This window comes from Pseudomonas sp. ASL9 (assembly GCF_056680335.1).
Window position 1 is genome coordinate 3,762,002 of sequence record NZ_CM155277.1, and the last position, 113,293, is coordinate 3,875,294.

At 57.6% G+C, this 113,293-nt stretch carries 102 protein-coding genes, 5 tRNA genes and 1 pseudogene (2 of these 108 cut by a window edge); 55 read left to right on the forward strand and 53 right to left on the reverse strand.

What is annotated here, in order from left to right:
• Nucleotides 1–3,531, reverse strand: partial view of a sensor domain-containing protein gene (locus AC1ME2_RS17410; protein ID WP_480435533.1) — the 5' portion only. It extends 345 nt beyond the left edge of the window; only the first 3,531 of its 3,876 coding nucleotides appear in the window; the start codon lies at nt 3,529–3,531; the stop codon falls past the left edge of the window.
• A 374-nt stretch (nt 3,532–3,905) separates the two neighbouring features.
• Between AC1ME2_RS17410 and ettA the strand changes: the two genes are divergently transcribed.
• Nucleotides 3,906–5,570 carry an energy-dependent translational throttle protein EttA gene (gene ettA / locus AC1ME2_RS17415; protein WP_480435534.1) on the forward strand — a complete coding sequence of 555 codons (1,665 nt, stop codon included), beginning with the start codon at nt 3,906–3,908 and terminating at the stop codon, nt 5,568–5,570.
• Nucleotides 5,571–5,679: 109 nt separating this feature from the next.
• On the opposite strand, the gene AC1ME2_RS17420 is transcribed toward ettA, so the two are convergent.
• The 3 genes from AC1ME2_RS17420 to AC1ME2_RS17430 form a co-directional block, all read right to left on the reverse strand.
• Nucleotides 5,680–6,177, reverse strand: coding sequence for a GreA/GreB family elongation factor (locus AC1ME2_RS17420; protein ID WP_480435535.1), 498 nt, complete (start codon nt 6,175–6,177; stop codon nt 5,680–5,682).
• Nucleotides 6,178–6,254: 77 nt separating this feature from the next.
• Complete coding sequence (locus AC1ME2_RS17425) at nt 6,255–8,123, reverse strand: Lnb N-terminal periplasmic domain-containing protein (protein WP_480435536.1); 1,869 nt, start codon at nt 8,121–8,123, stop codon at nt 6,255–6,257.
• A 96-nt stretch (nt 8,124–8,219) separates the two neighbouring features.
• Nucleotides 8,220–8,708 carry a DUF3015 domain-containing protein gene (locus AC1ME2_RS17430; RefSeq protein ID WP_480435537.1) on the reverse strand — a complete coding sequence of 163 codons (489 nt, stop codon included), beginning with the start codon at nt 8,706–8,708 and terminating at the stop codon, nt 8,220–8,222.
• A gap of 282 nt (nt 8,709–8,990) precedes the next feature.
• Here AC1ME2_RS17430 and AC1ME2_RS17435 point away from each other — a divergent pair, with 282 nt between their 5' ends.
• The 4 genes from AC1ME2_RS17435 to bamJ all read left to right on the forward strand — a co-directional run bounded on the left by AC1ME2_RS17435 (nt 8,991) and on the right by bamJ (nt 13,270).
• Complete coding sequence (locus AC1ME2_RS17435; protein WP_480435539.1) at nt 8,991–11,441, forward strand: Lon protease family protein; 2,451 nt, start codon at nt 8,991–8,993, stop codon at nt 11,439–11,441.
• Nucleotides 11,442–11,612: 171 nt separating this feature from the next.
• Nucleotides 11,613–11,942, forward strand: coding sequence for a PA4575 family protein (locus AC1ME2_RS17440; RefSeq protein ID WP_480435540.1), 330 nt, complete (start codon nt 11,613–11,615; stop codon nt 11,940–11,942).
• A 263-nt stretch (nt 11,943–12,205) separates the two neighbouring features.
• Complete coding sequence (locus AC1ME2_RS17445; RefSeq protein ID WP_480435541.1) at nt 12,206–12,511, forward strand: DUF6482 family protein; 306 nt, start codon at nt 12,206–12,208, stop codon at nt 12,509–12,511.
• Between the two features lie 141 nt (nt 12,512–12,652).
• On the forward strand, nt 12,653–13,270 hold the full coding sequence (gene bamJ / locus AC1ME2_RS17450) for a BamJ family beta-barrel-assembly machinery protein (protein WP_480435542.1): 618 nt from the start codon (nt 12,653–12,655) through the stop codon (nt 13,268–13,270).
• A gap of 88 nt (nt 13,271–13,358) precedes the next feature.
• Here the strand turns inward: bamJ and AC1ME2_RS17455 are convergent, their stop codons facing one another.
• Together AC1ME2_RS17455 and AC1ME2_RS17460 are read right to left on the reverse strand one after the other, a co-directional pair.
• A complete protein-coding gene (locus AC1ME2_RS17455) occupies nt 13,359–13,604 on the reverse strand; it encodes a PA4570 family protein (RefSeq protein ID WP_480435543.1) in 246 nt (81 codons plus the stop codon).
• Between the two features lie 146 nt (nt 13,605–13,750).
• Nucleotides 13,751–14,719 carry a polyprenyl synthetase family protein gene (locus AC1ME2_RS17460; RefSeq protein ID WP_480435544.1) on the reverse strand — a complete coding sequence of 323 codons (969 nt, stop codon included), beginning with the start codon at nt 14,717–14,719 and terminating at the stop codon, nt 13,751–13,753.
• A gap of 239 nt (nt 14,720–14,958) precedes the next feature.
• Here AC1ME2_RS17460 and rplU point away from each other — a divergent pair, with 239 nt between their 5' ends.
• From rplU to AC1ME2_RS17485, 5 genes are all read left to right on the forward strand, one after another.
• Nucleotides 14,959–15,270 (forward strand): 50S ribosomal protein L21, encoded by a 312-nt coding sequence (rplU, locus tag AC1ME2_RS17465; protein ID WP_297836649.1) that lies wholly within the window; start codon nt 14,959–14,961, stop codon nt 15,268–15,270.
• 34 nt (nt 15,271–15,304) lie between these two features.
• Nucleotides 15,305–15,589, forward strand: coding sequence for a 50S ribosomal protein L27 (gene rpmA, locus AC1ME2_RS17470; protein WP_297836646.1), 285 nt, complete (start codon nt 15,305–15,307; stop codon nt 15,587–15,589).
• Between the two features lie 208 nt (nt 15,590–15,797).
• A complete protein-coding gene (gene cgtA / locus AC1ME2_RS17475; protein WP_480435546.1) occupies nt 15,798–17,021 on the forward strand; it encodes an Obg family GTPase CgtA in 1,224 nt (407 codons plus the stop codon).
• A 92-nt stretch (nt 17,022–17,113) separates the two neighbouring features.
• Nucleotides 17,114–18,232 (forward strand): glutamate 5-kinase, encoded by a 1,119-nt coding sequence (gene proB / locus AC1ME2_RS17480; RefSeq protein WP_480442185.1) that lies wholly within the window; start codon nt 17,114–17,116, stop codon nt 18,230–18,232.
• 41 nt (nt 18,233–18,273) lie between these two features.
• Nucleotides 18,274–18,741 (forward strand): CreA family protein, encoded by a 468-nt coding sequence (locus tag AC1ME2_RS17485; protein WP_480435547.1) that lies wholly within the window; start codon nt 18,274–18,276, stop codon nt 18,739–18,741.
• A 594-nt stretch (nt 18,742–19,335) separates the two neighbouring features.
• Here the strand turns inward: AC1ME2_RS17485 and rpsT are convergent.
• The gene (rpsT, locus tag AC1ME2_RS17490; protein ID WP_219062599.1) at nt 19,336–19,614 is read right to left on the reverse strand and encodes a 30S ribosomal protein S20; all 279 of its coding nucleotides are present in this window, start codon (nt 19,612–19,614) and stop codon (nt 19,336–19,338) included.
• A 249-nt stretch (nt 19,615–19,863) separates the two neighbouring features.
• Between rpsT and murJ the strand changes: the two genes are divergently transcribed.
• The 6 genes from murJ to ispH all read left to right on the forward strand — a co-directional run bounded on the left by murJ (nt 19,864) and on the right by ispH (nt 27,305).
• On the forward strand, nt 19,864–21,402 hold the full coding sequence (murJ, locus tag AC1ME2_RS17495) for a murein biosynthesis integral membrane protein MurJ (RefSeq protein WP_480435548.1): 1,539 nt from the start codon (nt 19,864–19,866) through the stop codon (nt 21,400–21,402).
• A 132-nt stretch (nt 21,403–21,534) separates the two neighbouring features.
• Nucleotides 21,535–22,461 (forward strand): bifunctional riboflavin kinase/FAD synthetase, encoded by a 927-nt coding sequence (gene ribF, locus AC1ME2_RS17500; RefSeq protein ID WP_480435549.1) that lies wholly within the window; start codon nt 21,535–21,537, stop codon nt 22,459–22,461.
• Between the two features lie 31 nt (nt 22,462–22,492).
• A complete protein-coding gene (gene ileS / locus AC1ME2_RS17505; RefSeq protein ID WP_480435550.1) occupies nt 22,493–25,324 on the forward strand; it encodes an isoleucine--tRNA ligase in 2,832 nt (943 codons plus the stop codon).
• Nucleotides 25,317–25,829 carry a signal peptidase II gene (gene lspA, locus AC1ME2_RS17510; RefSeq protein WP_480435551.1) on the forward strand — a complete coding sequence of 171 codons (513 nt, stop codon included), beginning with the start codon at nt 25,317–25,319 and terminating at the stop codon, nt 25,827–25,829. Before ileS ends, lspA begins: the two co-directional genes overlap by 8 nt.
• Complete coding sequence (locus tag AC1ME2_RS17515) at nt 25,822–26,274, forward strand: FKBP-type peptidyl-prolyl cis-trans isomerase (RefSeq protein WP_480435552.1); 453 nt, start codon at nt 25,822–25,824, stop codon at nt 26,272–26,274. Before lspA ends, AC1ME2_RS17515 begins: the two co-directional genes overlap by 8 nt.
• 83 nt (nt 26,275–26,357) lie before the next feature.
• Nucleotides 26,358–27,305 carry a 4-hydroxy-3-methylbut-2-enyl diphosphate reductase gene (ispH, locus tag AC1ME2_RS17520; RefSeq protein WP_480435553.1) on the forward strand — a complete coding sequence of 316 codons (948 nt, stop codon included), beginning with the start codon at nt 26,358–26,360 and terminating at the stop codon, nt 27,303–27,305.
• Between the two features lie 3 nt (nt 27,306–27,308).
• Here ispH and AC1ME2_RS17525 read toward each other — a convergent pair whose 3' ends face one another.
• On the reverse strand, nt 27,309–27,830 hold the full coding sequence (locus AC1ME2_RS17525) for a GspH/FimT family pseudopilin (protein WP_480435554.1): 522 nt from the start codon (nt 27,828–27,830) through the stop codon (nt 27,309–27,311).
• 20 nt (nt 27,831–27,850) lie between these two features.
• Here AC1ME2_RS17525 and AC1ME2_RS17530 point away from each other — a divergent pair, with 20 nt between their 5' ends.
• Genes AC1ME2_RS17530 through AC1ME2_RS17550 form a run of 5 tightly spaced genes read left to right on the forward strand, consistent with a single transcriptional unit; the run spans nt 27,851 to nt 30,189 of the window.
• Entirely contained in the window at nt 27,851–28,012 is a 162-nt protein-coding gene (locus AC1ME2_RS17530; RefSeq protein ID WP_480435555.1) for a prepilin-type N-terminal cleavage/methylation domain-containing protein, read from the forward strand.
• A gap of 32 nt (nt 28,013–28,044) precedes the next feature.
• Nucleotides 28,045–28,506, forward strand: coding sequence for a type IV pilus modification protein PilV (gene pilV, locus AC1ME2_RS17535; RefSeq protein ID WP_480435556.1), 462 nt, complete (start codon nt 28,045–28,047; stop codon nt 28,504–28,506).
• Entirely contained in the window at nt 28,503–29,207 is a 705-nt protein-coding gene (locus tag AC1ME2_RS17540; RefSeq protein WP_480435557.1) for a PilW family protein, read from the forward strand. The genes pilV (AC1ME2_RS17535) and AC1ME2_RS17540 overlap by 4 nt, the downstream gene beginning before the upstream one ends.
• A gap of 11 nt (nt 29,208–29,218) precedes the next feature.
• Nucleotides 29,219–29,752 (forward strand): pilus assembly PilX family protein, encoded by a 534-nt coding sequence (locus tag AC1ME2_RS17545; protein WP_480435558.1) that lies wholly within the window; start codon nt 29,219–29,221, stop codon nt 29,750–29,752.
• Nucleotides 29,753–29,763: 11 nt separating this feature from the next.
• Nucleotides 29,764–30,189, forward strand: coding sequence for a type IV pilin protein (locus AC1ME2_RS17550; RefSeq protein WP_480435559.1), 426 nt, complete (start codon nt 29,764–29,766; stop codon nt 30,187–30,189).
• A gap of 40 nt (nt 30,190–30,229) precedes the next feature.
• On the opposite strand, the gene AC1ME2_RS17555 is transcribed toward AC1ME2_RS17550, so the two are convergent.
• From AC1ME2_RS17555 to AC1ME2_RS17580, 6 genes are read right to left on the reverse strand one after another with little or no spacing between them, the layout of a single operon-like run.
• The gene (locus AC1ME2_RS17555) at nt 30,230–30,697 is read right to left on the reverse strand and encodes a type IV pilin protein (RefSeq protein WP_480435560.1); all 468 of its coding nucleotides are present in this window, start codon (nt 30,695–30,697) and stop codon (nt 30,230–30,232) included.
• A 9-nt stretch (nt 30,698–30,706) separates the two neighbouring features.
• The gene (locus AC1ME2_RS17560) at nt 30,707–35,029 is read right to left on the reverse strand and encodes a pilus assembly protein (protein ID WP_480435562.1); all 4,323 of its coding nucleotides are present in this window, start codon (nt 35,027–35,029) and stop codon (nt 30,707–30,709) included.
• 24 nt (nt 35,030–35,053) lie between these two features.
• Nucleotides 35,054–35,620, reverse strand: coding sequence for a pilus assembly PilX family protein (locus tag AC1ME2_RS17565; RefSeq protein ID WP_480435563.1), 567 nt, complete (start codon nt 35,618–35,620; stop codon nt 35,054–35,056).
• Nucleotides 35,617–36,504, reverse strand: a complete 888-nt coding sequence (locus AC1ME2_RS17570) for a PilW family protein (RefSeq protein WP_480435564.1) — start codon at nt 36,502–36,504, stop codon at nt 35,617–35,619. Before AC1ME2_RS17570 ends, AC1ME2_RS17565 begins: the two co-directional genes overlap by 4 nt.
• Nucleotides 36,420–36,953: a type IV pilus modification protein PilV gene (gene pilV, locus AC1ME2_RS17575; RefSeq protein WP_480435565.1), complete on the reverse strand. Its 534-nt coding sequence runs from the start codon at nt 36,951–36,953 to the stop codon at nt 36,420–36,422. Before pilV (AC1ME2_RS17575) ends, AC1ME2_RS17570 begins: the two co-directional genes overlap by 85 nt.
• Complete coding sequence (locus AC1ME2_RS17580; protein WP_480435566.1) at nt 36,944–37,480, reverse strand: GspH/FimT family pseudopilin; 537 nt, start codon at nt 37,478–37,480, stop codon at nt 36,944–36,946. Before AC1ME2_RS17580 ends, pilV (AC1ME2_RS17575) begins: the two co-directional genes overlap by 10 nt.
• A 224-nt stretch (nt 37,481–37,704) precedes the next feature.
• Between AC1ME2_RS17580 and thiO the strand changes: the two genes are divergently transcribed.
• Complete coding sequence (gene thiO / locus AC1ME2_RS17585; protein WP_480435567.1) at nt 37,705–38,811, forward strand: glycine oxidase ThiO; 1,107 nt, start codon at nt 37,705–37,707, stop codon at nt 38,809–38,811.
• 85 nt (nt 38,812–38,896) lie between these two features.
• On the opposite strand, the gene AC1ME2_RS17590 is transcribed toward thiO, so the two are convergent.
• From AC1ME2_RS17590 to AC1ME2_RS17615, 6 genes are all read right to left on the reverse strand, one after another.
• Entirely contained in the window at nt 38,897–39,325 is a 429-nt protein-coding gene (locus AC1ME2_RS17590; RefSeq protein ID WP_480435569.1) for a hypothetical protein, read from the reverse strand.
• Nucleotides 39,318–39,917: a nucleotidyltransferase domain-containing protein gene (locus AC1ME2_RS17595; RefSeq protein ID WP_480435570.1), complete on the reverse strand. Its 600-nt coding sequence runs from the start codon at nt 39,915–39,917 to the stop codon at nt 39,318–39,320. Before AC1ME2_RS17595 ends, AC1ME2_RS17590 begins: the two co-directional genes overlap by 8 nt.
• A gap of 75 nt (nt 39,918–39,992) precedes the next feature.
• Nucleotides 39,993–41,336 carry a sigma-54-dependent transcriptional regulator gene (locus tag AC1ME2_RS17600; protein WP_480435571.1) on the reverse strand — a complete coding sequence of 448 codons (1,344 nt, stop codon included), beginning with the start codon at nt 41,334–41,336 and terminating at the stop codon, nt 39,993–39,995.
• Between the two features lie 2 nt (nt 41,337–41,338).
• Nucleotides 41,339–42,931, reverse strand: a complete 1,593-nt coding sequence (locus AC1ME2_RS17605; RefSeq protein ID WP_480435572.1) for a sensor histidine kinase — start codon at nt 42,929–42,931, stop codon at nt 41,339–41,341.
• Nucleotides 42,921–43,160, reverse strand: coding sequence for a PP0621 family protein (locus AC1ME2_RS17610; RefSeq protein WP_480435573.1), 240 nt, complete (start codon nt 43,158–43,160; stop codon nt 42,921–42,923). The genes AC1ME2_RS17605 and AC1ME2_RS17610 overlap by 11 nt, the downstream gene beginning before the upstream one ends.
• Nucleotides 43,161–43,277: 117 nt before the next feature.
• Nucleotides 43,278–44,294 (reverse strand): outer membrane protein assembly factor BamD, encoded by a 1,017-nt coding sequence (locus tag AC1ME2_RS17615; protein ID WP_480435574.1) that lies wholly within the window; start codon nt 44,292–44,294, stop codon nt 43,278–43,280.
• A 150-nt stretch (nt 44,295–44,444) separates the two neighbouring features.
• Here AC1ME2_RS17615 and rluD point away from each other — a divergent pair, with 150 nt between their 5' ends.
• From rluD to AC1ME2_RS17650, 7 genes are all read left to right on the forward strand, one after another.
• Entirely contained in the window at nt 44,445–45,407 is a 963-nt protein-coding gene (gene rluD, locus AC1ME2_RS17620) for a 23S rRNA pseudouridine(1911/1915/1917) synthase RluD (RefSeq protein WP_480435575.1), read from the forward strand.
• Nucleotides 45,408–45,415: 8 nt separating this feature from the next.
• Nucleotides 45,416–46,189, forward strand: a complete 774-nt coding sequence (pgeF, locus tag AC1ME2_RS17625; protein ID WP_480442186.1) for a peptidoglycan editing factor PgeF — start codon at nt 45,416–45,418, stop codon at nt 46,187–46,189.
• A 120-nt stretch (nt 46,190–46,309) separates the two neighbouring features.
• Nucleotides 46,310–48,874, forward strand: coding sequence for an ATP-dependent chaperone ClpB (gene clpB / locus AC1ME2_RS17630; RefSeq protein ID WP_480435576.1), 2,565 nt, complete (start codon nt 46,310–46,312; stop codon nt 48,872–48,874).
• A gap of 284 nt (nt 48,875–49,158) precedes the next feature.
• Nucleotides 49,159–49,234 (forward strand) — tRNA-Asn (locus AC1ME2_RS17635).
• 22 nt (nt 49,235–49,256) lie between these two features.
• A tRNA-Pro gene (locus AC1ME2_RS17640) sits at nt 49,257–49,333 on the forward strand.
• 5 nt (nt 49,334–49,338) lie between these two features.
• Nucleotides 49,339–49,414 (forward strand) — tRNA-Lys (locus tag AC1ME2_RS17645).
• A gap of 100 nt (nt 49,415–49,514) precedes the next feature.
• Nucleotides 49,515–49,591: transfer RNA gene (locus AC1ME2_RS17650), tRNA-Pro, on the forward strand.
• A 211-nt stretch (nt 49,592–49,802) separates the two neighbouring features.
• Here AC1ME2_RS17650 and AC1ME2_RS17655 read toward each other — a convergent pair.
• From AC1ME2_RS17655 to AC1ME2_RS17670, 4 genes are all read right to left on the reverse strand, one after another.
• Entirely contained in the window at nt 49,803–51,101 is a 1,299-nt protein-coding gene (locus tag AC1ME2_RS17655; RefSeq protein WP_480435577.1) for an NAD(P)/FAD-dependent oxidoreductase, read from the reverse strand.
• Between the two features lie 71 nt (nt 51,102–51,172).
• Nucleotides 51,173–51,346: a DUF3094 family protein gene (locus tag AC1ME2_RS17660; RefSeq protein WP_480435579.1), complete on the reverse strand. Its 174-nt coding sequence runs from the start codon at nt 51,344–51,346 to the stop codon at nt 51,173–51,175.
• A gap of 69 nt (nt 51,347–51,415) precedes the next feature.
• On the reverse strand, nt 51,416–51,925 hold the full coding sequence (locus AC1ME2_RS17665) for an MOSC domain-containing protein (RefSeq protein ID WP_480442188.1): 510 nt from the start codon (nt 51,923–51,925) through the stop codon (nt 51,416–51,418).
• An 11-nt stretch (nt 51,926–51,936) separates the two neighbouring features.
• Nucleotides 51,937–52,566, reverse strand: coding sequence for a DUF1780 domain-containing protein (locus AC1ME2_RS17670; protein WP_480435580.1), 630 nt, complete (start codon nt 52,564–52,566; stop codon nt 51,937–51,939).
• 296 nt (nt 52,567–52,862) lie between these two features.
• Here AC1ME2_RS17670 and AC1ME2_RS17675 point away from each other — a divergent pair, with 296 nt between their 5' ends.
• Both AC1ME2_RS17675 and AC1ME2_RS17680 read left to right on the forward strand, forming a co-directional pair.
• Nucleotides 52,863–53,420, forward strand: coding sequence for a helix-turn-helix domain-containing protein (locus AC1ME2_RS17675; protein ID WP_480435582.1), 558 nt, complete (start codon nt 52,863–52,865; stop codon nt 53,418–53,420).
• 32 nt (nt 53,421–53,452) lie between these two features.
• Nucleotides 53,453–54,799, forward strand: coding sequence for a glutamine synthetase family protein (locus tag AC1ME2_RS17680; protein ID WP_480435583.1), 1,347 nt, complete (start codon nt 53,453–53,455; stop codon nt 54,797–54,799).
• 504 nt (nt 54,800–55,303) lie between these two features.
• Here AC1ME2_RS17680 and AC1ME2_RS17685 read toward each other — a convergent pair.
• The 4 genes from AC1ME2_RS17685 to AC1ME2_RS17700 all read right to left on the reverse strand — a co-directional run bounded on the left by AC1ME2_RS17685 (nt 55,304) and on the right by AC1ME2_RS17700 (nt 58,833).
• The gene (locus tag AC1ME2_RS17685) at nt 55,304–56,140 is read right to left on the reverse strand and encodes an IS3 family transposase (protein ID WP_480442189.1); all 837 of its coding nucleotides are present in this window, start codon (nt 56,138–56,140) and stop codon (nt 55,304–55,306) included.
• The gene (locus AC1ME2_RS17690) at nt 56,137–56,439 is read right to left on the reverse strand and encodes a transposase (protein ID WP_480435584.1); all 303 of its coding nucleotides are present in this window, start codon (nt 56,437–56,439) and stop codon (nt 56,137–56,139) included. Before AC1ME2_RS17690 ends, AC1ME2_RS17685 begins: the two co-directional genes overlap by 4 nt.
• 356 nt (nt 56,440–56,795) lie before the next feature.
• The gene (folE, locus tag AC1ME2_RS17695) at nt 56,796–57,356 is read right to left on the reverse strand and encodes a GTP cyclohydrolase I FolE (RefSeq protein ID WP_480435585.1); all 561 of its coding nucleotides are present in this window, start codon (nt 57,354–57,356) and stop codon (nt 56,796–56,798) included.
• A gap of 547 nt (nt 57,357–57,903) precedes the next feature.
• The gene (locus tag AC1ME2_RS17700) at nt 57,904–58,833 is read right to left on the reverse strand and encodes a LysR family transcriptional regulator (protein ID WP_480435587.1); all 930 of its coding nucleotides are present in this window, start codon (nt 58,831–58,833) and stop codon (nt 57,904–57,906) included.
• Nucleotides 58,834–58,944: 111 nt separating this feature from the next.
• On the opposite strand from AC1ME2_RS17700, the gene AC1ME2_RS17705 reads away from it, so the two are divergent.
• The 4 genes from AC1ME2_RS17705 (at nt 58,945) to AC1ME2_RS17720 (ending at nt 62,267) form a co-directional block, all read left to right on the forward strand.
• Complete coding sequence (locus AC1ME2_RS17705; protein WP_480435589.1) at nt 58,945–60,024, forward strand: extracellular solute-binding protein; 1,080 nt, start codon at nt 58,945–58,947, stop codon at nt 60,022–60,024.
• Nucleotides 60,025–60,034: 10 nt separating this feature from the next.
• On the forward strand, nt 60,035–60,994 hold the full coding sequence (gene speB / locus AC1ME2_RS17710; protein ID WP_480435590.1) for an agmatinase: 960 nt from the start codon (nt 60,035–60,037) through the stop codon (nt 60,992–60,994).
• Between the two features lie 116 nt (nt 60,995–61,110).
• Nucleotides 61,111–61,572: a hypothetical protein gene (locus AC1ME2_RS17715; protein WP_480435592.1), complete on the forward strand. Its 462-nt coding sequence runs from the start codon at nt 61,111–61,113 to the stop codon at nt 61,570–61,572.
• On the forward strand, nt 61,569–62,267 hold the full coding sequence (locus AC1ME2_RS17720; RefSeq protein WP_480435593.1) for an energy-coupling factor ABC transporter permease: 699 nt from the start codon (nt 61,569–61,571) through the stop codon (nt 62,265–62,267). Before AC1ME2_RS17715 ends, AC1ME2_RS17720 begins: the two co-directional genes overlap by 4 nt.
• Before the next feature lie 26 nt (nt 62,268–62,293).
• On the opposite strand, the gene yacG is transcribed toward AC1ME2_RS17720, so the two are convergent.
• Genes yacG through pilB form a run of 5 tightly spaced genes read right to left on the reverse strand, consistent with a single transcriptional unit; the run spans nt 62,294 to nt 66,909 of the window.
• Nucleotides 62,294–62,497 carry a DNA gyrase inhibitor YacG gene (gene yacG, locus AC1ME2_RS17725; protein ID WP_480435594.1) on the reverse strand — a complete coding sequence of 68 codons (204 nt, stop codon included), beginning with the start codon at nt 62,495–62,497 and terminating at the stop codon, nt 62,294–62,296.
• The gene (gene coaE, locus AC1ME2_RS17730) at nt 62,494–63,117 is read right to left on the reverse strand and encodes a dephospho-CoA kinase (RefSeq protein WP_480435596.1); all 624 of its coding nucleotides are present in this window, start codon (nt 63,115–63,117) and stop codon (nt 62,494–62,496) included. The genes yacG and coaE overlap by 4 nt, the downstream gene beginning before the upstream one ends.
• On the reverse strand, nt 63,114–63,986 hold the full coding sequence (locus AC1ME2_RS17735) for a prepilin peptidase (protein WP_480435597.1): 873 nt from the start codon (nt 63,984–63,986) through the stop codon (nt 63,114–63,116). Before AC1ME2_RS17735 ends, coaE begins: the two co-directional genes overlap by 4 nt.
• A 2-nt stretch (nt 63,987–63,988) precedes the next feature.
• On the reverse strand, nt 63,989–65,206 hold the full coding sequence (locus AC1ME2_RS17740; RefSeq protein WP_480435598.1) for a type II secretion system F family protein: 1,218 nt from the start codon (nt 65,204–65,206) through the stop codon (nt 63,989–63,991).
• A gap of 2 nt (nt 65,207–65,208) precedes the next feature.
• The gene (gene pilB, locus AC1ME2_RS17745) at nt 65,209–66,909 is read right to left on the reverse strand and encodes a type IV-A pilus assembly ATPase PilB (protein ID WP_480435600.1); all 1,701 of its coding nucleotides are present in this window, start codon (nt 66,907–66,909) and stop codon (nt 65,209–65,211) included.
• A 224-nt stretch (nt 66,910–67,133) separates the two neighbouring features.
• Here pilB and AC1ME2_RS17750 point away from each other — a divergent pair, with 224 nt between their 5' ends.
• On the forward strand, nt 67,134–67,535 hold the full coding sequence (locus tag AC1ME2_RS17750; RefSeq protein WP_480435601.1) for a pilin: 402 nt from the start codon (nt 67,134–67,136) through the stop codon (nt 67,533–67,535).
• Between the two features lie 101 nt (nt 67,536–67,636).
• Nucleotides 67,637–67,713 (forward strand) — tRNA-Thr (locus tag AC1ME2_RS17755).
• 55 nt (nt 67,714–67,768) lie between these two features.
• Here the strand turns inward: AC1ME2_RS17755 and nadC are convergent.
• Nucleotides 67,769–68,617, reverse strand: coding sequence for a carboxylating nicotinate-nucleotide diphosphorylase (gene nadC, locus AC1ME2_RS17760; protein WP_480435603.1), 849 nt, complete (start codon nt 68,615–68,617; stop codon nt 67,769–67,771).
• A gap of 335 nt (nt 68,618–68,952) precedes the next feature.
• Between nadC and AC1ME2_RS17765 the strand changes: the two genes are divergently transcribed.
• The 5 genes and pseudogenes from AC1ME2_RS17765 (at nt 68,953) to AC1ME2_RS17785 (ending at nt 75,620) form a co-directional block, all read left to right on the forward strand.
• Nucleotides 68,953–71,187, forward strand: coding sequence for a DUF1631 domain-containing protein (locus AC1ME2_RS17765; protein WP_480435604.1), 2,235 nt, complete (start codon nt 68,953–68,955; stop codon nt 71,185–71,187).
• A gap of 133 nt (nt 71,188–71,320) precedes the next feature.
• A complete protein-coding gene (gene ampD, locus AC1ME2_RS17770) occupies nt 71,321–71,869 on the forward strand; it encodes a 1,6-anhydro-N-acetylmuramyl-L-alanine amidase AmpD (RefSeq protein ID WP_480435605.1) in 549 nt (182 codons plus the stop codon).
• Nucleotides 71,870–71,883: 14 nt separating this feature from the next.
• Nucleotides 71,884–72,720, forward strand: a complete 837-nt coding sequence (ampE, locus tag AC1ME2_RS17775; protein ID WP_480435607.1) for a regulatory signaling modulator protein AmpE — start codon at nt 71,884–71,886, stop codon at nt 72,718–72,720.
• Between the two features lie 1,838 nt (nt 72,721–74,558).
• Nucleotides 74,559–74,759: pseudogene (locus tag AC1ME2_RS17780) on the forward strand (HAMP domain-containing protein); the annotation flags it as partial.
• 156 nt (nt 74,760–74,915) lie between these two features.
• Nucleotides 74,916–75,620 (forward strand): methyl-accepting chemotaxis protein, encoded by a 705-nt coding sequence (locus AC1ME2_RS17785; RefSeq protein ID WP_480442191.1) that lies wholly within the window; start codon nt 74,916–74,918, stop codon nt 75,618–75,620.
• A gap of 30 nt (nt 75,621–75,650) precedes the next feature.
• On the opposite strand, the gene AC1ME2_RS17790 is transcribed toward AC1ME2_RS17785, so the two are convergent.
• Both AC1ME2_RS17790 and cra read right to left on the reverse strand, forming a co-directional pair.
• A complete protein-coding gene (locus AC1ME2_RS17790) occupies nt 75,651–76,430 on the reverse strand; it encodes a TatD family hydrolase (protein WP_480435608.1) in 780 nt (259 codons plus the stop codon).
• A 2-nt stretch (nt 76,431–76,432) separates the two neighbouring features.
• Nucleotides 76,433–77,428 (reverse strand): catabolite repressor/activator, encoded by a 996-nt coding sequence (gene cra, locus AC1ME2_RS17795; RefSeq protein WP_480435609.1) that lies wholly within the window; start codon nt 77,426–77,428, stop codon nt 76,433–76,435.
• A 305-nt stretch (nt 77,429–77,733) separates the two neighbouring features.
• Between cra and ptsP the strand changes: the two genes are divergently transcribed.
• From ptsP to AC1ME2_RS17810, 3 genes are read left to right on the forward strand one after another with little or no spacing between them, the layout of a single operon-like run.
• Nucleotides 77,734–80,628 (forward strand): phosphoenolpyruvate--protein phosphotransferase, encoded by a 2,895-nt coding sequence (ptsP, locus tag AC1ME2_RS17800; protein ID WP_480435610.1) that lies wholly within the window; start codon nt 77,734–77,736, stop codon nt 80,626–80,628.
• Nucleotides 80,628–81,566 (forward strand): 1-phosphofructokinase, encoded by a 939-nt coding sequence (gene pfkB, locus AC1ME2_RS17805; RefSeq protein ID WP_480435611.1) that lies wholly within the window; start codon nt 80,628–80,630, stop codon nt 81,564–81,566. Before ptsP ends, pfkB begins: the two co-directional genes overlap by 1 nt.
• Nucleotides 81,567–81,580: 14 nt before the next feature.
• A complete protein-coding gene (locus AC1ME2_RS17810; protein WP_480435612.1) occupies nt 81,581–83,320 on the forward strand; it encodes a PTS fructose-like transporter subunit IIB in 1,740 nt (579 codons plus the stop codon).
• A gap of 165 nt (nt 83,321–83,485) precedes the next feature.
• Here AC1ME2_RS17810 and AC1ME2_RS17815 read toward each other — a convergent pair whose 3' ends face one another.
• The 3 genes from AC1ME2_RS17815 to AC1ME2_RS17825 are packed head-to-tail and all read right to left on the reverse strand — an operon-like array spanning nt 83,486 to nt 88,037.
• Complete coding sequence (locus AC1ME2_RS17815; protein WP_480435613.1) at nt 83,486–84,478, reverse strand: tetratricopeptide repeat protein; 993 nt, start codon at nt 84,476–84,478, stop codon at nt 83,486–83,488.
• Entirely contained in the window at nt 84,463–87,783 is a 3,321-nt protein-coding gene (locus AC1ME2_RS17820) for a LysM peptidoglycan-binding domain-containing protein (protein ID WP_480435614.1), read from the reverse strand. Before AC1ME2_RS17820 ends, AC1ME2_RS17815 begins: the two co-directional genes overlap by 16 nt.
• Entirely contained in the window at nt 87,780–88,037 is a 258-nt protein-coding gene (locus AC1ME2_RS17825) for a hypothetical protein (RefSeq protein ID WP_480435615.1), read from the reverse strand. Before AC1ME2_RS17825 ends, AC1ME2_RS17820 begins: the two co-directional genes overlap by 4 nt.
• Before the next feature lie 225 nt (nt 88,038–88,262).
• Between AC1ME2_RS17825 and AC1ME2_RS17830 the strand changes: the two genes are divergently transcribed.
• Nucleotides 88,263–89,204 (forward strand): AEC family transporter, encoded by a 942-nt coding sequence (locus AC1ME2_RS17830; RefSeq protein WP_480435617.1) that lies wholly within the window; start codon nt 88,263–88,265, stop codon nt 89,202–89,204.
• Here AC1ME2_RS17830 and AC1ME2_RS17835 read toward each other — a convergent pair.
• The 6 genes from AC1ME2_RS17835 to gatC form a co-directional block, all read right to left on the reverse strand.
• Complete coding sequence (locus AC1ME2_RS17835) at nt 89,201–89,581, reverse strand: carboxymuconolactone decarboxylase family protein (RefSeq protein ID WP_480435618.1); 381 nt, start codon at nt 89,579–89,581, stop codon at nt 89,201–89,203. The genes AC1ME2_RS17830 and AC1ME2_RS17835 overlap by 4 nt on opposite strands.
• A 10-nt stretch (nt 89,582–89,591) precedes the next feature.
• The gene (locus tag AC1ME2_RS17840; protein WP_480442193.1) at nt 89,592–90,653 is read right to left on the reverse strand and encodes a calcium/sodium antiporter; all 1,062 of its coding nucleotides are present in this window, start codon (nt 90,651–90,653) and stop codon (nt 89,592–89,594) included.
• Between the two features lie 45 nt (nt 90,654–90,698).
• Nucleotides 90,699–91,070, reverse strand: coding sequence for a septal ring lytic transglycosylase RlpA family protein (locus AC1ME2_RS17845; RefSeq protein ID WP_480435619.1), 372 nt, complete (start codon nt 91,068–91,070; stop codon nt 90,699–90,701).
• A 161-nt stretch (nt 91,071–91,231) separates the two neighbouring features.
• Complete coding sequence (gatB, locus tag AC1ME2_RS17850) at nt 91,232–92,677, reverse strand: Asp-tRNA(Asn)/Glu-tRNA(Gln) amidotransferase subunit GatB (protein WP_480435621.1); 1,446 nt, start codon at nt 92,675–92,677, stop codon at nt 91,232–91,234.
• A 148-nt stretch (nt 92,678–92,825) separates the two neighbouring features.
• Nucleotides 92,826–94,277, reverse strand: coding sequence for an Asp-tRNA(Asn)/Glu-tRNA(Gln) amidotransferase subunit GatA (gene gatA / locus AC1ME2_RS17855; protein WP_480435622.1), 1,452 nt, complete (start codon nt 94,275–94,277; stop codon nt 92,826–92,828).
• A gap of 15 nt (nt 94,278–94,292) precedes the next feature.
• Nucleotides 94,293–94,580, reverse strand: coding sequence for an Asp-tRNA(Asn)/Glu-tRNA(Gln) amidotransferase subunit GatC (gene gatC / locus AC1ME2_RS17860; RefSeq protein WP_480435623.1), 288 nt, complete (start codon nt 94,578–94,580; stop codon nt 94,293–94,295).
• A 210-nt stretch (nt 94,581–94,790) separates the two neighbouring features.
• Between gatC and mreB the strand changes: the two genes are divergently transcribed.
• From mreB to tldD, 8 genes are all read left to right on the forward strand, one after another.
• On the forward strand, nt 94,791–95,828 hold the full coding sequence (gene mreB, locus AC1ME2_RS17865; protein ID WP_322166077.1) for a rod shape-determining protein MreB: 1,038 nt from the start codon (nt 94,791–94,793) through the stop codon (nt 95,826–95,828).
• 230 nt (nt 95,829–96,058) lie between these two features.
• Nucleotides 96,059–97,138, forward strand: a complete 1,080-nt coding sequence (gene mreC / locus AC1ME2_RS17870) for a rod shape-determining protein MreC (protein ID WP_480435624.1) — start codon at nt 96,059–96,061, stop codon at nt 97,136–97,138.
• Nucleotides 97,138–97,629: a rod shape-determining protein MreD gene (gene mreD / locus AC1ME2_RS17875; protein WP_480435625.1), complete on the forward strand. Its 492-nt coding sequence runs from the start codon at nt 97,138–97,140 to the stop codon at nt 97,627–97,629. Before mreC ends, mreD begins: the two co-directional genes overlap by 1 nt.
• Before the next feature lie 100 nt (nt 97,630–97,729).
• The gene (locus tag AC1ME2_RS17880) at nt 97,730–98,338 is read left to right on the forward strand and encodes a Maf family protein (protein WP_480435627.1); all 609 of its coding nucleotides are present in this window, start codon (nt 97,730–97,732) and stop codon (nt 98,336–98,338) included.
• Nucleotides 98,339–98,341: 3 nt separating this feature from the next.
• Nucleotides 98,342–99,799, forward strand: a complete 1,458-nt coding sequence (gene rng / locus AC1ME2_RS17885; RefSeq protein WP_480435629.1) for a ribonuclease G — start codon at nt 98,342–98,344, stop codon at nt 99,797–99,799.
• Nucleotides 99,800–99,944: 145 nt separating this feature from the next.
• A complete protein-coding gene (locus AC1ME2_RS17890) occupies nt 99,945–103,760 on the forward strand; it encodes a YhdP family protein (protein WP_480435630.1) in 3,816 nt (1,271 codons plus the stop codon).
• 45 nt (nt 103,761–103,805) lie between these two features.
• Nucleotides 103,806–104,657 carry a carbon-nitrogen hydrolase family protein gene (locus AC1ME2_RS17895; protein ID WP_480435631.1) on the forward strand — a complete coding sequence of 284 codons (852 nt, stop codon included), beginning with the start codon at nt 103,806–103,808 and terminating at the stop codon, nt 104,655–104,657.
• Between the two features lie 2 nt (nt 104,658–104,659).
• Nucleotides 104,660–106,099 carry a metalloprotease TldD gene (gene tldD, locus AC1ME2_RS17900; protein WP_480435633.1) on the forward strand — a complete coding sequence of 480 codons (1,440 nt, stop codon included), beginning with the start codon at nt 104,660–104,662 and terminating at the stop codon, nt 106,097–106,099.
• A gap of 50 nt (nt 106,100–106,149) precedes the next feature.
• Here tldD and yjgA read toward each other — a convergent pair whose 3' ends face one another.
• Nucleotides 106,150–106,671, reverse strand: coding sequence for a ribosome biogenesis factor YjgA (gene yjgA / locus AC1ME2_RS17905; protein ID WP_480435634.1), 522 nt, complete (start codon nt 106,669–106,671; stop codon nt 106,150–106,152).
• 107 nt (nt 106,672–106,778) lie between these two features.
• On the opposite strand from yjgA, the gene pmbA reads away from it, so the two are divergent.
• The gene (pmbA, locus tag AC1ME2_RS17910; protein ID WP_480435635.1) at nt 106,779–108,125 is read left to right on the forward strand and encodes a metalloprotease PmbA; all 1,347 of its coding nucleotides are present in this window, start codon (nt 106,779–106,781) and stop codon (nt 108,123–108,125) included.
• A gap of 301 nt (nt 108,126–108,426) precedes the next feature.
• On the opposite strand, the gene AC1ME2_RS17915 is transcribed toward pmbA, so the two are convergent.
• The 7 genes from AC1ME2_RS17915 to lptA form a co-directional block, all read right to left on the reverse strand.
• Nucleotides 108,427–108,699, reverse strand: coding sequence for an HPr family phosphocarrier protein (locus AC1ME2_RS17915; protein ID WP_480435636.1), 273 nt, complete (start codon nt 108,697–108,699; stop codon nt 108,427–108,429).
• Nucleotides 108,700–108,715: 16 nt separating this feature from the next.
• A complete protein-coding gene (rapZ, locus tag AC1ME2_RS17920) occupies nt 108,716–109,573 on the reverse strand; it encodes an RNase adapter RapZ (RefSeq protein WP_480442195.1) in 858 nt (285 codons plus the stop codon).
• A 2-nt stretch (nt 109,574–109,575) separates the two neighbouring features.
• Nucleotides 109,576–110,037, reverse strand: coding sequence for a PTS IIA-like nitrogen regulatory protein PtsN (gene ptsN / locus AC1ME2_RS17925; RefSeq protein WP_480435638.1), 462 nt, complete (start codon nt 110,035–110,037; stop codon nt 109,576–109,578).
• A gap of 12 nt (nt 110,038–110,049) precedes the next feature.
• Nucleotides 110,050–110,358 carry a ribosome hibernation-promoting factor, HPF/YfiA family gene (gene hpf, locus AC1ME2_RS17930; RefSeq protein WP_480435640.1) on the reverse strand — a complete coding sequence of 103 codons (309 nt, stop codon included), beginning with the start codon at nt 110,356–110,358 and terminating at the stop codon, nt 110,050–110,052.
• A gap of 80 nt (nt 110,359–110,438) precedes the next feature.
• The gene (locus AC1ME2_RS17935) at nt 110,439–111,929 is read right to left on the reverse strand and encodes an RNA polymerase factor sigma-54 (protein ID WP_480435641.1); all 1,491 of its coding nucleotides are present in this window, start codon (nt 111,927–111,929) and stop codon (nt 110,439–110,441) included.
• A 186-nt stretch (nt 111,930–112,115) separates the two neighbouring features.
• The gene (gene lptB, locus AC1ME2_RS17940) at nt 112,116–112,841 is read right to left on the reverse strand and encodes an LPS export ABC transporter ATP-binding protein (protein WP_480435642.1); all 726 of its coding nucleotides are present in this window, start codon (nt 112,839–112,841) and stop codon (nt 112,116–112,118) included.
• Nucleotides 112,841–113,293 carry the 3' portion of a lipopolysaccharide transport periplasmic protein LptA gene (lptA, locus tag AC1ME2_RS17945; protein ID WP_480435644.1) on the reverse strand. Its footprint extends 90 nt past the window's final position, so the window shows 453 of its 543 coding nt (coding positions 91–543); the start codon falls outside the window, past its right edge; it ends in the stop codon at nt 112,841–112,843. Before lptA ends, lptB begins: the two co-directional genes overlap by 1 nt.

Consider the following 113,293-nt stretch of genomic DNA (forward strand, 5'->3'; position numbering starts at 1 on the left):
GCCGTCCAGAATAAGCATGGCTTCGTTGACTTCACGCATCAGGATGCTTTCGGTCAATTCCAGTTCGAGGCATGTCGGCGGCAGGCCGATGTCTTTGAGAATATTGGCAATGCGCGTGCCCAACTGGCCGTCGGAGAACTGCCGTGCGGAAATGTTGACTGATACTTTCGGTATACGGACCTTGGCCTCTTGCCAGCTCTTGAGCTGGCGACAGGCTTCGATCAGTACCCAATCCCCGACCTCGACCACCAGCCCGAGTTCTTCAAGCACAGGGATGAAGTCGTTCGGCGGCACCAGGCCGCGTCGTGGGTGGTTCCAGCGCAGCAGGGCTTCGGCACCTGTCAAGCGCTTACCGTCGCCGCTGAACTGCGGTTGGTAATACAGCGTGAACTCTTTTTGCTCTAGGGCGTGACGCAAATCGCTTTCCAGCTCCAGGCGCTCGAGGGCGCTAGCGTTCATGTCGGCTTGATAGAACTGGAAGTTGTTTTTGCCGCATTCTTTGGCGTGGTACATGGCTGTATCGGCGTTTTTCATCAGTTGGCTCAGCTCGTTGCCGTCCTGCGGGCTGAGGGCGATGCCGATACTGGCGGTGACGAAAAACTCGCGGCCTTCGAGCACGAAGGGTATCACCAGGCTGCCGAGAATCTGTTCAGCAACATGGATCGCACGGTTCAGGGCGATCTGCCGGGTGGCACCCGGTTGCAACAGCAGGGTGAACTCATCACCGCCCATGCGCGCCACGGTGTCGTCGTTGTCGACGCAACCCAACAGGCGTGTGGCCATGTCTTTGAGCATGCGGTCGCCGGCTGCGTGGCCGAGGGAGTCGTTGATCGGCTTGAAGCGGTCCAGGTCGAGGAACATCAGCACCACCCATGCCTGCTGGCGCTCGGCCTGCTGAAGCGCTGTATGCAGACGGTCCTGGAACAGGGTGCGGTTGGGCAGGTGCGTCAAGGCGTCGTAATAGGCCAACCGATGGATGCGTTGCTCACTGGCCTTGCGCTCGCTGATGTCACTGAAAAAGCACACGTAGCTGGCAAGATCACCTTCGTCGTCGAGCACTGCGGTGATGCCGACCCACGCCGGGTAATGCTCGCCACTGCGACGCTTGAGCCAGATCTCGCCTTCCCAGGTGCCGCGTTGGTGCAGTTGCTTGAGGATGTAACCCAAGTGCGCTTCCTGCTGATCATCGACGGTCAGCATGGTGGGCAGTTGATCAAGTACTTGTGACACGTCATAACCGCTGACGCGGCTGAATGCATCGTTGGCCTGCACGATATAGCCGGCCGGGTCAGTGATCAGAATCGCCGACGTAGAGTGCTCGAATACCGTGGCGGCCATGCGCAGGTCTTTCTCGGCGCGACGTTGCTGACTGATGTCTCGCCCGACACCCAGGATGCCTTCGAATGTCCCGTGCTCATCCCACACCAGGACCAGACGCAGTTCGATCGGGATCTTGTGTCCGTCGGCTCGCAGGCAATCGAACAGGAATAGCCGGGTCGGCAGCTCTGCGCGCAGTTTCGCCAACTCGTCGGGTTTGCCCAAGGCCATGGCGACGCGCTCGAGTAACGCATTCATCCCGACCAATTGCTGAGGGTTGGCGATGGTTGATTGCCAACCGTTCTTAAGGATCCATTCGGCGCTGTAGCCCAGCACGGTCTGCGCCGACGGGCTGACGTAGTTGGGTTTCAGTGCGCTGTTGGTGGAAAAAATCACATCGCTGATGCTTTCAGCGAGCATCCGGTAGCGCTGCTCACTGTCGCGCAGGGACTCACTGGCTTCGAGCTGCTCGGTGACGTCCTTCGCCACGCCGATGATGCGCGTCACAAGGTCGTTTTTGTCACGTGCCAACGCTTGCTCGCGGATATCGAAACGCCGCCAGCGATTATTGCAATCGCGAAAGCGTAACAGGCATTGCAGTAACCCTGCATGCCCGGTCTGGCGCTGTGCCTGGCGCATGTCCTGATAGCGTTCGGCATCGTCCGGGTGCAGCAGGAGCTCCCAGAAGTACTCGCCCATCTGATGCAGTTCGGCCTTGCTATAGCCCAGCGTCTCCCCAAGATGGTGGTTGCTGTAAATCATTTGCTGGCTAATGACATCCTGCACGTACAAATGATCCGGTACGGTGTGCACCACATCGGACCAGAAACCTTCGCGTTCGACCAACGACAGTTCGACTCGCTTACGGCGGCTGATGTCGTTGATGCTGAGGATCACGGCCGTGTAGTCGGCGGGTTCCGGCAGGCGCATCACCAGCCACAGGTATTGATCTTCGCCTGGCAGATTGGCCAGGCGGATCTCCAGTTCGAGCTGACTCTGCTTAGTGAGTACGGCGCGTATCAGTTGCAGGCCGATCCCTTGCTGGGTGCGTGGGCAGCCGTCGATCAGTTGCCCCCATGCCTGCGCGCCAGACTCGACGCTCAGCAGGTCAAGCGCGACTTGATTGACTTCGGTAATGCGCAACTGCTGATGCAGTTCTTGACGCAGTTGCGGTTGGTTCTCCAGTACCCGGTCCAGGTCATCGGCGCTGTGTACCTGCAACTTGTCCAGATAGTCTGGCAGCCCTGACAGGTCCAGAACGCAGAGTGCGACGCCAGCGCCGTCGAAAATGTCCTGATAGCGGCGTTTGCTTTCAAACACTTGTCGTTGGCGTCGGCGCAGGCAGGTGAGGGCCAGCAGTGCCAGCAGTGAGCACAACAGCCCGATCAGGCATTTGCCGATCAGTGTCGGCAACAACTCCTGACGCGACTTGCTCGCATCGAACAGACCTCGTAATTGCCAGTCGCTATTGGTCAGCGGTGACAGCAAAACATTCTGGATATCATCATGGCCAGCGACTTTCGGGCTGCCGAGGTCGCCGGGGGTTTCCATGCCAGTAGCATCGCGATGGATTACCGTTTGGGTGACGCTGTTTTCCAGCAGCCACATGGGCTGGAAGTCCCGAGTTATCTGACGAGTGAGCGTGCTCAGCACCTCGGGCGCCAGACGCAGGACCCAATAACCTGTTGGCGTTTCGCCAGGCTGACGGATCAACAAATAAATCTGTGAGCCATCCGGCGCGTTGCCGAAGTAATAAGGCCGTGCTTTGCCGCGCTGCATCAATTGCGCGAGGACGGATGCGTCGCTGGAGGGGCCTGTATCGCTAAGAGCACTGTCTTTAACCACTTCGCCTGAAGCATTTAACCAGACCGCGCTGCGCAGTGACGGCATGGCCTGGTGAAGTGTGTCCAATATCAATGCCTGTTCTTTGGCGGTTTGGGATTGCGCCTTTGCATCATCCAGCACGTTGAGCGCAACCTGCGCACTGAGCGCCATGTTCAGGCTCAGACGGTCGGCCAGTAGAGCGCTGTAATCGACGCTACGCTGGCGCTGGCGTTCTTGGGTTTGCTGGAATTGATCTATCAGTTGCCAGAACAGCAGCGCCAGCATCAGCAGAACCAAGGCCGCCAGCACACCTTTCAGTGAGCCACGCAAATGCAGAGTGGGTGCGCCTATAAAGGTGCGCAGAGAAGACGGGGGCAGTGATGTGGACAAGCTTTAATCCTGAAAACAGAGCTGAAGCAGCGAATGCGAAATGCACTATAAGCCGGACGCCCGAAGGGCGGATAGCATGCCTTGAAGTGTGGCTAAGTGCTATACCTCTTGGGTTGGATGGTTTGCCCTTGAGGGAGCATTCGGGTAGCTTTGCTTGATATGCGGTTTAGCCAGTTTAACGACAGTGATTTCACTGCATGCAAGCAGTGATCCAGTCCAGCCAACGCGATGTCGGCAATCGATATCCGGTTGGCGCTATTTCATTCAATCCCTCTGGCGGCAAGCGCCAGAGATAAATAAAATTGAACCGCTATTTTCGAGGCGTGCTCTAAGCTCGCGCTTCACCACAGTCACAGTCACCAGGTTTTCTTTCCATGGCTCAATACGTCTTCACCATGCATCGGCTGAGCAAAGTTGTGCCGCCGAAGCGGGAAATTCTCAAAAATATCTCCCTGTCGTTTTTCCCTGGCGCCAAAATCGGCGTGCTTGGCTTGAACGGTTCGGGTAAGTCGACACTGTTGAAAATCATGGCGGGTGTTGATCCCGAGTTCGACGGTGAAGCTCGGCCAATGCCGGAACTCAACATCGGTTATCTGCCGCAAGAGCCACAGCTGGACCCGACCAAGACCGTGCGTGAAGTGGTCGAGGAAGCGGTCAGTGTGATCAAGAATGCGCAGGCGCGCCTTGATCAGGTGTATGCAGAATACGCCGAGCCGGATGCTGACTTCGACAAGCTGGCCGCTGAACAGGCCAAGCTTGAGTCGATCCTGCAGGCCAGCGACGGTCACAACCTTGAGCGCCAACTGGAAGTCGCCGCCGATGCGCTGCGTCTGCCTGCCTGGGATGCGAAGATCGAGGTCCTGTCCGGTGGTGAAAAGCGTCGTGTGGCCTTGTGCCGGTTGCTGCTGTCGGCCCCTGACATGCTACTGCTCGACGAACCGACTAACCACCTGGACGCCGATTCCGTCGCCTGGCTGGAGCATTTCCTCCACGACTTCCCAGGCACTGTGGTTGCGATCACGCACGACCGGTACTTCCTGGATAACGTCGCCGGCTGGATTCTCGAACTCGACCGCGGCGCGGGCATTCCGTACGAGGGCAACTATTCGGGCTGGCTTGAAGCCAAGTCCGATCGTCTGGCCCAGGAATCCAAGCAGCAGACGGCCCATGAAAAGGCCATGAAAGACGAGCTGGAATGGGTTCGTAAAGGTGCCAAGGCGCGTCAATCGAAATCCAAGGCTCGTCTGCAACGCTTTGAAGAAATGCAATCGCAGGAATTTCAGAAGCGCAGCGAGACCAACGAAATCTACATCCCGGCCGGCCCGCGTTTGGGCGACAAGGTCATCGAATTCAAGAACGTTTCCAAGGGTTACGGCGATCGCGTACTGATCGACAACTTGTCATTCTCCATGCCTAAAGGCGCGATCGTCGGCGTAATCGGTGGTAACGGTGCCGGTAAGTCGACCTTGTTCCGCATGCTGATGGGCAAGGAACAACCGGACTCCGGCACTATTGAAGTCGGTGAAACCGTACAACTGGCTTGCGTGGATCAGAGCCGCGACGACCTGGACGGCAGCAAATCGGTGTTCCAGGCAGTTTCTGATGGTTCCGATGTGATCCGCATCGGCAACTATGAGATTCCATCGCGCACGTATGTGGGGCGTTTCAACTTCAAAGGGGGCGATCAGCAGAAGTTCGTCAAGGACCTCTCCGGTGGTGAACGGGGTCGCTTGCACCTGGCATTGACGCTCAAAGAGGGCGCCAACGTGCTGCTGCTCGACGAACCGTCAAACGACCTCGACGTGGAAACCCTGCGTTCGCTGGAAGAAGCCTTGCTCGACTTCCCGGGCGCCGCGATTGTGATCTCTCACGATCGGTGGTTCCTGGACCGGGTAGCGACGCACATCCTCGCGTACGAAGATGACTCGCAAGCCGTGTTCTTTGAAGGTAACTACACCGAGTACGAAGCCGACCGCAAAAAACGCCTCGGCGAAGCATCTGCCCAGCCGCACCGGGTTCGTCACAAGAAACTGGCGTGATGAAAAAAACGGAGCCTTCGGCTCCGTTTTTTATTGGAATTATCTTGCTTGCGAAGGAGTCCTCTCCGACAAATCGAGTTGCCTGCGAAGAATTCAGCACGGTGTATCTTTAGACATCCGCCTCAATCCCAATAACCTCAATCAACTGATCCCCCGCCGGGCGCTTCCACAGCACCTCGTCGCCCAGCTGCGCGCCCAATAAAGCCCGGCCCAGTGGTGAACCCCAATTGATCAAGCCGCTGGCCGCATCGGCCTGGTCCTCACCCACCAACTGGACCCGCTGCTCAGCGCCGTTTTCATCAGAGAACGTTACCCAGCTGCCGATGTGCACCTTTTCGGTCGAGAGGGCCGGTGAGACCACTTGCGCACTGTGCAGGCGTTGATTGAAGTAGCGCAGATCGCGCTCGATGTCGGCCTGACGCTGCTTGTCGGCCTGATCGCCCAAGGCCGATTGTTCGCTGTACTGGGCCTGCAACTCGGCCACGTGCGTCTGTAACTGAGCGAGGCCGTGGGCGGTGACATAGTTGGGTTGCTCGCTGACCCGTCGCTCTACGGGTTGGTTGGCTTGTGCGGCGGCTTGATCTTCATTGACGAAAGCGCGGCTCATTGCTTTCTCCCTGTATGGGGTTTTATCGCTAAGACTGTGGGATTTATCCGCGAGTGCGTCCGCCAAGGCGCTAAAAATCAATAGTGATACCACTTCATCTCGAGCATCACTTCGTTGACCGGCGAAGCCAGTTGGCTGTACTCGCGTTGGGCACTCAGACGCAGACCGAGGTTGCGCGACAGTTCCCATTGTTGGTTCAGGCTAATGCTGCGCCGAACTTCGCCATTGGTGAAGTAATCTCCCTTGGCTTCCAGGCTCAGGTTGCCTAACGGATTACGCCACAGCAGGCCGGTGTTGAAACCCGCAGCAGGCGACACGACCGCCGCGAAGTCTTCGTTGTGTTCTATGCGCACGGTGCCCAGCGCGAAACCGAGCATATCGTCGGTCAGTTGCCAAGTGCCGCCTGCGCCGCCGTTGACGTGACTGACCAGGGTTTCATCGCCATGCTTGCCCAGCACCCGTTCCAGCCCACTTGAGACTTGCCAGGACCAGGGCTGGAGCAGGGCGTTGCGTGGGGTCAGCGAGCGAATGGTGGCCAGATCAAACTGTTGCACCTGCCAATGATTACCTTCGTATTGACGCAATTTTAGTTGGAGAATCTCGATCTGTGCGCCCAGCGGAAAGCCGTAGGCGTTGTCGTTCAGGTCGTGATACGCCATGCGCAGACCATATTCGACGAAGGTTTTGCCATCACGGCTGCCTGCGCCCAATTGCCAGGTGCGCGATTCGTGGCCGTCCTCTGGCACGCCGGGGCGTTCGATTTCCAGTGGCGGTGGCGGGTTCTGGCTAATGGCACGCAGCAGTTCGAAACTGCGCTGCGAGCGTTCCGTGTCTCGTTCCAGGCCGTTGGCGCGATAGCGTTCGAGGCGGTAGGCGGCGTCCTGAATCAGCGCGCGGCGGTCTTTGGGCAGGGCCAGGTAATCGCTATTTTGCAGCTGTTTCTGGTCTGCGCTGACCTTCAGCACCCATTGCTGCTCATCACTATCAAGCGGCGCAGCGCGGCTAAGCAACTCACGTTCGCGGGAAGGTCGATAGTCGGTTTTCTCCACCAGGCCTGCGTCTTTTACGGCGCGCACGGTGTCGGTCGGGATCGCGGTCAGCGGGAAAAGCTTGGTCAGGTTCAGCCCGGGCCGTGCGACTTGCAGCAGCTCCAGCAAGCGATACGAGCAGTTTTCGTCGAAGAAGAAATAGCCGAAGCGAATCTGCTTGAGCTCCCAGACATGCTCGACCATCCGCCCGGTTTCTTCGGGGGTCAGATTCAGCCGGTACTCCCACAGATCACGGTTCTCCAGACTGCGGTATTCGGAAAGCTTTTCCTGGTAGGGCACCAGTGCGAACAGGCCAGGATAGCCACCCATCAAGCCTTTCCACGCATACAGAATGCTGTTGTCCATGCCTTCGATGTACGCGCCGAAGTTGATCGCATAGCTGAGCAGGGCCGTGTGATTGGTCTGCACGTCCGCTTGGTCTATGCGCAGCAGCGTGTGCCCGAACATGGATGACGGGCTATTCAAATAGGCGGCGGGAAAGATCAGCACGGCGCTGTCGGGGGCTACGTCCTTGAACCACTGCTTGAATTCCTTGCAGTCCACGGCGGGCAGGTCGGTCAGGTGCAGTTGTTCACGCAGCCAACGGGTCCGTGCCGGGTAAACACATTGGGCATGGCTGTTTTGAGCGCGTGCATCGGTGCCGCTGGTGGGCGCATAAATCGCATCGAGCGTGGCGCTTAGCTCCGCTGCCGGATCATGGGCACCGTTTGCGGCGAGAAAAAACGTGGGGTCGTCAACATAGCTGCGCCAGCCGCCTAGTTTGCCCGTTTCATAGTGGCCGAGGGATATCCAGAATTGCGTATTCGCCAGTTGCTGCAAGCGATTGTTGTCGATATGCGGCGCGGCATACAGCGGGGCGCAGACACAGAGCGCCACATAGGCAAGGCGTTTGAGCATAGAGGGCAACTAGTCAGGAGTCAGCAGTCAGGGCGGTCAACAATCGCGATCGCAAGCAGAGACCTGCCCCCTGGCGCGGGGGCAGGCGATCCGAGCTTAAGCCTGAGTCGCGTACTTCGCCAGAAGAGGGTCGTTTTTCAACACGGCGAGGGTGTTGGTGTGGACATCCTCAGCGGTTGCATCCGCTTTGCTGAAGATTTGCTGGAAGTGCTCGTGGGTGACTGCGGCGAAATGCGCACGGTCTTGCGGTGCAACGCCCAACACGACCGCGTACGTGGTCAGCGCTTCACCCTGGCCCACGGCCATGTCTTTGGACAGCTCGTCCATCATGCCATTCATGGCAATCCAGGATTTGCCGCCGTAGGTCAACGCAGCGTTGGTGGAACAGCCATTTGTACCGGAGGTCATGCCAAAGGTGGCGTTACCCGATGTGCCGTTGGTGGTGGACGCCAGGAAGTGGGCTGGCGTTCCGCGCTGGCCTTCGAACAGCATGTTGCCCCAGCCGCAATCCGGGCCACCTGGCGCTTGGGCCACGGCGTTGAGGGATGCGAGGGTGAAAAGAGTACCAAGAAGAATCCGTTTCATAGCTTTATTCTCTTTTTTTTAAACAACCAAGGATCAGGATTCCTGGCCAATCATTGCGCCAGGGTGAGCCAGATTTGTTATGGCTGGCCGCGCACGTTGGAGTTTAGGCAGGATCCAAGGGTTCCGTGACTTATTGCAAATAGCTATCTAGCGGACGACTTTTCTCGTCTTAAGAAGCATGAGGGGTTACGTGCAAAACATTCGGCTTCAGCACGCCTTGCCAGCCGGGTGCAGCGAGCGCCAGAATGCCGTTATCTGCCCCGCGTGATCTAAGGATGTCCGATGCCCGATCCTGTTGCTGCCAGCCTGCGTCTTGCGCCTGAAGCGCTGACACGTCCTTTTTCCGCTGAACAGTTTAGCTTCACGACGACAAATGATCTGGAACCCTTTCGTGGTGTGCTCGGCCAGGAGCGAGCAGTCGAAGCCTTGCAGTTTGGCGTGGCCATGCCGCGCCCTGGTTACAACGTATTTGTGATGGGTGAGCCCGGTACGGGCCGCTTCTCCTTCGTCAAGCGCTACCTCAAGGCCGAAGGCAAGCGCATGCAAACCCCGTCCGACTGGGTTTACGTCAACAATTTCGATGAGCCCCGCGAGCCACGTGCACTGGAGTTGCCACCTGGCAGTGCGGGCGCGTTCATTACCGATATCAACGGCCTGATCGATAACCTGCTGGCGACCTTCCCGGCGGTGTTCGAACACCCGTCGTACCAACAGAAAAAAAGCGCCATCGACCGCGCTTTCAATCAACGTTATGACCGCGCACTGGACGTTATCGAGCGTTTGGCGCTGGAAAAGGAAGTCGCCCTGTACCGCGACAGTACCAACATTGCCTTTACGCCGATGAGCGAAGGCAAGGCGCTGGACGAGGCCGAGTTTTCCCAGCTGCCTGAAGTTGATCGCGAGCGCTTTCACACCGATATTGCCGGCCTGGAAGAGCGCCTCAACGAGGAACTGGCCAGCTTGCCGCAATGGAAGCGTGAATCCAGCAACCAGATGCGTCAGCTGAATGAAGAGACCATCACGCTGACCTTGCAGCCTTTGTTGGCCCCGTTGTCCGAGAAGTACGACGAGAACGCCGGGGTCTGCGCTTACCTGCAAGGGGTGCAGGTCTACCTGCTGAAAACCGTGGTCGAGCAGTTGGTCGACGACAGCAAAACCGACGCCGAGGCGCGCAAGCTGCTCGAAGAACAATACTGCCCGAGCCTGGTGGTCGACCACCCGGTCAATTCGGGTGCGCCGGTGGTGTTCGAACCCCATCCAACCTACGACAACCTGTTTGGCCGCATCGAATACAGCACCGACCAAGGCGCGCTGTACACCACCTATCGGCAATTGCGCCCTGGTGCGCTGCATCGGGCCAACGGCGGCTTTCTGGTGCTCGAAGCTGAAAAAATGCTCAGCGAGCCGTTTGTTTGGGATGCGCTAAAACGCGCCCTGCAATCTCGCAAGTTGAAGATGGAGTCGCCACTGGGCGAGTTGGGTCGTCTGGCGACAGTGACCTTGACCCCGCAAGTGATCCCGCTGCAGGTCAAAGTCATCATCATCGGCGCGCGCTCGCTGTACTACGCGCTGCAAGACGCCGATCCGGACTTCCAGGAGATGTTCCGGGTACTGGTGGATTTCGACGAAGACATCCCGATGGTCGACGAGACACTGGAGCAGTTCGCCCAGTTGCTCAAAACCCGCACTTCCGAAGAAGGCATGGCGCCGTTGACTGCTGACGCCGTGGCGCGTCTGGCGACCTACAGCGCTCGCTTGGCTGAACACCAGGGCCGGTTATCGGCGCGTATCGGTGACTTGTTCCAATTGGTCAGCGAGGCGGACTTCATTCGCCAACTGGCCAGTGACGACAAGACCGATGTCGGGCATATCGAACGCGCGCTCAAAGCCAAGGCCACCCGCACAGGCCGGGTGTCGGCGCGGATTCTCGATGACATGCTCGCGGGCATCATTCTGATCGACACCGCCGGTGCCGCCGTGGGCAAGTGCAACGGGCTGACAGTGCTTGAAGTCGGCGACTCGGCGTTTGGTGTGCCGGCGCGTATTTCGGCAACGGTTTATCCCGGCGGCAGCGGTATCGTCGATATCGAACGCGAGGTCAATCTGGGGCAGCCGATTCACTCCAAGGGCGTGATGATTCTCACCGGCTATCTGGGCAGCCGTTACGCGCAGGAATTCCCGCTGGCGATTTCCGCGAGTATCGCTCTGGAGCAATCCTACGGTTATGTGGATGGTGACAGTGCGTCACTGGGCGAAGCCTGCACCTTGATTTCGGCACTGTCGAAAACGCCGCTCAAGCAGTGTTTCGCCATTACCGGCTCGATCAATCAGTTTGGTGAAGTGCAGGCGGTGGGCGGGGTCAACGAGAAAATCGAGGGCTTCTTCCGTCTATGTGAGGCGCGCGGTTTGACCGGCGAGCAGGGCGCAATCATTCCGCAGGCCAACGTGGCCACCCTGATGCTCGACGAGCGCGTGTTGCAAGCCGTCCGTGCCGGGCTGTTCCATGTGTATGCGGTGCGTCAGGCCGACGAGGCCCTGAGCCTATTGGTCGGCGAGCCCGCCGGTGCACCAGACGAAGACGGTCAATTCCCCGAAGGCAGTGTCAATGCCCGCGTGGTTGAGCGCTTGCGGGACATCGCCGAGATGCTCAGCGATGACGAGCTCAAGGAGCTGGGCAAAGAACCGTTGCCGTTGCCGCCGGAACTCAAGGCCTTGGCAATAAAAGTGAAATGAAAGGGCAGGGCGCCAGTATGGTGACATGACCATTCGGCGCCCGATCACTCTTGGGGCTTTTCGAATCCGGCTTTTCTTCTATTCTGGTCACATACCACAGTTGTCAAAAGGACTGACGCGCCTCTTCAGCGGTTTTGGGGGGCGAACACTGTAGCTATCGAGGAGCTCGCCATGTCGCGCAGCCTCTGTCTTACCCGCCAATGCCTGGGTCTGGTCACCCGTATTGAATGTGTGATTCGCCCCCTCTCTGGAGATAACGGTATGTGGACGTTACTGTTCGCAGCCGGTATGTCTGACGAACAACCCTCTGCACTTAAGGCTCAAGGGCCTTTCCATGGGCCACTGGCCGCCGAATCAGTGTTGATGGCTATCGCCGAAAGCCTTGCGCTGCATGGCTATCAGGTGGCCGAAGATGTCCCCATTTGGCAGTTACACCTGCAAGGCGAATTGCGCCGTATAAACGGTGACAGCTCGCGTTGTCAGCGAACCCTCCAGTTTTGAGTTCGCAGCGTTAAGGCGGTTTTTACTCGTTCTCATCCGGTGTCGCTGCAGTGGTCTGGTCAGGTTTTCCAGGCTAGCGGCGCTTGGTTGGTCGAGTTTGATCGTTAAGGTATGAAGGTTTTTTGAGGACCGGCGGTTTGTCCGGCCATTACCCTCGTCTGAGAGAAAATGGACGGGCGGCGTCGTTCCCCTATTGTTATTTCGCCATCCTGTACAAGACTTATAATTCCGACTCATCGGTACAGCCATGACAAGGTCTTCTCATGAATCTTCAGGAACTGGCCGCTTACGCCCATGCTGGCCGCGTGGATGAATTGAATCTGATCTCTATGGAAGGTGGCATCTATTTGCTGGAGGCGCGCTTGCAGGGCGTGTCATACCCGCTCAATGATGTGAACGGCAAAACCTTGCACCTGCGCTCTGTGGAGCACGCACGGGATCTGCTACACGCCTTGCCAAAGATGCCGTTCCATCTGGTGCATGCGGTGGTTCACGATGAAATGTGCGGTTTGCGCGATGTCGATGAACAATCCCTGCGTGTACCGATCTCTTTCCACTCCGCGTGGTAACACCTGCGGGTAGGGCGTGATTGTTCATCTGTGCTAGGCTGCTCGGCCTTTTGGTTCGGGCGTCTTTAGACGAGCCGTGGATGTGCTTTGCGGTGCACCCATGCGCGGTCTTTTCCGGGCGTCCCTCAGCGGAGCAGTGTTATGTCCGAAGTTAATCTGTCCACCGACGAAACCCGCGTCAGCTACGGTATTGGCCGTCAGTTGGGTGACCAGCTGCGTGATAACCCGCCGCCGGGCATCAGTCTGGACTCGATCCTGGCTGGCCTGACGGATGCCTTCCACGGTAAAGAAAGCCGTGTAGGTCAGGAAGAATTGTCTGCCAGCTTCAAAGTCATCCGCGAAATCATGCAGGCACAAGCAGCAGCCAAGGCTGAAGAAGCAGCTGGCGCTGGTTTGGCTTACCTGGCTGAGAACGCCAAGCGTGAAGGCGTTACAACGTTGGCTTCGGGCCTGCAGTTCGAAATCCTGAACGCGGGTGAAGGCGCCAAGCCGTCGCGTGAAGATCAGGTTCGTACTCATTACCACGGCACGCTGATCGACGGCACTGTGTTCGACAGCTCTTACGATCGCGGTGAACCTGCTGAATTTCCGGTTGGCGGTGTGATCGCCGGCTGGACTGAAGCCCTGCAACTGATGAACGCCGGCAGCAAATGGCGTCTGCACGTTCCGAGCGAATTGGCTTACGGCGCACAAGGCGTCGGTGGCATTCCTCCGCACAGCGTTCTGGTATTTGACGTCGAGCTGTTGGACGTTCTGTAACCGTCGCTTGATAAGCAGATGATTGCTGAACGAATCGTCCTGATTCGTTCAGCAATGTTGGGGAGGCGCACGGTAGTCAGCCCCATGCTCAGTGCAGCTCCTCTGCCGCAGGGCGCAGCGCCCGGGCATAGCAAAACAGAAACAGATTACGCACCGTTTCCTTCAGCACACCGGGTTCAGTAGAACTCAGGTCTGTGACATCCAGATCCCCTTGATCACGTAACTCGCCCAATGCGTCCTCCCCCAGCACCGCACAGACTTCTCCGGTTTCACGGTGAAGAATTCGCAAGTAGGGGTGTGGGCGGTCCAGCCATGCATCGATCAAATAAGTCATGTCTCATCTCCTTATTGGTTTAGATGAGAATAATTCTTATTCGTATAATAGCAAGGGACTATTGGTAATTTGTTTGGAGTGGGGTGCAGGGGTGTCAGGGAGGCAGTCTTCGCAGCGTCCCGCTGCGAAGCGTTTGACGCGGTCTATCAGTGAGTACGCGCGACTGCGAATTCACTCAGCTCGACCAACGCATCGCGGTATTCGCTCGCTGGCAGCACTTCAAGGCAGGCAATGGCCTTGGCGACGTAATCACGGGCCAGCTGTGCGGTGTAATCCAGGGCACCGGCGTTTTCGACGGCTTCGCGAATGCGTTCCAGGTCTTCCAGGCCGCCTTTCTGGATAGCCTGGCGTACCAGCGCCGCCTGTTCGGGCGTGCCTTCGCGCATGGCATAGATCAGGGGCAGGGTAGGTTTGCCTTCTGCCAGATCGTCACCCACGTTTTTGCCAAGGGTTTCGGCATCACCGCGATAGTCCAGCAGATCGTCGACTAACTGGAAGGCCACACCCAGGTGGTCGCCAAACGTGCGCAGGGCTTCACTTTGCTCATGGGTGGCGCCGCATAAGGCCGCAGCGCTGTGAGTCGAGGCTTCGAACAGCATGGCTGTCTTGCCGCGAATCACTTCCATGTAGGTTTCTTCAGTGGTGCTGGCGTCGCGAATCTTCGACAGTTGCAGCACTTCGCCTTCTGCAATGACGCGAGTGGCCTTGGAGAGGATTTTCATCACCGGCATCGAGCCCAGTTCGACCATCATCTCGAAAGAGCGCGAGTACAGGAAGTCACCGACCAATACGCTGGGCGCGTTGCCCCACAAGGCGTTGGCAGTGGAGCGGCCACGGCGCATCCCGGACATGTCCACCACGTCGTCGTGGAGCAGGGTGGCGGTGTGCAGGAACTCTATGGTTGCCGCCAGCAGACGCACGTCATCGCCTTCGCGACCCAGTGCTTTGCCACACAGCAATACCAATAAAGGACGCAAGCGTTTGCCGCCGGCCGAGGTGATGTAGTCGCCGATTTTCGACACCAACGGCACGCGGGAAGCCAGCTGCTTTTTGATAATGACGTCAACGGCACTAAAGTCGTCCGCCACCGCGCGGTAGAATGCTTGGGGTTGCATCAGCGACAGGCGCTCCAAAAGGGTTGCGCGGCATGCTAGGTCGAGGGCCTTGGCCTGTCAAGGCATGACGTTTCGGTACTTGCATCGCTTTTGCGCCTTGCGTACAATCGCGCACCCTAACTTTCCTGGGCAGCACCTGCCTTACGCAATTGCAACGGGCCGTTCCAGCCCCACGCAGCCATGCCAGCCGATACTCTACTTATAAAGAGCTGGGTGAGCAGGATTAACGGAGAAATACCATGTACGCAGTAATTGTTACCGGTGGCAAGCAGTACAAAGTCGCCCCGGGCGAATACCTCAAGATCGAAAAGCTCGAAATCGCTACCGGCGAATCCGTGACTTTTGATCGTGTTTTGTTGATCGGCGACGGCGAAGAGCTCAGCATCGGCGCTCCTGTCGTTGTAGGCGCAACTGTTGTTGCTGAAGTGATCTCCCAAGGTCGCCACGATAAAATCCGCATCATCAAGTTCCGTCGTCGTAAGCACCACATGAAGCGTATGGGCCACCGCCAGTGGTACACCGAGATCAAAATCACCGGTATTCAGGCTTAATTCAGCCTAATCCACTATTTGGAGTATTGAACTCATGGCACACAAAAAAGCTGGTGGTAGTACCCGTAACGGTCGTGACTCAGAGGCCAAGCGCCTTGGCGTCAAGATGTATGGCGGCCAGGCAATCATTCCGGGCAACATCATCGTGCGTCAGCGCGGCACCCAATTCCACGCTGGCTACGGCGTAGGCATGGGTAAAGATCACACCCTGTTCGCGAAAGTGGAAGGCGTGATCAAGTTCCAGGTTAAAGGCGCCTTCGGTCGTCGTTACGTAAGCATCGTTCCGAAGACTGCAGCTGCAGTAGTCGTCGCGGCATAATTACGTAGTTGCTGGAAAAGCCCTGTCTTGCGACGGGGCTTTTTTGTTTGTAGATGTAGGTGAGTCTCTCGCAAAACTGTTTGTGCGGGCTGTTGTGATGTGGACCCTTGGGGTCGCTGGTTTCTGATCGGTATCGCAACGCTCATTTTTGCAAGAGTCTTATGTCTTTGTGTTATTCAGCTCGTCCCTGTGGCGGGAGGCGTGCGTTATGAAGTTTGTTGATGAAGTTTCGATTCGAGTAAAAGCGGGTGATGGTGGCAACGGTTGCATGAGCTTCCGTCGCGAAAAATTCATCGAAAACGGCGGCCCTAACGGCGGTGATGGTGGTGATGGCGGCTCGATCTACATGATCGCCGACGAAAACCTCAACACCCTGGTCGACTACCGTTACACCCGTCACTTTGACGCTGAGCGCGGTTCCAACGGCGGCAGCGCAGACTGCACCGGTAAGAAAGGCGAAGAGATGGTGCTGCGTGTGCCGGTCGGCACCACAGTGATCGATGCTGCGACCCAGGAAATCATCGGCGACCTGACCAAAGCTGGCCAGCGTTTGCTGGTGGCGAGTGGCGGCTGGCACGGTCTGGGCAATACGCGTTTCAAATCCAGTACCAATCGGGCGCCGCGCCAGACTTCGCCGGGTAAATTCGGTGATCAGCGTGATTTGAAGCTGGAATTGAAGGTGCTGGCGGACGTCGGTTTGCTGGGCCTGCCAAACGCGGGCAAAAGTACCTTTATCCGTTCCGTGTCCGCGGCCAAGCCGAAAGTGGCGGATTATCCGTTCACCACGCTGATTCCGAACCTGGGTGTGGTCAGCGTCGATCGCTGGAAAAGCTTCGTGGTGGCCGATATTCCAGGCTTGATCGAAGGCGCTTCCGATGGCGCGGGTCTGGGGATTCGTTTCCTCAAGCACTTGGCGCGTACGCGTTTGCTGTTGCACCTCGTCGATATGGCGCCGCTGGATGAAACCAGCGCACCGGACGCGGCTGAAGTCATCGTCAACGAGTTGATCAAGTTCAGCCCATCACTGGCTGATCGTGATCGCTGGCTGGTGCTGAACAAGTGTGACCAGATCCTCGAAGAAGAGCATGAGGAGCGGGTCAAGGAAATCGTGGATCGTTTGGAGTGGACCGGTCCGGTCTACGTTATTTCCGCGATCTCCAAGCAAGGCACCGAGCAGCTTAGCCGCGACATCATGCGTTACCTCGAAGAGCGTAACCTGCGTATCGCCGAAGACCCGGCTTTCGCCCGGGAACTGGCCGAGTTGGATCAGAGCATCGAAGACGAGGCGCGTGCGCAGTTGCAAGCGCTGGACGATCAGCGTGCTCTGCGCCGCAGCGGCGTGAAGAGCGTGCATGATGCCGAAGAAGATGTTTGGGGCGATGATGAAGAGGACGATGAAGATGGTCCGGAAATCATTTACGTCCGTGACTGATCGGGTGCAGTAAACTAAACGCCGCTTAATAGCGGCGTTTTAGTTTCTAGGATTTGTATTAACCAAAATTCTCTGGCTAAGGTTGGAAGATGATGCGCAGCAAAGTGACGGGTGCCCAGCGCTGGGTCGTGAAAATCGGCAGTGCCCTGCTGACCGCTGATGGCAAGGGGCTGGATCGGGCGGCAATGGGTGTCTGGGTCGAGCAAATGGTGGCGTTGCACGAGGCGGGCGTCGAACTGGTACTGGTTTCTTCCGGGGCTGTCGCTGCCGGCATGAGCCGTTTGGGCTGGACGGCTCGACCCACGGCCATGCACGAGTTGCAGGCTGCTGCTGCGATTGGCCAGATGGGCCTGGTGCAGGCGTGGGAGTCGAGCTTCGCCGAGCATGGGCGTCATACCGCGCAGATCCTGTTGACCCATGACGACCTGTCTGACCGCAAACGCTATCTGAACGCACGCAGCACCTTGCGCACCTTGGTCGAGCTGGGAGTGGTCCCGGTGATCAACGAAAACGACACGGTTGTTACCGACGAGATCCGTTTCGGTGACAACGATACGTTGGCGGCGCTGGTGGCGAACCTGGTCGAGGCGGATCTGTTGGTGATCCTCACTGATCGCGATGGCATGTTTGATGCTGATCCGCGTAACAACCCTGATGCGAAACTGATCCACGAAGCGCGTGCCGACGATCCGGCGCTGGATGCTGTTGCGGGCAGTACTGGTGGCGCGCTGGGGCGCGGCGGCATGCAAACCAAGCTGCGCGCGGCGCGTCTGGCGGCTCGTTCCGGGGCGCATACCGTGATCGTCGGTGGGCGTATCGAACGCGTACTGGCGCGGCTTAAAGCGGGCGAACAGTTGGGTACGCTGCTGTCGCCCGAGCGAGAAATGCTGGCGGCGCGCAAACAATGGCTTGCCGGGCATCTGCAAACGCGCGGCACCCTGGTGCTCGATGCGGGTGCGGTGATCGCTCTGGCCCAAGGCAACAAGAGCTTGCTGCCGGTTGGTGTCAAGCTGGTGCAAGGCAGCTTCCGTCGCGGTGAGATGGTGGTGTGCGTTGCGCCGGACGGTCGCGAGATCGCCCGTGGCTTGACTAACTACAGTGCGCTGGAAGCACAAAAAATCATTGGTCAATCATCCGAAGCCATCGTCCGTGTATTGGGCTATATGGCTGAGCCGGAGCTGGTGCATCGGGATAATCTGATTCTGGTTTGAGCGACTGTGACCCAGGCACTATTAATGAGCGGGAAGGTTTGATGCGAATTATAAAAGGAGTTTTGGGCGTGCTGTTGGCGCTGCCGTTATGGGTTTCTGCCGAAGAGATCGGTCAGGTGTCGACAGTGTTCAAGTTTGTCGGGCCCAATGATCGGATCGTGGTCGAGGCGTTCGATGATCCGAAAGTCGAAGGTGTGACGTGCTACCTGTCTCGCGCCAAGACGGGAGGGCTGAAGGGTGGTCTGGGCCTGGCTGAAGATCGCGCCGAAGCGTCCATCGCTTGTCGCCAAGTGGGGGCGATCCGCTTTCAGGAGCCGTTGAGAGATGGTGAGGTGGTATTCAAAGAGCGCACCTCGCTCATATTCAAAACCATGCAAGTGGTTCGCTTCCTCGACAAAAAGCGTAATACGCTGGTGTATTTGGTCTACAGCGACCGAATCATCGAAGGCAGCCCGCAGAATGCGGTGACGGCTATTCCGATTTTGCCATGGGTGCATCCCGCGCCTTGATCTGATGTTGCGAGCGATGCGTGCTGGCATAGGGTTGATTCAGTTATGCCGTGCCAAATTCTTCGCAGGCAAGCCTGCTCCCACAGTTGAGGTGCGGTGTTCTTGCGTCCTGTGGGAGATGCCGCCGCGTCTTCGACGCTGCGCTGTCGCGCAGCAAACGGGGTCCTTGTAATTGAATGGACTCGCCCAAGCCGAAGGCTGCGATAGGCCGGGGTCGCGGGCGACCGGCACGACCTTTAGCTATCCAGAGTTTACGACTGCTACGGTCGGACGCGACCCCGGACCGATTCGCAGCCTCCGGCAGCTACAGGGGATCAGTGTTTTTGCTGAAAATGTAATGACATTTATATTTTATTTTTCAATTGGTTATCTGTTGTTTGATAGGGGTCAACTTGTTGGCGAGGCGGCTGACCAAGTACAGCGCACAAGACTCTCGCCAACAAGACTGCGCGTCCCGGTTGCTCCTGCAGGGGTTTTCCTGCTCAGTAGGGGGCGAATTCATTCGCGAAGGCGTCAGGCCCTCATCCCATGCCAGCTCAAATCGCAGGCAATAAAAAACCGACCCTGGGGTCGGTTTTTTAACAAGCTTTTCGCTTATGCAGCTACAGCAAGGTTCAACGCCTTGACGTGGCCGTTCAGGCGACTCTTATGACGAGCAGCCTTGTTCTTGTGGATGATGCCTTTATCGGCCATACGGTCGATGATTGGCACAGCCAGAACATAAGCAGCTTGCGCTTTTTCAGCGTCTTTTGCGTCAATGGCTTTAACTACATTCTTGATGTAGGTACGAACCATGGAACGCATGCTGGCGTTGTGGCTGCGACGCTTCTCAGCCTGTTTTGCACGTTTTTTGGCGGAAGGTGTGTTGGCCACCGTCGAGCTCCTCGAAAGACTTGTGAAATAGCAAACAAATAAGGCCGCGAATCATGCCGACGAGTTGATGTCTTGTCAAGGGCGGATGATGCGCCCCGCTGAATGGTCCAAGTATATCGCCGGAATATTTATTTCCAGCGTACGACCTGTAAACTCGCGGGCTTTGGCTCTGTGCTGCTGCGGCGCGGAGTATCGCATAAACGGGCAGCTTTATGGCCCGTCCTTTAGCTAAGGCGCAAAACTCTTTCAATGAACCTACTTCGATCATTAGCCGCCGTCAGCTCTATTACGATGCTTTCCCGTGTATTGGGCTTTGTGCGGGACACGATTATTGCGCGCGCTTTTGGTGCCGGAATGGCGACAGATGCCTTTTTCATCGCCTTCAAACTGCCTAACCTGCTGCGTCGGATCTTCGCTGAAGGGGCTTTTTCTCAAGCCTTCGTGCCGATCCTGGCCGAATATAAAAGCCAGCGGGGCGAGGAGGCGGCGCGCACGCTCATTGCCTACGTCAGCGGCTTGCTGACCCTGGTGTTGGCGCTGGTCACGCTGCTGGGGATCGTAGCGGCCCCCTGGGTGATCTGGATAACCGCCCCCGGCTTCGCCGACACACCGGAAAAATTCGAGCTCACCACTAATCTGTTGCGGGTGACCTTTCCTTATATATTGCTGATCTCCCTGTCATCGCTCGCGGGGGCGATCCTTAACACCTGGAATCGCTTCTCGGTGCCGGCCTTCGTGCCGACCCTGCTTAACGTTGCCATGATCGGCTTCGCCTTGTTTCTGACACCGTATTTCCATCCCCCGGTCATGGTTTTGGGATGGGCGGTGCTGGCGGGTGGGTTGTTGCAGTTGCTGTATCAACTGCCGCACCTGAAAAAAATCGGCATGTTGGTCCTGCCGCGTCTGAATCTGCGCGACAGCGGGGTCTGGCGGGTGATGAAGCAGATGTTGCCGGCAATTCTCGGTGTTTCCGTTAGTCAGATTTCTCTGATCATCAACACGATTTTTGCCTCGTATCTGGTCGCCGGTTCAGTGTCGTGGATGTACTACGCCGACCGCTTGATGGAATTGCCTTCCGGGGTGCTCGGTGTGGCGCTGGGCACCATCTTGCTGCCGATCCTGTCGAAAACCTATGCCAGCAAGGATCGCCACGAATATTCTCGGATTCTCGATTGGGGCCTGCGTTTGTGCTTTGTGCTGGTGCTTCCGTGCACCCTGGCGCTGGGGATTCTGGCCGAGCCGCTGACGGTTTCGCTGTTCCAGTACGGCAAATTCGATGCATTGGACGCCGCCATGACTCAGCGTGCCTTGATCGCGTACTCGGTGGGGCTGCTGGGGATTATCGTGATCAAGGTGCTGGCGCCAGGGTTTTATGCGCAACAAAATATTCGCACCCCAGTGAAAATCGCGATTTTCACCCTGATCGTTACTCAGCTGCTCAACCTGGCGTTCATTGGCCCGCTGGCGCACGCCGGGCTTGCGCTGGCGATCAGCGTGGGTGCCTGCATCAATGCCGGGTTGCTGTTCTGGCAGTTACGCAAGCAGGAGCTATTTCAACCACAGCCGGGCTGGACGAAGTTTTTGTTCAAGTTGATCGTCGCGGTGTTGTTGATGTCCGGTGTGCTACTTGGGCTGATGCACTTCATGCCAGCATGGGACGAAGGGCACATGCTTGATCGTTTTATTCGTCTGGGCGCGCTGGTGGCGGCGGGTGTCGCGGTCTATTTCGGCACGTTGTTGCTACTTGGCTTTCGCCTGAAAGATTTTGCTCGCAAGGCAATTATGTAGGCGCAGAGAGACGGGGCAATCGTCGGTTTTCCGGGTTGAAGGTAGGCTGCTTGCGTTTTGCCTCGGACTGTTGCCTGTCGTCCACGGCCGTGTGTGGTTATAATCGGCCACTTTATGAGCAAGAAGCGCGTTATGCAGCTGGTTCGAGGCCTCCACAATCTGCGCCCCCAGCATCGGGGCTGTGTCGCCACTATTGGCAACTTTGACGGTGTTCACCGTGGCCACCAGGCTATTCTGGCGCGCTTGCGTGAGCGAGCGGTCGAGTTGGGCGTGCCCAGCTGCGTGGTGATTTTTGAACCACAGCCGCGTGAGTTCTTTGCCCCTGATACCGCGCCAGCGCGCCTGACACGTTTGCGTGACAAGCTCGAACTGTTGGCGGGTGAGGGCGTCGACCTGGTGTTATGCCTGGCCTTCAACCAGCGCCTGAGGAAACTCAGTGCCGCCGAGTTCGTCGACACCATTCTGGTCGATGGCCTGGGTGTACAGCATCTGGAAGTCGGCGACGATTTCCGTTTTGGCTGTGATCGTCTCGGCGATTTCGATTTTCTGCAGCAAGCAGGTGTGACCCAAGGGTTCACCGTAGAAGCTGCGCAGACCGTTGAGATAGATGGGGTGCGGGTCAGCAGTACCAAGGTCCGTAATGCCTTGGCTGCGGCGGATTTCGTCTTGGCCGAACGTTTTCTGGGTCGTCCGTTCCAGATTGCCGGACGGGTCTTGCACGGCCAGAAACTGGCTCGGCAGTTGGGTACGCCCACCGCCAATGTGCAGCTCAAACGTTGTCGCGTGCCATTGACCGGGGTTTATCTGGTCAGCACGGAAATTGATGGCAAAACATGGCCGGGTGTCGCCAATATCGGTGTGCGTCCGACCGTGGCAGGTGATGGCAGTGCCCACCTGGAAATACATATTCTGGATTTTACCGGTGATCTCTATGGCCGGCGTTTGACGGTGGCTTTCCACCACAAGCTGCGTGATGAGCAGCGTTTCGCCTCCCTGGAGGCGCTGAAGACGGCGATCAATGCGGATGTCGCCGCCGCCCGTGCCCATTGGCGCCAGTAAAGTAGCGCTAATCGCTAATTAAGAGCCTTAAATGACCGACTATAAAGCCACGCTAAACCTTCCGGACACCGCCTTCCCAATGAAGGCCGGCCTGCCCCAGCGCGAGCCGCAAACTCTGCAGCGCTGGGACAGCATTGGCCTGTACCAGAAGCTGCGTGAAATTGGCAAGGATCGTCCAAAGTTCGTTCTGCACGACGGTCCTCCGTACGCCAACGGCAATATTCACATCGGTCACGCCGTAAACAAAATTCTCAAGGACATGATCATCCGCTCGAAAACCCTTTCGGGCTTCGATGCGCCTTATGTTCCGGGTTGGGACTGCCACGGCCTGCCCATCGAGCACAAAATCGAAGTGACCCACGGCAAGAACCTGACCGCGGACAAGACCCGTGAGCTGTGCCGTGCCTACGCTGCCGAGCAGATTGAAGGGCAAAAAGCCGAATTCATCCGGCTTGGCGTGCTGGGCGACTGGAGCAACCCTTACCGCACCATGGATTTTGCCAACGAAGCCGGGGAAATCCGCGCGCTGGCTGAAATGGTCAAGGGCGGTTTCGTGTTCAAGGGTTTGAAACCGGTCAACTGGTGTTTCGACTGTGGCTCGGCCCTGGCTGAAGCTGAAGTCGAATACGCCGACAAAAAATCCCCAACCATCGACGTAGCGTTCCCGATCGCTGATGAAGCGAAGCTGGCGGCGGCGTTCGGCCTGGCTGAGCTGAGCAAACCGACCTCCATCGTGATCTGGACCACGACACCGTGGACCATCCCGGCCAACCAGGCGCTGAACGTCCACCCGGAGTTCACCTACGCGCTGGTCGATGTCGGCGACAAACTGCTGCTGCTGGCCGAAGAACTGGTCGAGTCCTGTCTTGCGCGTTACAACCTGCAAGGTTCAGTGATCGCCACCGCTCAAGGCGAGGCGCTGGAGCTGATCAACTTCCGTCACCCGTTCTATGATCGCCTGTCGCCGGTGTACCTGGCTGACTACGTCGAACTGAGTGCCGGTACCGGTGTGGTCCATTGCTCGCCCGCTTATGGCGTCGATGACTTTGTGATCAGCAAAAGCTACGGTTTGACCAATGACGACATCATCAGCCCGGTGCAGAGCAACGGTGTGTATGTCGATTCGCTGGAGTTCTTCGGTGGCCAGTTCATCTTCAAGGCCAACCAGAACATCGTCGACAAGCTGGCGGAAGTCGGCAGCCTGTTGCATACCGAAATCATCAGCCACAGCTATATGCACTGCTGGCGTCACAAAACACCGCTGATCTACCGCGCCACCGCGCAGTGGTTCGTCGGCATGGACAAGCAGCCGGTCACGGGCGCCACCTTGCGTGAACGCGCCGTCAAGGCGATTGAAGAGACCGCGTTCATCCCGGCCTGGGGTCAGGCGCGTCTGCATTCGATGATCGCCAACCGTCCAGACTGGTGCATCTCGCGTCAGCGCAACTGGGGTGTGCCGATCCCGTTCTTCCTGAACAAGGAAAGCGGCGAGCTGCACCCGCGCACGGTCGAGCTGATGGAAGAAGTTGCCCAGCGCGTCGAACAGGAAGGCATCGAAGCCTGGTTCAAAATGGACGCGTCCGAGTTGCTCGGTGACGAAGCGTCGAAGTACGACAAGATCTCCGACACCCTGGATGTCTGGTTCGACTCCGGCACCACGCACTGGCACGTACTGCGCGGTTCTCATCCGATGGGCCATGAAACCGGCCCGCGCGCAGACCTGTACCTGGAAGGTTCGGATCAACACCGTGGCTGGTTCCATTCGTCACTGTTGACCGGCTGTGCCATCGACAACCATGCGCCGTACCGCGAATTGCTGACCCACGGCTTTGTCGTCGACGAGAACGGTCGCAAGATGTCCAAGTCGCTGAACAATGTCATCGCGCCACAAAAGGTCAACGACTCCCTGGGCGCCGATATCATGCGTCTGTGGGTGTCAGCCACCGATTACTCGGGCGAAATGGCAGTTTCCGACCAGATCCTGCAACGCAGCGCGGACGCCTACCGGCGTATCCGTAACACCGCACGCTTCCTGCTTTCCAACCTGACCGGCTTCAACCCGGCCACCGACATCCTGCCTGCCGAAGAAATGCTGGCGCTGGACCGTTGGGCGGTTGACCGTGCTTCGCTGCTGCAACACGAGCTGCAAGAGCACTACGGCGAGTACCGGTTCTGGAACGTCTACTCCAAGGTGCACAACTTCTGCGTGCAGGAGCTGGGCGGTTTCTACCTGGACATCATCAAGGATCGCCAATACACCACGGCGGCCGACAGCACTGCGCGTCGCTCTTGCCAGACGGCGCTGTTCCACATCTCCGAAGCGCTGGTGCGCTGGATCGCTCCGATCCTGGCCTTCACGGCCGACGAGCTGTGGCAATACCTGCCGGGCGAGCGCAATGAATCGGTGATGCTCAACACCTGGTACGAAGGCCTCAGCGAATTGCCGGAAGGCTTCGAGCTGGACCGCGCCTACTGGGAGCGGATCATGGCGGTCAAAGTCGCGGTCAACAAAGAGATGGAAAACCTGCGTGCAGCCAAGGCCATCGGTGGCAACCTGCAAGCAGAAGTCACTCTGTACGCTGAAGAGTCACTGGCGGCCGACCTGTCTAAACTGAGCAACGAACTGCGCTTCGTGCTGATCACCTCCACGGCCACCGTCGCGCCTTTGCTCGATGCTCCAGCCGATGCAGTGGTCACCGACGTCAGCGGTCTGAAGCTCAAAGTGGTCAAGTCCGGGCATCCGAAGTGCGCCCGTTGCTGGCATCACCGCGAGGACGTTGGGGTTGATCCTGAACATCCGGAAATCTGCGGTCGTTGCGTCGACAACATCAGCGGCAAGGGCGAGGTACGCCACTATGCCTAATGCGGCAAGCCGTATCGGCCGTCTGAGCTGGCTCTGTTTGAGCGTGCTGGTACTGGTCATTGACCAGGCCAGCAAGTTTTATTTCGAGCATGGGCTGACCTTGTATCAGCAAATTGTGGTGATCCCGGATTACTTCAGCTGGACCCTGGCCTACAACACCGGCGCTGCATTCAGCTTCCTGGCTGACAGCTCCGGCTGGCAACGCTGGCTGTTCGCGCTGATCGCGGTGGTGGTCAGTTCGGTGCTGGTGGTCTGGCTCAAACGCCTGGGCCGCGGCGAAACCTGGTTGGCCATCGCGCTTGCATTGGTATTGGGGGGCGCCCTTGGCAACCTGTATGACCGCATCGTGCTGGGTCATGTGATCGATTTCATTTTGGTGCACTGGCAGAACCGCTGGTATTTCCCAGCGTTCAACGTTGCTGACAGTGCGATTACCGTCGGCGCAATCATGTTGGCGCTGGATATGTTCAAAAGTAAAAAGTCCGGAGAACCCGTTCATGACTGAGCAGTTATTGGTTGAGCAACGCATCGGCCAGAACACGGAAGTCACCTTGCATTTCGCCCTGCGCCTGGAGAACGGCGACACCGTCGACAGCACGTTCGACAAGGCGCCTGCGACCTTCAAGGTTGGCGATGGCAACTTGTTGCCGGGTTTCGAAATGGCATTGTTCGGCTTCAAGGCGGGCGACAAACGCACCGTCGAAGTATTGCCGGAAAACGCGTTCGGTCAGCCCAACCCGCAAAACGTGCAGATCATCCCGCGTTCGCAGTTCCAGGACATGGAACTGTCTGAAGGTCTGTTGGTGATCTTCAACGATGCGGCCAATACTGAGCTGCCGGGCGTGGTCAAAGCGTTCGACGACGCTCAAGTGACCATCGACTTCAATCATCCGTTGGCAGGCAAGACGCTGAGTTTCGAAGTGGAAATCTTCGAGGTCAAAGCGCTCTGATTCTTTAGAGCCCAACCGTGTGCCCGGCTTAGGTCGGGCCGGTTGAACGTCCTGTTTTCCTGCGCGTAGACACGAGGCACAGCATGCAAATCAAACTCGCCAACCCCCGCGGCTTCTGCGCTGGAGTGGACCGTGCGATCGAAATCGTCAATCGTGCCCTTGAAGTGTTTGGCCCGCCGATTTACGTGCGCCATGAAGTGGTTCACAACAAATTCGTCGTCGAAGACTTGCGCGCCCGTGGTGCGATCTTCGTCGAAGAGCTGGATCAGGTGCCTGACGACGTTATCGTGATTTTCAGCGCTCACGGCGTGTCTCAGGCTGTGCGCACCGAGGCCACGGGCCGTGGCTTGAAAGTGTTCGACGCAACGTGCCCATTGGTGACCAAGGTGCATATCGAAGTTGCGCGCTACAGCCGTGACGGTCGCGAGTGCATCCTGATCGGCCATGCCGGCCACCCGGAAGTTGAAGGCACCATGGGCCAGTACGACGTCAGCAATGGCGGCGCGATTTACCTGGTCGAGGACGAAGAAGACGTCGCCAACCTGCAGGTGCGCAACCCGCAGAGCCTGGCGTTCGTGACCCAGACGACGTTGTCCATGGACGACACAGGTCGCGTCATTGATGCCCTGCGCACACGCTTCCCGAGCATTGGCGGTCCGCGCAAGGACGACATCTGCTACGCCACGCAAAACCGCCAGGATGCAGTCAAGCAGTTGGCTGATGAGTGCGACGTGGTCTTGGTGGTCGGCAGCCCGAACAGCTCCAACTCCAACCGCCTGCGTGAGCTGGCGGAACGCATGTCCACCCCGGCCTACCTGATCGACGGCGCCGAAGACCTGCAGCGCAGCTGGTTCGATGGCGTCGAGCGCATCGGCATTACTGCAGGTGCCTCGGCCCCGGAAGTATTGGTGCGCGGCGTGATTCAGCAGTTACAGGCCTGGGGTGCAACCGGCGCTGACGAACTGGCTGGCCGTGAAGAGAACGTCACGTTCTCGATGCCCAAGGAACTGCGGGTGAAGTCGTTGCTTTGAGGCTTACACCGGGCGGCAAAGCGTGTTCTCGGCTTTATCGTTTCTGAGACTGACCCGCCCGGTTTTCGACAGCACCACCTGATAGTCACTGGCGGATTGTTCTGTATCGCAAATGTGGAGAGTGCCCGCAAAAAAGCCGCCACTGGCATGCAGGGGTGTTCCCAGGCCGTTGAAACGCACGAAACGTTTCACCGTCCTGTTACCGACAATCGTGACTTTGCCACTGCTCGCCCGTTCCACCAGCACCGGATTACGCTCGTCTCCTGCGCCCTCGCCGTTGTGGTCGACAATCATCCTCCAGCCCAAACTCCAGTCATCGTCTATCGCGTGAATCAACACCACCTGATTACGCATGATCGCTTCAGTGCGCGCTGAACGAATGCCACTGGCCAATTGGCGGGCTGCGTCATCACGACGCTGGGCTTCAATCAATTGGGTAAACCCCGGAATCGCGAACTGGGCGACAATGGCGATCAGCGTTATACCGACCAATAGTTGAACGAGACCAAAACCTCGTTGTTTCATTGAGGTCTCCTTCCTGGAAGTTGAGTGCCGAACGGGTTGTTAGAAGACACCCAATACGCCATCGCGCCAAGGGTTTCGCACTGATTGAATTGTTAATCACTGTGTCGGTAGGGGCGGTGGGGAATAGTTACAAATCAGCGCGCTCACGAGCCCCCGTACATCGTCAACATCGGCTTCACTAGTCTGGACGTATTGGTCTGGATGGAGCCTGTTGATGCTTGATGGAAAAAAATATTCCCAAACCGGGATGACGTTGATCGAGGTGCTGATCTCGGTTCTCATTCTTGCAATCGGCCTGCTCGGCGCGGCGGCGATTCAGCTCAATGCACTGAAGTACACCGACAGCGCGGCCCTGAACAGTCACGCCAGCTTCATCGCCTACGACATGATGGACCGCATACGCGCCAATCCGGACGCGGACTACACACTGACCTCCCTGAATAATGCGCCGACGGTTGGCAATCTCACCGTACCGCGCGATCAAGACCTCTTCGACTTCGCCACCCATGTCACCGACTTTGCGGGCACAGGCGCGGCCGCTGCCATTGTAGTAGCCATGCGCGCGGTCACGATAACCATTACCTGGAATGACTCCCGTGCGGCTAATGCCGCGGGCAGTTTGCAGACGTTCACGTTGAAGAGTCGTGTCGCAATAGATCCGCTGGTGGCCTTATGAAAAACCGTTCAAAAGGCTTTGGACTGATAGAGATCATGTTGGCGATGACGCTGGGGCTGGTCATCACGTTGGCCCTCATCCAACTGCTCACCAGCGCCAAGAACACCTATGTCAGCCAGGATGCATCCGCCAGCATGCAAGAGGATGGGCGATTCGTACTCAGTAAAATGATTCAGGAAATCCGCATGGTCGGCATGTTCGGCTGCCTGGCGACGGTGAAGGATTCCAGCGCCACGGGCGACTTTATGGCCGCCCAACGTACGCCGGTCTATTGGGACAGTCATGCGCAGAAATTGACGTTGATGACGGCTGACGTGGGTATTGGTGGCGGCACACCGACGTGGGTTGTGCATTCTGACTGCGCGTCATCCGCCACCGCCTATTCCGGTCGAAATGCCCCAGGCCCCGCAATCGGTGAGCAGGCGTTCCCCATCCGCAAGGTCGAATACACCTACAGCAGTCGCAACAGCGAGATAGTGCTAGGGCCTCTGGTGCTGATCAATAACGTCAGTGCGTTCGATGTGCTTTTCGGTGTTGCCAGCACCGCCTCGGATACCGCCGTTTCACGGTATACCGCCAACCCTGAAGACCCCACGCTTATCCGAAGCATTCGCCTGTCCATGACGTTAACGGACCCGACCAGCAGGGTAAAAAGCCAGACATTCAATGTCGTCGCAGCGCTGCGTAACCGGCTCGGGTAGGGGAGGTCAGCATGAAAGCGATTGGGGACGGTCAGGGGCTCGCAGGTCTACAGCGTGGGATGGTGTTGTTGATCAGTTTGGTTTTTTTATTGTTGCTGACGCTGATCGGCCTGTCATCTATGCAGAATGCGACGCTTCAGGAAAAAATGGCGGGTAGCGTGAAGCTGCGCAATGAATCTTTTCAGTTTGCGGAAGCTGCCTTACGGATAGGTGAGTCCGCCGTGCAAATGCCGGATTACTCATCGTCGACCTGCTCGACAGTCCCCACCTGCGCACCTCCAGGGGAGGCGATCAATGTGACGGCAGCCGGTCCGCACGTGGCGTCAGGCGTGACGTGGGTAGCCGTCAGTGGCGGTTTTTATGCCGTACAACATTTCGCCACAACAACGAGCCCCGTCAATGTGATACCCGTGGTTGGGGCGCAAGAGCCTGAGCGATGGACGTTGTACCGCATCACGGGAGTGGGTGTGCAGGGTGGTTCGCGGACGGTGCTGGAGAGTGTCTATGGTGTTAACCGTCGAATCATGTGGCGGCAAATACAGTGAAGAAGGGAGCCATGCACCGGCAGAGTAAAGGCTTCACCTTGATCGAACTGATCATCGTCGTGGCGATAGTTGGCATTCTGGCGACTATTGCCTCTCCAAATTACACCGAGTATGTGAAGAGAACCCATCGCGCCGAAATCGCCGGGCTGCTCTCGGAAACGGCACACCAGTTAGAACGCTTTTATTCGCGCAATGGGCAGTATTCAGATTCTATCGGTCCGCCTGCTGTGACGCTTGAGGTCTCTGCAGGAAACGCTTTTTACACGCTCGTCGCGGATCGCACGAATGCTCAGGCGTTTACCCTGATCGCCACGCCTGTCGGAACGGCCATGATGGCGGGTGATAAATGCGGCAGCTTTGTGATCGACAATGTCGGCAAGCGTGACAATTTAAACGTGGCCAGTGAGGCTATAACTCTGCTGTGCTGGAGCCGTTAACTTTTTAGTCTGGCTCCGTTAAGGTTTAAATCAGTCGCGATTATTTCCAGCATGCTGCGCTGTCAGTTGACGTTGTTGAGTCTAGTGACGTTGTTCTGGTTCCCGTTTGATCAATAGTTAGCGTGCCACAAGTATCCTTGGCCTGTGCGTCTTGTGGGACCACCTGAAACGTGTACGTCGTAGCACTTGGGGCACCCTTGAAGCTGAGCTTGTATTTGCCAGATTGAGAGGCTACGGGAGTGTCAACGGTTACTTTAGCCGGGGCCACTCCCGTAGCAAAGCCTAACGCTGCAAGATCAGCCGCTGCATACGTACTATTCTGCGCATAATATCGTTCCATCCGCGCGACCCCGTCTGTCAGCATTGCGATGCCTTCGGACCGATAACCGTGTTGTATGTGCTTCGTATAACTCGGGTAAGCAATCGCAGCAAGAATACCCACGATTGCCACGGCGATAACCAGCTCTATCAGGGTGAAACCGTGTTGCGCTTTCATGTTGTTACGCATGCTGAGTTCCTAAGGCGAGGGGATGGCGCGCCAGGTTTGACGGCCATTATAAAATGTCCCGCCGGTAAATGAACTGCCGACACCATTGCTGTTATAAGTCTTTCCGGTGATCGAACCATTGGTTGCGTTGGAGGCGACGGTAAAACCACCTGCGCCAGAGCCGAAACCACTTACAATATTTCCGTTGTAGTTATCTGCACTGCTGATGACTCCATTTTGAGAAAGGTCGAACACTGTGAAACTGGTTTGTCCACCGGTTGTTGGGTCCAGGCCGTATCTCCATCCAATAATGCCTGGTGAACAAATATCAGTGCTGGGTGTGCGCGTAGAGGCCAGCAGCACACTGCCTGAAATAACCAGTGGATCAACTATCCGCTCGCCCAGTAGGGTGCTGTTGGCGGTCAGGTCCAGGTACCAACCGTATTTTTTTGTCCAGTCTACGGTGTTATTACTGATAACCCGGATGGCGGCCGTGGTGCTGCCAAAGGTAGCGTTGTTGTCCTGCGTCGTAATGGTCTGCGCTTGTAAACTGGATCGAGCAAGCAGTGAGCCTGCGGTCCTCGCCGATGTATCCCAAATACCATACAGGGTCTGCAGATCCGTGCTGGCCTTGTCGGCCGTAGTGAAGTCACGGCCGGTACCGAATATCACCAGGGTTCCCGTTCCGCTTGGGTGTGCCACTACAACAGGGGCCGCGGTAATGGATTGAACTGCTGAACCTGCTGCATCGCTCACGGTTGCGGTATAGAGAGGTTTTCCACCAAACCCAACGGTAAAGCCCGTTGCGCTCGTGCTGGTGAGGTCGAACTTCCATAGATTGCCTAACAGATCACCGGCATAGACATAGTCAGCGATACCGTCCGAGTTGGAGTCCAGTACGACCGGAGACGATAAGCCGTTATTGCCGCCGATGGATGTCTTAACTTCGGTAACGGTACCCGTCCCAACGTCGATGATAAATAGCGCTGCAACGCCGTTGTTGCCGCTGTAGCCATTGCCTACGACGACTCCCCAGTTTCCTGAATGCAGCTTGGCAATTACTGGCGTGGAAAAGCTGTAACCCAAATCGGAATTGTTCTGGAAGGTGAATTCCCAAAGCAGGGTTATGTTGTCTGGGTCTGTAACATCCAGTGCGAAAATTTCACGCCCTCCACCTCCCAATGTTCCTATCAGTACGGTGTGCCATGCCCCGCTGAAGTAGACGTCTGAAGTGACAGGCGTGCCATCAACGTAATATCTATGCAGTGACGGGTTTGAGTTATAGGTGCTGGTACTTAGGGCGCTGAGGTTGGGGATGACTGCGGTAGGAATAAAGGCAAACTTTTCGACGCCCTGTTCGACGCCGGTACTGGCGTCGAATGCGTGCAGCATACCGTCGTTGGCGCCCACATACACTTGCGCGCGGCGGGTGGCTTGGGTGGTTTTAAACGTCGTGTAGTCTCCCACTGCTCCGCCCAAGGTTTCCGCGACCGACGGAACGAAGCTGGCGGTGCTGACGATCGCAGGTGCAGAGTTTACGATATCTCCTATCAATGAGGCTCGTTTGCGGTAGGTCGATGTCTCATTGCTGGTGTCGCCACGAATGAAATCTACCTGTGGCGAGGTCAAAGTGCCCGTTGGGAGATTGGCAAAAATGAAGCTCTGCAGGCTTGTGCCGTTCGAGTTGGCCATCATGATCTTTCTCGAGCCCCAGGCGGGCATTTTTTGGCTGGCCACCCAATTGGTCGCTGTACTCGTCGTAAAGCTTGAACCCACGGTTGTAGTGGTAGTGGTTGTTTTAGTCAGGTCTCCACTCCAGTAGGCGACATTCATGCTGTTCACGTAAGTAGAGGTCAAGTTATTGGTACTCAGTGACTGAGACACTACGGGTGCCGCAACCGAGCTGTTTGTTTGCAAAATCTGATTGAAGGCTTTGGATAGTTGTGCTTTTAACGTAGAAGCGTTGGTAACCAAGAAGTAGTTGTTGGGCGTTTTTGCCGTGTTTGAGTCCCACTGTCCGGAGACGGGCAGGCTGCTGGCTGTGTTGGTCGAGTCACCGAAGCCGCCCCACTTGGCCGCGTACCAGAGTGGGTTCTGCAGGTTGGTGACAGCGCTCGTCGGTGACGCGGTAAAGTTGCGTGTATGGCTAGTGGTAGCGGTACCGTTGATTTTGACGGGGACGCTGCTGGTCAGCATGCCGGGTAATTGGCTGCTTGTGCCAGAGCACGGGCATTGGCCGGGAAAGTTCGCTCCGGGCGTGTCCAGAGCATAGTTAGTTGTAGTGGTTGAGCCTCCGCCGCCCCTCACGTCTAGGTAGATGCCGTCATGCGTCGTCCCGGAGATGGTGTAACCCATGTGGGATTCGTAGCCCGCGTTCGAGTAAGTCGTCTGCAATGTAACATCAAGCGTCCCGCCCGAATTGACCGCTACCGTATAGAGCACGATAGCGTCCATATCAAAGTCGCAGCCTTGGGTGCAGTCATCGTACACGACCCTGAAAATAGCCTGTGCCCGGCCCCCATTTTTGGTGGAGTCGGAGGGTTGGCCAGGCATGTTATAGAGCGAGTCAATGAAGAAGCCGCTGAAGCGTTCGGTTGCGTAGTTGGGGGCAGTACTGACAACTTTACCTAAAGGTACTAGCGTAATGGTGCCGCTGCCGACGGGTATCTGAATGCGCGGTAGTGTTGAGGATAGGGCAATAGAAAACGTTTGAACTTTTTGATTGCCGAGCGAGGTGATCGGGTTGGTGTTGGCGTAATAGGCGACCGCTGCAGCATTATAGGTCCCTTGTCTTGTAGGCTCGTCTGGAAGTCCTCGTATGCTACCAAAGCTTGATGCAGTTTTGGCGGTAGGTGCGGAATCGTTGTTGGTCAGCACTTCGCCGATATTGATACTTGCGCTTCCACCTATCTCATTGTTCCATATAGTGCTGCCCAGGGTTGAAACGTTCAGCGTTTGTAAGGCCGCCGGAACTGCGGTGGGGTTGGAAAAGCTGCTTCCTGGGAGATCCGAGTCATAGCTTGGGTTTACGTCGCTGAATAAGGTCTCAAACGGTTTGGAACATTTTGGGTAAGTGGGATTGGTGGCATTCGCATTTGGTGTAAGTGAGTAAGGATTTGTCCAGCTGGTCAGCCCGCTAAGGCCGAGCGCTGTATCGGCTGCACCGGAAATATAGCCAGGGGTGGGCGTTGCAGCGCCACTAAAGTAACGCATCGTTTCATACATCATTTCTGCCAGTGGGTTTCCCGCGTTTGGGCAGGTCGAGTTTAGCGGGATGGTGATAGAGCCGCATGTAAGAGGGCTTAATATCAAGCCGTCGAGCGTCCCGATGATGGCACCTTTAGTATAGACTGAGCCCGTTTTTGTCCCGAAAATACCAGTGGAGGGATCAATTTCGGTGGCAAAGCTGCCCATCGCCTTGCGTAGGGCTCCGCCTTGGAGGTTGTTAGTGTACGTGCCCGTCATCAGGCCAAAGTACATCTGATTGCCTTCACCGTAATCATGAAGGATGCCAGTGGGCTTGTATTGGCCATTCGGATACAACTTGCAGTTTGTTTCCAGAAAGCCCGTTTTACAGGCCTCTACCCTGACGGCAAAGTCAACGGGGGCGACCGTAACGTCGACGAGGCTTGTGTTGGTGGCGGTGGTTCCACCCTCAACAACTTCCCGGGAAACCCAGCCAAATATACGGACGTTGGCAATGTTGGGAAGTACCCTCAACAGTGGAGGGTACGTGGCTTCAGTTGTTCCTTGGCTGTTGTTTGCAAAAAGTGCGTAGTTTCCGGCGGTGGGGTTTGGATACGGTGTGTAGTCGGAGAGGTTATAGCCGTCTACTGCCAGGCTATTGTATTCCTTGCCCCATGTCTGGGCGTTCGTGGATATATAGGCCCTGGACAAGATTGTTTGTGTGGCAGTGTCGACATAGCGATAGCCGCCATACAGTACTTTTCGTAATGCGTCAGCCCTGGAAGTGGTCAGGTAGTTCAGGTAGTCGCCGCTCCAGTTTCCACTGCATTTTTTAGTGGCGGTAATAGACGTCGGAGAGAAGTAGCCGTTTCCATAGGTGTAGCATTTTCCGGAATCGAAATACCCCAGGTAAGTGATCGACGGTTTGTAGCGGATGTCGATGGACCCATCGCCGTCCAGGTCGGAGGCATCATTATAAGCAGGAAAAAAAAGCTTGTTGTCGCGTTCCACCAACAGCATATTTAAGGGGGGGACTGCGGTATTGACGAAGTTTGGCAGTTGCGCGGGGACTTGGCTGATGGTTGCTGCTTCTGTCGTTGAGCAGTGTAGGGACAGCATGCTGGTCAGTGCGATGAAAATACTGTAGATTTTTTTTGAGCAGTTCATGAGTTGTCCAGTATTGACACGTCGTTAAGGGTAATAACGGGCGATTACAGTGCGCAGGATGACGCGTTGGGTCGTGGTATCGCTAGTGCACAACACGGTAGAGGCGCATGAATTGATTTCGTAGTACCAGGCACCACACCCCTTGACTGCACAACTATTCTGGCTCACGCCATTCAACTTTCCGAGCTGTACGACGTACCATTGAATTTGCGTATTGTATGCAGTCGGGGCAGTGGCCATATTTGCTGCATTGGCCGCTGTGAATTGGGTCGGGGTATCAGCGTTGGTATTTGTCGTGAGCTCAGACAGCACCCACGGCAGGCAGGTTATTGTCGTGCAGCCTTTAACTGACGGGGGGGCTGCGAGCGTGCTTATACTGTTTTCTCCCATACGTAAACCGGCTTCCGCTGCGCTCTTCAGGGTCTTTTGCTGTTTGAGATTGGCAGTGATACGAGACTCAAGCGACACACCACGCATGCTGGAGATGGCCAGGACAGTAATGATCAGCAGAAAGATAATAGCAACCAGCAACGTTACCCCTGATTGGTTGCGCGCCACTGGGGAATGGGTCGAACTCAAAGGAGCGGTCATTGCATCTGGTTCCTGAGCATGATGGTGCCCTGCACGATTTGGTAAATCTTGGTGTTATCGGAAATGGTCCCGCTAAAGCGAGTATTCCAGTCGGACAGTATCTTTGGCACATCAGTGGTATCGCGAATCATTGAGGCGCCGTTTTGCATGAGGGCGGCATAGCGGACCGCCCCTATCGTTTGAGCGGTGCTGGGGGTAGGGCCAAAGATGGTCACTGTCTTAGTGTCACCCACGCCGATGCCATCTCCGGCGCCGTAGTCGAAGCGGATGTCGGCAACCCCGGTAACCAGTTGTTGTGTGGTGCCGCCCGTCGTACACGTTATTGAGTTCGTCGTGGTATCAAGGGCGATTTTTTCAACGAACACAGGGTTGGCTTGCGAGTAGGGTTTTGCGATGACGTTTTGATCAGTGATCGACAGCGCCACGCCTTGGCAGGACACGTCGGTTTTATTACTGGCCTGGTACTGAATACACAGCGAGGTGGCCGAGAGGGCGACCACCGAAACACCAGCGGGGAAATTACAGCCTGAAACGGAGCCGTTATTGGCGATTAATGCGGTCGGCTGGCTTCGGTAGCCCGCTTTTGATAGTTCCTGGCCCAGCATAGCAAGCGCGAAGCGGCCATTTTCCTGGTTGCCAAGCTGGCTCTGCTGAAAGAGATAACTTTTCTGGTTGGTTATAAAAATTTGGGTAATGCCAAGGATTAAAATGCAGCCAATGGTCATGGCAACCATCAGCTCAATCAGCGAAAGGCCCTGCTGATAAGGATAAATAGTGTTTGTTTCAGCGCTTAAATTCATCACAGTCGCGTCCTGATTTTGTACGTGCAGGTCGTCGTGCTGTTTGAGGGATCCATACAGTCGCCTGCTGTCTTGACGGTCCATGAAAGTTGTATCTCTATTTCGCTCCCTGTACCGCAACTTTTCGCTGTTATGTCGCCTGGCGTTGTGCTGTTGCAGACGTAAAATCCACTTGTTAATAGGGTGCTGGCACCCGGTAGGGCATTGCCTGCTTGAACCGCCCAGCAGCCGACTTGATCATTGAAACTGGTGGGCGTGGGGATGCAGGCGGGGGCGCCTGGAAACGAAGCTCCGGGTAATTTCTGACAACTACCGATGGCGCTGCAATTCGGGTTGCTTCTGATCAGTTCCAGCAAATCATCCGCGAGCATGATCGCGGTATTCCGTTGCACCGAGTCCTGCGTGTAAGGGATCGCCTTGCTTTGCAGGCCGACCATGCCCAGCACACCAATAACAATGATCAGTAGACTGACCAGCACCTCGATCATGCTGAAACCGGAAGATTTGCTGGCGGTGCCGGTTATCAATTGCATGCCCCCGCTGGCGCGTTGATACGGCCGCTTCCTTGTACACCGACATATTGGGTTTGAATCGCGGCGTCTCCGTTGTAGCTGAATTGAAAGCAGGCTGCCGATGAGGCGTTGCCAGTGGGTGAGAACTCGATACTGCCTATTGTTGCCGTGATGGTGACCCCCGTTTGCAGTCCGCCAGCGCCAATTTGTCTCAGCACGACAGTCGGAGATTTGGTGCTCACTGCAATGTCACCATTCCAGCCAGTCTTATCGGCGCCCGGTGCACTGATGGTGATTTTAGTCCCGCGTGTCACTGCCTCGCCGCGGGAGTACTGCAGCAGGTCGTAAAGCTCATTGGCTGTGGCGGTCACGTTGTTCTTATGGACCAGGTGGCTGAAGCTGGGGATGGCAATAGCGGCAAAGATCGCGACGATGACCACGGTGACGACTAATTCGATCAACGTAAATCCACGACTAGAGTCTGCTGGGCATGGGCTGTGACGGCTACGATGCGCTTTCGAATGTCTGAAGCCAGAGCCGAAATCCATGACGGAAATTCCATTTGGCAGGTTGAAATATCGTGATACTACCTAGATTGAAAGTCCTTATGTAAGAGATATCCGGGCAATTCAGCAGACCAGTGGCATTTTGACGCTCTAGCCGTAAGGGCTATCGTTGTTGCCGCCCACAAGCGCCATAATCGAAATCAGCTTCGAAAGGCGATTGCCGGTTAGCTCGGCGGCGTCCCCCCTTTTTTACTGTTGGATAAATAATGGCCAAGCATCAACAAGTAGTAATCGTCGGCGGTGGGGTTATCGGTCTGTTGACCGCGTTCACTCTGGCGGCCGAGGTAGAAAGCGTTGTTTTACTCGACCGTGCCGAGGTGGGTCAGGAATCGTCCTGGGCCGGTGGCGGCATTGTTTCGCCACTTTACCCTTGGCGCTATAGCCCAGCGGTGACCGCGTTGGCGCATTGGTCGCAGGATTTTTATCCACAGTTGGCCGAACGTTTGTTTGCGGCCACGGGGGTTGATCCTGAGGTGCATACGACGGGCTTGTATTGGCTTGATCTGGACGATGAAAAAGAAGCACTGGAATGGGCAGTTCGGGAGAACCGGCCGCTGAGTGCGGTGGATATTTCGGCGGCTTACGCTGCGGTGCCGGTGCTCGGTGAGGGGTATTCGCGAGCGATCTACATGGCGGACGTCGCCAACGTGCGTAACCCGCGTTTGGTGAAATCGCTGAAAGCGGCCCTGCTGGCGCTGCCCAATGTCACGCTTCATGAGCAGTGCGAAGTCAGTGGCTTTATCCGTGAGGGTGGCAAGGTCCTGGGCGTCAGCACGGCGGCGGGCGACATCCTCGGGGATCGCGTGGTGCTGGCGGCGGGTGCCTGGAGTGGCGAACTGCTGAAGACCCTTGATCTGGAGTTGCCGGTCGAGCCGGTCAAGGGTCAGATGATCCTGTACAAATGCGCCTCGGACTTCCTGCCCAGCATGATCCTCGCCAAGGGCCGTTATGCGATTCCGCGACGTGACGGGCACATCCTTGTCGGCAGTACGCTGGAATATGAGGGCTTCGACAAAACCACCACCGACAGCGCATTGGAGAGCCTGAAGGCTTCAGCCGTTGAGCTAATTCCGGCACTGGCGGACGCAGAGGTTGTGGGGCATTGGGCCGGTTTGCGCCCAGGCTCGCCTGAAGGCATTCCGTACATTGGCCCTGTGCCGGGCTTTGATGGGTTATGGCTGAACTGCGGGCATTTCCGCAACGGCCTGGTGCTGGCGCCCGCGTCGTGTCAGCTGCTGGCGGACCTATTGTCCGAGCGTAAGCCGATTATCGATGCCGCACCGTACGCGCCAGATGGAAGATTGGTAGGCTGAGAATTTGGGGCGGGCTGAATAAACCTGCCCGCCTCAAACGGCTATGAGCCAGCGTCGCGTAATGCAAAGTCCTGCCGCATAGGGCTCAGTTTGAATTATGGAGAGCTAGTTCCACCCTCTCAAGCAAAGCATCAGTTGCATTGAGTAGGTCAGCGAGCAGCGGCTCATCTACATCCATATAGCCCTCATACTCAGCCAGGTTTCGTCGTTCATGGCACAAAGCAAAAAGTCGAACCTGAGTCTTGCTCAACTCCAGGGTATGGATCAGGCACTGAAATACTAAGTATCGACGGTCTGAGCGATATCCGCAGAGCCTCAAGGCTGTCAGGGCCAGTGCGTGTGCGGTGTTGTATGCCAGGTCAAATCGGCTGGCGAAGGACAGTGTGGAGTTGTGGGCATCCGTTAAGCGATCAATAGCTGATCGCAGCAATCCCGCGCATTCCTTCTGATCGGGCGGTTCGGCTTTCAGGCTGCCGCTACGAACCAGGTTTTCCAGATTTTCGTAATTACCCATCCTTAGGCTCCTTTGGGTTGTTTCCAATGATGTTGATCTTTTCCTGTTGCTCAACGCGCTGAACAAAGCTGTTGCCAGCTTCCTGTTTGGCCAGCCAATCAGAAAGCGTGTAAAGCGTTGGGTTTATGGTTCTGCCTAGCTGCTCTTCAAGAGGAATCAAGAGCTCCATGACTTCGCTGTAATGCAGTTCGTCGCCGATCAGCATCAAGTCTATGTCGCTTGCGGCCTGCGCTGTCCCCTTGGCAATGGAACCATAGATGAAGGCCCAAATCAGAGTGGATGCAAGCGGCGCGAGAGCGAGGCGCAGTTGCTCGGCAATACCGAAAGTCTTGCGCACGATGCTGATGAGTTCTGAATAAATGGGGCAATCTGGATTGGCTTGATAATGAATTTGATTTCCCCGACGTCTCACGGTCAGAACTCCGGCACCCTGCAGCCGCGCCAGTTCGCGCATCAAGCTGCCTTTGCCAACGTTGGCCCAGCGAACGATTTCATTGGTAAAAAAGCTTTGATCGGGTTTGCCATAGAGCAAACCTAGCACCTTCTGCTGAGTGGTCGTAAATAGCGCGTTGCCGAGTGATGGAGCAGGCATGGCAATCTCTAAGGTCCCAAAAAGGGAACGATAGGTCCCTTTTTAGGGACTATCAAGTAGGCATTTTCAAACGGCTCAATCCAGCCCCAATTTCTTAAGCCGATAACGCATGGACCGAAACGTCAGGTTCAGGCGTTGGGCGGCGGCGGTGCGGTTCCAGCGGGTTTCTTCCAGGGCTTGCAGGATCAATTTGCGTTCGATGCTTTCCAGGTAGTCTTCCAGGTTGTCGATCTCGGCCAGGTTGGGGCCGTCGGGGTCGTGGGCGCAGGGTGAGTCGGCCAGGCGCAAGTCGCTGGGTTCGATCTGGTCGTTCTCGCACAGGGTGTGGGCGCGTTCGAGGATGTTTTCAAGTTCGCGCACATTGCCAGGGAATCGATAGCCTTTCAGTGTGTCGAGCGCTTGTGCGTTGAGCCTGGAGGCGGGCTGTCCCGAGCCGTCGGCCAGTCGTTTGAGTACATTGTCGGCAAGTTGGACGATGTCTTCCCGGCGCTCGCGCAAGGACGGCACGCGCAGTTCGATGACGTTCAGGCGGTAGTACAAATCCTGGCGGAAGCGGCCAGCGGCGACTTCGGCGCTCAGGTCTTTGTGGGTGGCGCAGAGGATGCGCACGTCCACGACCAGCTCTTGCTGTCCACCGACACAGCGCACGGCCTTTTCCTGGATCGCACGCAGCAGCTTGACCTGCATGGCCAGCGGTAGGTCCGCAACCTCATCAAGGAACAGCGTCCCACCGTCAGCGGCCTGGAACAATCCGGGTTTATCTTCGACCGCGCCGCTGAAGCTGCCTTTGCGATGGCCAAAGAACTCACTCTCCATGAGTTCCGAGGGAATTGCGCCGCAGTTGACCGGAATAAAGGGCTGATTGATGCGCGGACCTTGCTCGTGGATCAGGCGCGCTACCAGTTCTTTGCCGCTGCCGGACTCGCCACTGATGTAGATCGGCGCCTGACTGCGCGCCAGTTTGCTGATTTGATTGCGCAATGCGCGCATGGGCGGGGAGTTGCCCAGCAAGCGGCTGTCGATACTGGTGCTGTCAGCCGTGGCCGGGGGGTGCAAGCGCAAGGCGCTGGTCACCAGCTCGCGGAGGAGGGTGAGGTCCACCGGCTTGGTCAAAAAGTCGAAGGCCCCGGCTTTGAGTGCATTGATTGCCGTGTCGAGGCTGCCATACGCGGTAATCATCGCCACGGGCACCTGCGCGTGACGCTGCTGGATGTAGTGCACCAACTCCAGGCCATTGCCATCGGGCAGGCGCATATCGGTCAGGCACAGGTCGAAAGGCTCGCGCAGCAGCCAGTCGCGCGCTTCCTTGACGTTGCGCGCGCTGCGGGTATCGAGTTTCATCCGTCCGAGCGTGATTTCCAGCAGTTCGCGGATATCCGGTTCATCGTCGACGATCAGGATTTTTTGCCGTGGGCTCATGTTTAACTCAGTTTGAGCGGATGGGCGAAGGTGATGCGAAAACAGCTACCGTCACCTTCCTGTGGTCTGTAGTCCAGGTGTGCCTGATTGCTTTCGCACAGCTCGCGGGAAATATAAAGGCCCAGTCCGGTGCCTTTGTTTTCCGTGGTGAAGAAGGGTTCGAAAATCTTGCTCAGGTGCTCGCTGGTCACGCCTGGGCCATCATCGAGCACTTCAAGGATCAGCAAGTCACTGATCGGATCGTGGCACAGTGTAAGCCAGACCTGGGCCAGGTCATGGGCCTTGGCGCTGTAACGCAATGCGTTCTGCAGCAGGTTGGTGAGCACTTGCGCGAGTTGTTCAGGGTCCATGCGCGTGGTCAGCGTGCCCATGCCGATTTCAACATGCAATTGCTGATAGGCAGTAACGGAGCTACGAAAGTCGCTGATGAACTGCTCTAGCCAGCGTCGAACATCAAGTGCCTGAGGTTCGGCCTGGCGTCGGCGAGACAGCTGCAAAACGTTTTCAATCACAAGATTCATTCGTCGCGATTGATCATGAATGATCTGGCTCAGGCGACTGTCCGAGGTCGTCAGTTCTTCGGACTCCTTGAGCAACTGAGCGGCATGGCTGATGGCGCCCAGTGGATTGCGAATTTCGTGGGCGATCCCGGCGGTCAGGCGGCCCAATGCGGCGAGCTTGAGTTGCTGGGCCTGCTGGGAAATTTGCGACAGGTCTTCAAGGAAAATCAGGGTATGACGTTGTTCGCCGCGGTTGAGGGCGATAAAGCTTGGTTGCAGCACCGGGCCGATCGAGGACGTCACCACGCTGTGCGGGCGTAATATCGGGTTGATCTGCCATTGCCGCAACCGCTCGACCAATTGCGGTGAGTAATCGTCGATGGTTTCGCCGATCAGTTGCTCCTGGCCCAGCAGGGTCAGCGCGCCATGATTGGCCAACAACACCTGACGTTGGGCGTCGAGCACCAGAATGCCGGTGCGCATGCGTTCCAGGATCAGCGCGTTGAGTTCTTCCAGCTTGTCGACATCCGCCGCCCGTTCCTTTGCCAGCGACTCGCTGAGGTGCAGGCGACGAGTCAGCGCTTGTACCAGCAGCGCGGCAGCAAAGCACATTGCGCCAAGCGAGCCGGCCTGGAGATACTGGTTATAGGCAGAGGGGCGGTTAAAGCTGAGGTAGAACGTCGGATAGATGATACCAATGGTCGCGACGGCGGCGATCAATAGCCCAATGCGCCCGCGCAGCAACACATTGTTGATGGCGACTGAGGCGATCAGCAGGTTGCCAATCCCGCTGGGGGCGCCCCCTCCCGCGTAGAAAAGTGCCGAAAGCATCACCGCATCGGTCATCGCCAGGCCGAATATCTGTACAGCGCTGTGCGGCCTGTCCAACAGCACGACGACCAGAATGTTGAAGATCAGGTACAACCAGCAGCCCGTCCGAAACAGGCTCGCATTGGCCACCTCCAGCAGGTCATCGTCCAGATTGCTGGAGATCATCAGGACCAGCGTGATGCCTATTGTCACGCGATAAAGGTGATTTAGCCGCAGGATTCGCTGAGCCTGATTGCCGCTCAGGGAGAGCGCCTCAGCGGGCACTGGAGCCCGGGCCTTGTTCCAGGTGTGTCTGGCTGCAATACCACTCTTGCCCCTGGCTTAGTGCACGATCACGGGGCAGATGAACACCGCACTGCGCGCAACGGACCATGGGCGCGGCAGCGATTTCAGGCGGCTCGGCCTGCCTGGAGGGCGCAGGGCGTTTACCCATGCGTTTGAAGAAATATACCGCCGCTCCAATTAAAACGACCCACAACAGTAAGCGAACCATGTCTACCAGCTTTCTGATTAAAGATTCGGCAGTGTAGCCAAGGAGCTGACGGGCGCACAGCGGATAAATGCGGAATAAAAAAAGAGGCCCGCAGGCCTCTTTTTCAGTACGACTGAATCAGTCGAAAATACCCAACGTCATGTAGCTGAACCAGGAGCGGTCTTTACTGCTGCCTTCTGCCTGGTGATTCTGCTCGTCGAGTTCTTCCTGATTGGCAGGCAGCAATTCGGACGGGATAGAGTCCTTGGCATCCTGATACTGCTTGATCACGTCCTGGTTGGCGCGGGTTTCACCCGGCGGCAATGGCGGACGGCTGCTGATCAGGCCCAGGGTGACCTTGGACAGCCAGGAGCGGTTGTCTGCGTCGGCGACCTGCTGCACGAACTTGCCATCAACCAGGCTTGGATGGTTGGGATAGTTCAGCTTGAGGACTTCCAGGCTAGTGGCAGCCAGATCGTCCAGGTGCATATGCTGATAAGCCTCGACCATCACGGCCAGGCCATCGCCGACGGACGGTGTTTCCTGGAAGTTTTCGACCACGTAGCGACCGCGGTTGGCGGCTGCTACGTAAGCCTGGCGGGTCAGGTAGTAATCCGCTACGTGAATCTCGTAGGAGGCCAGCAGGTTGCGCAGGTAAATCATGCGCTGCTTGGCGTCTGGCGCGTAACGGCTGTTGGGGTAGCGGCTGGTGAGCTGGGCGAACTCGTTGTAAGAGTCGCGGGCAGCCCCCGGGTCACGCTTGGTCATGTCCAGCGGCAGGAAGCGAGCCAGCAGGCCGACGTCCTGGTCGAAAGACGTCAGACCCTTCAGGTAGTAGGCATAGTCGACGTTGGGGTGCTGTGGGTGCAAACGAATAAAACGCTCAGCGGCAGACTTTGCAGCCTCCGGCTCACCGTTTTTATAGTTGGCGTAGATCAGCTCCAGCTGTGCCTGATCGGCATAGCGTCCGAACGGATAGCGCGACTCCAGTGCTTTGAGCTTGTTGGTAGCACTCGTGTAGCTACTGTTGTCCAGGTCGGCCTGCGCCTGCTGGTACAGCTCGACTTCGCTCAGATTTTCGTCGATGACTTCTTTCGATGAACAGGCAGCGGTGAGTGCGAGGATGGCGATCAGCAGCAGGTGTTTCACTTGCATGGCGGCTAGCGTCCCTATGACGGCCCGCTGTCTTGGGCGGGGCCGTCCTGTTATGATGGGTGCCCCGTGAAACCTCCGGGGCAAAAGACGCCGTATTTAACCACAAGCGCGCAGCCGAAACCAAAGGCTACGCCGCAGCCTAGTCTGAGCATGTCCGAGAATATAGAACTTCGCGCAGAGGTACCGTCCGAATTGGGCGGTCAACGCCTCGATCAAGTCGCCGCACAATTATTCGCTGAGCACTCGCGCTCGCGCCTTTCCGCCTGGATAAAAGACGGCTGCCTGACTGTGGACGGAGGCGTTTTGCGCCCGCGTGACATCGTGCATGGCGGCGCTGTTCTGCAACTGACCGCAGAGCAGGAAGCCCAAGGTGAATGGGTGGCGCAGGATATTGAGCTCGATATCGTCTACGAGGACGATCAAATCATGGTGATCAACAAACCGTCTGGTTTGGTGGTTCACCCAGCAGTGGGTCATGCCGATGGCACGCTGCTTAACGCTTTACTGCACCACTTTCCGGACATTATCAATGTTCCGCGCGCCGGGATCGTGCACCGTCTGGACAAGGACACCACTGGTCTGATGGTGGTGGCGAAGACAATCCAGGCGCAGACCCAGCTGGTGACGCAGTTGCAGAATCGCAGCGTCAGCCGCATCTATGAATGCATCGTCATCGGTGTTGTTACCGCGGGTGGCAAAATCGACGCACCGATCGGCCGTCACGGTCAGCAGCGTCAGCGCATGGCGGTCATGGAAGGCGGCAAGCAGGCGGTGAGTCATTACCGGGTGCTTGAGCGTTTCCGTTCCCACACCCATGTACGGGTCAAGCTGGAAACCGGTCGTACCCACCAGATTCGCGTGCACATGGCGCACATCAACTTCCCGTTGGTCGGTGATCCAGCCTACGGTGGACGTTTCCGTATTCCGCCGGCTGCCAGCGTAACGATGGTCGAGTCGTTGAAACATTTCCCGCGTCAGGCGCTGCATGCGCGTTTCCTGGAACTGGATCATCCGACGACCGGTAAGCGAATGAAGTGGGAATCGCCGCTGCCAGACGATTTTGTCTGGCTGTTGACGCTGTTGAAGCAGGATCGCGAGGCGTTTATCGGGTGAGCGAGTTCGTGACGGACTGGCTGATCCCCGACTGGCCTGCGCCGGTAGGGGTCAAGTCGTGCGTCACCACCCGTGCGGGCGGCGTCAGTCTGGCGCCGTTCGACAGCTTCAATCTTGGTGATCATGTCGATGACAGTCCTGAAGCAGTGACTGCCAATCGGTTACGGCTGACCTCTCATCTGAATATTCAGCCCGCCTGGTTGCGTCAGGTTCACGGCGTCGTCGTCGCTGAAGCTGACCCTCGTCAAGTGATTGAAGCCGACGCCAGTTGGACGATAACCCCGGGTGTCGCGTGCACCATCATGACGGCGGACTGCCTGCCGGCGCTGTTCTGTGATCGTGCGGGCAGTCGTGTAGCGGCGGCCCATGCCGGTTGGCGTGGTCTGGCTGCCGGCGTATTGGAGGCGACGGTCGATCGTTTGGCGGTGCCGGCGAGCGACATCATGGTCTGGCTCGGCCCGGCCATTGGTCCGCAAGCGTTCGAAGTCGGACCAGAAGTTCGTGAAGCCTTTATAAGTACTCACCCTGAAACCGCGCAAGCATTTGTGCCAAGCCTCAATGCCGGCCGCTACATGGCCGACATCTATACCCTGGCGCGCCTGCGTCTGGCGGCACGTGGTGTGACGGCGGTGTACGGCGGCGGCTTCTGCACGGTCAATGACTCACGCTTTTATTCCTATCGCCGGAGCGCTCGTACCGGTCGTTTCGCCTCGCTGGTCTGGATCGATCACGAGGCTGCGTTGTTGACGGGTTCGACTACGCTCACTCCTCACAACATCTGATCTGCGTCAATCAAGCAGCGCTTGAATCCTGCAAAATCGACCGCATCTAATGGGCAATCCAGCAGGTTTTCTTTATAGGTGTGTCCATCGCTCCGGCCTGCTTAATAAGGAAGGTAACTAATGCGTATAGACCAGTTAACCAGCAAATTGCAGTTGGCGTTGTCTGATGCCCAGTCCTTGGCTGTGGGGCTCGACCATTCGGGCATTGAGCCGGCGCACTTGATGCAGGCACTGCTTGAACAGCAGGGCGGTACGATCAGGCCCTTGCTGATGCAGGTCGGCTTTGACGTCAACAGCCTGCGCAAGGCGTTGAGCAAAGAACTCGACCAACTGCCGAAAATCCAGAATCCCACCGGCGACGTGAATATGTCGCAGGATTTGGCGCGCCTGCTCAATCAGGCTGATCGCCTGGCACAGCAGAAGGGCGACCAGTTCATCTCCAGCGAGTTGGTGCTGCTGGCGGCGATGGATGAGAACAACAAGCTTGGCAAACTGTTGCTGGGCCAGGGCGTCAGCAAAAAAGCCCTCGAGAACGCCATTGCCAACCTCCGAGGCGGCGAGGCGGTCAATGATGCCAATGTCGAAGAGTCGCGGCAGGCGCTGGATAAATACACCGTCGACCTCACCAAGCGCGCCGAAGAAGGCAAGCTCGACCCGGTGATCGGTCGTGATGACGAAATTCGTCGGACCATTCAGGTGCTGCAGCGCCGGACCAAGAACAACCCGGTGTTGATTGGTGAACCTGGCGTGGGTAAAACCGCGATTGTCGAGGGCCTGGCGCAACGGATCGTCAATGGTGAAGTGCCGGACGGCCTTAAAGGTAAACGTGTTCTGTCGCTGGACATGGGCGCGCTGATTGCTGGCGCTAAATTCCGCGGCGAATTTGAGGAGCGGTTGAAGGCGCTGCTGAACGAGCTGTCGAAGCAGGAAGGCCAGATCATCCTGTTCATTGATGAGCTGCACACCATGGTCGGCGCCGGTAAGGGCGAAGGCGCGATGGATGCGGGCAACATGCTCAAGCCCGCGCTGGCGCGTGGCGAGTTGCACTGCGTCGGCGCGACCACGCTCAACGAGTACCGTCAATATATAGAGAAGGATGCGGCCCTCGAGCGGCGCTTCCAGAAAGTGTTGGTCGACGAGCCGAGCGAAGAAGACACCATCGCGATCCTGCGTGGCTTGAAAGAGCGCTACGAGGTCCACCACAAAGTCGCGATTACCGACGGTGCGATCATTGCGGCGGCCAAATTGAGCCATCGCTACATCACTGATCGTCAATTGCCGGACAAGGCTATCGACTTGATCGACGAAGCGGCCAGCCGTATTCGGATGGAAATCGACTCCAAGCCGGAAGTGCTCGACCGTCTTGAGCGGCGTTTGATTCAGCTCAAGGTCGAATCCCAGGCGCTGAAAAAAGAAGACGACGAAGCCGCTATCAAGCGCTTGGAGAAACTTCAGGAGGAAATTGTCCGGCTTGAACGTGAGTACGCCGATCTCGAAGAGATCTGGACGGCGGAAAAAGCCGAGGTTCAGGGTTCGGCGCAGATTCAGCAGAAAATCGAGCAGTCGCGTCAGGAACTGGAAGCCGCCCGTCGTCGTGGCGATCTGAATCGCATGGCGGAATTGCAGTACGGGATCATCCCTGACCTGGAACGCAGCCTGCAGATGGTCGATCAGCATGGCAAAAGCGAAAACCAGTTGCTGCGCAGCAAAGTGACCGAAGAAGAGATTGCCGAGGTCGTGTCCAAGTGGACCGGCATCCCGGTCTCGAAAATGCTCGAAGGCGAGCGCGACAAGCTGCTGAAGATGGAAAGCCTGTTGCACCAACGCGTGATTGGTCAGGACGAGGCCGTGGTCGCGGTATCCAACGCAGTGCGGCGTTCGCGTGCCGGGTTGTCCGACCCTGATCGTCCGAGCGGCTCGTTCCTGTTCCTCGGCCCTACCGGTGTCGGTAAGACGGAGCTGTGCAAGGCGCTGGCCGAGTTCCTGTTCGATACCGAAGAGGCAATGGTGCGTATCGATATGTCCGAGTTCATGGAGAAACACTCCGTGGCCCGGCTGATCGGTGCGCCTCCGGGCTATGTGGGTTATGAAGAGGGCGGCTACCTCACCGAAGCCGTGCGGCGTAAGCCTTATTCAGTGATCTTGCTGGATGAAGTGGAGAAAGCTCACCCGGACGTGTTCAACGTGCTGTTGCAGGTGCTTGAAGACGGTCGTCTGACCGACAGCCACGGACGCACGGTGGATTTCCGCAATACCGTGATCGTGATGACGTCCAACCTGGGCTCGGCGCAGATCCAGGAGTTGGTCGGTGATCATGAAGCGCAACGTGCGGCGGTGATGGACGCGGTCAGTTCGCACTTCCGTCCAGAGTTCATCAACCGTATCGATGAAGTCGTGGTGTTCGAGCCGTTGGCGCGAGATCAGATTGCTGGCATCGCCAATATTCAGCTGGGCCGTCTGCGCAGTCGTCTGGTTGAACGCGAGCTGAAACTGGAGCTGACCCCTGAGGCGCTGGATAAGCTGATCGCGGTGGGCTACGACCCGGTGTATGGCGCACGGCCTCTGAAGCGTGCAATACAACGTTGGATCGAAAACCCGTTGGCGCAGTTGATTCTTTCAGGTCGCTTCTTGCCTGGCTCCAGCGTGACCGGTTCAGTGGTCAACGACGAGATTGTTTTCGGCTGATTCGTTGATCGCTTCTATATAGAGAGAGGCCCTCCTGGTGAGGGCCTTTTTATTAGCGCGGATTTAGCGATGAAAAACCGAGATGTTGGGTGTAAGCGGGGCTATCCGAAATAAATCGCAAATCATTGTCTTAAATGCAGTTTTAAGGGTTGACAGTCTTTTTTAAAATTGTAGAATAGCGCGCCTCAGAGACGCGAACGTAGCGATGCAAACGGGTCATTGAGGCTGAAATAAGCAGCAAATTCAGCGCAGTAGTTGTAGAAGTTACGTCTGAAATGCATAGTTCCGCGATAGCTCAGTTGGTAGAGCAAATGACTGTTAATCATTGGGTCCCTGGTTCGAGTCCAGGTCGTGGAGCCATTTTCATCAAGATGTAGCATATCGGGGTATAGCGCAGTCCGGTAGCGCGCCTGCTTTGGGAGCAGGATGTCAGGAGTTCGAATCCCCTTACCCCGACCATTTTTGGGTCGTTAGCTCAGTTGGTAGAGCAGTTGGCTTTTAACCAATTGGTCGTAGGTTCGAATCCCACACGACCCACCATTTTTGGCTTCAAGGTAACCCTTGAAGCCGAATCTTATAGATCTGATGCCGAGAGTGTCAGGTCGCAGACAGCTGGTTGAGGTGTCTTTAAAGTTTCAACCGGGGTATAGCGCAGTCCGGTAGCGCGCCTGCTTTGGGAGCAGGATGTCAGGAGTTCGAATCCCCTTACCCCGACCATTTTCTACTCATGTACATGGGTTGAAGATCAAGGCCAGATGCCACTCGCATCGAAGCCAAACAAAAAAGGCGTCCTTCGGGACGCCTTTTTTGTTTCTGACATACCGCCTTCTTCGCGAATAAATTCGCTCCCACAGGGATATGCAATCTTTTGTGGGAGCGAATTCATTCGCGAAGGGCAGAATACGGTGTATCAGACTGTACCTGTCACTCAGTGCAGCTTCATCCTCGGCTCTGTTCCACGCCCAATCCGGCTGCCGAGCATCAGCATCGCGGTGCGGAACATGCCATACAGCGCCATTTGATGCATGCGGTACAGCGAGATATAGAACATCCGCGCCAACCAGCCTTCGAGCATCACGCTGCCCATCAGGTTGCCCATCAAGTTACCCACTGCCGAAAAACTCGACAGGGATATCAGCGAACCGTAATCACGGTAGGTGTATTCCGGCAACGTCTTGCCTTCGATTCTGAGCAGTAGCGACTTCGCAAGCAAAGACGCTTGCTGGTGTGCTGCCTGCGCTCGGGGTGGGACGTTGCGATCGGTGCCTGGCTGCGGGCAGGCCGCGCAGTCGCCGAAGGCAAAGATGTTGTCGTCGCGCGTGGTTTGCAGGGTAGGGCGCACTTGTAGTTGGTTGATGCGATTGCTTTCCAGTCCATCCAGGTCTTTAAGGAACGCTGGCGCCCGGATCCCCGCCGCCCAGACTTTCAACGTAGCCGGAATGACCTGGCCGCTGACAGTGATCAAACTGTCGGCCGTGACTTCGCTGACGGCTGCGTTGGTCAGCACCGTGACGCCGAGCTTCTCCAGGGTTTGATGCACAGGCCCGCCAATGCGCTCCGGCAGCGCTGGAAGCACCCTTGGGCCAGCCTCTATCAAGGTGATGCGCAGGTTCTCCGGTTTAATCCGGCCCAGCCCGTAAGACGCCAGTTCATGCGCTGCGTTATGAAGTTCAGCTGCCAGCTCGACGCCTGTTGCGCCCGCGCCGACGATGGCCACAGTGATTTCTTCGGTCAGGTCGGTTTGCCCGGCATGCGCGCGCAGGTAGCGATTGAGCAACAGTTGATGGAAACGCTCGGCCTGCTGGCGGGTATCCAGGAACAGGCAATGCTCGGCCGCGCCCAGGGTATTGAAATCATTGGTGGTGCTGCCGACGGCGATGACCAGCGAGTCATAGTCTAGGCTGCGTGCCGGCACCAGCTCATTGCCGTTTTCATCCAGCGTCGCCGCCAGATGCAGTTGCCGATTTTCACGGTTAAGGCCGGTCATGCGGCCGAGCTGGAACTGAAAATGATTCCACTTGGCTTGCGCCACGTAGTTCAGTTCGTCTTCGTAAGAGTTCAGCGAACCGGCGGCCACTTCATGCAGTAGTGGCTTCCAGATGTGCGTCAGGTTGGCGTCGACCAGCACAACGCTGGCGGTACCGCGCTTACCCAAGGTTTTACCCAGACGGGTAGCCAGCTCGAGACCGCCAGCGCCTCCGCCGACGATAACAATGCGATGAGTCATAGGGTGTTCTCATAAGGCTTAAGGAATTCGGGGGCGGAATCGAGGTTCTATCCGTGCGAGCGCCAAGCGGCTCATAGCGTCAGATAGCTCAACAAGCGGCTCAACAGACCCAGACCAATCGTAACCGCCAGCACCACCACAAGCAGCAGCCATGGCCGAAAAGGCCGGCGCTCGACTTGATGCTGTGGGGTCTGTAGGTACTCTTCGACACGTTGCTGGTCGTCAGGGTTCAGGCGACTGGTCATTTGAGCCTCATGGGATAGGCGAAAATACGTGGGTGGGAGTGTAGTCGTGAAAGTCAGACTGTCTGAGCGTCAGGCTTGAATGAGCTCAAGGGGTTCGACGCAAAGGGCGTCGTCCAGGCGAATGATTCCGCTTTGTAGCACCCTTGCGGTTATTCCACCATGGCCGCGTACGGCCTGGAAAGTGCCGTGTCCCAGTCGTTGTTCGAGCCGGGCGCAGGGTTGGCACCAGCCCGTGGTTTCCAGAATGGCCTGACCCACTCTGAAGCGCCGACCCTTGAGGCTGAACAGGTTGATGCCGCTGATCACCAGATTGCGTCGCAGGTCTTGGGGCACGATGGGGTTTTTCTCGGTGCGACTCATTAACGAGCTGACTACGGCCAAATGCTCCCACTGGATCAGCGTCACTTGCCGTGCGTTACGCGGGCCTGGCCGCGAGTGATCGCCAGTCAAACCGGCTTCGCGGCGGGCTTCCACCGCCTCAAGCTCGATCATGTCGACGCGGGACTCGGGGCGCACGCCGATCCAGCGCACTTGGCCTTGCTGAGGGACGTCGGCCAGCAATGCTTGCAGCGGGCTCATGTGTAACGGGTTCATAAACTGATTCCAACATCAAAAACGACGCTGCGACCCAGGTTGGTTCGCAGAAAGTCTGGCGCATCCGGGTGGGCGAACAGCACGCGGGCGAAGGTCGGGCCGACCAGCGATAACGAGCGCCAGCCTTGGCGCAGGTATTCCGTGGGCGGCGGGAAATGGCTGTTCAGGTCGAGCACTTCACGTTTGAGACTGGCAAAGGCAATGATGTCCAGTTCGCCCAGATCCAGCCCTCGTTCGCCGTAGTTGTGTGCTTTTTTACGCAAAGTGGGTGCCAGGCGCTGCAACAATTCATGGGCCGCGATGCGCTTGGGTTTCGCCTCGCGCCGCACGAGTTGGCTCAACGAAAACGCACTGCGCCGCCGTTGTAATTCTTCGCGCCACTCATCGTTCAGGCGCCGACCTTCGTCGAGCACAAAGAACACTTCGAAACTGGCGTCGCGAAACAGCACGTCCGGCGGTTCTTGCCCGGCCGGGGCGAAGTCTTCATTACGGTGCGGGATGTTCAGGCCTTGGAGCAAACGCTGGCAAACCCAACGCTCACGCTCCCACTTTCGCGCATTGGAGAGGAACGCGTTGGCTTGTTCGGCCTGAATCGTAAGCAGGCGTAAATAGTCTGAGTCATCCATGGACCAAGCTTAGCGTTCATTTTGATACTGAAAAATAAAGTCTATCGGACTTTTTGCCGAGTAACCCCTGTCTGCGGCGTCAGGCTAACGGCAAAGGTTTGAGGCTCATCCGCCTTCAGGGCTCAGGTTCGAAGAGGCTGTTTGTTTGAGTGGCCGGGATGGAGTGTTGCGTGCGTGAAATTTAAATGATAGTTTTTCATGAAATTATAAAAGAATAATTTCACAGGCGTTTGTATGTTTCAGCAATCAACCCCGCGCGTTGCCCGCTATTACGCTCACCTTTTGGAGCGCCTGGCATGAACAAACAAGAAGAAATCGCCGCCTTGGCGATCCTTATTCACGATCTACGCAAGCACAAAAAATACACCCTAAAGGAACTGGCAGACAAAATCGGCCGTTCCGTCGGCTTTCTCTCGCAAGTCGAGCGTGGCTTGTCACGGCCCACCGTGGCGGACTTGACGGCGATCAGCGAAACCTTTGGGGTGCCGACCACCTATTTTTACAGTTTATCTAAACCCAAGGAGCTGCCTTGGGTTACCCGGCCGGATGAGCGACGCACACTGTATTACGCCAACGGGATTACCGACATTTTGGTCTCGCCGAAGATGAAGGCCGCCTTCTCCATGCTCGAAAGCCAACTGGAGGCCGGTGCCAGCAGTGGCGAGCGGCACTTGAGCGACAGCTCCGAGCAGGGCGGCTATGTCCTGGAAGGCGAGTTGACGCTGTGGCTGAAGGATGACGAGGCGCCAGTCACCTTGTACCCCGGCGACAGTTTTCAACTGGCCAGCCATGCCCATTGTCGCTACGGCAACCTCACGGATCAGCTCACCCGCGTTCTCTGGGTTTACACCTGATAACACCGACAAAAATCAAAGGAAGAACAACAATGGATGCTGCGTGCTCTGATCTGCTGGCTGAGGTTCGTGCTTTTCGCCAACGCTACCCCGAGGTGCGTTACGTCGACCTGATTTCCCTGGACATTCCCGGGCATTTTTACGGCAAGCGCTATCCGCTGGAGATGCTCGAGAAGGTTGCCGCTGGCAGTGCCCTTAAGCTGCCGCAGAACTGCGTGCTGCTGGGTGCGCAGGGCGGACTGTTCAAAATCGGCGACTACTGTTTCAACGACGGCGACCCGGATGCGGTCCGCCGTTTGGTGCCCGGCACGCTCAAACCGGTGAGCTGGGAAGCACAGCCCATGGGGCAGATGCTGATTACCTCGGATGGCACTGAGAAGCCGATCGTCTTCGAGCCACGGGAAGTCCTGGCGCAGGTACTGGCACGGCTGCGCGGCAAGGGCATTCACCCGGTGGTGGCCTTCGAGCTGGAGTTCTATCTGTTCGATAAACAGCTGCGCGATGGTCAGCCACAATTCCCCCGCGATCTGTTGACGGACGATGCTGATGATCAGCCGAATATGCACATCGAACGGCTGTCGCGTTTTGCCCCGGTGCTCGATGAGATGGTCGAGACGGCGCGGGCCCAGGGCATCGATACCACGGTGATCACTGCCGAACTGGGTCCGGGTCAATTCGAGATCAATTTTGGTCACCTCGATGACGGCCTGCGTGCCGCCGACTGGGCGGCGCTGTTTTGCCGCAGCACGCGTGGTGTCGCCCTTAAGCACGGCTATCGCGCCAGCTTCATGGCCAAGCCCTACCTGTCGCACCCGGGCAGCGGCATGCACGTGCATGTCAGCCTCTACGACACGCAGGGCAATAATCTGCTGGCCGCTAACCATCAGCAGGCGCTGCGCCATGCGGTGGCCGGTTGCCTGGAGCTGCTACCGCATTGCATGCCGATCTTCGCGCCGAACCAGAATGGAATGCGCCGTTTGGGTGGCACGGTGAACGTGGCGACGCGAGCCAGCTGGGGTTTTGAGAATCGCGATGCCTGCTTACGGGTTCCCGACTCGGATTCGAAAAATCTGCGGATCGAGCATCGCCTGGCTGGCGCTGACGCTAACCCGTATCTGGTTCTGGCGGCGATTTTGGTTGGGCTGGAACAAGGCCTGGAAGCCGGCCGGGAGCCGATCACATCGCTCAACGAAGACCGCAGCAGTGGTATCGACTTCCCGCTGGAAATGCTCGAAGCGGTGCGCGCCATGCAGCATCAGCCACAGCTGCGCGAGGGCCTGGGTGCAGAGTTTGTCGATGTCTACTGCGAGAACAAACGCCAGGACCATTTGGCCTTCATGCAAGAGATCAATGCACGGGAATACCGCTGGTACCTGTAAACGACGGCTGGCGGTTGTTGTGCCCTGTCGAATAACCTATAAGTGATTGATAAATAAATAATAAATGTTATTAAATTTTCAGCCAAACGCTGATCCCCTGTAGGAGGCATCGCCGCGTCTTCGACGCTGCGCTGTCGCGCAGCAAACTGGGTCCTGTAGCTGCCGAAGGCTGCGATAGGCCGGGGTCGCGGGCGACCGGTACGACCTTCAGCGGTCTCAAGAAAACGACCGGTTCCCGGTCGGACGCGACCCCGGGGCGATCGCAGCCTTCGGCAGCTCCTACAGGGATCAGCGTTTGTCTTAAAATTTTATTTATTTTTCAAATAGTTACAGGTTGTTTGATGGGGGCGCGCTTGCCCGCGATAAGCCGGGGTCGCGCTCGACCCGAAGGGCCTTCCTGCGACATCGGCGCCACCCCACTTGCGACTGCTTCGGTCGGACGCGACCCCGGGCCGATCGCAGGCAAGCTGAACTGGTCAAGTAATTCTGGACACCTGTTAAGGTTTACGCCGCCATTTGCTCCATAGCTATCGGTGATTGATAACCGTTATAGCTGTGGAGTCTGGTGCGGTTGTAGTACATCAAATAGCTCATTACATCAGCTCGCGCTTCTGCTTCCGTGGCATAGCCCTCAGGGGGTACCCACTCTGACTTCAAGCTTCCAAAAAAACGCTCCATAGGTGCGTTATCCCAGCATTCGCCTTTACGACTCATGCTTTGCCCCATTTCCAGCGCTGTCAGTTCGTCGCGAAATTTGTGGCTGGTGTACTGACAACCCTGATCCGAGTGAAACAGAACTTGCTTAGGCCGTCCCCGAAGCTCGCCAGCCATCTTCAACGCCTCACAGGCCAGCGTGGCATCGGAGATCATCGATAGCGCCCAGCCCACGATACGACGGGCATACAGGTCTAATACAGCCGCCAAATACAACCATCGTTTACCGGCTTTTATGTACGTTATATCGCCGAGCCATACCTGGTTCGTGGCCTCAACCTTGAACTTGCGTTTGAGCTCATGGGGAGCTATCAGCGCTTCTGTACCGGAGGACTTGTACTTGTGCGGTCGACGTTGATGACTGACGATATTGGCCTCCCTCATCAAGCTGCGGGCCATGTAACGTCCCACCTGATGACCCTGCGCCTGCAACGCCTTGGACAGCATCCTTGTGCCCGCAGCCCCTCGTGAAGTTGTATGTATTTTAACGGCGGCGACCTTGAGCTGCTCTCGTTGCTTGTTAACTCGGCCACGACGACTGAGCCAGTCATAGAAGCTGCTGCGGTTGACTTCCAATACCCGGCAACAACGTTTAATGCCGTAATGCTCGCCCAGCCCTTCGATCAGTACAAACGATCTTTGGAGTCCGACAGCAGGAGAGCACCAGCCTTTTTTAAGATTTCGATGTCCATGTCTTTTTGCTTGAGAAGGGCTTCGAGATGTTGAATACGCTTTTGCTCAGGTGTGATTGCCTTGGTTCCGACTGGCGCTTTTCCCTGACGCTCCTTGCGCAACTGATCAACCCACCGACGCAGTGCGGTCAGACCGATATTCATGTTGGCGCAGACATCTTGGACAGACTTATTCTCGTCCAACACCAAGGCAGCAGCCTTGAGCTTGAACTCGGTGGAGTAGGAAACCCGCATGGCTTTAGTCAATTTACACCTCTGATTTGGGCGCCATCATAGCGCCCGATGAAGGTGTCCAGAATCATTAGGCCAGTTCAAGCCTGCTCCCACGGGAATTCAGAGAGAACCAAACACCCCGTTTGCTGCGCGACAACGCGGCGTCGAAGACGGGTGATTATTTTCTGACGTAGTAGATCAACTGTGGGAGCAGGCTTGCCTGCGAAGAGGCTGGCTGCGAAGGCGGCTCAACTGACACATCACGATCTCACAGTTTGCTGCGCGACAGCGCGGCGTCGAAGACGGGGGGAGCCCTCCTGTAGGCGAACGCCATCATCAGATTGACGGGCCGGTGCAGATGCTCGACGCCTGCGCGCTTACTTGCGTCGTCCGATCAGCTGCAGGAACTCTTGACGGGTCGTGCTGGATTCACGGAATGCGCCCAGCATGACCGATGTGTTCATCACCGAGTTCTGCTTCTCAACCCCGCGCATCATCATGCACATGTGCTTGGCCTCGATCACCACCGCTACACCGGCGGCACGGGTGACCTCTTGTATTGCTTCGGCAATCTGTCGGGTGAGGTTTTCCTGGATCTGCAAACGCCGCGCGTACATATCAACGATGCGTGCGATTTTCGAGAGCCCCAGCACTTTGCCGGTAGGAATGTAGGCCACGTGAGCCTTGCCGATGAAAGGCAGCAAATGGTGTTCGCACAGCGAGTAGAGCTCAATGTCCTGGACGATCACCATTTCATCGCTTGAAGAGCTGAACAGTGCGCCGTTGACCACGGTTTCAAGGCTTTTTCCATAGCCGTTACACAGGTATTGCATCGCCTTGGCCGCACGCTTCGGCGTATCGAGCAAGCCTTCTCGCTGCGGGTTTTCGCCAATGGCCGAGAGAATCTCACGGTACTGATTAGGCAGTTGGTCATTCATTGAATAGCGTCCTTGCAGGCTCGGCCTTTGATAAGCGTCTTTAAATGCTGAAGATTCATGAAGGGGGCTGGACTCGGAGGTGTTGGGGCAACAGCGGGATGAAGCTGGGCTTGGCGCAGCAGTCAGCGGGATGTTCGCTTAAGGTTGATGACAGGAGGAGGGCAGTGGCGCAGTGCTGGGTACCTGACCAGTACGACATCTTGCCAGCTGCCCTCCGGATAAAAAGTTATACGAAAAATAATTATTTGTACAATTATTTGGCGATAAATCCTCGAAATAAGCGAATATACTTGTACAAAATGAGGATTTATCGCTAATTGCGTACAATATTTTACGGCGTGACAGTCATGGTTTACACATGAGAATTCAGCTTATTGCGGCCACATCTTGCAGGGTTACCTCGCCCTGAAGGCGCCAGGCGCTGCAACGCCACCGGTAAATGCAAAATCCCTGACTGAGCCACGCAGACTGTGTGAAAACTTGGCATTTCTCGCCACAGTTTAAGAAAATGCCTCCATCGGAAGTGTACAGAACCCAGTTTGCTGCGCTACAGCGCGGTGTCGAAGACGGGGGGAGTCTTCCTGTCGGCGAACGCCATCATCAGGTCTTCAACCAAGGCTTGCTGGGCCTCGCTCGGCTGGCGGCCGCAGTGACTTGTCAGATGAAACTGCACATTGAACCCCAGCGTTTCCGGCCCAAGCGGCTGTAGCAGGCCGCGGGCTTCCCAGGGCGCTGCGACATGACGGGGCAGGTAGCCGATGTGTGCGCCAGAAAGAATAAAGGTCAGGCTACCTTCAATCTGTTCGGTGCGTGCGCTGCTGTGGCTGGGCAGGAATGGCTCGGCAGCGCTGATGAAGCGGTAGGGGTGGTGCACGCTGTCACAGGCGTCGAGCTGTGCCTGGCTGGGACAGGGTGCCCCAAACAACGGATGACCCTTGCCGCAATACAGCCGTTGTTGTTCGTTGAACAGCGGTTGGTAACTGAGCGCGCTTTGCTGGCCGGAGAAGTAACCAATGGCCAGGTGCAGCTGGTCCTGCAGCAGGCGGCGCTCCAGCTCGGCGGGCATGGCACTGAACAGTTCGATTTGCACCGCCTGGCTGCGCTGACGAAATCTCCCAATGGCTTGCGCTACGCACTCAAGCATCTGTGAGTCGAGGGCTTCGGACAGGCCGATAGACAGTTCGCCGAGCAGTTTGTCGGCCATGCCCTGGGCTTCACCCTTGAACAGTTCGATGGAGGCGAACAGCTTGCGCGTGGCTTGCAGTACCAACTCTCCCTTGGGCGTCAGGCGAAAGCCAGCCTTGCCGCGCTCGCACAGGCGATAACCAAGGCGGGTTTCGAGCTTGGCCATCTGCGTGCTGATGGTCGACTGGCCAATGCGAAGTTCACCTTGGGCGGCGCTGAAACCACCACATTCCACCACGCAGACAAACAAGCGCAGTAATTGCAGATCAAGGTCGCGTACCTGGTTGAGCATGGCCGTTCCAAACATTGATGAAGATGAATGCCAAGGTAGCACGCTTCATATTTATTCAATTCATGGGCCGACATAGGATGCTTGCACCGTTGCTAACTGAGGAGTCATGTCATGCGGGCTTTGATGGGTTTGTTGTGCTTGGGGCTGGGTGTCGGGGCTCAAGCCGCCGATACGCAGTTGAATATCTACAGCTGGTCCGAGTACGTCCCGGAGTCGGTATTACAGCGTTTCAAGAATGAGACTGGAATTGAGGTCAAATACGACGTCTTCTCCAGCGCCGATGAGCAGGACAGCAAGTTGCTCACTGGAGGCAGTGGTTACGATGTGGTGTTTCCCTCCGCCAACTCACTGGCGGTGGCGATCAAAGCCAAGGCTGTGCAACCGATCGAGCACGCGCAGTTGACGCATTACACCAACCTCGACCAGGACCTGCTGCTCAAGTTGGCTTCCAGTGATCCCGGTAATCAGTATGGGGTGCCTTACGCCTGGGGCACGGTGGGCCTGGGCATCAACAAGCAGGCAGTGGCCAAGCGGATTCCCGATGCGCCGGTGAACAGCCTGGATCTGTTGTTCAAACCCGAATACGCCAGCAAGCTCAAGGATTGCGGCATCGCTGTACTGGATTCTCCGCAGGAAGTGATTAGCATCGCGCTCAACTACCTCGGCCACTCGCCCTACAGCACTGATGCAAACGAGCTGAAACAGGTACAGCAACTGCTCGCCCAACTGCAACCGAACCTGCGTTATGTCAACAGCAGCCGGGAGATCGACGACCTGGCCAAAGGCGAGGTTTGCCTGACCCTAGTCTACAACGGCGACGCCTCTACGGCCGCAGCCCGAGCCAGTGAGTCCAAGCAGCCGTTCGAGGTGATCTACCGGATTCCGCGCGAAGGCACGTTGATCTGGTTCGACTCCATGGCGATTCCAGTGGATGCGCCACACCCGCAAGCCGCGCGGGCCTTTATCGACTTCATGTTGCGCCCGGAGTCCATTGCCGCACTGACCAATAGTCTGTTCTATGCCAACGCCAACAAGGCCGCCACGGCGCTGGTCGATACGGCAGTCACCAGTGACCCGGACATCTATCCGTCGCAGGAGGTCCGTGCACGGTTGTTCAGCGAGAAACTGCTGCCGCTAAGCGTGCAGCGTGAACGCTCACGTCTGTGGACCACGTTCCGCACCAAAATTTGAGGAGTCCGACATGGAAGTATTTCAGGGTAACGACCAGGCCATCACCCGTGACAGTTTGTATGGCACCCATTCCGAACCCACCTACGCCGGCGTTACCAGCTTCATGCGCCGGCGCTACACCAGGGATCTGCGCGGCGTCGATCTGGTGGTCAGCGGCGTGCCGTTCGACACCGCCACCACCAACCGCCCAGGTACCCGTTTCGGGCCGCGGGCGATCCGTGCGGCCTCGATCCAGAGTGCCTGGGAGCGCCATTATCCATGGGAGTTCGACCCCTTCGACCATCTGGCGGTCATCGACTACGGTGATTGCAACTTCGATCATAGCCGGCCGCAGCAAACACCGGCGGCCATCGAAGCGCATGCCGACCACATCCTTGAAGCCGGCTGCGCCATGCTGACCCTGGGCGGCGATCACTTCATCAGCTATCCACTGCTCAAGGCCCATGCCAAAAGGCACGGCCCACTGTCACTGGTGCACTTCGATGCACACAGCGATACCTGGCCGGATGCCGACGACAGTGTGCAGGGCATTAATCACGGAACAATGTTTTATCACGCCGCCCTCCAGGGATTAGTGGATCCATCCCGCTCGGTACAGATCGGCCTGCGCACCACCAATGATGACGTGATGGGCTTCCAGGTGATCGACGCCCGGCAGGTGCATCGCAACTCGCCGGAGGTGATCGCCGAGCTAATCCGTGCGCGGGTAGGTGATAACCCGGTGTACCTGACCTTCGACATCGACTGTCTCGACCCAGCCTTCGCACCCGGCACCGGCACGCCGGTCTGCGGCGGGTTGAGTACGCATCAAGCGCTAGAGATTCTGCGTGGCTTGCGAGGCATCAATCTGGTCGGTATGGATGTGGTGGAGGTTTCGCCGCCTTACGACAACGCCGAAGTGACTGCGTTGGCCGGTGCGACCATCGCCATGGAAATGGTTTGCTTGTACACCGCCCGGCACAAGCTGTAGGTGCGCCACGCCGGGCGTGTTAACTAGGCAGGGTTATCTGTTACGACTGAAAGCCCGAATGAGGCGGTGTAGACTGCAAAACATGCATTCATGCCGTTTCAGGAAGGAGAAAACCTTTGAAATTTTGGTCGGTACTCGTGCTCTGCCTTTTACCATTGGGTGCGCAGGCGCTTGACGTCGGCGAGCAGGTGGCGCCATGGACGTTGCTCGATCAGTTCGATCAGGCCTATACCCTGAATGATCAGGCGCAAACACTGCTCGTCGCCCGGAGCATGGGCGCCGCCAAGGTGGTGAATGCGGCGTTGCAGGGCAAACCGAAGGGTTATCTTGAGGCACGCCATACCGTATTCGTTGCCGATATTCAGAAGATGCCGGCAGTGGTTGCCAAGCTGTTCGCGGTGCCCGCCATGCGCGCTTATTCCTATCGGGTCATGCTCGATCGCGAAGCCCGGGTCGTGCCGCGTTACGCCGGTGATCCCGACAAGGTGCTATGGCTGCAGTTGCACAACGGACAGTTAGTCAAAGAACAGCAATTCAGCACGGCCGATGAGTTGCGTGCAGCACTTGATCAGCCATGATCAGCGCGCACGTCCTGTCCTCGGCAACCATGACCCTTGGCTGGCTGCTGTATATGCCCGTGGTGCTGTGGGCGGTATGGCGTTCGCCGTGGGTCGAGCTGTTTACCGACAGTCGCCGCCAGCATCTGCTGTTCGGGACGGTCTTCGCGCTGTTTCTGCTATGGCTGGTGCGGCGCGATTTTGATACCGGTGTGTCGTACCACTTCATCGGTATGACCGCCGTCACCTTGGTGCTTGATTGGCCGTTGGCGATTGTCGGTGGGCTGGTGGCGCAGCTGGGTTTGGTGGCGCTGGGGCGACAGGATCTTGCTGCGCTGGGCGTGAATGGCATTTTGCTAGTCGTGTTGCCGGTGCTCGTGACCGAAGCCTGCGCGGTCGTGGTGGAGCGGGCGCAACCGAAAAACCCCTTCGTGTATATCTTCTGCTCAGGCTTTTTAGCCGCTGCATTGTCGGCCTTGTTGTGCCTGTTGCTGGGGCTAGGCGTGCTGTGGTGGGACGGCTTGTTCGCCATGCCGGAGTGGCTGGAGGATTTTATCGGCTATCTGTGGCTGATCATTTTTCCCGAGGCGTTCATCAACGGCATGGTGATCAGTGCGCTGGTGGTTTATTGCCCTGAATGGCTTGAGACGTTCAACCGCACCCGCTACCTGCAAGCCCCGTGGAAAGATGAGGGGCCGCGCAAGGGTGATCGCTGATCGTGACAATCAGCGATCACGCTTGATCACTGCTCGCGTGACGGTAAATCGCCGGAGAACAGTTCGTCTTCGGCATCCGGGCTGACGGGGATCGCATTTTCTCCTGCAGCCCAAGCGCCCAGATCGATCAGCTTGCAGCGATCAGAGCAGAAAGGGCGAAACGGGCTGACAGTGCCCCATTCCACGGGCGCGCCGCAGGTTGGGCAGTCGATGGTCATGGGTTTGCTCATGGTTGGCCTCCACGCAAGGTTAAATAAAAGTGATGCAGGCGCTCGACTTCGCTTTTCAGCCACGCGGGATCGCGGTCGTTGATCAGCACATCATCGGCATGACTCAGGCGATGTTTGCGGTTGGCCTGAACCTTGAGAATGGCCTGCACCTGCTCTTCGCTGGTGTTGTCGCGCTGCATTGTGCGCTGGATCTGCAACGGCTCCGGCGCATCGATGACCAGCACGCGCTGAACCAGCTTGTACTGGCCAGACTCCACCAGCAGCGGCGACACCAGGATCGCATAGGGCGACTCGGCGCGGGCCAGGTAACTCATTATCTCCTGGCCTATCAGCGGATGGAGCAACGTTTCCAGCCAGCGGCGTTGCTCGGGGTCTTGAAAAATCAGCCCGCGCAGTGCGCTGCGATCCAGTTGACCATTGGGCTGAAGCACCTTGGCGCCAAAATGCTCGACGATTTTCGCCAAGGCCGGGCGACCGGGTTCAACCACCCAGCGTGCGGCATTGTCGGCGTCCACCAAATGAACGCCAAGGTCGATAAAGTGCTGCGCCGCAGCGCTTTTGCCACTACCGATGCCGCCGGTAAGGCCTAAAGTCCAGTGTTTGAAAGCAGGGTTGGTCATTTGAAACCGGCGAACTGCAGGTAGGAAGCGGTTATTTGACCACCCCAGAGCAAAGCAATCCACCCTGCAATGGCCAGATAAGGACCAAAGGGGATCGGCGTGCTGGTTTTGGCATTGCGCAACCGCAGCAGAATCAGGCCCAGCACCGCACCCACCAGCGACGACAGCAGAATCGTCAACGGCAGAATCTGCCAGCCACCCCAGGCCCCCAGCATGGCCAGCAACTTGAAGTCACCGTACCCCATGCCTTCCTTGCCCGTGACCAGCTTGAACAACCAAAACACCAGCCACAGGCTCATGTACCCGGCCACTGCGCCCCACAAGGCGTCGTGCAGGCTGGTGAACAGGCCGAAGGTGTTCACGATCAAACCCAGCCACAACAGCGGCAGCACCAGCGCATCAGGCAACAGTTGATGCTCGGCGTCGATCAAGCTCATCGCCAACAAGCCCCAGCTCAACACCAACATCGCCGCCGCCGGCCAGCCAAAACCGAAATGCCAGGCGACAAAGGCCGAGAGCAAACCACAGGCGAGTTCAACCAGCGGGTAGCGCTTGCTGATGGGGGCTTTGCAGCTGGAGCATTCACCACCGAGGAACAGGTAGCTGATGACCGGCAGGTTTTCCCAGGCGCGAATGGTGTGCGCGCAGTGGGGGCATTGGGAGTGGGGGAGCATGAGGTTGAACGTTGCGCCGATGGGCTCGGCGGGCAGCCCCAGTATTTCGCGGGCCTGGGTTTTCCAGTCGAGTTCAAGCATTTTTGGAAGACGGTAGATCACTACGTTGAGGAAGCTGCCGATCAGAAGGCCCAGGATCAGGGTGGATAAAACAAAGGCCAGCGGTGAGCTGGCCAGGAAATCGAGGAGGGGCATGTTTAGACCACAGAACCGAGCTTGAAGATGGGAAGGTACATGGCGACAACCAGACCGCCGACAACGATGCCGAGAACCACCATGATAAAGGGCTCCATAAGGCTGGTCATGTTATCGACCATGTTGTCGACTTCGTCCTCGTAATAGGTAGCAACCTTGTCGAGCATTCCGTCAAGCGATCCGGACTCCTCGCCAATGGCCGCCATTTGGATGGCCAAGGTAGGAAACACGCCGGTAGTGCGCATGGAAAAATTCAACTGCATGCCGGTTGAGACGTCTTGCTTGACCCGAAGTACCGCGTTCTTGAATACAATATTGCCTGTCGCGCTGGCCACTGAGTCCAGCGCTTCGACCAAGGGCACGCCGGCAGCAAAGGTCGTAGACAGTGTGCGAGCGTATCGGGCGACCGACGATTTATAAATAAGCGGGCCAATAATCGGTAATTTCAACAGGCCCCTGTCCAGTCCGTCGCGAAACCGTTGCGAATGTTTGTGTGCATATTTGAAGCTGAAAACGGCGGCGACAACGGCTGCAATGGCGATCCACCACCAATCCTGCAACAACTGGGACAGGCCTATCACCATCAGGGTAAACGCTGGTAACTCTGCACCAAAGCCAGCAAAAACAGTTTGAAATTGTGGCACTACTTTGATCAACAGAATGGCCGACACAATAAAGGCTACGACCAATACCGCGATGGGGTAGGTCATGGCTTTTTTGATTTTGGCTTTCAGCGCTTCGGTTTTCTCTTTGTAGGTCGCGACCCTTTCCAATAAGGTCTCTAGCGCACCAGCCTGCTCCCCGGCGTCCACCAGACTGCAATAAAGATCGTCGAAATATTGGGGTTTCTTGCGCAGCGCCGTGGCAAAACTATTGCCTGCGGCCACCTCCTGTTTAATGTCCTCCACCAGCTTTCGCATCGTAGGGTTATCAAAGCCTTCACCTATGATGTCGAAAGATTGCAGCAGCGGAACACCGGCTTTCATCATGGTCGACATCTGCCGGGTAAACAGGGCGATATCCAGCGGTTTGATTTTTTTCCCGGCACTAAAAATCGAAGTGGATTTTTTGCGTACTTTACTGGGCGTGATGCCTTGTTTACGCAACAGCGCCCTGATTAATGCCGGGTTGTGCCCACTTAATTCACCCTTCAGTTTGGTGCCTTTCCGGTCGATGCCTTCCCAGGCGTAAACACTGACTTTGACTGCTATGGTCGCCATGTTCAGTCCTTGGTGACGCGGTTGATTTCTTCAAGGCTCGTAAGGCCCTGCATGGCCTTCATCAGGCCGGACGTACGCAGGTCATTAAAACCGTCTTTACGCATCTGGATACCGATATCGATGGCGTTGCCTTCCTCCATGATGATCCGTGAAAGCGCCGGGGTGTTTTTAACCACTTCGTAAATCCCGATACGGCCTTTGTAACCGCCATTGCAATGCTCGCAACCGACGGGGGCATAAATTTTGAAGCTGCCGATACGATCCGCGGGGAACCCTTCCTTGATCAGGGTTTCACGCGGAATATCGATTTCTTTTTTGCAATAGGTACAGAGCTTACGGGCCAGACGCTGGGCGATGATCAAGTTGATCGCGGTCGCGACGTTGAACGCTGCCACACCCATGTGGTGCAAGCGGGTCAGGGTTTCTGCCGCGCTGTTGGTGTGCAGGGTGGACATGACCATGTGCCCGGTCTGCGAAGCCTTGATCGCAATTTCGGCCGTCTCCAGGTCGCGAATCTCACCGACCATGATCACGTCCGGGTCCTGACGCAGAAACGCACGCAATGCCTGGGCAAAATCCATCCCCTGTTTCGGGTTGACGTTAACCTGGTTGATGCCTTCCAGGTTGATCTCCACCGGGTCTTCCGCAGTGGAGATGTTGATGTCCACGGTATTAAGAATATTCAGGCCGGTGTACAGCGAAACGGTTTTACCCGAGCCCGTGGGGCCGGTCACCAAAATCATGCCCTGTGGCTGCTTCAACGCCGCCAGGTACAGCGCTTTTTGATCGGGTTCATAACCCAAGGCATCGATACCCATCTGGGCACTGGACGAGTCGAGAATCCGCATGACGATTTTTTCGCCCCACAAGGTGGGCAACGTGTTGACTCGAAAATCGATCGATTTGGTTTTTGAGATGCGCAGCTTGATCCGGCCATCCTGCGGCCGGCGCCGCTCGGAAATATCCAGCCCGGCCATCACCTTCAAGCGCGCCGCGATTCGGTTGGCCAGATGGATTGGTGGTTTGGCGACTTCATGCAATATACCGTCGGTGCGCAGCCTTACCCGGTAGGATTTTTCGTAGGGTTCGAAGTGCAAATCCGATGAACCCAGTTTGATCGCGTCCAGCAGCATCTTATTGACGAAACGCACCACCGGCGCATCGTCGGCATCTTGCCCGGCGATGGCGTCCTGTTTCTTGTCGTCGGCAACCCCAACGTCCAACCCTTCTAGATCGACATCGGCCAGGTCGCCCATGTCGGAGGATTGGCCATCGAAAAATTTGTCGATGGCGTCGGTAAGTTTGTCGTCCTCCACCAGAATGGCTTCGGTGGCAAGGCCGGTGTTGAACTGGATATCAGTAATGGCCTGGTGGTTGGTCGGGTCCGAGATCCCGACGAACAGCTTGTTACCCCGCCGCCACAGGGGGATCACATGATGCTGACGAATCAGTTTTTCGCTGACCAGTTCTTTGGGTAAGCTCTCCTTGTCCAGGCTGCCCAAGTCAAGAAACGGCACACCAAATTGCTCGGAAGCAATTTCGGCCAGCACCAGGCTCTTCATCAGCTTGTTCTGCACCAGATAACTGACGAGGGAAACTTTGTCTCGCCGGGCTTGTTGATAAGCCTCCTGCGCAGTTTTTTCGTTGAGCAGTTCGGACAGCACCAATTGCTTGGCCAACCCAGTTAAAATGACATCAGCCATAAAGCCACCAGACACAGACAGTGTGAGGGTTATAGCGCAGTCGGGCAGCGCTGCCAAATACATGGATAGAAAGTGACGAAAATTGTCACTTAATACTCCCCTTGGAGTGTCAGCATTGAGAACGCATTCACGGAAAAGCTGCATTTCCTGTGTGATTCACAATTTGGCATGTACCGTGCTTTCTTCAGGAAGGACAATACTTAATTGACGTTGGAGACGTACTCATGAAGGCTCAAAAGGGCTTCACTCTTATTGAATTGATGATCGTTGTAGCGATCATCGGGATTCTGGCAGCTGTCGCAATTCCGGCATATTCAAAATATCAAGCCAAGGCAAAAATCACCGCCGCCCTGGCTGAAATTACGGCACTTAAGCCTGGGTTCGAAGACGTTGTTAATCAGGGCGTAGCTCCTGATGTGACATCGATCGGTGGTGTCGCCTCAACGGCGAACTGTGGGTTGGTCGTTACCGGTGCAACTAGCGGCGCAGGTACTCTTGTCTGCACCTTGGCCAACGCCCCGCCGGCGGTTTTTGGCAAGACGATCACACTTACTCGCGGAACTGATGGCTCTTGGGCCTGTTCGACAACGGCAACGGGTGATTACATTCCAAAAGGATGCCCATAGTAATCTGCGTCAGTTGATGCTTCAGACCCTTGGTTCGTAGGTGATGATAAAACGCCTCGCTTGAGAGAGTGAGCGTTTTGCTCTAGCTTCACCCTACATCCGCCGAAATAGCTCAGTCCGGTAGAGCAGCGCACTCGTAACGCGAAGGTCGTAGGTTCGATTCCTATTTTCGGCACCAGCGTCAAAAAAAAAGCCCGATCAACTGATCGGGCTTTTTCATGTCTGGCGGAAAGTCAGAGGCTCAGGCGCATCGACAAATCCACGGCCTTTATATCCTTGGTCAGTGCTCCAATGGAGATGTAGTCAACCCCGGTTTCGGCGATCGGCAGCAGGGTGGTGTCGTTGATGCCGCCGCTGGCTTCGAGTTTGGCGCGGCCGGCGGTGAGGCGGACGGCTTCGCGCATGTCGTCCAGGCTCAGTTCGTCGAGCATGATGATGTCAGCGCCTGCGGCGAGGGCCTGGTTGAGTTCGTCGAGGCTTTCGACTTCGATTTCCACGGGTTTGCCGGGGGCGATTTTGCGGGCGGCGGTGATGGCCCGGGCGATGCCGCCGCAGGCCGCGATGTGGTTTTCCTTGATAAGGAAGGCATCGAACAGGCCAATCCGGTGGTTATGGCAGCCGCCGCAGGTAACCGCGTATTTTTGCGCCATGCGCAGGCCCGGCAGGGTTTTACGGGTGTCCAGCAGCTTCACCTGGGTATTGGCCACTTTGTCAGCGTAGTGCTGTGCGCGAGTCGCGACGCCCGAGAGCATCTGCAGGAAGTTCAGCGCACTGCGTTCGCCGGTGAGCAATGAGCGCGCCGGGCCTTCCAGCTGGAACAACGCTTGATTGGGCGTGACCCGTTCGCCATCAGTGACGTGCCAGCGCACGGCAACACGGGGGTCCAACTGACGAAAAACCTCGTCCACCCACGCCGTGCCGCTGATTACTGCGGCGTCGCGAGTGATAACGGTAGCGTTGGCGAGGCGGTCTGCGGGGATCAATTGGGCGGTGATGTCGCCACTGCCAACGTCCTCAAGCAACGCGCAGCGCACGTTTGCTTCGATTTCGGCAGTCAGGTGGGCGAGGCGTAGATTCGGCATAGCGGGCTCCACTTACTAAGTGGCCCGAGTATAAGGCACCCCACCGCAGCAACCCACCCCATGACACGCCCCTTATCTGATGCCTTGGCATGCAGTTGGTCGGTTTTATTGAGGGGGGAGTGATGGATCGCGATTTTTAGGGTCTACCAACGCATATCATTTCACGCGGGGCGAAAAGTCCTGCTGGCATAACAGACAACGTTTGCAAGATAATGCGACTTGCAATTGACGTCACGACTTTGACGTAAGTCGAATTTCAAAGCGAATCGCTTTATAGACAGACGTTACGCGTTTGCCTGGAGGGGGGTTGCGGATGTTTTCTAGAGGAAACCTCAATGCAAAACGACGGAAAAGTGGTGCCGCTGAATAAAGCGGCCCCTGAGCACGTGGTGAGTTCGCCGCTGGTCAGGCTGCCCGTCGTACTCCTGCAAGTCCGTGACAAAGCCGCGCAGCAGCTCAAAGACGCGCTGCAAACCTTGTTCGATAACGCTGACGACACGTTGTTCGAGATGGCGGATCGGGCGCACAACAACGTCGAGCAGAGCATCTTCTTCGAGGCCATGCGCGACCTGCGCCTTAAGCGCAAAAGCATTGAACGTGGTTTTCTCGACACGTTTTTCGAGGCCTTCCTGCGCCTGGGACAATACGAGGTCAACGAACCGGTCCTTGCGGCGCCAATGTCTTATGACAAGCTGGCGCTGGTGCATAACGATGATCTGGAAAGAACCGTCGCTGTGGATGCGATGGTTTCCAAGGTCCTGAGTCGTGATGGCATGGCCCTGAGTCAGTTGACCACGCGACTGAATACCCTTATCCACAAGACCTTGAGCGACGAGACCAACCCCATGGGTCCGGCGTTGTTGTGTGATTTTTTTCTGCAGGCCGGGCGTAACCTTGGCGCGGAAATCAAGGTCAAGCTGATCATCTTCAAGCTGTTTGAAAAGTTCGTACTGGCCGACGCTGATCAGCTGTACGCCGACGCCAACCATTTGTTGATCGACAACGGTATTCTCCCCGAACTCAAAGCCGTGCCTGCCCGTCGTGCCATTGACCGTGCGGCCACTGGCGTGCATTCGTCCCGCGCCGCTGAGGAGATCGTTTCGCCCGGCGTCAGTAAAAAGCTCGAACAGGACGTGCAGGAGGTGTTTGCCGCGTTGCAAGAGTTGCTATTGCTCGTACGTGGCCGCGTCGCGCCCGTGAATGCGGCCAACGCTGAAGCCAAGCCGATTTCCAGTCAGGACCTGTTGCGCCTGTTGTCGTATATGCAGCAGCACGTGCCGACGGAGGACACCCAGGACGATTTCGATCTGCGCAGTCAGTTGGATCAGTTGCTGGCGCGCGCCAGTGCGAAGAGCGGCAAGTTTCGTGTGGTGTGCGTGATTGATGAGGACGTGATCAATCTGATCGCGATGCTCTTCGAGTTCATCCTCGATGACCACAATTTGCCGGACTCGCTCAAAGCGCTGATCGGGCGGCTGCAAATCCCGATGCTGAAAGTGGCGGTACTCGACAAGAGCTTCTTCAGTCGCGGTAGCCATCCGGCACGGCGACTGCTCAATGAAATTGCTTCTGCCTCGTTGGGCTGGGGTGGACGCGATGATTATCAGCGCGACAGTCTGTACCTGCGTGTCGAGCAGATTGTGCAGCGCCTGCTCAATGATTTTGTCGACGATCCCGCTATTTTTTCGGAATTGCTCGCGGATTTTCTGGTCTTCACCGGCGATGAGCGTCGGCGCAGTGAGCTGTTAGAGCAGCGTACCCGTGATGCCGAAGAGGGCCGTGCCAGGGCTGAGTTGGCTCGCCAGCGCGTGCAGGGGGAGTTGAACCAGCGTCTGCTGGGCAAGACTTTGCCCGAAGTGGTGGTGCGGTTGCTTCAGGACGCCTGGAGCAAGGTGCTGTTGTTGATCTGCTTGAAGCACGGCGATCAGTCTGCGGAGTGGCACGCCGGCCTGGGTGCCATGGACGATCTGATCTGGAGCGTCGAGCTGCATGTAGAGACCGAAGCGCGTCAGCGTCTGCTGGATCTGGTGCCCGGCTTGCTTAAGTCTTTGCGCGACGGCTTGACCAGTGCAGCCTTCGACCCGTTCGCGACCAGCGCGTTTTTCAGTCAGTTGGAAGTCCTGCATGTACAGGCCTTTCAGTATTTCTCACGTCAGCAGGATGCTCAGGAAGACAACCTCGCAGCCCCCGCGCCGATGGCCGAAATGGTTGCAGTGGTCGAAGAAATCATCCTGATTGCGCCGGGAGTACAACACCTCGGCGAACCTTCGGTTCACCTGGCAGCCGACGATGTCGCCTTGCTTCAGGTCGACGCGCTGCGAGTGGGTTGCTGGGTGGAAGTGCAAGAGGATGAAGACCACGCATTGCGCTGCAAGCTGGCGACCATCATCCAACCGGCGGGCCGTTATATTTTCGTTAACCGCACCGGCATGAAAATCCTGGAAAGGACTCGCATGGGCCTGGCCGTGGAGTTTCGCCGTGGCGACATCCGCGTGCTCGACGACGCGCTGCTGTTTGATCGGGCGCTGGAATCGGTGATCGGCAATTTGCGTCGGCTTAAACATGATTAACCTGCCGGCCTGACAGCCTGTGTGGGAGCGAATTCATTCGCGAAGGCATATCAGACACGGAATATTGCTGCCCTACTTCCACCTATCGCGGGCATACTTGCGCTTATCGATTGGTTCGTTCAGGGAAGCCTTCATGCAGCTGGATTCCGCAAGCGGTTGGTGCCACGGCGTGCACCATTGCCCGTCGCCCAATTTCAATGCGCGACCCGAGGCTGAAGTTTCGCTGCTGGTGATCCACAACATCAGTTTGCCGCCCGCTCAGTTCAAGACCGGCAAAGTCCAGTCGTTTTTTCAGAATCAACTGGATGTCACAGAACACCCCTATTTTGCAGGTATTGCTGATTTACGCGTGTCGGCGCATTTTTTGATCGAGCGCGACGGGGTCGTCACTCAGTTTGTCTCCTGTCTGGACCGCGCCTGGCATGCCGGTGTGTCCAGCTTCGAAGGGCGCGAAACGTGCAATGATTTTTCCATTGGGATTGAGCTGGAGGGCACTGACGAGGTGCCGTTCACTGACGCCCAATACGCTGCGCTGATCGAGTTGACCCGGCAGTTGCAGTCGTCATTTTCGACCATCACCACGCAGCGAATCTGCGGTCATAGCGATATTGCTCCGGGACGCAAGACTGATCCGGGTCCATGCTTTGATTGGGCGCGCTATCGAGCTGCTTTACAGGATTGAAGTGAGGGACAGGTATGAGTTTTCTGGTGTTACTGCTGGCAGTCTGGATAGAGAAATTTTCGGCCCTGCGCCATCGCGTCCAACGTGACGGGTTGTGGCTGCGGGAGTTGGTCAAGCTGGAGGCCAGCCCGCGTATAGGCACCCGACCCTGGCTGATTTTGGCGTTGATGGTGCTGTTGCCCGTGTTACTGCTGGCGCTGCTGTTGATTGTGCTGCAGCCGGTGGCGTATGGCTGGTTGGCTTTTCCGGTGCACTTGCTGGTGTTGATCTACAGCCTGGGGCGCGGCGATCTGTTGGCCACACTGGGGCCCTTTCGCGATGCCTGGCGCAGAGGTGACGAGCAGGCCGGTAGCCATGTGGCGGAGCGTGACATGGGGGTGCGCGCCGAGGATGGCGAGCAACTGCTCGAAGGCGTTCAGGGTTATTTGCTGTGGCAGGCTTATCAAAGCTTCTTTGCGGTGATCTTTTGGTACTTCCTGCTGGGCCCGGTCGCGGCCTTGAGTTATCGGCTATTGGCGCTGGCCGCTGAGCACGGGAAAAGCCCCGCGTTGATCGAGCGCGCCGGTCAGTTGCGGCATGCGTTCGATTGGGTGCCGGTGCGCTTGCTGGCCGCCAGTTTTGCGCTGGTCGGCAATTTTGTCGCCGTCAGCCGATTGATGCTGCATGAACTGCTCAACTGGAACATCAGCGCCGCGCAATTGGTGGAAAAAACCGGCCGTGTTGCCGGTGAAATCCCCGCGCCGGTGGTTGGTGCCGATGGCGTCGCCAGCCTTGATGCGCTCTGGGAACTGCTGCTGCGCGCAGCGGTGGTCTGGTATGCGGGCTTTGCGTTGTGGACGTTGCTGGTCTGATCGTTTCCTTCTGATAGACCGCGTTGGCTTCTTCGCAGGCAAGCCTGCTCCTGTCAAACTGCTTTTTAATTATTTAAAAACAATGAGTTGGCGCTGTGTCTTGGGTGTATATCCGGCATTGGGGTGTGCTGGAATTACGGTTTCGCTCTTACAGCGAGGAACCTTTTTCAAACACCAAAAAGGTCCCGTACATTGCCCCTCCATACGGGTCTTCGCTGAGGCTCAGACTGCCCTCGCTCCGGCGTTGCTCCGGGGGTCGCCGCAAGGGGCCGTCCCTGGCCCCGTGCGGCTAACTCGGCGTCTTGCCTCGTTACCCCCTGCGCAACGCCTGCGCTCGGCCTCCTGGAAAAGGGGCCTGACCGTAATTCGGCAGTCAATTCACACAAAATCCCAAAGGCAGATCAAAATCCTGTGGGAGGGCCCGCTCCGTATTCGACGCCGCGCTGTCGCGGAGCAAACGCGGTCCCGCTCCTATCAAACAACAGATAACTCATTGAAAAATAAAGAATAAATCTTATTAAATTTTCAGCCAAACGCTGATCCCCTGTAGGAGCTGCCGAAGGCTGCGATCGCCCCGGGGTCGCGTCCGACGGAACCGGTCGTTTTCTTGATACCGCTGAAGGTCGTGCCGACCTTATCGCAGCCTTCGGCAGCTCCTACATCTATGGTTACCCCCTTTGCTGCGCGACAGCGCGGGCCCTCCTACCGTTTTAGTGTCGTGTACACGCGCTGCATCCTCCCCGTTTACCTTTAGTTACAAAGCCCCTGATCGATATCAGGTATATAGGTCTCATCGTTAAATAGTGGCTTTGCGCTATTTAGCGATGACTCGTGGCACCTAATAAAAATAAAGAAAAGGGAGACTTCTTGTGAAGAGCCTTTTGTACCCGGCCATTGCGTTGATGAACCGTCTGAGCTTCGCGATGAAGTTCACGCTCATCAGCATCTTGTTTTTCTTGCCCATGCTGGTCACCAATTTTTATCTGGTGCGCGATGCCTATCACGAGTTCATTGGCACCCGAACCGAGCTGCAAAGCATTGAGCTGCTGGGCGCCAGCCTGTCCTTGCGTCGAGATCTGGAGACGTTGACCAATCTGGTCGAGATCAACGCCGTGCTGGGTCAAACCGGGCGATTTGCGGAGTTGAACACGCGTATCTCCGCTCTGGAAACCACGCTGTTGGGTACTTTGCAGGGCCTGACCCCGCTGTCGGCAGATCCTGCGCAGATCGTCGCCTTCAATAGTAAGCGTGATGAACTGATCGCTGATTTCCAGGCACAGCAGCGCGAGTCTTCGCTGCAAAGCAAAAGCGGGATGATAGAGCGGCTGCTGAACAAGGCTCAAACCTTCAGTAAGATTGTTGCCAGCCAGGCCGGTCTTAGTCAGGACGGCAGCAGTGATGTGCGGCAGCTGACCGAACTGATCACCAGTGTCACCCCGACGATCACCCAGACCATCGGTGATGGCCGCGCCATGGGTTCTTATGCGTTGGGCCAGGGGATGATCAACTCATCGGCCAGTACCCGATTCGATGACCTGCTGCAGAAACTGGAAAAACTTCAGGGGGATTACGCCTTGAAACTGCAAGATGCCCTTGACGGTAGCCCGGCTGCGCGCAAAGCGCTGGAGGCGGTAGCCAGCGCCAGCCTGGCGACACTCAAACAAAGCAGCGAGCTGTTCGAAGCGCAGGTGGTTTCGGCCGATACCCTGGATGCGCCGTGGCAGAAATTCTATGAGCAGACCACCGGGTTGATGGCGCAAACCTACCAACTCAACGACGCGACCCTGGCGTTTCTCAATCAGGAGCTGCAAGGGCGACTGGTGAAAAATCGCCTGCACATGATCGTGCTGGTGGCAGCGCTGGCCGTGGTCTTTTTCCTGATTTTTTACCTTTATGGTGGCTTCTATGCGTCGACCCGGACGACGTTGCGCCGACTGGGTGAGGTGATGGACAAAGTGGCAGCGGGCGACATGACCGTCAGCTTCACGGCCCACAGCCGCGATGAATTGGGCGAGCTGGGCCAGGTATTCAACGGCACCGTGGTGAAAATTCATGCCCTGATCGAACGGGTGGGCCATACCGTCACAGAGGTTGAGCGCCAGGCCAGCCAGGTCGAGTCGGTGTCGGCGGTCAGCAATCAGGCGGTGGCGGGGCAGCGTAGCCAGATCGAGCAGGTTGCCACCGCCATGAATCAGATGTCGGCGACCGCGCTGGAAGTGGCGCGCAACGCGGCAGCAGCGGTGAGCAGTGCGCACAGCGTCAATCAGGAAACCGTGAGTGGTCGAGGGTTGGTCGAATCACAGCAGGGCAGCATCGCCCGGCTCGCCAGTGAGATCGATCAGTCAGTGCGGGTGATCAATCAACTGGCCAGTGACAGTGCATCCATCAGCCGTGTGCTGGACGTGATCAAAAGCATCGCCCAGCAAACCAACCTGCTGGCGCTTAATGCGGCCATCGAAGCCGCCCGTGCGGGTGAGCAAGGCCGAGGGTTTGCCGTGGTTGCCGATGAGGTGCGCACCCTGGCCAAGCGCACGCAACAGTCCACCGAAGAAATTGAACAGATGATCGCTAAGCTGCAAGGCGGCGTTGGCGCAGCCGTCAAGGCCATGGGCATCAGTCATGAGGTGGCCAATGGTACCGTCGGCCAATCGGAAAGGGTCCAGCGTGCGCTGGAAAATATCCTCGGCGCGGTGGGCATGATCGTCGATCAGAACCAGCAGATTGCGGCAGCTGTTGAGCAGCAGACGGCGGTCGCCCACGACATTGATCGTAACATCGTCGAGATCCACCGCGCCGGCGAGCGCACGGCTGAGGGTGCGAATCAGACTGAGCACGCCAGTCGTCAGCTGTCGGCGCAGGTGGTGGAGTTGAAACAGCTGATCAACGCGTTTCGGGTATGAGGGTATTCAGCGAGTAACGCGAGCAGTGCCTTATTGCCAGTGGAACACTTCGCACGCATTACGGGTGCTGGCGTCGGCCAGATCGTCGGCCTGCATGCCCATCAGCTCTGCCAGGGTCCGGCAAATATCAGGCAGATGCTCCGGGCTGTTGCGCTGGTTCGGGTACATCGCGGGGGGCATGTCTGGCGCGTCGGTCTCCAGCACCACACTGTCCAGCGGCAGGTTGGCGAGAACCCGGTGCATACGCAGTGCTTGCGGCCATGTCGCGGCACCGCCCAAGCCCAGTTTGAACCCGAGCTTGATGTACTCCCGCGCTTCTTCCAGGCTGCCGGCAAAGGCGTGGATGATCCCGCTGCGTTCTGGCTTGTAGCGTTTGAGCGTGGCGATCACGTGTGCATGGCTGCGCCGTACATGCAGCAGCGCGGGTAGCTTGAAGTCGACAGCCAGTTGCAGTTGCGCGTCGAAAAGCGCTTGTTGGCGCTCGCGGTCCAGAGATTCGAGGTAATAATCCAGGCCGATTTCGCCGACTGCACAGACTTGCCGATGGCCCTTCAGGCGCGTCAACCAGTCGCCCAGCGCCGTCAGGTGCTCTGGACGGTGCTCATCGAGGTACACCGGATGCAGGCCGAATGCCGCGTACAGGTCGGCATCGCTTTGCACCAGGTCCCACACGCGCTGCCAGTTGCGCTGATACACGCCCAGCACCACCAGCCGTTGCACACCCAGGCCCCGACAATGGGCGAGTACCGTATGGCGATCGGCGTCGAAATCCGGGAAATCCAGGTGGGTGTGGGTGTCGATCAGCGCCATGCTCAGGCCTCGTGAATCCGCTGCTTGAAGGTCCTTGCAATGGCATGAACGCCAGGTTGGTAGTCATCCTTCTCGATGGCGGCCAAGGCCAGTGCCAGTGCTTTCTCGGCGATCAGTTGATGTTGCTGGGCCATGGCGTTGACCGGCAATGGCAGGAAATCCAGTAATTGCGTGTCGCCGAACGTGCCCAAATGCAAGTGTGCGGGGTTGAGCGCGTGGCTGTGGAGCAGGTCGAAAATACCCTGCAACAGCACGTAGGACGTGGTGACCAGCGCATCGGGCAAATACCCCAGGCGTTCGAGCAGGTTGCCGGCCAAACGCCTGCCGCAGTCGCGGCTGAACGCCTCGCCATGTTCGAGCATGACCGCACCGCTGAAGCCTTCGAGCGCCTGTTGAAAGCCTGAGGCACGGGCGCGGCTGACACTTAGCTCGGGCTGCGCACCGATCAGCGCGATATGCCGCGGTAGCGGGCTTAACAGGCTGCGGGTAAGTTGCAGGCTGGCGTCATGGTCATCGCTGACCACTGAGCAAAAGCGTGTGGCGTCCATTTCCCGGTCGATGGCGATGATCGGCATCCCCGCTGTCTGCAGCTCGCTGTAGCTGTCATCACTGTCTGGCAGGCAACTGGCGACGAACAAGGCATCGCAGCGCCGGGCACGAAACAGCTGTAACAATTGTAGCTCGCTGGCAGGCGCATCATCTGAGCTGGCGATCAGCAGTTGATAGCCGTGGGCGCGGGCGCCTTGCTCCAACAGCTTGGCGATGCGTGCGTAGCTGGGGTTTTCCAGGTCCGGCAGGATAAAGCCGAGGGTGCGGGTGTGACGGCTGCGTAAACCAGCGGCCTGCGGGTTGGGGCGGAAGTCATGCTCCTCGACCACCTTGCGCACGCGCTCGACTGTGGCGGTGCTGATGCGCTGCTGTTCGGCCTTACCGTTGATCACATAGCTGGCGGTGGTAACCGAAACCCCGGCCAGGCGAGCAATATCAGTGAGTTTCAACCCGAGAGTTCCTTTTGTTGTTTGTGTGCTCACCGTGAAGCTCCCTGCTCTTTTATGGGGGTCTTGAAAAAACTTCCATCAGTCATCTGACGGTTGGGCTTCAACGGCAGGAGATTATCGAGTAACGTGCCGGACTTGATAGATTAAACGATTCAGCCATTTAAATTTTCTGCCGTAATCTACAACGCAGAGCTGTCAGACAGTTATCCATTCATCGCCTAAGCTGTCGTTCAATTTAAACAGTTCTTGCTCATCGGTTCCTAAAACAAGAAGCAGCGCCCACCCGCGCTAAAAAGGAGAAAGGCATGCTCGAACTCACCGTAGAGCAAATATCCATGGCCCAGACGGCTGTGGATAAGTCCGCCGCATTGTACCTGCTCGCGGGCAAGCTGGTTGACGATGGACTGGTCGCCGAGGGTTACCTTCAGGGTTTGCAGGGCCGTGAAGCTCAAGGCTCGACCTTTCTAGGCCAAGGCATCGCTATTCCCCATGGCACTCCCGAAACCCGTGATCTGGTGTTCGCCACGGGGGTGCGCCTGCTGCAGTTTCCCGACGGCGTGGATTGGGGGGACGGGCAGATCGTTTATCTGGCTATAGGTATAGCCGCCAAATCCGATGAGCATTTGCGTTTACTGCAATTGCTCACACGTGCATTGGGCGAGACCGATCTGGGCGAGGCGCTGCGTCGGGCGAAGAGCCCCGAGGCGCTGCTGAAGTTGCTTCAGGGTGCGCCACAGGAATTGGCGCTCGATGCGCAGATGATCGGTCTCGGCGTGTCGGCAGATGACTTTGAAGAGCTGGTGTGGCGCGGTGCGCGGCTATTGCGCAATGCGGATTGCGTCAGCAATGGCTTCGCGGCGGTGCTGCAGCAGGTTGAAGCGCTGCCGCTGGGCGACGGTTTGTGGTGGCTGCACAGCGAGCAGACGGTCAAGCGTCCAGGGTTGGCATTTGTCACGCCCGATAAACCTATTCGTTTTCTGGGTCAGCCACTCAACGGTCTGTTCTGTCTTGCCAGCCTGGGTGAAGCCCATCAGGCATTGCTCGAACGTTTATGCGCCCTGCTGATTGAGGGGCGTGGTCACGAGTTGGGCCACGCCACCAGCAGCCGTGCGGTGTTGGCGGTATTGGGTGGCGAACTGCCGCAGGATTGGCCGAGCGAGCGTGTTGCACTGGCCAACGCCCATGGCTTGCATGCGCGTCCGGCGAAGAACCTCGCGCAATTGGCGAAAGGTTTTGAAGGTGAGATTCGAGTGCGCATTGTCGACAGCGGCGAAGCGGCCGTGTCGGTCAAAAGCCTGACCAAGCTGCTCAGCCTAGGGGCGCGACACGGTCAAGTACTGGAGTTTGTCGTTGAACCGAGTATCGCCGCCGATGCCTTGCCAGCCATCCTTGCGGCGGTCCGAGCCGGTCTGGGCGAAGAAATCGACGCGTTGCCCCAAGAAGCTTCGGCCAGTGATGGGGTCGCACCTGTCGTGCCAAAGGTGGACGAGCGCCCACGCCTGATCGCGCCCGCTGATGGCAGCCTGATTCAGGCCATCCCCGCAGCCCCCGGCATCGCCATGGGCCCCGCGCATATTCAGGTGCCGCAGACGTTCGATTATCCGCTGCGGGGTGAGTCGATCACTGCCGAGCAAGAGCGCTTGCAGCAGGCGCTACGCGAGGTTCGCGAGAATCTGGAAGGGCTGATCCAGCGCAGCCAGGCGAAAGCCATTCGCGAGATTTTCATTGCCCATCAGGAAATGCTCGATGACCCAGGCCTGACCGATGAAGTCGCCACTCGCGTTAAGCGGGGCGAAAGCGCGGCAGCCGCGTGGATCGGGGTGATCGAAGCGGCTGCGTGTCAACAGGCGCTGTTGCAGGACGCCATGCTGGCCGAGCGCGCTGCGGACCTGCGTGACATTGGGCGTCGTGTTCTGGCTCAGCTGTGTGGCGTCGAGACGCAGGCCGAGCCTGAGCAGCCGTACATTCTGGTGATGGAGGAGGTTGGTCCGTCCGATGTCGCGCTGCTCGATCCAGCACGGGTAGCGGGCATTCTGACGGCCCGAGGTGGCGCGACGGCGCACAGTGCGATTATCGCCCGGGCCTTGGGTATCCCGGCGGTGGTCGGCGCGGGTGATGCGGTGCTGCTGATCAAACCGGGCACGCTGTTGCTGCTCGATGGTCAGCATGGGCGTCTGAGCGTCGCGCCAGATGCGGCGGCTTTGCAGCGCGCCACGCAAGAACGCGACACCCGCGAGCAACGCTTGCAGGCTGCGGCGGCTTTGCGTCTGGAGCCTGCGTTGACCCGAGACGGGCATGCCGTGGAAGTGTTCGCCAATATCGGCGACAGCGCGAGCACGGCCGTGGCGGTCGAGCAGGGGGCTGAAGGTATCGGTCTGTTGCGCACTGAACTGATTTTCATGGCCCACACCCAGGCGCCGGACGAAGCCACTCAAGAAACCGAATACCGCCGTGTGCTGGATGCGCTCGAGGGGCGCCCGCTGGTCGTTCGCACCCTGGATGTGGGCGGCGACAAGCCTCTGCCGTATTGGCCGATCGATAAGGAAGAAAACCCATTTCTCGGTGTACGCGGGATTCGTCTGACCTTACAGCGCCCACACATCATGGAAAGCCAGCTTCGTGCCTTGTTGCGTGCTGCGGACAACCGCCCGCTGCGGATCATGTTTCCCATGGTCGGCACCGTCGAAGAATGGCGCCAGGCGCGGGACATGACGTTGCGTTTGCTTGAGGAAATTCCGGTCGCGGATTTGCAGTTGGGGATCATGATCGAGGTGCCGTCGGCGGCGTTGTTGGCGCCGGTGCTGGCCCGTGAGGTGGACTTCTTCAGTGTGGGCACCAATGACCTGACCCAATACACCTTGGCCATCGACCGTGGTCATCCGACTTTGTCCGGGCAGGCCGATGGCTTGCACCCGGCCGTGCTGCAATTGATCGACATCACCGTGCGTGCCGCCCATGCCCATGGCAAATGGGTGGGCGTGTGTGGCGAGCTGGCGGCGGACCCGTTGGCGGTGCCGATTCTGGTCGGCCTGGGCGTAGATGAATTGAGCGTTGCGGCGCGCAGCATTGGCGAGGTCAAGGCCTGCGTGCGCGAGTGGAGTCTGAGTGCGACGCAGCAGTTGGCGCAGCAGGCGCTGACCTTAGGCACTGCTGGTGAAGTGCGTGAGAGGGTGGAAGCCATGTCCAGGGAGGTCATGTAATGGCAAAAATTCTCACGTTGACCCTGAACCCGGCGCTGGACCTGACCGTGCAGCTGGATCAGTTGCAGGTCGGCCAGGTCAATCGCAGCGACGCCATGCTCAGCCATGCCGCGGGTAAGGGCCTGAATGTCGCGCAGGTGTTGGCTGACCTCGGGCATGACCTGACGGTGGCGGGCTTTCTCGGCGTCGATAACCAGCAGGCGTTTGAATCCCTGTTTGCGCATCGGCAGTTCGTCGACGAGTTCGTCCGCGTACCAGGGGAAACCCGCAGCAACATCAAACTGGCGGAAAGCAGTGGACGCATCACCGATCTGAACGGCCCTGGCCCGCACGTCAGCGAAGATGCGCAGCAGGCGCTGATGGCCCGTCTTGAGCAGATCGCTCCTAGCTTCGACGTTGTGGTGGTGGCCGGCAGTTTGCCACGCGGTGTCAGCCCCGAATGGTTGCACGCGTTGCTGCTGCGTCTGAAAACGCTGGGGTTGAAAGTGGCGCTGGATACCAGTGGCCTGGCGCTACGGGTCGGATTGTCGGCGGGTCCGTGGCTGATCAAGCCCAATACCGAAGAGCTGGCCGACGCCTTGGATGCGCCGATTATTTCCATTGAGGCGCAGGCCGAAGTAGCGAGCCGCTTGCGTGCGCAAGGTGTCGAACATGTGGTGATTTCCCAGGGTTCGGAGGGCGTGCACTGGTTCAGTTCCAGTGTGGCACTGCAAGCCTTGCCGCCCAAGGTGGTGGTTGCCAGCACGGTGGGTGCCGGTGACTCGTTACTGGCCGGGATGATCCACGGGTTGCTGAGTGGCCATCCGCCGAAACAAATTTTACGCACGGCCACCGCCATTGCGGCGATGGCGGTGACACAGATCGGCTTTGGCATCAGCGACGCCGCGCAACTGAAACTGCTGGAAAAAGGCGTCAGCGTGCGCGCCCTGACAGAATAATAAGAGGGATTGTGATGAAGTTAGCCATTGTTACGGCCTGCCCGAACGGCAAGGTCAGCAGCGTGCTCAGCGCCCGGTTGCTGGACGCGGCAGCGCAGCGTCAGGGGTGGAGCACCAACGTTGAAATTCATGATCCGCACAACCCCGGCAATCGTTTGTCACCTGAGGTCGTGGCGGCTGCGGATTGGGTATTGGTCGTCAATACCGGTCCGCTGGACCTGAGCCGGTTTGTCGGCAAACGTCTGTTCCAGACGTCACCGGCCCATGCGTTGCAGGATGTCGAAAGCTTTTTGCGCACGGCAGCCGAGCAGGCGGCGGTCTATGTCGCCCCGCAAGCAGAGCCACTGCAAACGGTCGCAAGCACTGACGCGCAGCCAAAGCTGGTCGCGGTTACTGCTTGCCCGACCGGGGTCGCGCATACCTTTATGGCCGCCGAAGCGATCCAGCAGGCGGCCAAGCGTCTTGGCTACAACCTGCAGGTCGAAACCCAAGGCTCGGTCGGCGCACGTAACCCGCTCAGTGCCCAGGCCATTGCCGAGGCCGATGTGGTGTTGCTGGCGGCGGACATTGAGGTCAATACCGAGCGTTTCGCTGGTAAGCGCATCTATCGGTGCGGTACCGGCATTGCCCTCAAACAGGCTGAAGCCACGCTAAAAAAAGCCTTGGCTGAAGGGCAGGTCGAGTCCTCGGCCAGCGCCGGTCAAACCTCACGCAGGCAAGAGAAAACCGGGGTCTACAAACACTTATTAACCGGTGTGTCGTTCATGCTGCCGATGGTGGTGGCGGGGGGGCTATTGATTGCGCTGTCGTTCGTTTTTGGCATTACCGCGTTCAAAGAGCAGGGCACCTTGGCCGCAGCGTTGATGCAGATCGGTGGTGACACGGCGTTCAAACTGATGGTGCCGTTGCTCGCGGGTTACATCGCCTATTCCATCGCCGACCGTCCAGGCCTGGCGCCGGGGATGATCGGCGGGCTGCTCGCGAGCACCTTGGGCGCCGGTTTTATCGGCGGGATCATCGCCGGTTTTCTGGCCGGTTACAGCGCGTGGGCGATCAATCGTTATGCACGATTGCCAGCCAGTGTCGAGGCGCTCAAACCGATCTTGATCATCCCGCTGCTGGCGAGTCTGTTCACTGGGTTGGTGATGATCTACGTGGTCGGCAAACCGGTGGCTGGGATGCTCGAGGCCTTGACGCATTTCCTCGACAGCATGGGCACGACCAATGCGATTCTGCTGGGTGTGTTGCTTGGCGCGATGATGTGCGTCGACTTGGGTGGACCGATCAACAAGGCGTCTTACGCGTTCTCGGTCGGGTTATTGGCGTCGCAGAGTTACGCACCAATGGCCGCTGTGATGGCCGCCGGCATGGTGCCGCCGATTGGCATGGGCATCGCCAGCTTCATTGCCAGGCATAAATTTGCACAGAGTGAGCGCGAGGCCGGCAAGGCTGCGTTGGTCTTGGGATTGTGCTTTATCTCCGAAGGCGCGATTCCTTTCGCGGCCAAAGACCCGCTGCGGGTGATTCCGGCGAGTGTCGCTGGCGGCGCGCTGACAGGCGCCTTGTCGATGCTCTTCGGCTGCAAACTCATGGCGCCCCACGGTGGTTTGTTCGTGCTGTTGATCCCCAATGCCATCAACCATGCACTGCTGTATTTAGTCGCTATCATCGCAGGCAGTTTGTTGACAGGGATAGCGTATGCACTGTTGAAACGGCCAGAAGTGGTGGAGATGGAAGGGGTGCCGGTGGTCTGACGGGCCGAGCCTCCTCTTACTCGGCTTTCAACTCAGCCCAAGCACTGTTATAGACGATGAACAGCGTGAAGATCGTCTTTGTAAAATAAACAAACATTTTATGCATGCAGTTGCCATCCATAGTAATGGGCGCTTCATTTTTTTAAATGAAGCGCCCAGCGACTATTAAAATCCGTACTTAGGTGGAGATCTTGACAGCGGCGGATGGGTCTTTGCCCATTCTTTGGCGTAGGCTTTGCCAGCTTCGATTTGTTCGGGGGTCATTTTAGCGGCGACCCTTGGCAGTACTTGCCCTCCGTAGCCCGGCGATGAAGGCCCTCTGCCGGGGTCCGCTTCTGCCATGAGCAGTGTCAGCCCGTAGGCTTTTACCAGATCAAGTGGATACCCTACCTTGTCGGGCATATGTGCCGCCCACGCGGCATAGTCGGACATGGCACCAAAGTCTCCGGCTTTGGCCGATTTTTCAATCCAGTAAGCAAACCCTTGACGATCTCCGCGTGCATTCAGAAAGTCGGCGTAACGGTTCATACCGGGTGGATAGCCGCCTTCCGCTGAGGCCTTGTACCATTTCTCGATTTCCTTTTTCCGGTTACCGGGGATCAGAAAAGTACCTGCACCTTCTTTGTATAAAGAACCGAGCCACTCCTGCGCCTCAGGGAAGCCGGACTCCGCTGCTTTGATTAACCAATCAAAATGACTGGTCATCAAAAAAAGTTGCTGCATGGCTTCACCATCGCCCTGAGCGGCTCTTTCTTTGGCAAGTGAGCGAGCGCCTTCCAGCCACGCCTGAGGTGTTTTTATATCCGGCGGGCAATTCTCCATGATGTGGCAAAGGTCATCACCCTTATCGGACAATCGCATCATTGAGTAGATATCGCCTTTTTCGGCGGCGGCTTCGTACAGCGCTTGCGCCTTCGGTGTTATAAATTTTTGGTTCCGCCTAAGAATTTCAGCCAAGTAATACTGTGACTCCGTGTCTCCAGCCTCGGCTGATATTTCAAGGAAAGGGCTTGCCTTTGCACTCTTGATCATATTTAAGAAAAATAGACCTTGGCTGCGCGCCTCTTCTTGCTCTGGTGTTAATTGAGCCCATGCACAATTACTTAACAGAAATAATAGGCCGGTTATTTTCACTGCGACAATCAATATTTTGGCCATGGTGCTAGCTCCGTCCCTGCATCTGGGTCCCAGCATTTTGTCATTGATGCAAAATCACAGGTAGTGTCCATCGCTTCGCCCAATCGACGCCTCGCTTTTCTATAACGTTCTTGCATATTTCTATCTTGTTGTCGCTCACCAGCATTTGCCGCCATGAAATTACTCATTCGGTATACATTTTCACAATAAATAAACCTGGGATTTTCCGGCTTGTTAAAGGATGAAAACCGCAGTACCGCTTTGCCAAACCGCTCTTGTGCCGAGGCCAGATTTTCATAGCCTGTCTTATTGTATGAGCCTGCCATGGCATTCTCATAGATGGAGCTCAAAATAATTTCGATCGCGTGCTGCTGCAATAAATGGCATTGCTGCGTCGTATACCTTATCGTCCTTGTGCCACCCATATCGCCCTGCACTTCTACTTCAAATGGCCTTGGCGTTTGAAGTAGCGTATCCAACAGCGACCCCAACCCCTCGGGCGTCAAGGTGGAATACCATCTTCTTAATTCCTGATCGTCTTGTTTGTCAAAGATCTCATGAGCCATCGGCCCCGCCCGCCCCCCTGCCTTTATCGCGTCATACATCCGACTAACAACGTTATACCCCCTCAAGAACACCCACTGCATGTCCACGCCAAGCGCGCTGAGCAGTTGCAGTTTGCTGAAGTAAGCGAAGGCCTCCGGTTGTACCCAGACCATTTTTTTATAGTTGTTTTCAACCAGTGCTTTATTGAAGATATCCAGGATCTGGATAATCGCTTTGTAGCCCACCACGAAGTTGAAGGCGCCCTGCACGCCGGGGCCGGCAATGATGGCCGCGTTCATGCGCAGGATCACGTAGCCGTTTTGCAGGGACAGGTTAAGCCCGGCCTTGGTGCCGACACCCAAGGCGGCGGAGGCGTCGATGCCCAGGGTGGCGAGTTCCAGCCAACCGTCGTTGTCGATGTGTTTCTTGAATGTCGGGTGGCGCAGGGTCAGCAGGTCGTCGGGCGGCGCCCAGAGCAGCGAGCCATTGATTTTGACCCCACCTTGTACGCCAGCGAACAGGTTGAACTGTCCGCCAAGGACGTCGTCGTGGCGGATATGAGGCCTCAGGCCGGTTTCTGCGCGGCTGAGACGGCGCTCCACATCACGCCCGGTGTCGAGGCCCAGGTCATCGTTTTCCTGCTTGTTCGGCCCCACGCGCAGGTTGGCGCTGAGCATCATTGAGGCGCCGGCGAAGCCCCAGGCCTTGAGGCTGCCAGTCAGGCAAAACTTCCCGAGCGTGACGATACCGTCGGCTACTTTCTGGCCCTGGTCGTCGTTCTCGTTTTTGTAGCTCAGCGTTTTCGGTGTCGCCTCGGCCCGCCCTGGCAGCTCAAACGAGGCCACCTCAATTTCGCCCTGCGCCAGGTTGACGTCCAGCGTCACGTTGGCCGACGCGCCCAGGCCTTTTTTCAGGCTGACACAGGGGGCGAGTACTTGGCTGGCGAGTTGCACGTTGCTCTGGGCCGGGGTCAGGCAACGAATCAAGCGCGCCTGCGGGCTGTTATCGAACAAGCGCAGGGGGCCGAGGGTGCTTTGCTTGAACAGCATCTGGCGCAGGTCTTCACCCCACGCGTCGAAGGTGGCGTCGTCGCGCAGGTTCTCGATGTAGATTTTTTCGGTGTTGATGTAGCGCTTGAACGTTTCAGGCTGGAAGAAGCCGTTGCGGTCGAACCAGCCGTCCTGGATTTCAACGGGCCGAGCGTCGTTCATTTTCAGCCAGGAGGTGAACAGGTCCGGGTCGGCACTCGTTTTGCCCGCCGTCACTTTGAAGGTGGGATCTTTGACTTGGGCCAGTGCTTTGTTCAGGTCTTCCTTGAGCAGGTCCCGAGTGCTTTGGTTGAGGTGTTTGAGCACGTCGGTGAGGCTCAAGTGGCGCAGGCGTGTGCGCTCGGTGGGCACGCTGATTTCTCGCAACGGAAAGTGAGTGCGCACCAGCCGCTGTTGCGGTTTTGGAGCGAAGGTCTCGGGGTTCCAGAGCAGGTGGCGTAGGGGTTTGGAATGTTTGACGAAGTCTTCGGCCTTTTTCTTCAGCGCCTGTTCTTGGGCTTCAAGTGCCTGCCACTGCACGGCTTCCGTGGTGAACAGGCTGCTCGGAGGCTGTTGTTTGGCGACATTGACCCAATTGTCGAAGGATTTTTCGACGTATTGATCCAGGGCTGCTTTTTGCCTGAGCAAGGCGTGGTATTTCTCGTACGCCTCAAACCCTTGCTGAATATCCCCGCTGTCGCCTTGCAGGGCGTATTCGAGCAAGGCCAGGCCGTAGGCGGCGGCTTCAAGAAGGGTTTTGACCAGTTCGGAATAATGGAATTGGCCTCTCGACTGTAGAAGCCACTGTTCAACGTCCCGTCGCGGCTGGGTGCGGTGGGTGTTTGCGTACTGCAGCTCTGCGATTATTTGCGCGTATTCCTGTTGATACTTATCCAGTTCTGCGGGACTAAAGAACGCTCTGCCCAGATCGACGAAGACTTGGCGCTGTTTAAGGTAGCGTTGAATAATCTCGCGAGCTTTCATCGCCTCGGCGCTGTACAGATGACCGTCTTCAAAACTGTAGCCGCGTTCGAGGGCAATTTTATGGCCCTTGGCATCGAGTGCTGCCAGTTCGCGGCGTAACGGCAGGGCGGTCTGTTGCTGTTGGTTGACGTGCCTGAGCTGCTCAACCGTGAGATTCGGTACGTGTTTGACGTCCTGCAAGCCCTCTTCGCGTATCCCCAGACGTCCGAGGTCGTCCCCTATCTGGTCCAACTCATGCTCAATTTCCAAATACCGCTGGCTGTTCTGCGCATCCAGAAAGCTGCTGGTTTTGGGTTCAAGAAAGGGCTCCAGCAGCCCAGCATTGTTCAACGCGTTGACCCGTGAATCCGGATCGCTGGTCAGCAGCTTCTTTTGCAGGTCATCGGCAGCGGCGACCAACGTGTTCAGGGTGTGTTCGCGCAGCAGCCAGAAGCGGTCCTGGCCGACTTCATAAATAACGTCGGCGTAGTGCGTGAGGCTTTTGCACTCCTGCTCGCCACAGAAGTTGATGCTGCAGTGTTCAGGCGGCGCGGCAACGGGGTCGAGGTGCAACACCTCCAGGGCGCGGGTGTCTGCTGTGGGCGTCGGGCTATTCGCCACGGGCGCGTCGGCGGTGTCCGGCACGTTCAGCGTCCAACCCGTGCGGATGTAGTTCGGGTTTTTGATAAAGGGATTGAGGCGCCGTAATTCGTCAACGCTGCTGGCCAATCGCTGCGCGAGACCGCTGAGGGTGTCCCCTTGCTGGACGGTATAAACACGAGTGGTCATGGCTGTAGCCCCTGTAGCAGTTGCTCGACCCGACGGTGCGGCCGTTCATGCAAGGTAAGTATCGGGTTGGCGACACACCAGGAAGGCTCCTGGGCCATCTGCGCCTGAAGCGGCGTGCCGAACCACTGGGGGTCAACCTTGAATTGCGCACCTTTTTGCATCAGTACCGTCCATGCAGCAGGCGCGCGCCCATGTTCCTGGCGAGGGCTGTTCAGGGTGGGGTGGTTAAGAAACCGGGGGATCGCGTCAGGCATAAAAGCTGTTCGTCCTTTGAGGGGGCTGCCAGAAAGGGCGAAACATGCCGTGAATGAAGCGCTGCTTCAATGCAGGGGGGCACGAAGGAGACGTTTCCTGTGGGGTTTGAGGATTGGTCTTACAACGACGGTCGGACCCACGCGAGAGAACGATCGACTTGGTATCCCTCACACATAACCTGGCTTACCATTAGCCACCTAATGACAGGTCAGGGTTCGAACCGCATGCTGGGCATCTTTTTTGAAACCCTGAACATCACCGCGCCCGTGTTCGCCATGCTGTTTCTGGGTGTGTTGCTCAAGCGGGTGGGCTGGATCAACGACAGTTTTATCCACACGGCGTCAGCGCTGGTGTTCAACGTCACCATGCCGGCGCTACTTTTTCTCGGCATTATTCATGCGGATCTGCACGCGGCTTTGCAGCCCAAGCTGCTCGCTTATTTTGTCGTGGCCACGCTGGTGAGTTTTGCCTTGGCCTGGGGCTGGGCGATCTGGCGTTGCCCGCATGAAGATCGCGGGATTTATACCCAGGGTGCATTTCGCGGGAACAACGGTGTCATCGGCCTGGCCCTGGCTGCCAGCATGTACGGCGACTACGGCATTTCCCTGGGGGCGATTCTCGCGGCGCTGGTGATCCTGTTTTACAACACGCTGTCGACCATTGTGTTGGCGGTTTACAGCCCGGTGATCAAGTCCGATCCGTGGAGTGTGTTCAAAAGCATCCTGTGCAACCCCTTGATCATCAGCGTGCTGGCGGCTGCGCCTTTTGCCTATTTCAAGATCGGTTTGCCTGACTGGCTGGAAACGTCCGGCAAGTACCTGGCGCAGATGACCTTGCCGTTGGCATTGATCTGCATCGGCGGCACCTTGTCACTGGCGGCATTGCGCAAGAGTGGTGACATGGCGGTCAGCGCCAGTCTGGTGAAGATGGTCTGGCTGCCGGTGCTCTGTACCTTGGGCGCCTGGTTGTGCGGTTTTCGCGGGGCGGAGTTGGGGATTTTGTTCCTGTACTTTGGCAGCCCGACCGCTGCGGCCAGCTTTGTCATGGCGCGCGCGGCCAATGGCAATCATGAGCTGGCCGCAGCGATTATCGTCATCACCACCCTGGCGGCGGCGGTGACGACTAACCTCGGTATTTTCATTCTGCAATGGGGCGGTTGGATTTAATCCGCCTTTTTGTACGACTCAATCACTTCCTGCGCCGCACGAAACGCTTCAATCGCCGCCGGTACGCCGGCATACACCGCGCAATGCAGCAGCGCTTCACGAATCTCTTCGACGGTACAGCCGTTGTTCAACGCGCCGCGTACATGGCCTTTGAGTTCTTGCGGGCATTTGAGTGCGGTGAGGGCGGCGAGGGTGATCAGGCTGCGGGTTTTCAGCGGCAGACCTTCGCGGTTCCAGACGCTGCCCCACGCATGTTCGTTGACGAAATCCTGCAACGGTTGGGTGAAGTCGGTGGCGTTGTTCAGCGCTCGGTCGACGAATTCGTCACCCATTACCTGGCGGCGCATCTGTACGCCGCTGTTAGTTCTATCAGTCATGGCAAAGTCCTCAATGTTGGCGCCGCCAAGCTCGAACCGTGCTGAACGCAAGCAAGGCGGCAAGCAGGGGTAGCACGAAATGAATCATCAGTTTTTCAAGGGGGTCGGCCAGCGGCATGCCGGTGGTGAACGAGATAATGTGCAGCCCGTAGGCCAAATACAGGGTCAGCAGCAGCAAGCCTTCGGCGCGGGTTACCCGGTAACCTGAATAGAACACCGGCAGGCACAATGCCGCGACAGCCAACATGACCGGCATGTCGAAGTCCAGTGCGTTGGGCGATACCGACAAGGGCCCCGGCGCTATCAAGGCGGTCAGCCCCAGGACACCGAGCAGATTAAACAGGTTGCTGCCAATCACATTGCCGACCGCGATATCCCGCTCGCCACGCAGTGCGGCGATCAACGAGGTGGCCAGCACCGGTAACGAGGTGCTGACGGCGATTACGGTGAGGCCAATGATCCGTTCGGAGAGACCCAGATTCTGAGCAATCACCACGGAGGCTCCCACCAATAAATGTCCCCCAGCCGCCAGCAAGAGCAGGCCACATACCACGACCATAAGGCTGCTGAGCCAAGGGACTCGGGGTCGTTTTACCTCAGTCGAGACGTTTTGCTGAAGATAATGGTGGCGATTGCCTTGGGCGGATTGGCGCAGCAGGATCAACAGGTAAATCAACAGGGCAACCAGCAGGATCGAACCGTCCAGTGCGCTAAGTTCACCGTTGTATGAGAGGCAGAAGACCAACAGGCTGGCGCCGATCATCAGTGGAATATCCACGCGTACCAGTTGCCGGGCCACCCGCAGCGGAATGATCAGCGCCGAGAAGCCGAGCGTGACCAGTACATTGAAGATATTGCTACCGACCACGCTGCCCACGGCGATGTCAGGCTTGGCGGAAAAGGCCGCTTGCAGGCTGACCGCCATTTGCGGGGCGCTGCTGCCCAGTGCGATCACCGTCAGGCCAATGATGAGCGGACGGATCTTAAGGCTGGCGGCCAAGCGCACGGCGGCGCGTACCGACAGCTCGGCACCGATCACCAGCAGGAAAAGGCCGCCAAACAGTTGAATCAGGCTTGGCAGCGGAAGCGTCGATAGCTCGAGAATTCAAATCACCCTTCAGTCGCTCAAGGTTTGCACGCGGACTCGCGTCACACCGCTGCGCAGCATACCCAGTTGTTCAGCGGCTTTGCGTGACAAATCTATAAGGCGCCCACGGGTATGCGGGCCGCGATCATTGATGCGCACCACGACGGTTTTATTGTTGTCCAGGTCGGTGACCAACACCCGCGTGCCGAAAGGCAGCTCACGATGGGCTGCGGTCAGTGAGTTCTGATCAAAGCGTTCGCCGCTGGCGGTGCGTTTGCCCTGGTGTTTGACGCCGTAATAACTCGCACCGCCGACTTCGTTGTAGCCTCGAGGGTTGATGTTATGACTGGCGCAACCGGCCAGCAGAGTGAGTAGTGCAAGAGCGCTGAAGAGCCGCCACATGGTGTTTGGTCCTTCATTATTGACTGCAAATTCCCTGTAGGAGCTGCCGAAGGCTGCGATCGCCCCGGGGTCGCGTCCGACGGGACCGGTCGCCTTCTTTAAATTGCCGAAGGCCCTACGGGCCTTATCGCAGCCTTCGGCAGCCCCTACAGGGGGATATATCAGCCTTCGAGCTTGTTTTTGAGCAATTCGTTCACTTGCTGTGGGTTGGCTTTGCCTTTGGAGGCTTTCATCGCCTGGCCGACGAAGAAGCCAAACATCTTGCCGCGTTTGGCTTCATCCGCAGCGCGGTAGTCGGCAACCTGTTGAGCATTGGCCGCGAGCATCTCGTCGAGCATCGACTCAATGGCGCCGCTGTCGGTGACTTGTTTCAGGCCTTGTTGGGCAATGATTTCGTCCGCGCTGCCTTCACCGTTGGCCATGGCCTCGAATACCACTTTGGCGATCTTGCCGGAGATGGTGTTGTCGGTGATGCGCAGCAACATGCCACCCAACTGCTCGGCACTGACCGGTGCTTGCTCGATCTCTACGCCCAGTTTGTTCATCAGGCTGCCGAGTTCAACCATGACCCAGTTGGCCGCGAGCTTGGCGTCGCCGCTGATGCTCGCTACTTTTTCGAAGTAATCAGCTTGCTCGCGGCTCGACGCCAGAACGCTCGCGTCATACGCCGACAGGCCGAATTGCGCCTGGAAACGTTCGCGTTTTTGCGGCGGCAGTTCAGGCAATGTGGCGCGAACGGCGACCAGGAACGCGTCTTCGATCACCACCGGCAGCAGGTCTGGATCGGGGAAGTAACGGTAGTCGTTGGCTTCCTCCTTGCTGCGCATGGAGCGGGTCTCGTCCTTGCTCGGGTCATACAGGCGGGTTTGCTGGATGACCCGGCCGCCGTCTTCGATCAGCTCGATCTGGCGCTGCACTTCGGTGTTGATCGCCTTCTCGATGAAGCGGAACGAGTTGACGTTCTTGATCTCGCAGCGAGTACCGTATTCGACCTGGCCCATTGGCCGGACCGACACGTTACAGTCGCAGCGCAACGAACCTTCGGCCATGTTGCCGTCGCAGATGCCCAGGTAACGAACCAGCGCGTGAATCGCCTTGGCGTAAGCCACGGCTTCCTTGGCGGTGCGCATGTCCGGCTCGGAAACGATTTCCAGCAACGGCGTACCGGCGCGGTTGAGGTCGATCCCGGTCATGCCGTTGAAGTCTTCATGCAGGCTTTTGCCAGCATCTTCTTCCAGGTGCGCGCGGGTAATGCCGACCCTTTTGACCGTGCCGTCTTCCAGGGTGATGTCCAGGTAGCCTTTGCCAACGATCGGCAATTCCATCTGGCTGATCTGGTAGCCTTTGGGCAGGTCCGGGTAGAAGTAGTTCTTGCGTGCGAACACGTTGTGCTGGCCGATCTCGGCGTCGATCGCCAGACCGAACTTGACCGCCATGCGTACCGCTTCCTGGTTCAGCACCGGCAATACACCGGGCATGCCCAGGTCGATCAGGCTGGCCTGGGTGTTGGGCTCGGAGCCAAACGTGGTGCTGCTGCCGGAGAAAATCTTCGATTGGGTCGAGAGCTGGGTATGAATCTCCAGCCCGATCACAACTTCCCATTGCATGTTCATTCCTCAAAAAATGCCAGGGGGATTTGAAAGTGTAGCGAGCGACGGTAAGACAAGGCGGAAACTGGCGAGCAAGCGGAGTTGACTTTAGTCAATGAGCATTGCGAGCCAGTTTCCAACGCAGTATTACCGAGCGCAGCAGCTTTCAAAATCCCTGGGGGGCGCGGGTGTGCCAGTCAGTGACTTGCTGGTATTGATGCGCGACATTGAGCAGGCGGCCTTCCTGGAAGTACGGGGCGAGCAGTTGCACGCCGACCGGCAGACCCTCGACGAAACCGGCAGGCATGGACAAGCCCGGCAGGCCCGCAAGGTTGGCGGTGATGGTGTAGAAGTCTTCCAGGTAGGCAGAAATCGGGTCGTTGTTCTTGGCGCCGATTTTCCAGGCCGGGTTAGGCGTGGTTGGGCCAAGGATCACGTCGACTTCAGCGAACGCGTTCATGAAGTCATTCTTGATCAGGCGCCGTATTTTTTGCGCTTGCAGGTAGTAAGCGTCGTAGTAACCGGCTGACAGCGCGTAAGCGCCGACCAGGATCCGCCGCTGAACTTCCGGGCCAAAGCCTTCGGCGCGTGAGCGCTTGTACAGGTCGGTCAGGTCTTTGGGGTCTTCGCAGCGATAGCCAAACCGCACGCCGTCGAAGCGCGACAAGTTGGAAGACGCTTCCGCCGGGGCGATCACGTAATAAGCCGGGATACCGTGTTGCAGGTTCGGCAGGCTGACTTCCTTGACCACGGCACCGAGCTTTTCCAGCTCTTTGACGCTTTCAAGTACCAACTCGGCGATGCGCGGGTCGAGACCGACACCGAAGTATTCTTTCGGGATGCCGATGCGCAGGCCTTGCAGCGAGCCATTGAGGCTGGCGGAGTAATCCGGCACGGGCTCGTCGATGCTGGTGGAGTCCTGTGGATCGAAACCGGCCATGCCTTGCAGCAGCAGGGCGCAGTCTTCAGCGGTGCGCGCAAGCGGTCCGGCCTGATCGAGGCTGGAGGCGTACGCGATCATGCCCCAGCGCGAAACACGACCGTACGTCGGTTTCAGGCCTGTGAGGTTGGTCAGCGCTGCCGGTTGGCGAATCGATCCGCCGGTGTCAGTGCCTGTTGCCGCCGGTATCAGACGAGCGGCAACTGCCGCTGCCGAGCCGCCGGATGAACCGCCGGGAACGTGTTCGAGGTTCCACGGGTTTTTCACCGGACCGTAGTAGCTCGATTCGTTGGCAGAACCCATGGCGAATTCGTCCATGTTGGTCTTGCCCAGCGTGACAGTGCCGGCGGCTGCGAGCTTGGCGACAACGGTCGCGTCGTATGGCGCTTTAAAGTTGTCGAGCATCTTCGAGCCGCAGCTGGTGCGTACGCCCTGGGTGCAGAACAAGTCTTTATGCGCCAGTGGAATGCCCAGCAGAGCGCCGTTCTCACCGGCGGCGCGACGGGCGTCGGCGGCTTGCGCCTGGCTGATGGCCAGCGCTTCGGTCTGCGTGATGAAGCTGTTGAGTTGCGGGTCGAGCTGGGCGATACGCGCCAGCAGAACCCGGGTCAATTCTTCGGAAGAAAACTTTTTGTCGGCGAGGCCGCGGGCGATCTCGGCCAGAGTCAATTGGTGCATTGCAGGCTCTTTTCCTTACTCGATGACTTTCGGAACCAGATAAAGGCCGTTTTCGACCGCTGGTGCGATGGCTTGGTAAGTGTCGCGATTATTTCGTTCGGTCACGACGTCTGCACGCAGACGTTGAGAGGCCTCCAGCGGGTGTGCAAGGGGCTCTATACCTCTGGTATCGACGGCTTGCATCTGATTTACCAGCTCGAGGATACTATTAAGTGCTTCGGTAGTACGTGGAATATCGGCGTCATTGAGGCCCAATCGAGCCAAATGAGCGATTTTTTCCACTTCGGAGCGTTCAAGTGCCATGGGATTCTCCAGTGGAAGGCAGACGGATGTGATCCGTGTGTGTAGATTGTCGGAACACTATCGCATTTCTACGGTCATAAGGCCGCGAACGTCTAGGGTCGTGCTCGGAAAAACAGCTAATTTAACATATTGGCTCCTTGCCCAAAATCCCTGTCGTTGTTAGAGTTTGCCGCACTTTTTTACCCACGCGTTGCCTAGGGTCCCTTTCCCATGTTCAAGAAACTGCGTGGCATGTTTTCCAGCGATCTGTCTATCGACCTGGGCACTGCCAACACCCTTATTTACGTGCGTGAGCGCGGTATCGTTCTGAATGAACCGTCGGTTGTGGCCATTCGCACCCACGGTAACCAGAAGAGCGTCGTTGCTGTCGGGATGGAAGCCAAGCGTATGCTGGGCCGGACTCCGGGCAACATCGCGGCTATTCGCCCAATGAAAGATGGCGTCATTGCCGACTTCAGCGTGTGCGAAAAAATGCTGCAGTACTTCATCAACAAGGTTCACGAAAACAGCTTTTTGCAGCCCAGCCCTCGTGTGCTGATCTGCGTGCCGTGCAAATCCACTCAGGTGGAGCGTCGGGCGATTCGTGAATCGGCCCTTGGTGCCGGTGCTCGCGAAGTATTTTTGATCGAAGAGCCTATGGCTGCTGCGATCGGTGCAGGTCTGCCGGTTGAAGAAGCACGCGGTTCGATGGTGGTCGATATCGGTGGTGGTACCACTGAAATCGCGCTGATCTCCCTCAACGGTGTGGTTTATGCCGAATCCGTACGTGTGGGCGGCGACCGTTTCGACGAAGCGATCATCACTTACGTGCGTCGTAACTACGGCAGCCTGATCGGTGAATCCACCGCAGAGCGTATCAAGCAAGAAATCGGGACTGCCTACCCAGGTGGTGAAGTACGTGAAGTCGACGTACGTGGCCGTAACCTGGCCGAAGGCGTTCCACGTGCCTTCACCCTGAACTCCAACGAAGTGCTTGAAGCGCTGCAGGAGTCCTTGGCGACTATCGTTCAGGCGGTGAAAAGCGCTCTGGAGCAATCGCCGCCGGAATTGGCTTCGGACATCGCCGAGCGTGGTCTGGTGCTGACCGGTGGTGGCGCCTTGCTGCGCGACCTGGACAAACTGCTGGCCCAGGAAACCGGTCTGCCGGTGATCGTTGCCGAAGACCCGCTGACCTGTGTTGCTCGCGGTGGTGGCCGTGCGCTGGAAATGATGGATAAACACACCATGGATCTGCTCTCCACCGAATAAGTTCGCGGAGTGCGTATTTCATGCAGCCAACAGATACAGGTAGCACTGCCAAGTGCTACCTGTATGCGTTAGGCTGGCGCCGAAATAAGGCGTTATCTTCTGTCAATCCGTATCCGGGCCGGTTCCATGCCGCATGAATAAGCACAGCCAATTGAACCTCAACCCATCAAAAACATGCGTGGGAGGAGCGGCCTATTAAACCGCTTTTCGCAAAAGGCCCCTCACTGGGTGTGCGCCTGTTGGTGCTGGTTGTGTTGTCGGTTGCGCTGATGGTGGTGGATGCCCGCTTCACGGTGCTCAAACCCGTTCGCAGTCAGATGTCTCTGGTATTGATGCAATCGTACTGGATTGCCGATTTGCCGCAGCGTCTCTACCAAGGTGTCGCCAGCCAATTCGGCAGCCGCACCGAACTGATCGCCGAAAACGAAAAACTCAAGACTGAAGCCTTGCTCCTGCAAGGGCGCCTGCAAAAACTGGCGGCCTTGACTGAGCAGAACGTGCGGCTGCGCGAGTTGCTCAACTCTTCTGCGCTGGTCAACGAAAAGGTCGAAGTGGCCGAATTGATCGGTATGGACCCCAATCCCTTCACCCAGCGCATCATCATCAACAAAGGTGAGCGCGATGGCGTGGTCCTCGGTCAGCCGGTACTCGATGCGCGCGGTTTGATGGGGCAGGTGGTCGAACTGATGCCGTACACCTCGCGGGTTCTGCTGCTGACCGACACCACCCACAGCATTCCCGTGCAAGTCAATCGCAACGGTCTGCGTGCCATTGCCAGCGGCACCGGCAACCCGGAACGCCTGGAATTGCGCCACGTTGCCGACACCGCCGATATCAAAGAAGGCGATTTGTTGGTGAGTTCTGGTCTCGGCCAGCGCTTCCCGGCGGGTTATCCGGTGGCCACGGTCAAGGAAGTGATTCATGACTCAGGCCAGCCATTCGCCATCGTGCGTGCGGTACCCACCGCTGCGCTGAATCGCAGTCGTTACCTGTTGCTGGTGTTCAGTGACGGCCGTTCGCCCGAGCAGCGCGCCAGCGACGCCGCGCAAGCCCAGGAAGCAATGGATCGGCAAGCCGCCGACCCTGCCGCGACTACGGCCAATCCTGCTGCGGCTAACGCAGCGGCTGCTACGCATGCTCCGGCGATCGTGCCTGCCACACACTCGAATCCAGCATCTGCTGCGCCCGCTCATGCGGCGGCTGCACCGGCCACTCACTCGCCGGCAAGTGCGGTGGCGAAGCCGGCCGCCAAACCCGCCGCGACCAGGCCACCTGCTGCCGCGCCTGCTACCCCTCGGGAGAGGCAATAATGGTTAATCTCGCCCGTGCAAAAAACGGCTGGGTGGTCTGGTTCACTTTCGCGGTCGGTTTGCTGCTGAGTATTTCGCCACTGCCACAGTTCATGGAAATCTTCCGCCCGTTGTGGCTGGCACTGTTGTTGGCCTTCTGGGCGTTGGCATTGCCACACAAGATCGGCATGACGACCGCGTGGTTGCTTGGTCTGTCGGAGGATGTGCTGTATGGCACGTTGCTGGGACAGAACGCGTTGATCCTGACCCTGATCACGTTCCTTGTATTGTCGTTGCAGCAGCGCTTGCGCATGTTCCCGATGTGGCAGCAAAGTCTGGTGATTCTGGTGGTTTTCGGTCTGGCGCAGCTGGCTCAGCTTTGGCTCAGCGCCTTGACCGGCAATCGTCAGCCGACACTTGCCCTGGTGTTGCCAGCGCTGGTCAGCGCACTGATGTGGCCATGGGTGAGTTACGGTCTGCGGGGTTTGCGTAATCGCTTGAGTATTAATTAGGCGGGTTCACATCCGCCTGACGTTTCGCCCCGGGACATTTTTTGCATAGCGCTTATCGCAGAGTGGCAACGCCCACGATCACCGACAGGGAGATGTCCTTATGCCCCCGCTCTATCTGGCTTCTGGTTCACCACGACGCCGTGAACTGCTGACGCAGATCGGTGTGCCTTTCACTGTGCTCAGTGCGCAGATCGATGAAACACCTTTGCCCGACGAAACACCGACGACGTATGTTGAACGGCTTGCGCGTTGCAAGGCCGAGGCCGGTCTGGCGTTGTTGGCAGTCAGCGACGAGGGTTCCAGTCTGTGTGTGTTGGGCGCCGACACTGCGGTGGTGCTCGATGGCCAGATCCTCGGCAAACCGGTCGACGAGGCCGAGGCTGTTGCGATGCTGAGCGCCTTGTCCAATCGTGAACACGAAGTGTTGACCGCCATCGCCGTACTCGACAATGAGCGCTGCGAAATACGGGTGGTACGCAGTCTGGTGCGCTTTCGCTCGATTCAGGTTCAGGAAGCTCAGGCCTACTGGGCCAGTGGTGAGCCGCAAGACAAAGCGGGCGGTTACGCGATTCAGGGTCTGGCGGCGATTTTTGTCGCCAGCGTACATGGCAGCTATTCGGCTGTGGTCGGATTGCCATTGTGCGAAACCGCAGAACTGCTCGGCCGTTTCGGCATACCCTGTTGGCAACACCTGGAAGGTAGGGAATAAGCCATGAGTGAAGAAATTCTGATCAACATCACGCCCATGGAGTCGCGTGTGGCCGTGGTTGAGAACGGTGTGCTGCAGGAGGTCCACGTCGAGCGGACCCAACGTCGCGGTATCGTGGGCAATATTTATAAAGGCAAAGTCGTGCGGGTACTGCCCGGCATGCAAGCGGCCTTCATCGACATCGGCCTGGACCGTGCGGCATTTATTCACGCTTCAGAAATTTCCATGCGCGAAGGTCCGTCCGTCGAAAGCATCAGTGCGCTGGTGCACGAAGGCCAGAGCCTGGTCGTGCAGGTCACCAAAGACCCCATCGCCAGCAAAGGCGCACGTCTGACCACGCAATTGTCGATCCCGTCGCGCTATCTGGTGTACATGCCCAAGACCGCACATGTCGGGATTTCCCTGAAAATTGAAGACGAAGCCGAGCGTGAACGCCTCAAGCAGGTGGTCACCGATTGCGTCGCTCAGGAAGGTATCAAAGAGGCCGGTGGTTTTATCCTGCGCACGGCGGCTGAAGGCGCTGGCGCTGATGAAATCCTCATGGATATTCGCTACCTGCGCCGTCTTTGGGATCAGATCGGCGAGCAGATCAAGACCGTGGGCGCCCCTAGCGTTATTTATGAAGACCTCGACCTGGCCCTGCGTACTCTGCGCGATCTGGTCAGCCCACGCATCGAGAAGATCCGCATCGACTCACGCGAGACCTTCCAGAAAACCACCCAATTTGTTGCCGAACTGATGCCGGAAATCGCTGACCGTCTGGAGCACTATCCGGGTGAGCGGCCGATTTTCGACCTGTATGGCGTCGAAGATGAAATCCAGAAAGCCCTCGACCGTAAGGTGCCACTCAAGTCCGGCGGTTATCTGGTGATCGATCCGGCCGAAGCGATGAGCACCATCGATGTGAATACCGGGGCGTTTGTCGGTCATCGAAATCTCGAAGAAACCATCTTCAAGACCAACCTGGAAGCAGCGACCGCGATTGCCCGTCAGTTGCGCCTGCGTAATCTGGGCGGGATCATCATTATCGATTTCATCGACATGGAAGATGGCGAGCACCAGCGTCAGGTCCTGCGTACGCTGGAGAAGCAGCTGGAGCGTGATCACGCTAAAACCAACATCATCGGTATCACCGAGTTGGGCCTGGTGCAGATGACCCGCAAGCGCACTCGCGAAAGCCTTGAACAAGTGCTGTGCGAGCCGTGCAGCAGTTGCCAGGGGCGCGGTAAGTTGAAGACCCCTGAGACTGTTTGTTACGAGATTTTCCGGGAAATATTGCGCGAAGCCCGCGCTTATCAGGCGGAAGGCTATCGTGTATTAGCCAATCAGAAAGTCGTGGACCGTTTGCTCGATGAAGAGTCGGGCAACGTCGCTGAGCTGGAAGGTTTTATCGGCCGCACCATTCGTTTTCAAGTCGAAACTATGTATTCCCAAGAACAATATGACGTTGTGTTGCTCTAAGCAGCGATCTGTCAGTTTCAGTACTAATGGCAGTAAGCCTTTTAATGAGAACTCTGCGTGGCAAATGAGCAATTCCTGACCCTATCGATGACTGCACGGCTGCGCCGACAGCCTGCGCAGCCTTCAGCCCTGAGGGTCAGCTGACATGGGGCGTCTGACGCGTTTTCTTGCCGCCTTGACTCGCTTGGGTTTGGGTGTTTGCGCGCTGGTTTTAGTGCTGACGGCGCTGTACGTCAGCGTCGGTCGACAACTGGTGCCGATGGTGGCCGAGTACCGTGGCGAAGTCGAAGCCAAGGCGCGTGCCGCACTGGACATGCCGCTGAGTATCGGCAGCCTCGAAGGTCGCTGGCACGGGTTCGCCCCGGAACTGCTGGCCCACGATGTGATGGTAGGCGAGGGCGCCAATGCACTGCGTCTGGATCATGTGCGTGCCGTGCCGGACATCTGGGCCAGCCTGATGGCGCGCGAAGTGCGCATCGCTCTCCTGGAGCTCAACGGTCTGCAACTGAGCCTCAAAGAAGACAAGGATGGCCATTGGGCGCTTCAGGGACTGCCGGTCAAGGACGATAAGCCTTTCGATCCGGAAGAGGTACTGACCCAGATACAGGCGGTTTCCCAGCTGTCATTGCTCGACAGTCAGATCACCTTCCAGCCGTACGAGCAGGCGCCATCGACCTTTACTTACGTCAGCTTCAGTTTGCGGACCGGTAGTATTCGCCAACGTCTGGATGCACGTTTGACCTTGCCTGACGGTCAGCCGGTGGCGCTCAATCTGCGTTCGCGGGTGCAGGCGAAAAACTGGCGGGATGGCGAGGCCGATGTTTACCTGAGCCTGCCGCAAAGTGACTGGGCACGCTGGTTGCCGACCAGCCTGACCCGACAATGGAAGGTCTCCACGCTCAAGGCTGGCGGCGAATTCTGGCTGACCTGGGGCAAAGGCACGCTGCAAAGTGCCGTGGCGCGAGTCAATGCTCCACTGCTCAAAGGCGCCTATGCCGATCGCAAGGCGACGAAAATCGACAATCTGGCGCTCAACGCCTGGTTCCAGCGCAGCAACGATGGTTTCAGTCTGTCGTTTGATTCATTGGCAATGAACCTTGGCGACAAGCGTTGGGAAAGCCGCATCCAGCTCAAGCAGCAGGCGGCGACCCCGGAGGCTGAAGAGCGTTGGCATGTTCAAGCGGATCGCCTGGACCTGGCGCCGATCACGCCGATACTCGATTCCCTGGTGCCACTGCCGGACACGCTGATGACGGTGCTCGACAGCCTGAAAGTCACGGGTGGGTTGCGCAATGTGTTGCTCGATTATCAGCCACAAGCAGTGGGCGATAAACGTTTCAGCTTTGCTGCCAATCTGGACAAGGTCGGCTTCAGTGCGTATCACGGCGCACCGGCCGCCGGCAATGTCAGCGGTAGCATCAGCGGTGATCTGGGGCAGGGTGAGCTGCGCTTGGCCACCGATGATTTCATGCTGCACTTGTACCCGATCTTTACCAAGCCCTGGCACTACCGGAAGGCCAACGCCCGTCTGACCTGGAAGCTCGACGAGCAAGGCTTCACCCTGATTGCGCCGTATATTCAGGTGCTGGGCGACGAAGGAAAAATCGCCAGCGACTTTCTGATTCGCCTGCATTTCGACCACACCCAGGAAGACTACATGGACCTGCGTGTCGGTCTGGTCGAGGGTGACGGTCGTTACACCGGTAAATACCTGCCTGCGGTGCTCGGTCCGGCGTTGGACGAATGGTTGCGCACAGCGATTCTGGGGGGCGCGGTGGATCAGGGTTTCTTTCAGTACCAGGGCTCGCTCAGCCGCGATGCAACGGCCGCTGCGCGAAACATCAGCCTGTTCTTCAAGGTTCACGACGCTACGTTGGCCTTCCAGCCGGGCTGGCCGCAGCTCACGGGCATAGACGGTGACGTATTTGTCGAGAACAGCGGCGTGCGTATCAAGGCCAGCAAGGGCCAACTGCTGGATACGCAGGTCAGCAATGTTCTGGTCAATATTCCCCACGTGCCTGCCGGGAAAACCAGCCACCTGCTGGTTGATGGCGATTTCGCGGGTGGCCTGGGTGACGGCCTGAAAATTCTTCAGGATGCCCCCATTGGCACGGCTGATACGTTCGCGGGCTGGGAAGGCGACGGTTCGTTGCAGGGCAAGCTGAAACTGGACATTCCTTTGGCCAAAGGTGAAGTCCCGAAGATTGCGGTGGACTTCAATACTGATGCAGCACGCTTGAAACTGAGCAATCCGCCGTTGGAGTTGACCCAGCTTAAGGGGGCGTTCCGCTTTGATAATGCCAAGGGTTTGAGCGGCAGCGGCATTCGCGCGCAGGCGTTCGAACGGCCGATCACCGCGCAAATTTATGCAGAAGGAAGTCCCGGGGCGCTCACTACCCGAGTCGTCGCCAACGGTCAGGTTGCGCTAAAGAGACTCACCGATTGGCTGGGTGACACTCAGCCGTTGCCGGTGTCTGGCGAGCTGCCCTATCAGGTGCAGGTCACCCTTGGTGGGGCGGACAGCCAACTGCGGGTCAATTCCAATCTCAAAGGTTTGGCCGTCGATCTGCCCGCGCCTTTCGGCAAACCAGCGGATGACGTGCGAGAGAGTGAATTTCGCATGACCTTGCAAGGGGCTGAACGGCGTTACTGGGCTGCTTACGATGGCCTGGCTAATCTTGCATTCGCGGCGCCAGGCGGCAATATCGCTGAGGGTCGGGGCGAGCTGTTTCTAGGTCAGGGCGATGCGGTTCTGTCTGACGCCAAAGGTTTGAGAGTGCGCGGTGTACTGTCCGAACTGGACATCGGGCCCTGGAAAACCATCGTCGAGCGCTACGCTGGCAATGATCCCGGTGGCAGCGCCAAGCAGATTCTGCACAGTATGAACCTGCAGGTCGGAAAAATGAGCGCGTTGGGTACCACGCTCGATAAGGTCGATGTGCAACTCAATCGAAAAGACACCGGGTGGTCCCTGGCCGTCGACAGCTCGTTGCTCAAAGGCACGGCCAATCTACCTGACGCAAAAGGCGCGCCTATTGGTATCGATCTTCTGTACGTCCGCTTGCCTGCGCCCGATGCCAATGCGGCGGTAGTGGAGAATGCCCCAGACCCGCTGGCGGATGTTGATCCACGACAGATTCCAGCGATGGATATCAAGGTTGTGCAGTTGTTCCAGGGTGATCAATTGGTCGGCGCGTGGTCACTCAAGACCCGGCCGAGCGCCACGGGCGTAAGGCTTTCTGACTTGAGCCTGGGCCTCAAAGGCATGTTGTTGCAGGGCGATGGTAGTTGGGAAGGCACGCCGGGATTGACCCGCAGTTGGTACAAGGGTCATGTCGGGGGCAAAAATATTGCGGATGTATTGAAGGCTTGGGGTTTTGCGCCGACCGTGACCAGCGACACGTTCGAGCTGGATGCTGACGGTCGATGGCCTGGTTCGCCAGCCTGGCTCGGGGTCAAGCGCTACTCGGGCAGCCTGGATGCGACGTTGCGCTCCGGCCAGTTCGTCGAAGCAGAAGGTGGCGCGCAAGCCCTGAGGGTGTTTGGTCTGCTCAACTTCAACTCCATCGGCCGCCGCCTGCGCCTGGACTTCTCGGATCTGCTGGGCAAAGGCCTCAGTTATGATCAGGTCAAAGGCCTGCTGGTCTCCAGCGACGGCGTGTACGTGACACGCACCCCGATCACCCTGACCGGACCGTCAAGCAACCTTGAGCTCAATGGCACATTGGACATGGTCAACGACCGGGTCGATGCCAAGTTGCTGGTGACATTGCCGGTGACCAATAACTTGCCGATCGCCGCATTGATCGTCGGCGCCCCGGCAATTGGCGGCGCCTTGTTCCTGGTGGATAAACTGTTTGGTGACCGCGTGGCGCGATTCGCCAGTGTGCAGTACCGCGTTGAAGGCCCATGGAAAGAGCCGAAAATCACCTTTGACAAACCCTTTGAAAAACCTCAATAGCGCGTCATGGAGTACAGTGGCCGCATGTCTTGCTCGGAGCGTGCCATGTCTTTTGCCGTGATTCAAATGGTCAGCCAGAGCGATGTCCTGGCCAATCTGGCTCAGGCTCGCCGCCTGCTGGAGCGGGCTGCCGAGTCCGGTGCGCGCCTTGCTGTGCTGCCGGAAAATTTCGCCGCCATGGGTCGTCGCGATATTGCCGATATCGGTCGCGCCGAGGCTCAGGGCCAAGGTCCGATTCTGCCATGGTTGAAACTGGCCGCTCGCGACCTCAAGTTATGGATAGTTGCCGGCACGTTACCGCTGCCGCCGAGTGATCGGCCGCAGGGCAAAGTGACTGCGTGTTCGTTGTTGATCGATGAGCACGGCGAGCAAGTGGCGCGCTATGACAAGCTACATTTGTTCGATGTGGACGTTGCCGACAACCGTGGTCGTTACCGGGAGTCTGATGTTTACGCCCATGGTGACAAGGTGGTGGTCGCCGATACGCCGGTGGGGCGTCTGGGTTTGAGCGTGTGTTACGACCTGCGCTTTCCCGAGTTGTACAGCGCGCTGCGTGAAGCGGGCGCGCAATTGATCACTGCACCGTCGGCCTTCACGGCCGTCACCGGCGCTGCGCATTGGGACATCCTGATCCGGGCGCGTGCGATAGAGACCCAGTGCTATGTGCTGGCGGCGGCGCAGGGTGGCATGCACCCTGGCTCACGGGAAACATACGGGCATGCCGCGATCATCGACCCTTGGGGGCGCGTGCTGGCTGAGCAAGCCCAGGGCGAAGCGGTGCTGCTGGCCGAACGTGATAGCGATGAACAGGCGTCCATACGGGCGCGGATGCCGGTGTCCAGTCACCGGCGATTTTTTTCGCAGGACGCGTTGCGGCCTGCGCACACTTCGGAGTGAATATGAGCGACTTGTCCTCTGTCAGCGAACACCTTTTAGCGCCCGGCGGCCTGAGCCTCGACAGCTTGCAGTCGGTGCTGGGCGAGCTGGCCGGCCCCGGGATCGACGCGGCTGACCTGTATTTTCAGGGGCAGATTTCCGAGTCATGGTCGCTGGAAGACGGCATCGTCAAGGAAGGCAGTTTCAACCTCGATCAAGGCGTCGGTGTCCGTGCGCAATCGGGTGAGAAAACCGGCTTTGCCTACAGCAATGCGATTACTCCTGAAGCATTGAGCCTTGCAGCACGCGCTGCACGTTCGATCTCCCGTGCCGGGCAGGAAGGCCGGGTGCAGGCATTCACCACTCAGGATGTGGCCCAGTTGTATGCGCCAGACAACCCGCTGGAAGTGATGACGCGTGCGGAAAAGGTCGAACTGCTCAAGCGTGTCGACGTTGCCACGCGTGCGTTGGATTCACGTATTCAGCAGGTCACGGTCAGTATGGCTGGGGTCTGGGAGCGGATTCTGATTGCCTCCACCGATGGCAGTCTTGCGGCGGATGTGCGTCCACTGGTGCGCTTTAACGTCAGCGTCATCGTCGAGCAGAATGGTCGACGCGAACGGGGCGGTCATGGTGGTGGCGGGCGTACCGATTACCGGTACTTCCTGGCGGATGACCGTGCCATGGGCTATGCCCGTGAAGCGCTACGTCAGGCGCTGGTGAATCTCGAAGCGATCCCTGCACCTGCCGGGACGTTGCCGGTGGTGCTCGGTTCTGGCTGGTCCGGGGTGCTGTTGCACGAAGCGGTTGGTCATGGTCTGGAAGGCGATTTCAACCGCAAAGGCAGCTCGGCTTATAGCGGGCGCATGGGTGAAATGGTGGCGTCCAAGCTGTGCACGATTGTCGATGACGGCACGTTGCCTGGCCGTCGAGGCTCGTTGACCGTGGACGATGAGGGCACGCCAACCGAATGCACCACCTTGATCGAAAACGGCGTACTCAAGGGTTACATGCAGGACAAGCTCAACGCTCGGTTGATGGGTGTGGCGCGTACCGGTAATGGTCGTCGTGAGTCCTACGCGCACCTGCCGATGCCGCGCATGACCAACACGTACATGCTTGCCGGACAAAGCGACCCTGAGGAAATCATCGCCTCGGTGAAGAGGGGCATTTACTGCGCCAACCTTGGCGGCGGTCAGGTGGACATCACCAGCGGCAAATTCGTGTTTTCGACCAGCGAAGCTTATTTGATCGAAGACGGCAAAATCACCACGCCGGTCAAAGGTGCGACCTTGATCGGCAACGGGCCTGAAGCCATGAGTCGAGTGTCGATGGTCGGTAACGATCTGACGCTGGACAGCGGCGTGGGCACCTGCGGCAAAGACGGTCAGTCAGTGCCAGTAGGCGTCGGCCAGCCGACGTTGAAGATCGATGCGATTACCGTGGGTGGCACGGGTTCCTGAATGACAGCACCGAATGAATCGCAGGGTGCGATTCATTCGGTGCATGAACACTAGCGCAGACCGCGCTTGATATCGTCCAGGTCGCGGATGTACTTGAACAGTTTACGGCTGGCAGCAGGTGGCTTGCTTTGCGCAAGCTCATGCTGGGCCTGGCGTATAAACGAACGCAGTTGCTGGCGATCCGCTTCCGGATAGTCACCGACAAACTTCTCGAGTACATCGTCGGTGCCTGTGATCAAGCGATCACGCCAGCGTTCCAGACCGTGAAAACGTTCGTTGTATTGGCGAGTGGAGGCATCAAGTTGATCAAGCAACACCAGAATGGCGTCCAGGTCTTGATCGCGCATCAGTTTGCCGATGAACAGGATATGCCGTTTACGCGCAATGTTTGCGGTGTGCTTGGGCGCTTCAGCCAAGGCCCGGCGCAAGGCGTCGGTCAAGGGCAGCTTCGCCAGCAGGTCAGGCTTGAGTGTTGTCAGGCGCTCGCCAAGGTCAACCAGAGCATGGAGCTCGCGTTTGACCTGGGTTTTGCTTTTACCCTCATCGAGGGAGTCGTCGTAAGAATCAACCATGGGGGCAGTCCGATAAGAAACGCCGCCATGATAACCAGTCGGGGGCCGCTTGTCCGGCCCGGTCGGTATTCGGCCTGTGCCGAAAGCAGAATTTGATGGAGAAAGTCATGAGTACATCTCAAAGCGTCGGCCCGCAAGCCTTGCCAGCACTGCAAGAGCAGGTGGAGCAAATTATCGCCGAAGCCAAGCGTCAGGGCGCCAGCGCCTGTGAAGTGGCGGTGTCTCTGGAGCAGGGCCTGTCGACCTCGGTTCGCCAGCGTGAAGTGGAAACCGTCGAGTTCAACCGCGATCAGGGCTTTGGTATCACCTTGTATGTCGGTCAGCGCAAAGGCTCGGCCAGCACCTCCGCCAGCGGCGCTGACGCTATTCGCGAAACCGTCGCCGCCGCGTTGGCGATTGCCAAACACACCTCCGAAGACGAATGCTCCGGCCTCGCCGATGCCGCGCTGATGGCTAAAGAGCGGCCGGACTTTGACCTGTTCCACGCGTGGGATATCACCCCGGAACAAGCCATCGAGCGCGCCTTGACCTGTGAAGCGGCGGCGTTCGATGCGGACAGCCGGATCAAGAATGCCGATGGCACCACGCTCAGCACCCACCAGGGTTGCCGCGTTTATGGCAACAGCCACGGTTTTATCGGCGGCTATGCCTCGACACGCCACAGCTTGAGCTGCGTGATGATTGCCGAGGGCGAAGGGCAGATGCAGCGCGACTACTGGTACGACGTGAGTCGCCAGGGCGAGTTGCTGGCGGATCCGCAAAGCATTGGTCGTCGCGCGGCACAACGAGCGGCCGGCCGCTTGGGCGCACGCCCGGTACCGACGTGTGAAGTGCCAGTGTTGTTCGCTGCAGAATTGGCGGGTGGTTTGTTCGGCCATTTTCTGTCTGCCATTTCCGGCGGCAACCTGTATCGCAAATCGTCGTTTCTGGAAGGGGCGATGGGCCAGCGTCTGTTCCCTGAATGGCTGACCCTAGACGAGCGGCCACATCTGATGGGTGCCATGGGCAGTTCGGCGTTCGACGGTGATGGTTTGGCAACCTACGCCAAGCCGTTCGTGGAGAACGGTGATTTGGTGTCGTATGTCCTTGGCACTTACTCGGGTCGCAAGCTGGGGCTGCCAAGCACAGCCAACTCTGGCGGCGTGCATAACCTCTTCGTTACCCATGGCGTGGAAGATCAGGCTGCGTTATTGCGCCGTATGGGTCGCGGTTTGCTGGTCACTGAGTTGATGGGCAGCGGTTTGAATATGGTGACCGGCGACTACTCTCGCGGCGCGGCGGGCTTTTGGGTCGAGAACGGCGAAATCCAGTTTCCGGTTCAAGAAGTCACCATCGCAGGCAACCTGCGCGACATGTTCAAACAGATCGTCGCCATCGGCAGCGACCTCGAACTGCGCAGCAATATCCGCACGGGTTCGGTTTTGATCGAACGTATGACGGTCGCGGGTAGCTGATCCATCTGGACGCGCCGAAACGCTTGTAGGCCCGCGCGCCTACAAGCAAGCATCCCAGCAACACACAAAACACCTGTAGGAGCTGCCGGAGGCTGCGATAAGGCCGGAACGGCCTTCATGAATTCCGATGCCGCGACCGTTCGTCTGACGCGTCCCCGGGGGTGATCGCAGCCTTCGGCAGCTCCTACAAGGGATTTGTGATCGACATATTTCCCAGTGGGAGCGAAATCAGTCGAAGACGATTTGTTGGGCGGAGGAAAAACGGATGAACGACCGACGTTGAGCCAGGCGCTCAATCCGGTCACTCGCCCTCATCAAACCGGTTGTTGATCAGCTCGATCAAACCGTCGAGCGCCGCCTGGTCGTCTTCACCTTCGGTGTGCAGGTGAATGTCGGTGCCTTTTCCTGCAGCCAACATCATTACGGCCATGATGCTTTTGCCGTCGACCATACTGTCGGGGGCACGACCGACTCTGATCTGGCAGGGGAATTTTCCTGCGACACCGACGAATTTGGCGGCCGCACGCGCGTGCAAGCCCAGCTTGTTGATGATAGTGATTTGACGAGCGGGCATCGCGATGAAGATCCTTTCAGCTGAGGTCGCGGTGGCGGACCTGAACGTTCTTGAGTGATTGTTGCAGGACGTGGCCCAGGCGCTCGGTCAGATAGACAGAACGGTGGTGCCCGCCAGTGCAGCCAATGGCAATAGTGACGTAGGCGCGGTTGCTGGCAGCAAAGCGTGGCAACCATTTGTTCAAGTAGGCGTAGATGTCCTGGAACATCTCTTCAACATCCGGCTGCGCCGCCAAATAATCGGCCACGGGCTGGTCTAGCCCTGAGAGCTCACGCAGTTCCGGCTTCCAATAAGGGTTGGGCAAGCAGCGCACATCGAATACCAGGTCAGCGTCCACCGGCATGCCGCGCTTGAAGCCAAACGATTCAACCAGAAACGCAGTGCCGGGCTCTGGCTTGTTCAACAGGCGCAGTTTGAGCATGTCGCGGAGCTGGTAGAGGTTCAGGTGCGTGGTGTTGATTTTCAAGTCGGCCAGATCAATGATCGGGCCGAGCAGGGTGCTTTCATCGCGTATCGCTTCGGCAAGCGAGCGGTCGGCGCTGCTCAGAGGATGGCGGCGACGGGTTTCCGAGAAGCGTTTGAGCAGGGTTTCCTCATCGGCGTCCAGGTACAGCACATCGCACTGGATATGGCGGCTGCGGACCTCTTCGAGCAACTCCGGGAAGCGTGACAGATGGCTCGGCAGATTGCGCGCGTCGATGGATACGGCGACCAGCGGCTGAGCCAGTTCTGTATGAATCAGCGCGCGTTCAGCCAGCTCCGGGAGCAGGCCCGCAGGCAGGTTATCGATGCAATAGAAGCCGTTGTCTTCCAGCACATCAAGAGCGGTGCTCTTGCCGGAGCCGGATCGGCCGCTGACGATTATCATGCGCATCATTAATGGCCGTTCTGCACGTCCAGCACCACCTGATAAAGCGCTTCGCCGCTTTTGGCACTGCGTAGACGGTCGCGCACATCCGCGCGGTCAAGCATGCTGGCGATCTGGCGCAGCAGCTCCAGGTGTTCGTCGGTGGCAGCCTCTGGGACCAGCAGCACAAAAAGCAGGTCCACAGGTATACCGTCGATGGCTTCAAAATCGACGCAGGTATCGAGGTGTAAAAGGGCACTGATGGGCGTCGGACAACCCGTCAGCCTACAGTGCGGAATGGCGATACCATTACCAAAACCGGTCGAGCCGAGTTTTTCACGGGCGAGCAGGCTCGTGAGCACCAAATCCTGATTCAGCTCAGTTTCACTGGCGATCAATTTGGCGATGTGTTCAAAGACATTTTTTTTACTGCTGCTCGGCACGTTCACGAGTGAACGGCCGGCAGTCAGGATATTTTCGAGTCGAATCATGGGTTGGGAGTGTTAGCGAGCTGTCGCACCTTTTAAGATGTTCTGCTGCTTTTCCTTATATTTGAGCAATTGTCGGTCTAGCTTGTCAGTGAGTAGATCGATTGCCGCATACATGTCGTCATGTTCTGCGTTGGCGACCACCTCTCCACCGTGGATGTGCAGCGTGGCTTCGATCTTCTGTTTCAGTTTCTCGACCGCCATCGTTACCTGCACATTGGTAATTTTGTCAAAGTGCCCTTCGAGTTTCTTGAGTTTGAGCTCGATGTATTCGCGCAGGGGCTTGGTCACTTCCAGCTGATGTCCACTGATGTTGACTTGCATACAACTTCTCCTTCGTTGCCAGTGCATAAAGAGGCAGGCTTGAATACCTGCCACTGGAACGCTATGGCATGCGCCCGTTATCACATCAATCGCTTACGTTCGCTTGAAGGTGCTATCCCAAGTGATTCGCGGTATTTAGCGACGGTACGACGGGCTACCTGAATGCCTTGTGCCTCCAGTAAACCAGCGATCTTGCTGTCACTCAACGGCTTTTTCTGATTTTCCGCAGCAACCAGTTTTTTGATGATCGCGCGAATGGCTGTGGAGGAACACTCGCCGCCCTCAGAGGTGCTTACGTGACTGGAAAAGAAATATTTCAGTTCGTAGATACCGCGCGGGGTATGCATGAATTTTTGCGTGGTCACCCGTGAAATCGTCGACTCGTGCATGCCGACCGCTTCGGCGATGTCATGCAGAACCAGTGGTTTCATTGCCTCGTCGCCGTACTCGAGGAAGCCGCGTTGGTGCTCGACGATCTGCGTGGCCACTTTCATAAGCGTTTCATTGCGGCTCTGCAGGCTTTTGATGAACCAGCGTGCCTCCTGCAACTGATTGCGCATGAACGTGTTGTCAGCGCTGGTATCGGCCCTGCGGACGAACCCTGCGTACTGAGGGTTGACCCGTAGACGGGGCACGGACTCTTGATTGAGCTCTACCAGCCAGCGTTCATTGTCTTTACGCACGATCACGTCGGGCACAACGTATTCTGCCTCGCTGGATTCGATCTGCGAGCCTGGACGCGGGTTCAGGCTCTGCACCAGTTCAATGACCTGGCGCAGCTCATCTTCCTTGAGTTTCATGCGCCGCATCAGTTGGCCGTAGTCACGGCTGCCGAGCAGGTCGATGAAGTCACAGACCAGGCGCTGTGCTTCGGCCAGCCAGCGAGTTTTCGCAGGCAGCTGACGCAATTGCAGCGACAGGCATTCGCTCAGGTTGCGGGCGCCGATGCCTGCGGGTTCGAATTGCTGGATCCGGTGCAGAACCGCTTCGATTTCATCCAGCTCGACATCCATTTCCGGATCGAAGGCATCGAGGATTTCCTCAAGCGACTCGTCCAGATAACCCTGATTGTTGATGCAGTCGATCAGCGTGACGGCGATCAACCGATCGGTATCGGACATGGGTGCCAGATTCAATTGCCACAGCAGATGGCTTTGCAGGCTTTCGCCGGCCGATGTGCGGGTGGTGAAGTCCCACTCGTCATCATCGTTGCTGGGCAGACTGCTGGCGCTGGTCTGGTACACGTCATCCCAGGCGGTGTCGACTGGCAGTTCGTTGGGAATACGGTCGTTCCAGTCGCCCTCTTCCAGGTTGTCCACCGTCGGGGCAGCTTCCTGGTAGGTGGGTTCCTGAACGTCAGGATTAGGTTTCTCTATGTTGTCGGCCAACGGATCAGCGTTGTCGAAGTCGTCACCTTCCTCCTGGCGTTCCAGCATAGGGTTGGACTCCAACGCTTCCTGGATTTCCTGTTGCAGGTCCAGGGTCGACAGTTGGAGGAGGCGGATGGCCTGTTGCAGCTGCGGTGTCATCGTCAGCTGCTGGCCCATTCTCAGGACTAGCGATGGTTTCATGGCAGGGGCTTAACACCTTATTCGCCGGCGCACATGCGCCATCCACTACAGGGCGCCGAAGCGCCAACTTAAGCAAATTATATGCCTGAAACCTAAGTGTTTGCCTAGGGTGTGCTGACAATTAATGTTTTTGTCAGCGCTAAACCCTAGTGTCCGCCGCCTATGGAGAGCGAAACAGCGCAGAACTTACAGGCGGAATTCATGGCCGAGGTAAACCTCTTTAACCAGTTGGTTGGCCAGAATGGTTGCTGAATCACCTTCAGCGATCAGTTGCCCATCGTTGACGATATAAGCGGTTTCACAAATATCCAGGGTGTCACGAACGTTGTGATCGGTGATCAGTACGCCGATGCCCTTGGCTTTCAGGTGATAGATGATCTGCTTGATATCGCCAACCGAAATCGGGTCGACACCGGCGAACGGCTCATCAAGCAGGATGAATTTGGGCGAGGTCGCCAACGCGCGAGCGATTTCCACGCGGCGGCGTTCACCACCGGACAGGCTCATGCCCAGGTTGTCTCGGATGTGGCTGATGTGGAACTCTTGCAGCAGGCTTTCCAGCTCCTTGCGGCGTGCCGTGCGGTCGAGCTCCTTGCGGGTCTCGAGGATCGCCATGATGTTGTCGGCAACCGACAGTTTGCGGAAAATCGAAGCTTCCTGCGGCAGATAGCCAATTCCGGCGCGTGCGCGACCGTGCATCGGCTGGTGGCTGACGTCCAGGTCGTCGATCAATACACGGCCTTGATCGGCCTGGACCAGGCCCACAATCATGTAGAAACAGGTGGTCTTGCCGGCACCGTTAGGGCCAAGCAGGCCCACGATCTGTCCGCTCTCGATGGACAGGCTGACATCGCGCACGACCTGACGGCCCTTATAGCTTTTAGCCAGATGCTGGGCTTTCAGCGTAGCCATTAAGGGGCCTTCTGGGGTTCGGGTTTGTTTTTCGGCTGGATGACCATGTCGATCCTTGGGCGTGGCGCAGTCACCTTGGTGCCGTTGGCTCGACCGGCATTGACGACTTGTTTCACCGTGTCATAGACGATTTTCTCGCCTTCGGACGTGTTGCCGTCGTTGATGACCTTGGCCTTGTCGATCAGGATGATTCGATTCAGCGCGGCGAAGTACTGAATGGTCACGCCGTACGCTTGAACAATAGGCTTGTTGATGTCGGGTTTCTGTTCGTAGTAAGCAAGATTGCCAACAGCGGTGACCACGTCGATCTCGCCTGCGGGCGTGCGTGTGATGGTCACGGTGTTGCCGGTGATTTTCATCGAGCCTTGGGTGATGATAACGGTGCCTTTGTAGACGGCAACACCCTGCTTGTCATCGAGCTGCGCATCGTCAGACTGGACATGAATAGGCTG

Excerpts from the sequence above, each read along its gene's own strand:
- AC1ME2_RS17830 (WP_480435617.1), top strand. The coding sequence starts at position 88,263 with ATGCTGGGCATCTTTTTTGAAACCCTGAACATCACCGCGCCCGTGTTC.
- AC1ME2_RS17705 (WP_480435589.1), top strand. The coding sequence starts at position 58,945 with ATGCGGGCTTTGATGGGTTTGTTGTGCTTGGGGCTGGGTGTCGGGGCT.
- gatA (WP_480435622.1), bottom strand. The coding sequence starts at position 94,277 with ATGCACCAATTGACTCTGGCCGAGATCGCCCGCGGCCTCGCCGACAAA.
- rng (WP_480435629.1), top strand. The coding sequence starts at position 98,342 with ATGAGTGAAGAAATTCTGATCAACATCACGCCCATGGAGTCGCGTGTG.
- nadC (WP_480435603.1), bottom strand. The coding sequence starts at position 68,617 with ATGCCGAATCTACGCCTCGCCCACCTGACTGCCGAAATCGAAGCAAAC.
- rpmA (WP_297836646.1), top strand. The coding sequence starts at position 15,305 with ATGGCACACAAAAAAGCTGGTGGTAGTACCCGTAACGGTCGTGACTCA.
- murJ (WP_480435548.1), top strand. The coding sequence starts at position 19,864 with ATGAACCTACTTCGATCATTAGCCGCCGTCAGCTCTATTACGATGCTT.
- AC1ME2_RS17825 (WP_480435615.1), bottom strand. The coding sequence starts at position 88,037 with ATGCCTGACGCGATCCCCCGGTTTCTTAACCACCCCACCCTGAACAGC.
- AC1ME2_RS17700 (WP_480435587.1), bottom strand. The coding sequence starts at position 58,833 with ATGCTCAACCAGGTACGCGACCTTGATCTGCAATTACTGCGCTTGTTT.
- AC1ME2_RS17550 (WP_480435559.1), top strand. The coding sequence starts at position 29,764 with ATGCACCGGCAGAGTAAAGGCTTCACCTTGATCGAACTGATCATCGTC.
- speB (WP_480435590.1), top strand. The coding sequence starts at position 60,035 with ATGGAAGTATTTCAGGGTAACGACCAGGCCATCACCCGTGACAGTTTG.
- rapZ (WP_480442195.1), bottom strand. The coding sequence starts at position 109,573 with ATGCGCATGATAATCGTCAGCGGCCGATCCGGCTCCGGCAAGAGCACC.
- folE (WP_480435585.1), bottom strand. The coding sequence starts at position 57,356 with ATGAATGACCAACTGCCTAATCAGTACCGTGAGATTCTCTCGGCCATT.
- tldD (WP_480435633.1), top strand. The coding sequence starts at position 104,660 with ATGAGCGACTTGTCCTCTGTCAGCGAACACCTTTTAGCGCCCGGCGGC.
- AC1ME2_RS17785 (WP_480442191.1), top strand. The coding sequence starts at position 74,916 with ATGTCGGCGACCGCGCTGGAAGTGGCGCGCAACGCGGCAGCAGCGGTG.
- AC1ME2_RS17890 (WP_480435630.1), top strand. The coding sequence starts at position 99,945 with ATGGGGCGTCTGACGCGTTTTCTTGCCGCCTTGACTCGCTTGGGTTTG.
- pilB (WP_480435600.1), bottom strand. The coding sequence starts at position 66,909 with ATGGCTGATGTCATTTTAACTGGGTTGGCCAAGCAATTGGTGCTGTCC.
- thiO (WP_480435567.1), top strand. The coding sequence starts at position 37,705 with ATGGCCAAGCATCAACAAGTAGTAATCGTCGGCGGTGGGGTTATCGGT.
- coaE (WP_480435596.1), bottom strand. The coding sequence starts at position 63,117 with ATGACCAACCCTGCTTTCAAACACTGGACTTTAGGCCTTACCGGCGGC.
- gatB (WP_480435621.1), bottom strand. The coding sequence starts at position 92,677 with ATGCAATGGGAAGTTGTGATCGGGCTGGAGATTCATACCCAGCTCTCG.
- AC1ME2_RS17455 (WP_480435543.1), bottom strand. The coding sequence starts at position 13,604 with ATGACTTATTTGATCGATGCATGGCTGGACCGCCCACACCCCTACTTG.
- pilV (WP_480435556.1), top strand. The coding sequence starts at position 28,045 with ATGCTTGATGGAAAAAAATATTCCCAAACCGGGATGACGTTGATCGAG.
- AC1ME2_RS17675 (WP_480435582.1), top strand. The coding sequence starts at position 52,863 with ATGAACAAACAAGAAGAAATCGCCGCCTTGGCGATCCTTATTCACGAT.
- AC1ME2_RS17670 (WP_480435580.1), bottom strand. The coding sequence starts at position 52,566 with ATGGATGACTCAGACTATTTACGCCTGCTTACGATTCAGGCCGAACAA.
- mreD (WP_480435625.1), top strand. The coding sequence starts at position 97,138 with ATGGTTAATCTCGCCCGTGCAAAAAACGGCTGGGTGGTCTGGTTCACT.
- gatC (WP_480435623.1), bottom strand. The coding sequence starts at position 94,580 with ATGGCACTTGAACGCTCCGAAGTGGAAAAAATCGCTCATTTGGCTCGA.
- ampE (WP_480435607.1), top strand. The coding sequence starts at position 71,884 with ATGAGTTTTCTGGTGTTACTGCTGGCAGTCTGGATAGAGAAATTTTCG.
- pilV (WP_480435565.1), bottom strand. The coding sequence starts at position 36,953 with ATGCAATTGATAACCGGCACCGCCAGCAAATCTTCCGGTTTCAGCATG.
- rplU (WP_297836649.1), top strand. The coding sequence starts at position 14,959 with ATGTACGCAGTAATTGTTACCGGTGGCAAGCAGTACAAAGTCGCCCCG.
- AC1ME2_RS17610 (WP_480435573.1), bottom strand. The coding sequence starts at position 43,160 with ATGGTTCGCTTACTGTTGTGGGTCGTTTTAATTGGAGCGGCGGTATAT.
- AC1ME2_RS17740 (WP_480435598.1), bottom strand. The coding sequence starts at position 65,206 with ATGGCGACCATAGCAGTCAAAGTCAGTGTTTACGCCTGGGAAGGCATC.
- AC1ME2_RS17820 (WP_480435614.1), bottom strand. The coding sequence starts at position 87,783 with ATGACCACTCGTGTTTATACCGTCCAGCAAGGGGACACCCTCAGCGGT.
- pmbA (WP_480435635.1), top strand. The coding sequence starts at position 106,779 with ATGAGTACATCTCAAAGCGTCGGCCCGCAAGCCTTGCCAGCACTGCAA.
- AC1ME2_RS17430 (WP_480435537.1), bottom strand. The coding sequence starts at position 8,708 with ATGAAACGGATTCTTCTTGGTACTCTTTTCACCCTCGCATCCCTCAAC.
- AC1ME2_RS17425 (WP_480435536.1), bottom strand. The coding sequence starts at position 8,123 with ATGCTCAAACGCCTTGCCTATGTGGCGCTCTGTGTCTGCGCCCCGCTG.
- AC1ME2_RS17720 (WP_480435593.1), top strand. The coding sequence starts at position 61,569 with ATGATCAGCGCGCACGTCCTGTCCTCGGCAACCATGACCCTTGGCTGG.
- ampD (WP_480435605.1), top strand. The coding sequence starts at position 71,321 with ATGCAGCTGGATTCCGCAAGCGGTTGGTGCCACGGCGTGCACCATTGC.
- AC1ME2_RS17660 (WP_480435579.1), bottom strand. The coding sequence starts at position 51,346 with ATGACCAGTCGCCTGAACCCTGACGACCAGCAACGTGTCGAAGAGTAC.
- AC1ME2_RS17680 (WP_480435583.1), top strand. The coding sequence starts at position 53,453 with ATGGATGCTGCGTGCTCTGATCTGCTGGCTGAGGTTCGTGCTTTTCGC.
- AC1ME2_RS17435 (WP_480435539.1), top strand. The coding sequence starts at position 8,991 with ATGCCCGATCCTGTTGCTGCCAGCCTGCGTCTTGCGCCTGAAGCGCTG.
- AC1ME2_RS17545 (WP_480435558.1), top strand. The coding sequence starts at position 29,219 with ATGAAAGCGATTGGGGACGGTCAGGGGCTCGCAGGTCTACAGCGTGGG.
- ptsP (WP_480435610.1), top strand. The coding sequence starts at position 77,734 with ATGCTCGAACTCACCGTAGAGCAAATATCCATGGCCCAGACGGCTGTG.
- lptB (WP_480435642.1), bottom strand. The coding sequence starts at position 112,841 with ATGGCTACGCTGAAAGCCCAGCATCTGGCTAAAAGCTATAAGGGCCGT.
- AC1ME2_RS17540 (WP_480435557.1), top strand. The coding sequence starts at position 28,503 with ATGAAAAACCGTTCAAAAGGCTTTGGACTGATAGAGATCATGTTGGCG.
- AC1ME2_RS17525 (WP_480435554.1), bottom strand. The coding sequence starts at position 27,830 with ATGAAACAACGAGGTTTTGGTCTCGTTCAACTATTGGTCGGTATAACG.
- AC1ME2_RS17735 (WP_480435597.1), bottom strand. The coding sequence starts at position 63,986 with ATGCCCCTCCTCGATTTCCTGGCCAGCTCACCGCTGGCCTTTGTTTTA.
- AC1ME2_RS17690 (WP_480435584.1), bottom strand. The coding sequence starts at position 56,439 with ATGCGGGTTTCCTACTCCACCGAGTTCAAGCTCAAGGCTGCTGCCTTG.
- yjgA (WP_480435634.1), bottom strand. The coding sequence starts at position 106,671 with ATGGTTGATTCTTACGACGACTCCCTCGATGAGGGTAAAAGCAAAACC.
- AC1ME2_RS17440 (WP_480435540.1), top strand. The coding sequence starts at position 11,613 with ATGTCGCGCAGCCTCTGTCTTACCCGCCAATGCCTGGGTCTGGTCACC.
- AC1ME2_RS17590 (WP_480435569.1), bottom strand. The coding sequence starts at position 39,325 with ATGGGTAATTACGAAAATCTGGAAAACCTGGTTCGTAGCGGCAGCCTG.
- rluD (WP_480435575.1), top strand. The coding sequence starts at position 44,445 with ATGTCCGAGAATATAGAACTTCGCGCAGAGGTACCGTCCGAATTGGGC.
- AC1ME2_RS17555 (WP_480435560.1), bottom strand. The coding sequence starts at position 30,697 with ATGCGTAACAACATGAAAGCGCAACACGGTTTCACCCTGATAGAGCTG.
- cgtA (WP_480435546.1), top strand. The coding sequence starts at position 15,798 with ATGAAGTTTGTTGATGAAGTTTCGATTCGAGTAAAAGCGGGTGATGGT.
- proB (WP_480442185.1), top strand. The coding sequence starts at position 17,114 with ATGCGCAGCAAAGTGACGGGTGCCCAGCGCTGGGTCGTGAAAATCGGC.
- ptsN (WP_480435638.1), bottom strand. The coding sequence starts at position 110,037 with ATGATTCGACTCGAAAATATCCTGACTGCCGGCCGTTCACTCGTGAAC.
- AC1ME2_RS17935 (WP_480435641.1), bottom strand. The coding sequence starts at position 111,929 with ATGAAACCATCGCTAGTCCTGAGAATGGGCCAGCAGCTGACGATGACA.
- AC1ME2_RS17765 (WP_480435604.1), top strand. The coding sequence starts at position 68,953 with ATGCAAAACGACGGAAAAGTGGTGCCGCTGAATAAAGCGGCCCCTGAG.
- AC1ME2_RS17580 (WP_480435566.1), bottom strand. The coding sequence starts at position 37,480 with ATGGATTTCGGCTCTGGCTTCAGACATTCGAAAGCGCATCGTAGCCGT.
- AC1ME2_RS17600 (WP_480435571.1), bottom strand. The coding sequence starts at position 41,336 with ATGAGCCCACGGCAAAAAATCCTGATCGTCGACGATGAACCGGATATC.
- AC1ME2_RS17880 (WP_480435627.1), top strand. The coding sequence starts at position 97,730 with ATGCCCCCGCTCTATCTGGCTTCTGGTTCACCACGACGCCGTGAACTG.
- ettA (WP_480435534.1), top strand. The coding sequence starts at position 3,906 with ATGGCTCAATACGTCTTCACCATGCATCGGCTGAGCAAAGTTGTGCCG.
- ileS (WP_480435550.1), top strand. The coding sequence starts at position 22,493 with ATGACCGACTATAAAGCCACGCTAAACCTTCCGGACACCGCCTTCCCA.
- AC1ME2_RS17790 (WP_480435608.1), bottom strand. The coding sequence starts at position 76,430 with ATGGCGCTGATCGACACCCACACCCACCTGGATTTCCCGGATTTCGAC.
- AC1ME2_RS17815 (WP_480435613.1), bottom strand. The coding sequence starts at position 84,478 with ATGGCCAAAATATTGATTGTCGCAGTGAAAATAACCGGCCTATTATTT.
- ribF (WP_480435549.1), top strand. The coding sequence starts at position 21,535 with ATGCAGCTGGTTCGAGGCCTCCACAATCTGCGCCCCCAGCATCGGGGC.
- AC1ME2_RS17845 (WP_480435619.1), bottom strand. The coding sequence starts at position 91,070 with ATGTGGCGGCTCTTCAGCGCTCTTGCACTACTCACTCTGCTGGCCGGT.
- AC1ME2_RS17445 (WP_480435541.1), top strand. The coding sequence starts at position 12,206 with ATGAATCTTCAGGAACTGGCCGCTTACGCCCATGCTGGCCGCGTGGAT.
- AC1ME2_RS17810 (WP_480435612.1), top strand. The coding sequence starts at position 81,581 with ATGAAGTTAGCCATTGTTACGGCCTGCCCGAACGGCAAGGTCAGCAGC.
- AC1ME2_RS17835 (WP_480435618.1), bottom strand. The coding sequence starts at position 89,581 with ATGACTGATAGAACTAACAGCGGCGTACAGATGCGCCGCCAGGTAATG.
- AC1ME2_RS17665 (WP_480442188.1), bottom strand. The coding sequence starts at position 51,925 with ATGAGCCCGCTGCAAGCATTGCTGGCCGACGTCCCTCAGCAAGGCCAA.
- clpB (WP_480435576.1), top strand. The coding sequence starts at position 46,310 with ATGCGTATAGACCAGTTAACCAGCAAATTGCAGTTGGCGTTGTCTGAT.
- AC1ME2_RS17750 (WP_480435601.1), top strand. The coding sequence starts at position 67,134 with ATGAAGGCTCAAAAGGGCTTCACTCTTATTGAATTGATGATCGTTGTA.
- AC1ME2_RS17615 (WP_480435574.1), bottom strand. The coding sequence starts at position 44,294 with ATGCAAGTGAAACACCTGCTGCTGATCGCCATCCTCGCACTCACCGCT.
- AC1ME2_RS17565 (WP_480435563.1), bottom strand. The coding sequence starts at position 35,620 with ATGACCGCTCCTTTGAGTTCGACCCATTCCCCAGTGGCGCGCAACCAA.
- hpf (WP_480435640.1), bottom strand. The coding sequence starts at position 110,358 with ATGCAAGTCAACATCAGTGGACATCAGCTGGAAGTGACCAAGCCCCTG.
- AC1ME2_RS17560 (WP_480435562.1), bottom strand. The coding sequence starts at position 35,029 with ATGAACTGCTCAAAAAAAATCTACAGTATTTTCATCGCACTGACCAGC.
- AC1ME2_RS17895 (WP_480435631.1), top strand. The coding sequence starts at position 103,806 with ATGTCTTTTGCCGTGATTCAAATGGTCAGCCAGAGCGATGTCCTGGCC.
- pfkB (WP_480435611.1), top strand. The coding sequence starts at position 80,628 with ATGGCAAAAATTCTCACGTTGACCCTGAACCCGGCGCTGGACCTGACC.
- AC1ME2_RS17570 (WP_480435564.1), bottom strand. The coding sequence starts at position 36,504 with ATGGACCGTCAAGACAGCAGGCGACTGTATGGATCCCTCAAACAGCAC.
- yacG (WP_480435594.1), bottom strand. The coding sequence starts at position 62,497 with ATGAGCAAACCCATGACCATCGACTGCCCAACCTGCGGCGCGCCCGTG.
- AC1ME2_RS17655 (WP_480435577.1), bottom strand. The coding sequence starts at position 51,101 with ATGACTCATCGCATTGTTATCGTCGGCGGAGGCGCTGGCGGTCTCGAG.
- AC1ME2_RS17595 (WP_480435570.1), bottom strand. The coding sequence starts at position 39,917 with ATGCCTGCTCCATCACTCGGCAACGCGCTATTTACGACCACTCAGCAG.
- bamJ (WP_480435542.1), top strand. The coding sequence starts at position 12,653 with ATGTCCGAAGTTAATCTGTCCACCGACGAAACCCGCGTCAGCTACGGT.
- AC1ME2_RS17460 (WP_480435544.1), bottom strand. The coding sequence starts at position 14,719 with ATGCAACCCCAAGCATTCTACCGCGCGGTGGCGGACGACTTTAGTGCC.
- AC1ME2_RS17915 (WP_480435636.1), bottom strand. The coding sequence starts at position 108,699 with ATGCCCGCTCGTCAAATCACTATCATCAACAAGCTGGGCTTGCACGCG.
- ispH (WP_480435553.1), top strand. The coding sequence starts at position 26,358 with ATGCAAATCAAACTCGCCAACCCCCGCGGCTTCTGCGCTGGAGTGGAC.
- AC1ME2_RS17515 (WP_480435552.1), top strand. The coding sequence starts at position 25,822 with ATGACTGAGCAGTTATTGGTTGAGCAACGCATCGGCCAGAACACGGAA.
- lspA (WP_480435551.1), top strand. The coding sequence starts at position 25,317 with ATGCCTAATGCGGCAAGCCGTATCGGCCGTCTGAGCTGGCTCTGTTTG.
- AC1ME2_RS17485 (WP_480435547.1), top strand. The coding sequence starts at position 18,274 with ATGCGAATTATAAAAGGAGTTTTGGGCGTGCTGTTGGCGCTGCCGTTA.
- AC1ME2_RS17420 (WP_480435535.1), bottom strand. The coding sequence starts at position 6,177 with ATGAGCCGCGCTTTCGTCAATGAAGATCAAGCCGCCGCACAAGCCAAC.
- mreB (WP_322166077.1), top strand. The coding sequence starts at position 94,791 with ATGTTCAAGAAACTGCGTGGCATGTTTTCCAGCGATCTGTCTATCGAC.